Here is a 115011-nt window from a genome sequence, read left to right on the forward strand (position 1 = left end):
ATCACCTGGCAGTGCGCCGATGTCACGGACCTGGACGAGGCAGGGATCACCGGGCCGTTCGAGCTGGTGTTGATGGTCTTCCTGCACCTGCCCGCGCAGCCGCGCCGCGCGCTGGTCCGCAAGGCGGCCGGCCTGCTCGCTCCGGAGGGCACCTTGCTCGTGCTCGGCCACGACACCACCAACATCACCGACGGCTGCGGCGGGCCGCAGGACCCGGCCATCCTCTTCACTCCCGACGACATCGTCGCCGATCTCGGCCCCCTGGCGGCGGCGAGCCAGGTGCGCGTGCGCCTCGCCGACCGCGTCTACCGGCCCACCGAAACGGGCGACGCGATCGACGCATTGGTCATCGCCACCCGCCCGGCCGAGTAGGGATTCAGGACCAGCGCTCCAGCCAGGGGGTGACGGTCTCGGCGATCAGGTCGAACCCGGCACGGAACGCGTGCGGTTGTCCCGGGATGACGCGGACCTCCGCGGCGTCGGCGGGATCGGGAATGCCGAACGGGTCGTTGGCTCCGTTGACGACCACCACCTCGATGCCGCCGGGAGCGAGTAGTTCGTCCCGGCGCGAGTTCTCCGGCTTGCCCGGCGGATGCAACGGGAACGAGAGCGCGAGCACACCTCGGGCCCGTGCCGCGACCGCCGTCCGGCAGGCGACCCGAGCCCCGTTGCTGCGCCCGCCCTGAATCAACGGAATGCGCTTGCGCCCGCGCAACTGAGCGACGACCTCCAGCCACGCCTCGTCCTGCTTGACCGCCGACCCCGGCGCCCGCCGCCCCGCCACCCGATACGGCTGCACCACCCGCGCGACCCCGCCTCCCAACCCCAGCGCGGCATCCCGCACCGCGAGCAGGTCCTTCGCCTCCACCCCACCACCCGCGCCATGCGTGAGCAGCAGCAGAAACGCGGGCCTACGCGGCTGTTCGAGCTCGACCTCAGCCGGCCCGGCACTCGTCTCGATCAGCATTGAAGTCATTCTGCCGCGCCGGTTCCACATCACCCGCGAAGCCGCACCGCCGCTGCCGACTATCGACCTGCCCAAACGCGCCGTCCGGCTCTAGATCCCTGGCCGTCACACCGTGCGGCGGAACCACCACCAGTCCGGCTCGCTCGTCTTTCGCAAGGGCCGACCGCACCGCATCCCGCCCATCGGCAGCCGAGCAGAACCGCAAGCACCGATCGACTCGAGAGCGCCCGATGCTACCTATACGAGTACCGAGGTCGGATGCCTGCACGTCGGGCACACCGCAACCCCGTCTTCCGAGCGAAGCGAGACCGAGCATCCGCCGTTCGCGGCCCGGCTCGCGTTCGAGTGGCCGCCGCGTAAGCGACGAAGGAGCAAGCGGCGGTCGCTCGAACGCGAGTCATAAGGGGGCCGCGAACACGCCGCGCGAAGGCGCGGCAAATCAAACACTGTAAAACGCGTCACATTGCCTGCTCAGCTCTTTGCGCAGTCATTACCGGCCGGTAATATGTTGCATAAGTTACCCGCGAGTAGCATGCGGAAAACCGGCACGACTACCCCGGTGGAGCGAACAACGGGCGGGAACGGCAACCATACCGACCGCACCAACTCAACGGAGAGTGAGTACTGACAATGGGTCACTACAAGAGCAACGTCCGCGACCTGGAGTTCAACCTCTTCGAGGTTCTCGGCCTCGGGTCGATCCTGGACAGCGGCGCCTACGGCGATCTCGACACGGACACCGTGAAGGAGATGCTCAACGAGGTGCGTCGCCTGGCCGAGGGTCCGCTCGGTGAGTCGTTCGCCGACGCCGACCGCAACCCGCCGGTCTTCGACCCCGAGAACCACACGGTCACACTGCCGGAGTCGTTCAAGAAGAGCTACCGCACCCTGCAGGACGGCGGCTGGGACAAGCTGGGCATCGCCGAGGAGCTCGGCGGCCTGCCGATCCCGCGCGCGGCCTACTGGGCCGTCGCCGAGCTGATCCTGGGCGCGCAGCCGGCCGCCTTCATGTACGCCGCAGGCCCCGGCTTCGCGAACATCTTCTACAACAACGCCACCGACGAGCAGAAGAAGTGGGCGCAGATCGCCGCCGAGCAGGGCTGGGGCGCCACCATGGTGCTGACCGAGCCCGACGCCGGTTCCGACGTGGGCGCCGGCCGCACCAAGGCGATCAAGCAGGAAGACGGCACCTGGCACATCGAGGGCGTCAAGCGGTTCATCACCTCCGCCGACTCCGACGACCTGTTCCCGAACATCATGCACCTGGTGCTGGCCCGCCCCGAGGGCGCCGGGCCGGGCACCAAGGGCCTGTCGCTGTTCTTCGTGCCGAAGTTCCACTTCGACCACGAGACCGGTGAGCTGGGCGAGCGCAACGGCGTCTTCGTCACCAACGTCGAGCACAAGATGGGCCTGAAGGTCTCGGCCACCTGTGAGGTCACCTTCGGCGGCCACGGCATCCCGGCCAAGGGCTGGCTGGTCGGCGAGGTGCACAACGGCATCGCGCAGATGTTCGAGGTCATCGAGCACGCCCGCATGATGGTGGGCACCAAGGCCATCGCGACCCTGTCGACCGGTTACCTGAACGCGCGGGACTACGCCAAGGAGCGGGTCCAGGGCGCCGACCTGACCAAGATGACCGACAAGGCCGCGCCCCGCGTGACCATCACCCACCACCCGGACGTCCGTCGTTCGCTGGCCACCCAGAAGGCGTACGCCGAGGGCCTGCGCGCGGTGTACCTGTACACCGCCGCCCACCAGAACGCCGATGTGGCGCAGCTGGTCTCGGGCGCGGACGCGGACCTGGCCGCGCGGGTCAACGACCTGCTGCTGCCGATCGTCAAGGGCGTCGGCTCCGAGCGGGCCTACCAGTACCTGACCGAGTCGCTGCAGACCCTGGGCGGTTCCGGCTTCCTGCAGGACTACCCGATCGAGCAGTACATCCGCGACGCGAAGATCGACTCGCTCTACGAGGGCACCACCGCCATCCAGGCGCAGGACTTCTTCTTCCGCAAGATCGCCCGTGACCGCGGCGTCGCGCTGGCCCACGTGGCCGGCCAGGTGCAGAAGTTCATCGACGCCGAGGCAGGCAACGGCCGCCTGAAGGGCGAGCGCAAGCTGCTGGCCACGGCGCTGGAGGACGTGCAGGCCATGGCCGCCACGCTCACCGGCCACCTGATGGGCGCCCAGGAGCAGCCGAGCGAGCTGTACAAGGTCGGCCTGGGTTCGGTGCGCTTCCTGCTCTCCGTCGGTGACCTGCTCATCGGCTGGCAGCTGCTGCGCCAGGCCGAGGTCGCCATCGCGGCCCTGGACAACGGCGCGACCGGCGCCGACGAGGCGTTCTACCACGGCAAGATCGCGGTCGCCCAGTTCTTCGCCCGCAACATCCTGCCGGAGCTGACCGCGACCCGCGCGGTGCTGTCCAACCTGGACAACGACATCATGGAGCTGGACGAAGCCGCGTTCTGACGCGCGCCCGCCCGCCTCGATGACGCGGTAGTCCGTCCGCAGACAGCGGCCGGACCGAGCGACGGCGAGGCAGCCGCATACGGCACGACGGCCCGGAGATCTTCTCCGGGCCGTCGTCGTCTAGATTTGTCGTTTCGTGACGTTCGATCACCGCTCGGCGCCGATTCTCTCCGGTAGATTGCGTGCTCCCGGGGGGCAACAGGAACCTCCCGCTTCACACAGCTCGACACTTGACATGTCGGCAGAGGTGCCCGAGGTGACGCGCATCGCAACTGGCATCGGCGCTTATCTGCGCGAACGACGCCTCGCCGCGGGGCTGACCGCCGCCCATCTCGCGGCGCGCGCGGGGCTCACCGAGGCCGGGCTGGACCAGATCGAAACCGGGGCGGTAGCGCCGAATCACCCACTGCTGCAGCGTCTGTTCGACGCGCTCGAGGTGCCGATCTGGTACCGCAAGCACATCGTCGCGCTGACCCAGCCGAGCTTCTTCGCGGCGGCCTACGGACCCGGCCCCGACGTGCCGACTCCGGACGACCAGGCCGACCTGCACAGCCTTCCCGACCCGGCCTGCTATCAGCGGATGCCCACGCAGGATCTGGTGGAGGCCAATTCCGCCTATCAGCGCGTGTTCCCGGGTGCGGTCGCCCGAGGGAACGTGCTGGAGTGGATGTTCCTCGACGCGGCGGCCCGGCGGGTGATGGTGGACTGGGCCGTGGAGGCGCACCTGCTCGTCGACGCCTTCCGCTTCCTGTCCCCCCTCGCGCCGCGCGAGCGCGTCGAGCAGATCGCCGAACGTTGCCGCCGCTCCCCCGATTGGGACCGCATGTGGACCACCGAAGTCAGCGCCGCGGACATCCCGCGCCGCCGATTGCGGGTGCGCGAGCTCGCCACGGGCCGGGTCCGCACGATGAGCATGCGGGTCTACAGCCCCGAACTCCCGGAACGCCCGTGGTGGCTTTTCCGGCTGGTGACGATCGGCCGAACGCCCGAGGCTCGGGCGCGGATGTAGGCGACAGCGCGACGGCGAGCGGGCAGAATGACCCAGCATGAGCCGATCGCTGTCCGCCCTCGCCCGAACCGGCGCGCTCGCCGCGGTCCTCGCGGTGGCCGCGGCCGCGCCCGCCGGAGCCGACCCGAACAACGTCATCCCGATCCCGGCCCTCAACGGCATTCACGGCCTGCCCCAACTGCCCGGACCGACCGAAGCGGTGTTCCAGGTGACCGGCATGGACAGCCCGAATCGCACGCAGAGCGTCAACGTGCTCGGCACCGACCTCGGCATCATGTGGGACGACGGCAACGGCCGGATGATCACCGCCTTCGGCGACAGCGCGGGTCTGGGCGTCCCCAATCTTCTCGCGGGCAGCATCTGGGCTTGGACCAGCAACGTGTTGTTCCGCAGTTCTTCGCACGACCCGGCCAAGGGCATCCTCTTCGACGACGTGGTCCCGAACCCGCTGCCGAGTCCCAAGATCCCGGGCATCGAGATCAGCCTGATCCCCACCGCGGGCATCGCGGTGGGCGGTGTGCAGTACATGAGCCTGATGTCGGTCCGCGAATGGGGCGACCACGGGAAGTGGAACACCAACTTCGCCACCCTGGCCGCCTCCGGTGACGGCGGCACCACCTGGACGCAACTCACCCACACCCGCCGGGCCAACGTCGACGGCCACGAGAACTTCCAGCAGAACGCCTTCCTGAAAGGAGGCGGCTACGTCTACCGCTACGGCACCCCCGCGGGCCGCAACAACCCCGGCTTCGTCTCTCGGGCTAAGGAATCCGATATCGCCAATATCGACGCCTACGAATACTGGGACGGCAAGGAGTGGAAGCCCACCGACGCCAAGACCGCGGCACCGATCGTCGGCGGCGTCGCCGAGCTCTCGGTGATGTGGAACGACTACCTCGGCCAGTACGTCATGCTGACCACGGATCCGGCCAACAGCGTCGTCCTGCGCACCGCCCCCGCGCCGGAAGGGCCGTGGAGCGAACCCCGCGTCCTGATCGACGCCCGCGCCCTCCCCACCGCCTACGCGCCCATGATCTACCCCTACCAGACCGGCCGCGATCTGTATTTCCTGGTCACGCAGCACACCCAGTACAACGTGCTGCTGATGAAGACACCGCTGTGAGAATTGCGAGAGTCCGCCCGTCCGGCGTGTGACAGGGCGGACTCTCGCTCACGGAGGTTACGTCCTCACTCGCACTTCACGACCGGGATCGGGTCGTACTTCACCGTGCGGGTCTTGCGGGAGACTTCGCGGCCCGTTTTGCGGTCGGTGATGACGCGGGTGTCGGAGATGGTGAAGCCCGGGGCGCCCTCGGAAGCGATGCAGTCCTTGCCCTTGGGCAGGGTGATGGTGTTGGGCTCGGTCGGTTTGGTCTTCTCGCCGGTGATGGATTCGACGTCGACCGTCTTGGTGCCCCACAGTCGGACGGTGATATCCGTGCTGGTCGCGACGGTTTCGATGTAGATGCCGGTGGGGGTGTTGTTGCGGAACTTCAGGTCGATCGCGCCGTCGAACACGGTGGCTTCGCGGGCGGCGGGATAGCGGGAGATGTAGTAGCTGTGCTCGGTGTGGCCCGCGTCCTCGAGGCCGGCGAAATAGGCCGCGTTGTAGAGGGTGGTGGCGAACTGGCTGATGCCGCCGCCGACCGCCGTGCTCGGGCGGCCGTGGTCGATGATGCCGGATTCGACGTAGCCCTCGGCGGTGCCCCGGGGACCGGTGAACTCGTTGAGCGAGAACGTTTCTCCCGGCTTCACGATCGCGCCGTCGACCTTCTTGGCCACCGTGCGGATGTTGACCCCGGAGGGACCGCTGAAACCGCCGGTGGTGAACGAGCCGACGGGCTCGATCACGCCGAGCCCCTGCGCGGCCTCGGTGGTCAGTTTCGGTTCGATCCGCTCGTAGACCACCTGGGCGGTCCGCTCGCCCGGCGCGACCAGCAGCGCGGTGAACTGTTCGAAGGTCTTCGGCCAGTTGATCTTGTCGCCGACCACGGCGGGCACGACCGACGGCTTGCCGCCCGACACCGCGAACGTCGCGTCCTTCGGCTCGACCTCCGTGCCGGCCAGCTGCGGCGCGAGCAGACCGATCGCGGCGTCCTGATTCACCGACACGGCCAGACCGCCCTGCCCGTCCGGGCCGAAGGCGAGGACGGACGCGATCTGCTCGGGATCGAGTTTGCCCGAGCCGCCCTTGCCCGCGAACGAGATCGGCGCGCGCACGGCGGGCTCGGCGACCTCGCGCAGGGCTTTGTCCACGGCCTCCGGGCGCACCTGCAACGGCGCGGGGACGACGGGCAGGTCCACCGTGGTCCCGGTGACCCACCGGTCGGCCAATTCCGTACGCGCGGCGGCGACGTCGAGGACCCGCCCCGGAACGGGAGGTACGGCAACAGGTCTGGCCTTGTCGAAGGTGACGGTGCCGTCGACCGAAGCCCGGTCGTGCACCCGCAACTCGGTGAGCTGACGATCCAGCGCCGGTTCGTCGATCGCGCTGACGATCGACACGTCGCGGCTGGTGACGAAGGAAGCGAGCCGGGTGAACGGATTCAGCGGCTGGGAGCCGATCCGCGACCAGGTGGCGTCCCAGTCCACGCCCAGTCCGGCAGCGCTCGGCACGATGCGGGTCTGCACGTCGCCGATGCGCAGCGGCAGCTCCCGCCCCGCCCTCGGCTCGAGTTCGGCACGCAGCCGCGCATCGGCGGCGGAGGTGTCCATGCCGCCCACCTCGACGCCCGCCACGACAGTGCCGCGCGGCACCTCGCCCGAGGACATCACCAAGTCCACCACGTAGCCGAGACCCGCGACCGCGAGCACGGCGCCGACCGCGATACCCGCCCGGCGCACGGTCGCGCTGTCCAAGCGCTTCGGCGGCGGAGTGGAGACCGGGCGACGCGCGGGCGCACGGCGGGGTGCGGGCGGCGCGGGCCGTCGCCGGGTAGTTTGCAGAGGTTGAGTGAGCTGTTCGTCGCCGCTCCAGGCGACCGACCGGTCCGATCCTTGGGGGCGCTCGGCCCCGAGGAGCTGGCGCCATCCGACTTCGCCCCCTGGCTGTGGGCCGCGTCCTCCGGTGCTCGGCTGGCTCGTCACGAACCGTCCTCCCCGTTCGATTGAATTGTGGACCCGCGCCGATGCGAGTCCCCACCAACATAGTGGTCCCCGCCGACAGCGATCGGCACAGCTCGGGCATAGCGCACATTCCGAGCGGGGAACCGGGTACACCACACAAAGAGGCCCGCGCAGTTGCCGGGTCGGGGGTCTGGCAACTGCGCGGAGCCGAACTGTTTATCGGGTCTCCGCGAGCGGCGTTACATCCGCGCGCCGAACCGTGACCGATCCCACGCGGGAGAATCGAGACGACCCCGCCGCAAGACTTCGCATACACGAGGGAGATGGATGGCATGCAGCTGGGAATGATCGGCCTCGGCCGGATGGGCGCGAACATCGTGCGTCGCGTCGTCGGGGACGGACACACCGCCGTCGGATACGAGCGTCACTCCGCGCACATCGACGAATTGCGCGCGGAGCTCGGGGACCGCTTCCGCGGGAGCACCGACCTCACCGAATTCGTCGGCATGCTCGAGACGCCGCGCGTGGTGTGGGTGATGATCCCGGCCGGCGCGACCGGGGCGGTGATCGACCAGGTCGCCGAGCTGCTCGAACCGGGCGACATCGTCATCGACGGCGGCAACAGCCGCTACCACGAGGACCTCGCGCGCGCCGAACGGTTGAAGCCCGCGGGCATTCATTACGTCGACATCGGCACCTCGGGCGGGGTGTTCGGCCTGACTCGCGGTTTCTGCCTGATGATCGGCGGCGAGTCCGAGCCGGTGAAGCACCTGGACCCGCTGCTGAAATCCATCGCGCCGGGCCTCGAGTCGGCGGAACGGACACCGGGACGCACCGGCGAGCCGTCCACGGCCGAGCTGGGTTATCTGCACTGCGGGCCGGTGGGGGCGGGCCACTTCGTGAAGATGGTGCACAACGGCATCGAGTACGGGGCGATGGCCGCCTACGCCGAAGGGTTGAACATCTTGCGGCGGGCCAACTATGGGGCCGAGCACACCGGCGAATTCTCCGCGGAGGAGACGCCGCTGGAGCATCCCGAGTACTACCAGTACGACCTGGATGTGCCCGAGATCACCGAAGTATGGCGTCGAGGGTCGGTGGTCGCGTCCTGGCTGCTCGACCTGACGGCGGCCGCCCTGCACGCGGATCCGAACCTGGATTCCTACAGCGGCCGGGTGTCCGACTCGGGCGAGGGCCGCTGGACGATCGACGCGGCCATCGACACCGGTGTGCCCGTGCCCGTGTTGTCGTCCGCCTTGTTCGCGCGCTTCTCCTCGCGGGGCGAAGCGCTGTACGCGGACAAAGTGCTCTCGGCGATGCGCAAAGCCTTCGGCGGGCACATCGAGCTCCCCGGCAAATAGGCGGCGGAAACACAAGGGCGGTCCGGCCGGAATTCCGACCGGACCGCCCTCGTGCGCGACTCAGCGCTCGAGGATGGCGACCACGCCCTGGCCGCCCGCGGCGCAGATGGAGATCAGCGCGCGGCCGGAGCCCTTCTCCGCCAGCAGCTTCGCGGTGGAGGCCACGATGCGGCCGCCGGTGGCGGCGAACGGGTGACCCGCGGCCAGCGACGAGCCGTTGACGTTCAGCTTGCTGCGATCGATCGAGCCGAGCGCGCCGTCGAGACCCAGGCGCTCCTTGCAGTAGGCGTCGGACTCCCAGGCGGCCAGGGTGGCCAGCACCACCGAGGCGAAGGCCTCGTGGATCTCGTAGTAGTCGAAGTCCTGCAAGGTCAGGCCGTTGCGGGCGAGCAGGCGCGGCACCGCGTAGGTCGGCGCCATCAGCAGACCGTCGGGGCCGTGGATGTAGTCGACCGCCGCGACCTCACTGTCGACCAGGTGGGCCAGCACCGGCAGGTTGCGCTCGGCCGCCCACTCCTCGCTGGACAGCAGCACCGCGGAGGCGCCGTCGGTCAGCGGGGTGGAGTTGCCCGCGGTCATGGTCGCGTCGCCCGCCTTGACCCCGAAGACCGGCTTCAGCGTCGCCAGCTTCTCGATCGAGGAGTTCGGCCGCAGGTTGTCGTCGCGGGTCAGGCCGAGGAACGGCGTGATCAGGTCGTCGAAGAAGCCGCGGTCGTAGGCGGCCGCCATGTTCTTGTGCGACAGGTAGGCCAGCTCGTCCTGGGCTTCGCGCGGGATGCCGAATTCCTTGGCGGTGATGGCGGCGTGCTCGCCCATGGACAAGCCGGTGCGCGGCTCGGCGTTGCGCGGGATCTCGATGCCGAGCATGCTCGGGCGCAGCTGGCCGACCAGCTTGAGACGGTCCTTGTTCGTCTTGGCGCGGTTGGCGTCGAGCATCCACTCGCGCATGCCCTCGCTCACGCCGATCGGGGCGTCGGAGGTGGTGTCGGTGCCGCCGCCCACGCCCGCTTCGATCCGGCCCGCCGCGATCGCGTCGCCGACGGTGACGATCGCCTGCAGGCCGGTGCCGCAGGCCAGCTGCAGGTCGTGCGCCGGGGTGTAGGGGCTGAGCTTGCTGCCGAGGACGCTCTCCCGGATCAGGCCGTGCTCGCCGACCCGCTTGAGCACCGCGCCGCCCGCGACCATGCCGAGCCGCTCGCCCTGCAGGCCGAAACGGCTGACCAGCCCGTCCAGCGCGGCGGTGAACATGTCCTGGTTGGAGGCGTGCGCGTACGCCTTGTCGGAGCGAGCGAACGGAATCCGGTTGCCGCCCACGATCGCGACCGGACGGGTGGTCTTACCGGTCTTGGCGGTGTTCTTCGCCGAACGGGCTTTGCTAGTCACTCGAGTCTCCAAGGTCTCGTGGATGGGTGTCCCGGCGGCCCGGTCGAGCGCGGACATTCCGCGCTGCTCGGCGCCCCGTCGCGGTTGTTTACATTAAACTTACTCTGGAGTAAGTTTAATGTCGACACGTACCCCCGCAAAAGTGCGCGAGCAGACCACGCCGGGGCGATACCCCAGACCCGAGAGACAGAACTCAGAAAAGGTAGGAATAGTGGCAGCCAGCAAGAGCAAGGGTGCTCCCAACCTCTATGGATCGTTCGTACACTCCGCGCCTGGCGCGTTCCTGGCCGGCAAGCTCGGCCTTCCGAAGCCGGAGACGCTGCGCCGCTACGTCAAGGGCGAGCCGCCGCTGTCCGGGCCGGTGCTGATCGGCGGCAAGGGCCGGGTCGCCGAGCCGGTGCGCGCCCTGCTGTCGGACTACACCTTCGCCGACGCGCTGAGCCAGGGCACCAAGTACGGCGCCCTGGTGTTCGACGCCACCGGCATCGGCACCATCGAAGACCTCTCCCAGCTGTTCGAGTTCTTCCAGCCCGCCCTGCGCAGCCTCACCCCGTCCGGCCGGATCGTGGTCATCGGCACCACCCCGGAGCTGGCTTCCGGCGTGGACGAGCAGATCGCGCAGCGCGCGCTCGAGGGCTTCACCCGCTCGGTGGCAAAGGAACTGCTGCGCGGCTCCACCGCTCAGCTGGTCTACCTGCACCCGGAGGCGTCCGCCACGGCGACCGGCCTGGAGTCGACCCTGCGCTTCCTGCTCTCGGCCAAGTCGGCGTTCGTCGACGGCCAGGTCATCCGGGTCGGCAAGGACGACGCGAGCGCCCCCGCCGACTGGGACCGCCCGCTCGACGGCAAGGTCGCGGTGGTGACCGGCGCGGCGCGCGGCATCGGCGCGACCATCGCCGAGGTGTTCGCCCGGGACGGCGCCCAGGTGATCGTCGCCGACATCCCGGCCGCGGGCGAGGCGCTGTCGCAGACCGCCAACAAGGTGGGCGGCACCGCGCTCGCGCTCGACGTGACCGCGCCCGACGCGGCGGAGAAGCTGGCCGAGTTCGCCACCGAGCGTTTCGGCGGCATCGACATCATCGTGCACAACGCGGGCATCACCCGCGACAAGCTGCTGGCGAACATGGACGAGGGCCGGTGGAACGCGGTCATCAACGTGAATCTCGCCGCGCCGCACCGGATCACCGAGGGCCTGGTGGCCAGGGGCGCGCTGAAGGAGGGCGGCCGCGTGATCGACGTGTCCTCGATCGCGGGCATCGCGGGCAACCGCGGGCAGACCAACTACGGCGCTTCCAAGGCGGGCGTCATCGGCATGGTGAACGCCGAGGCGCCGAAGCTGGCGGAGAAGAACATCACCATCAACGCCGTCGCGCCCGGTTTCATCGAGACCGCCATGACCGCCGCCATCCCGTTGGCCACCCGCGAGGCCGGGCGGCTGATGAGTTCGCTGCTGCAGGGCGGCCAGACCGTGGACGTCGCCGAGACCATCGCCTACTTCGCGAGCCCGGCGTCGAACGCGGTGACCGGCAACGTCGTGCGGGTCTGCGGGCAGAGCCTGATCGGAGCATGATGACCCAGGCTCCGGCAGGCAAGGAGAAGACCCAGGTGATCAGCCTCACCGAACCGCCGAAGAACAGCCGCCTGTTCGTCAAGGCCGCGCTCGGCGCCGTGCCGCTGCTGTCGGCGCGCAAGCCGACGCTGCCGGACCGGGCGGTGCAGCTCGAGGGGCTGCGGGTCGATCCGGAACATCTGGCCGCCTACTGCCGCGCGACCGGTCTGCGGTTCGGCGACGCGCTCCCGCTGACCTATCCGTTCATCCTCACCTTCCCACTGGCCATGCAGCTGGTGGTGGCGCGGGACTTCCCGTTCGTCGCGGTGGGCGCGGTGCACGCGCAGAACGTCATCGAGCGCAGCCGGGAGATCTCGGTGAGCGAGCCGTTGGACATTCGCACGCACATCGAGAATCTGCGTGAGCACCCCAAGGGTCTGCTCGTGGACGCGATCAGCGACATCAAGGTGGGCCGGGAGCAGGTCTGGCACCAGGTGACCACGTTCCTGCACCAGCAGCGCACCTCGCTGTCGGGCGGGCCGAAGCAGGAGCCGAAGCCGGACGAGGTTCCGCCGCCGCCGCTGCGCACGCTGCGGGTGGATCAGAAGACGATCACCCGGTACGCGGCCGCGTCGGGCGACCACAACCCGATCCATACGTCGGCGCTGGGCGCCAAGGCATTCGGCTTCCCACGGTCGATCGCCCACGGCATGTGGTCGGCGGCGACCGTTCTCGGCGCGGTCGAGGGCCGCATTCCGGAGCAGACCACCTACTCGGCCAAGTTCGGAAAGCCGATCCTGCTGCCCTCCACCGTCAACCTGTATGCCGATCAGGCCGAAGGCGGGTGGGATCTGGCGCTGCGCCACCCGAAGAAGGGATACCCGCATCTGACGGCGACCCTGCGCTGAGCGGAACCGGAGCCGCACCCGATTCGCGAATCGGGTGCGGCTTCGTGCTTGGCGGGATCGGCTGGGGCCGCCTCCGTTACACATCCGCGCGGCCGGCTCGCCGCCGCGCGTCTTCGAATCAGCAGTCGCACCCGCAGTCGCAGCAGTTGCAGTCCCCGCAATTGCAGCAGCCGCAATCACATTCGCCGCAGTCGCTGCAGTCGCAGTTCTTGATCCACGCGTCCTTGCGTTCGCCAGTGCACGGTTGCGTGTGGTCGGCGCAGCACGCGTAGCCGGTGCAGTAACCGCCCACGATGAGCGCGAGGGATTCGCCCACTCCCGGCCGCCGGGTCGGCGGGCGGTGCCCGGTGCGCGCGTGGACGGCGACCCCGGCGCGGGAAGCCCCTTCGGACGACACCGAGCACGTGTGCGCGGCAAGCGTTCCCAGCCCGCCGCCGAGCCGCCGCAGCACCGCGGTCAGTGGGTCGAGCAGCATCCAGCGCACGGTGGGCACGCTGCTGAGTTCGGCCGCCGCGACGGCCGCGCGCAGGCGCGAATTCGACTGCCGCAGCAGATCGTAGGCCTCGGGAACGGTCGTGCCCGTGGCGGCGAGCGGGTTGAAGCGATCGTGGGCCGCGTCGTCGTCGTAGTCGGCGACCGCGTCGGCCAGATGCGCGATCCGGCCGAACTGCCACCCCGCCGCACGCAACGCCTCGATATTGTCCCGACGGTCGGCCAGCACGGCGGTGTGGGCGAAGAACGCCGACGCGCACAGCTGAGTGGGCGCGGTCAAGCGGTCCAGCGGATCGGACGACTCCGCCATCGCCGCGTGCCAATACGGTGACGCGGCAAGGGCTTCCGGCACCGATCTCGCGACCGGACCCGAGCCCCTCACGGCGGCAAGCTCTTTCGCCTCCCGCTCCAAGCCGACCTGCGCGTCGAGCGCGGCGACGAGCGGCTCGACGTCCAGGCCGATCCGCGCCGCGCCGGCGCGAGCCTCGCCGTGCCAGCGCGTCGCGGCTTTCGCCAGCGGCCCGCGCGCGAGCGCGGAGACGTCACCGTCGTCCACGTGATCGCGAATCTTGGCCGCCGCCAACAGCAACGATGCCGTGGTGGCGAGTTGCACACCGGGCGAGTCGGCGGTGACCACCGACGCGCGGCGCATGCCGCGCAGCGCGCACGGCGCCGCGGTGGTGCGGGCCACAGCACCGGACTGCGCCTCGGTGAGCATGCTCAGCACCAGCGCGTCCTTGTTGGTGGTGGCGCGGGCGAACTGACCGTGCCCGTCCCGCAGCCCGAGACACAAACCGCACAGATGCGCCCGCCATTCGGCCGCATCGATTCCATACTTCTGAGCGCCGTGCGCACACGGCCTGAGCAACCCGAACACTTCCGCCCCGTTTCTCTCCGGCTCGCCGAAGGAGCCGGTCCGCGCTGTGCGAACTCACGCACTGTGGCAGGAGGGCGGCGCGGAAGCAACCGGTTCGGGCAATAGGCGGGCTACTCGGTCTTCTTCCGTCCGGCGAGACCTCGCCAGGCCAGATCGTCGAGCAGATCGACGGCCTCGGCGACCTCGATCCGCCCGCTGGCCAGCCGGTCGGCGATGGCCTCGCCCGCGCCGATCACGGCGACCGCGACGACGTCGAAATTGGTGCCCGGCTCGGCGTGCTTCGCGCTGGACTCCAGGAGTTTGGCGGTCAGCTCGATGACGCGTTCGCGCGCGTTCTCGATCTCCGAGGCGAATGCCTGCTGGCCGATGGCCTGCCGGTAGAGCACCTGCCAGGAGCGGCGGTTGCGATCGACGAAGCCGAGGAAGCCCTCCAGCGCGGTGCGTACCTGCTCGTGCGGCGTGAGCAAGGGGTTCCCCGCGGGTGCGACGGATTCGATGAAGCGCATCCCCTCCCGCTGGATGCAGGCGCGGAACAGTTCGTCCTTGGATCCGTAGTACAGATACAGCATCGGCTTCGAGATCTTCGCCTCGGCGGCGATCGCGTCCATCGACGTGTCGTGGAAGCCTTTACGCGAGAAGACCTCCACGGCGGCGTCGAGCATCTGCTGCTCGCGTACCGCCCGCGGAAGCCGCTTCGTACCGCCCGCCATCCACACTCCTACCACAGGTTAATCTCATATATTACTCCAAGGTAAGTTCCGGCGGTCCGATTTGCTCACCAGTCGCCCGACTCCGCCGTGCGGCGCGCCTCAGCAGCGCGGCAACGCACCCTTGTAAGCCGCCACCCGCAACACCGACGCATCCACCTGCGCCATCGGCAGTCGTCCAGCCGACACCGCCTGCTCCAGCCGGTCCAGCACCTGCGGCACCGCGTCGGTGGTGATCCACAGGGCATTGTCCGCGCCGGCGACCAGTGCGGCTTCGACGGCGTCCGCGATCGACATCCGGCTGGTGATCGCCGCCATGCCGCCGAGATCGTCGGTGAAGATCACCCCGGAGAACGGCGCGGCGCCGTATCCGGTGCCGTCCCGCAGCAACCGCATCGCTTCCGGGCTGATGCTGGCCGGAACGTCCGGGGTGGTCAGCCCGGGCACGTCCAGGTGACCCACCATCACGCCCGCGCCCGAGCCGATCAGGTTGCGGAACGGCACCAGATCCACGTTCTGCATCTGATCCAGCGGCGGGGTGCGCACCGCTCCGGTGTGCGAGTCGCCCGAACCGGATCCGTGCCCGGGGAAGTGCTTCATCACCGTGCCGACGCCGACCTCGCGCATGGCGCGGATGTAGGCGTCCGCGTAGCGGGTGACCACGTCCGGATCGTCGGAGAAGGAGCGGTCGCCGATGACCGAGTCGTCCGGCTGGGAGCTGACGTCCACGTCGGGAGCGAAGTCCACCGTCACGCCGAGATCCTTCAGCGCGCGGCCCCTGGTCAGCGTCGCGTCGTAGAACTGCTCGGGGGTCATGGTCTGCGCCGTCTCCCGCGCCGAGGGCGCCGCGCCGATCAGGTCGCGCACCCGCGAGACGCGGCCGCCCTCCTCATCGATGGTCACCATCAGCGGCACCTTGGCCGCCTGCTTCACCTGCGCGATCTGGCCGGAGGCGAGCAGCGCCTGGTCGGTCCATCCGCCCACGAAGATGCCGCCGATCTGCTCGTTTCGCACGACGTTCGTCGCGTCGTCGGCGCCGGTGACGCCGACCGTCAGCAACTGCGCGAGCTTCTCGCGGGTGGTGAACTGCCCGAGGTACCCCGCGTTGCAGTCCGGCGGCGCCGCGCTGGTCGCGGGGATCACGGCGGTGGTCGCTTCCCGCGTGGTGGTGCTCGACGACGCCGATTCGGTGGAGCCGCCGTTCGAGCAGGCGGTCGCGACGGCGGCGAGAACGGCGAGGACGAGCAGGGGCGTCTTCCGCATAGAGGTCAACCGTACTCGTCGCGACGTGCGCGACCGCACTCGCTACGTCACTACCGAGCAGGTAACTCACGCGCCGATATCGAATCGTTGCCCCGCGCGGGCCGTACCGGGACCCGGGAGCAACGACCAGAAATCGGGCGCTGACGATCTATGACAGATGGCGGCCCACCATCTGCCATTGTGCGGGCGCGGCTGGTTGCCCCGGATCGCAGGGCGCGGACATAGCACTGATCGACATGCGACAACCGGTCACGCGGGCGCCGGCGGCCTTCGCCGGCGGTCGTACCAGGCTGCGGAGTTGCCGCAGGCCGGGCCGCGCGGGGCGGGCCGTTTCCAGGAAGCACGTCCGGCGGGCAGTGGTGTGCGAGCCGATTTCGGAGCCGTCTACGCGGGGATGCATGACACATAAATCATGTTGCGGCGGAACCGATCCGGGTCTGGGTGCGTCCAATGAATCGACTGCCTTTATTTCGCAGGCCGGGGGGTGTCTCGTGCTCGGGGTGACACAGAACCGGTGCCGGGTGGGCAAGTCGATTCGTGTTTCGACGAAAGAGGGGGATATCCGATCAAGGTCCGCAACGATCCATCAGCTGCGCCGACGAGCCGAGTCGGTCGAACGCTCATCTTCACAGCGACCTTGACGATCGCTGTGATCACGAGCGCGCTGGCCTCCGGTTCCGCACAAGCCTCGTATCAGCCATGCACCAACTACAGGGTCACCACCCAATGGGGGAGAGTCGAAGTCGACACCAGGCCGAGGGACGGGGACCCCATCGGCAACATCGCATGGGCCATGTTCCTCAACAACATCGCCGATATACCCGGCAGGTACGACTACCAGATATTGGTCAACGGCAGGGCTATCGAGACGGATAACAGGTTCAAGGACGACAACTTTCACATGACGATCCCCCGGTATCTAGATGGGCATTACCGGTACGAGTCGGGGGACGAAATCCAGGTGATCGCTTCCCACGCCGCTGGCAAAAACCTGTATGTGACGCCAATCAACCGTTGCACTGTCCCCTACACGGCAGGATAGCTACATGAGTCAGGAGATTTCGAGGCGAGGTGCTGACCTGCTGGCGGCCGACATCGAGTCGGCTCTCGGCTTCGAGGTACACATCGACGAAACGATCCCCGAGCGTCTTCGCCGGTTGGCCGACCCACCGGGATGGCGGATCGAATTCACCGTCCCGACCTTGAGCGTCATGGTTGGCACCACCCCCGTCGAGCGCACTCCCAGCGGTGTGGCGTGCAGACTGGCCCGGGAAGTCCACGACGACGTCCTGTCCCGCAGTGGAAAGATCTGGCCCGCCGACCCCAAAGGCGGGGACCAGCCTTTGCTCCCCACTCCCGACGGGTGGCACGGGAAGGGCGGCGTCATCCCGTACGGGCAGGTCAAGACGGCGAAGGAGCCTGATCCGAGTCTCGACGGTGTGGTGCGGTGGTGGCTGCCCGACACCTACGACGGACTCATCGCCAGCCGCTCCGGCGACGTGTGGTTCTCCCTCTGGCAATACCAGGGCGACGAACAACTGATCACGCCGGGCATGCCGGTGACATGGGTCATCGGCGAAGGTCGGCACGGAAACTACAGCAAGGCAAGCGAAGTCCGGCCGGTCGAGCCGTAGCCCGGACGGCTCACCTATCCGGCCCCGCACTCCTGAAGCCGTCGGGCAGTGTGATGTACCGGCGTGTTCGGCCGGTATGCCGCCGCCGACGGCGCGGGAGGGAGGGGTCGGCCGCGCTGACGTTTGCGCAGGTCATACCGAGGAAAACGGCGGTTCGCCCGGGCCTGCGCGGGGTAATCTCGGGGTATCGCCGTGCGTCCTTCTCAGGAGGTCATCGTGCCCTGCGATCTGATGCTCATCGCCTACGACGGCTCCGAGAACGCCAAGCGCGCCATCATCTACGCCGGCCGGTTTCTCAGCGCCGACCGTGCCGTCGTGCTGACCGCCTGGGAGCCCATGGTGCGGCAGGCCGCTCGCCTGTCCGGGTTGTCGGGTGTCATGCAACCGGAATGGGTGCCGGACGACGAGATCGAGGACATCGCCTTCGTCGACGCGCGCGCCACCAATGCCGAGGGCGTGCGGCTGGCCGAGCTGGCGGGCCTGAACGCCGAGGCGCGCACCGCCGAATGCACCACCACCATCTGGAACGCCATCGTGGACTGCGCCGACGAACTGGACGTCGACATCATCGTGGCGGGCACCCGGGGCGCGACCGGCATCCGCGCGCTGCTGCACAGCAGCGTCGCCGACGCCGTCCTCAAGCATTGCCACCGTCCCGTCCTGCTCGTCCCGCCCGGCAAGGAAACCTGAGTCGCGCACCGTGAGACGTGGATCGCTCCACCGCGTCGGGGCGTCGCACCGGGGCTAGGTTGGGGTCATGGATGGGTTCCTGCTTGCTCGGGCCGACGGGGTTGTTCGGGGTCATGGGAGCCGAGCCCGCTTCGATGACGCGCGCCTGGCGCAGGCGGCGTTGCGCGCGGGTCGCGCGCCGCTGGTGGTCGGCGCGCTGCCGTTCGATCCCCGCGAGCCCGCCGCGCTGAGCGTGCCGGAGCGCGCGGTGCACACCGCGGGTCCATGGCGGCCCGCCGCACTGCCCGACCTGCCCGCGGTGCGGGTGGTGACCGAGATACCCAGCCCCGCCGAGCACGTGGCGCGGGTGACGAAACTGGTCGAGCAGCTGAACGATCCCGCGCAACCCCTGCGCAAGGTGGTCGCGGCGCGGTCGGTGCTGGCCGAGGCGCAGGCCGCGCTCGACCCGGAAGTCGTCGCCGGACACCTGCTGACCAGGCATCCGCACGCGAACGTCTTCGCGGTCGACCTCACTGCGGCCGGGCGACCCGGCGCGACGCTGGTGGGCGCGACGCCCGAAGTGCTGATCGCCCGGCAGGGCGACCTGGTGACGCTGCGCCCGCTGGCGGGCACCGCGCCGCGGCGGGCCGACCCGGAGGCCGATGCCGCGCAGGCCCGGGAATTGCTGGCCAGTACCAAGAACCGCGATGAGCACGCGTTCGTCATCGACTGGATCCGGGAGCGGCTCGGGCCGGTCTGCGCCGAGCTGTCGATCCCGCGGAGCCCGGAGCTGGTCAGCACCCACGAGGTGTGGCACCTGGCGACGCCGATCACCGGACGCCTGCGCGACCCCGCGATCACCGCGCTCGACCTGGCGCTCCTGCTGCACCCCACGCCCGCGGTCTGCGGCACACCCACCGAGCCGGCCTTGGAGACCATCACGCGGATCGAGGACGACCGCGGGTTCTACGGAGGCGCCGTCGGCTGGTGTGACGCGGAGGGCGACGGCGCCTGGGTGGTCGCCATCCGCTGCGCGGAGCTCTCGCCCGACGGCCGGACGGTGCGGGCGTACGCGGGCGGCGGCATCGTCGCGGCCTCCGACCCGCAGGCGGAACTCGACGAGACCACCGCGAAATTGCGCACCCTGCTCGGCGCGCTGCACTGCGCTCTCCCTACCCAGTGACGCGTCCGTTTCCGGGTCATCGCCGCGTGCTCGGCGGCGATCCGGGGAAGAATCCGCGGCCTGAACGCATACAAATACCGGACGTCCTGCTAGGTTGGCCGGGAACGTGCCTGCATCGACGTATTGGAGTGCCGCGATGAAGTTTGCTGTCCCGGGTGTTGCGAGTGCTGTCGCGGGCGCCGTGCTGGGCGTGCTCAGCGTCTTCCTCATCACCCTCGCGGTCCAGCAGAACTCGCGGCCGGAGATCGATCGCAGCGGCGACAAGGACTCCTCGCTGCTGAACAACGTTGAGTACGGCAGCCGCTGACCCGCTGACCTCCGCTTCACCCGCCGACTCGCTCGGATCGTCCGCGGCGCCGGGGCAGCACAGCACCGCACCGCTGGGCAGACGTTGGTTCGCCGCGACCGTCGTCGTGGCGTTCCTGCTCACCTTCGTGCAGGCGCCCGGACTCACGGTCGCCGACACGAAATACGACCTGGCGCAGAATCCGCTCGGCTTCCTCGAACGCGCGAGCCATCTGTGGAGCAGCCAGGCGCCGATGGGCCAGGTGCAGAACCAGGCCTACGGTTATTTCTTCCCACACGGCGCGTTCTTCTCGCTCGGCCATCTGCTGGGCGTGCCCGCCTGGATGACGCAACGGATCTGGTGGGCACTGCTGCTGCTCGCCGGATTCTGGGGAATCGTTCGCCTGTGCGAGGCGCTGGGCATCGGCACGCGGGGGTCGCGCGTCGTCGCCGCGCTCGCGTTCGCCCTGTCGCCGCGGGTCCTGACCACCGTCGGGTCGATCTCCTCGGAGACGCTGCCGATGATGCTGGCGCCGTGGGTGCTGCTCGCGCCCGCCGCGCTCGGCGTCGCCGGGCACGCCCGGCGACGGGGCGGGGCCGCATCGCCCGCGGGCAGTGCCCTGGCGCTCGCGCTGATGGGCTCGGTCAACGCGGTCGCGACGGTGGCCGCATTCCTGCCCGCGCTGCTGTGGTGGGGCTCCTATCGGCCGGACCGCAGGTGGTGGCGCTTCACCGCGGCCTGGATTCCGCTGCTGGTGCTGGCCACGTTCTGGTGGGCGGTGCCGCTGCTGCTGCTCGGCAAGGTGAGCCCGCCGTTCCTGGACTACATCGAGTCGTCGGGGGTGACCACGCAGTGGGCCTCGCTCGGCGAGGTGCTGCGCGGCACCGACAGCTGGACGCCGTTCGTCTCGCCGGAACGCATCGCGGGCGCGGTGCTGGTGACCCAGCCCGCCGCGGTGCTCGCGACCGGGCTGGTGGCGGCGGCGGGTATGGCGGGCCTGGCCCTGCGGTCCATGCCGTACCGGGGCAGGCTCGTGCTGATCCTGTGCGTCGGGCTGGTCGGCATCTGCGCCGGGTTCGTCGGTGAGCTGGGCGGACCGTTCGCGGAGTCGGTGCGCGTCTTCCTGGACTCCGACGGCGCCCCTCTGCGCAACGTGCACAAGCTGGAGCCGCTGATCCGCATCCCGCTCGTGCTGGGGCTGGCGCAACTGCTCGCGCGGGTTCCGCTGCCCGCGTCCGTGCCGTGGAAGGTCTGGCGCGGCGCGTTCGCGCACCCGGAGCGCGACCGCGCGGTCGCCGTCGCGGCGCTGATCCTGACCGCGCTGGCCCTGTCCACCTCGCTGGCCTGGACCGGCAAGCTCGCGCCGCGTGGCGCCTACGACCGGGTGCCCGAGTACTGGCAGCAGACCGCGGAGTGGCTGAAGGACAATGCCGCCGACACCCGCGCCCTGGTCGTGCCGGGCGCGCCCTTCGGCAGCCAGGTCTGGGGCCTCACGCGCGACGAACCGCTGCAAGCGCTGGCCGAGACGCCGTGGGCGATCCGCGACGCGGTGCCGCTGAATCCGCCCGGCACCATTCGCGCGATGGACTCCGTGCAGCGGCTCATCGCCGACGGCAGACCGTCGGCGGGGCTGGCCGCGACGCTGAGCGCGCAGGGCATCGGCGTCGTCGTCCTGCGCAACGACCTCGATCCGGAGACCTCGCGCTCGACCCGGCCGATGCTGGCCCACCAGGCGCTCGACGGATCGCCCGGCCTGCGCAAGGTGGCCGAGTTCGGCAACCCGATCGAATCGGTGGTGATCGCCGACGGCCTGGTCGCCGACGGTGACCTGCGCCCGCCGTATCGGGCGGTCGAGATCTACCGGGTGGACGCACCGGGACCGGGAACGCCCGCCGAGGTTCGCGGCGGCACCGGCGCGCCGAAGGCGTTCCCCGGCGCGTACACCGTCCCGCTCGGCGAAGTCCCGGTGGTGCAGGGCGGACCCGAGGTATTGGAGCGGATGCGCCGCGATCCCGGCCCGGCCCGCACGCCCGCGCTGCTCGCCGCCGACGCGACCAGGGCCGGGCTGCCGCTAGGTCCGGTGACCGTCACGGACATGCCGATGGATCGCGAAGCCGATTTCGGCCGGGTGGACAACCACAACTCGGCTCTGCGTGCCCCCGACGACGCTCGCCGCACCTTCAACCTGGTGCCCGACTATCCGGTGCCCGGCGCCGAGTTGGTGCGCGGCGAATGGTCCGGCGCCACGATCACCGCGTCGAGTTCGGCCGCGGACGCCACCCAGCTCGGCGGCTCCGCGCCGGGCAGTTCGACCGCGGCCGTCGTGGACGGCGATCCGGCCACCGCGTGGATCAGCAACGGCACCGAGCACGCGCTCGGGCAGTGGCTGCGGCTCGATCTCGACCGTCCGATCCAAGCCGGGCAGCTGAACCTGACCACGAGTTCGGCCGCCATCGGCGACCCGGTCAAATGGATCGAGGTGCGCACCGCGAACGGCACCGTCTCGGTCCGGGTGTCCGAACCCGGTGCGCCGGTTTCGGTCTCGCTTCCCGCCGGCCGCACCGAATGGCTGACCATCACCGCCATTCGCACCGAGAACGGTTCCGGTGGAGGGCAATTCGGTATCAGCGAACTCGCGCTGGACGACTATTCGATACGGAACGCGCCGGTCCGCGTCGACATCCGCCACCGCACCGTGGTGCCGTCCGCTCCGGCGGGCGCGCAGCTGAGCGGCTGGGATCTCGGTCAGGAATTCCCTGGCCGCAGCGCCTGTTTCGACGCGCCCGACCGGGTGCGTTGCAGCAAAGGTCTCGCCTTGGCGCCGGAGGAACCCGGTACGTATCAGCGCACGCTGACCGTCCCGGAACCGATGTCGGTCGCCCCGGAGCTGACCGTCCGCACCAGGCAGGGCCCGGCCTTGGAGGCGCTGCTCACCGACCACGCCCGGCCGGTGGCGCGGGGCAAGGCCGACGTCGGCGACTTGCGGGGGGCCGCTTTCGCCGCGACCGACGGCGATCCGCGCACCAGCTGGACCGCGCCGGAGAACTCGGTCCGCGAACCGACCGGCGGCAGGCCGACGCTCACCCTCGAGCTGCCCGAGCCCACCCTGGTGACCGGCCTCGAGTTGACCCCATCCCTCGGCGGCCTGCCCGCGGCGCCCACCTCGGTGACGGTGAACCTGGGTGACGGTCCGCAGGTGCGGGAGCTGGACGACGACGGACCGGGCACGCCCACACGGATCTCCCTGCACCCCACCGTGACCGACCGCATCGAACTCAGCATGCGCACGTGGCGGCCGGTGCTGGACAAGACCGCGCTCGGCTTCGTGCAGACCCAGCCGCCCGGCCTGGCGGAGGTGACGGTGCTGGGGCCGGACTATCCCGCGGCGGCTCCGCTGGACCGCGAGCTCACCGTCCCGTGCGAGCTGGGGCCGACGATCGACGCGGGCGGGCGGACCCTGCGCACCACGGTCACCGCCACCGTCGGCGAATTGCGCTCCGGCGCACCCGTTCCCGCCCGGGTCTGCGCCGACGACGCGACCGGGGCGCCTGGCGAGCTCGCGTTGCCGGAGGGCCGGGCCGACGTGGCGGTCGGGCCGACCGACCTGTTCTTCGTCGATCGGCTGCGCTTGCACCGAAGCGGGACGGAAGCCGATGCCGCGACGGGGTCGGACACGGGCACCCGGCTGCTCGTGCTGCCGTTGAGCACCAACGTCGGGTGGCGCGCGACCAGCGCGGACGGGCGGATTCTCGACCCCGTGGTGGTCGACGGCTGGCAGCAAGGCTGGCTGCTGCCCGCCGATGCCACCGGCCCGGTGACGATCGCCTTCCCGGTCGACCGGTGGTACCGCCTCGCCATCTTCGGCGGCCTGCTGCTGCTCCTGCCGCTCATAGTGCTGGCCGTCCCCCGTCGCACGCGGCCGGACGCCGCCCGGGCCGAGCCGGACGGAGCGGAGCCGGAGGGGCCCGCCGACCGGCTGGAATCGAGCGCGGCAGTGCCCGGCACCTGGGGCAGGCGCTGGATGGGCGCGGTAGGACTCACCGGGGCGGCCACCTTGATCGCCGGCCCGGTGGGCGCCGCCGGCACGGTGATCGCCTTGGCCGCGACCCGGTTCACGCCGTATGTCACCGCGCGTGTGCTCGTCGTCGTGGCTGGGGTGGGCACCACCCTCTCCGCCGCGGCCCTGTCCAAAGGCCCTTGGCGCTCACCGGACGGATATATGGGCGGATCGGTGCTGGTGCAGCTGCCCGCCCTGCTCGCGATCATCGCGGTGGGCATCGCGGCGCTGCCGTCGTCGAAACGCGCCGATCGGCCCCGAGCGAGCCGGTCCGACGACTCCCATTCCGGCGCGCCCGAGCACTGACCGCGCACCGGCCGCCCGCCCCGGCCCGCGCGGATACGCGGCGTCGCCGCTCGACTGGACGCGCATTCGCCGTGCGCCGCAAGAGCACTCGTTGCTAACGTGACCCCGCGTGAACACCTGTGCCGAATGTGGTTTCGTCTACGACTTGGCTTCGGCGGCCGACGTGCCGTCGCTGGCGCGGGAGCACGCAGTGGAATACGCCGACCTGCTCGGCGCCGACAGCGCCAAGTTACGCGAGCGCGGCAAGCCCGATGTCTGGTCGCCGCTGGAGTACGCCTGCCACGTGCGCGATGTGCTGCTGGCGCAACGCGAGCGGGTGCTGGCCGCGCGCCGTTCGGACAACCCGTCCGCCACGCCGATGGGCAGGGACGAGCGCGTCGAGCACGACGGGTACGCCGAGCAGAATCCCGCGGACGTCGCACGCCAGATCCGCGACGCCGCTCTGATGTTCGCCAACGTGCTCGAGCGCCTCGGCGACGACGACTGGGAGCGGACCCTCGGCTTCCCCTACCCGGAGCCCGCGGATCGTTCCCTGCGCTGGCTCGCGGTGCACACCCTGCACGAACTGCGCCACCACCTGCTGGACATCCACCGGCAGCTCGACGACTGAGCTCGCGGCCGCCGATCAGGGCGCGGGTTCGGGTTCGGGGCTTCGCCGCACCCGGTCCCGGCGCCGCACCCAGCGCCGCACCGGCTCCTCCACCAGTGCGTAACTGGCCGCCGCGACCGGCAGCGTGATGGCGATCGTGAGGACCAGGACGTAGCCGAAGTCCCCTTGGAACGGCAGCAGGCCGAAGACCGGGAACACGATCGACAGCACCGCGAGGTGCCAGATGAAGATCCCGTAGGACCACCGTCCGAGCGTCGCGGCCACCGGCGACTCCAGCCAGCGGTGGCCCCGCGCCGCCGGGTCCCGCAGCACCAGCGGCGAGAGCAACGCGAATCCGATGATCGCGCCGAGGCCCATCTTCACCACGTACTGCCAGGGTTCGGCTCGGGTCAACCCGGCGGGACCGGCCAGATCGGTCGCGGCGAGCAGGAAGGCAGCCCCCGCGACGGTCCACATCAGTGGCTGATTCGCGCCGACTTTCCACCAGCGTGATAGCCGGACGCTATGTTCGGCGAGCTCCGCGAGGATCATGCCCCCGGCGAACCAGGGCAGGTAGCCGGGCAGCCAGTTGTCGGCGTGGATCGCGTCGGGAGTCGGCACCGGAATCAGGTTCCAGCCGAGACTGAGCAGAGCGACGAGGAGCAGCACGGGCACTCGCCACCGCGCCGCGGGTCCGCGCAGGCGCACCAGCGCGAAGGCCAGTACGGGCAGCACCAGATAGAAGGCGACCTCCACCGCGAGACTCCACATCTGGGTGAGGCCGTCGGTGAGCGTCAGGGGCACGTATATCTGCCACAGCGCCAGGTTCGAAACCCACACCCGCAGACCCGCGGTCCCGGACGCGCCGGGCAGCAGCACCAGGACCGCGCACACCACGACCCAGTACGCGGGCAGGATGCGCGCGGCACGATGACGCAGGTAGTAGCCGACCGGCGGGGCGGTGTCGAGCCCGCGCGCGGCCGCGGCGTGCGGGCGCCACAGCAGGAACCCGGACAGTGCGAAGAACACGGCCACCGCCATGTCGAACCGACCCCACACCCGGCCGATGACCGGCGTGCCCGAGGCGCCCGTCTGGAACGCGACGTGGGTCAGCAGCACGCCGAGCGCCGCCATTCCGCGCATGCCTTCCAAGGCCGGCACGAAGGCGCGCGGGCGCACCCGTTCGGTCGCGGGGGCGGCGGTGGGCAGGGTCGCTGTCATCGGGCTCCAGTCTGCCTTGACGAATCCACAGTTGATAACCCGACGTTTCAGATTTCGCGCTAGACTCGGGCGATTTCTCGGCCGTTTCGGCCTCGACGGCGCATGGTACGACATCGGACTGTTAGTGTCGGGGCTCACGAGTGCCGCGGCATGCCCGCAGTGCTCGCCGGAGCGACCTGTGTTCTACGACGAGGAGAGTTTGCATGGCACTGAGTGCCGGTACCAGAAGGACGGTGGCCTGCCTGCTCGTGGGTCTCGGCGCGTTGCTGATCGTCGCCGCAATCATGATCCCGACCTACACCGTCGACAAGCTGGCAAAAACTCCCCTCGACCTGGAGATCACCACGATCGCCACGAACCAGCAGGGCGAGGACAGCCTGGTGCTCGACTCCAAGTCGCTCACCGCTCCGGAGGGATCGGCGAAGGTCGACACCAACGTACCGCTGGTCTCGCAGCGCTTCCTCACCGTCGAGGATCCGGCCGACGCCGAACAGATGACGGTGCAGGCGGGCCAGACGCTGCGCCGCATCGACAAGCAGGGCGACACCGGCCTGCTCACCGCGACCATCGACCGGGTGACCATCGACCGGGTGACCGGCGAGCCGGTCGCCAAGGAGCCGAACGGCTCCATCGCGGTGACCACGAACCCGCAGGGTGAGAGCATCGCCGAGCCGGTGCAGCACACCGGTCTGCAGTACCGGTTCCCGATCGGCACCGAGAAGAAGACCTACCCGTACTTCGACCTCAACGTGCGCAAGAGCTTCGACGCCAACTTCATCGAAGAGACCGAGATCAACAACACGAAGGTCTACCACTTCCAGATGTCGGTGCCCGCCACCAGCCTGTGGGACGTCGTCCAGGCGCCGACCAACCGGCTGAGCCTGCCCGCCGCCAAGTGGGGCGTCGAGGGCGGCGAGGCCCCGGTGACCATGACCCGCTACTACACCAACACCCGTGACCTGTGGGTGGAACCGGAGACGGGCACGGTCGTCAAGGGCGGCGAGGCGCTGCACCTCTACTACTCGCGCACCGCGGACAAGCCGGAGGTCACCGCGCTGAAGTCGCACATCGTGTTCGACGAGAACACGATCGAGTCGCAGCTCGCGGTGGCGAAGGAGAACATCGACAAGCTGTCGCTGTACGGCCGGGTGATGCCGATCATCCTGGGCGTTCTCGGCGTGATCGCGCTCATCGTGGGTGTGGTCCTCGGCATTCGCGGCGGCTCGGCTCCGACGCCGGCGCGGGCGGGCGGCGCTCCGGGCCAGCGTCCGAGCGGCGCGGCTCCCGCCGGTCCCGCCCCGCGCGTCAACCGTGGCGCCGACGACGCGCCGACCGAACAGATCCGGATCAACAAAGAACCCTGATCGAGCGCACTCGACTTCGGCTCCCCTGCCTTCCGGCAGGGGAGCCGAAGTCGTTTTCGGGGTCCGCTACTGGTCGGCGAGCGGATAGGCGACCGGATGGCGCGGCTGATACAGCAGAATCGTGCCCGCGCCCGGCACGCGCAGATCCACGCAGCGGCCGAAGCCCCGCTCGGCGACCTCGCCCTCGAACCGCGCGCCACGCGCGGCCAGATCGGCCATCGTTCGATCCAGGTCGTCGCACATCAGCGAGATCTCGTGACGCGGTGGACCTTCGGTGGGGTGAACGCCGAGTTCGCTCGGGCCGGTCGCGAACAACAGCCAGCCGTCGTGGGCGTCCAGGTTCGGCCAGTGCAGGACGTCGCGGAAGAACGCGCGGGCCGCGTCCGGATCGTCCGCGTAGACCAGGGTGTGCACCGCGGTGATCATGGAACGATCGTAGGCGGCGCCGGGTCAGCCGACCGGGCGCAGCGGTTCCGGCCGCGTCGTGCGGGACGCCGCGCGCAGCACGATGACGGCGACCACGACCGTGGTGGTGGCCGCGACCGACACGGCCGTGGTGATCAGCGCGGGAATCGAGCGGGCCAGCGACAGCATCAGAATGACTTCGACGGCCAGCCCCAGCCAGGCGACCAGCGCCAGGGACGTGCGGTCGACGGCGATAGCCGACAGCACCGCGCCTTGCAGCACGGCCAGCAGCGCGCCGTGCAACGCGAACAGCCACAGCAGCCCTTGGATCGGGGCATAGTCCTCGCCCGCCAGCAGCGGGGCGAGCGGCGCGGCGAGCGCGGCCCCGAGCACCGCGATGAGGCCGATCCCGCTGAGCACCGCCAGCGCCGACCGGATCGCGCTCGCGGAGTGCGCGGGCTGCGCCATCCGCGGGTAGAGCACCACACCGACCGCCTGCGGCAGCCAGAAGGCGATCTTGGTGGCGATCGTGCCGAGGGCATAGCGGCTGGCGTCCACGTCATCGAGCACGATCCGGACCACGATCAGGTCCGCCGACGACAGCGCCATCATGGCCGCCTGCACCTGGGCGGCCCGCAGGACCGGCAGCACGCCGGGGGCCGCGGCGACCTCGCCCGGCTCGAGGGCGCGGGCACGCGCGGACGGCGCACCGGCGACGAGCCTGGCCAGCAACGCCGCCGCCGCGATCCCACCGGCCGCCGCCCACAAGGCGAGCGTCGCGCCGCCGCCCAGCGCGAGGATCACCAGCGCGGGCGCTACCCGGGCGATCCCGGCGGCGCCGAGCACCGTGCCCAACGCCCGGAACCGCTTGCCGCCCTGCAACACACCCTGTTCACCGGACAACAGCACCAGCGCGGGCGCCGCACCCAGCGCCGCCGCGGTGGCGGCCACCCCGACGTTCAGCGTGACGGCCACCAGGGGCACCAGCACCGCGGCCACCAGGGCGACGATCACGGCGCAGCGCCACTGGAGCCCGCGCAGCGCCGCCGTCCCCGCGCCGCGCACGAGTTCCCTGGCCACCACGTTCTGCAACGCCAGCGCGGGCACCGCGCACAACAGCTGCACCGCGAGCAGACTCGCGAACTCGCTGTAGCCGGTGACCCCCAGCCAGCGCCCGGCCAGCAGCTGCAACAGATACCCGGCGACGTTCGCGGTCATCGCACCGGCCGTCACCCACGTCAGATCCGCCACCACAGGAAACCGACGGACAGCAGACACGCGCCCATCGTCCCACCCGCGCGGGCCGTCGCCCGTTCCGCCCCGCCGGAGCCGACACCGAGCCCGGAGACATCGCCGCCGAACCCGCTGGCTCCGCGGTGGCGCGAATCGGGACGTACAGTGCTCAGGCGTGAGTGGGAGCGGTCGAGACCGAGCGGTGGCTGCGGCATACAGCGCGGCCGGGGTGCTGCTGGTTACCGCCCCCTTGCCGGCGCCGGGTTACCTGCTCTTGCGGGACGCGGTGAGCACGCCGCGCAGTTATCCGACCGACTCGGCGCTGGGTCTAGGCGACGCGGCGCCCCGGGCGGTGCCGCAGGACGCGCTGCTGGCCGTGCTGTCGGCGTTCATCGACGGCGGGCTGCTGGTCAAAGCGATTCTCCTCGTCGCGCTCTGGGCCGCGGCGTACGGGGCGACTGCGCTCGCGCGTGAACTCCTGCGCGCGTCGCTCGGCCCGCAGCTGGTCGCCGCGACGGTCGCGCTGTGGAATCCGTACGTGGCCGAGCGGCTGCTCCAGGGGCACTGGAGCTTGCTGGCCGGATATGCCGCGCTGCCGTGGACGGCGCTGGCCGCCCACCGCCTTCGAACGACGGCCACGGTGCGGCGACGCCGACGGCTGCTGTCGAACACACCGGCGAATTCCCCGAACGACCTGCTCGAACCGTCTGAACCGTGGGAAGCCGACCACTTCGAGCACGCCCCACCGACCGGCGGCACCGAAATTCGCGAGGAGGCCGCACCAACCGACCGAGCCGGATCACCGCTGGGTGCACCCGCCTCGGCAGACCGCACCGGCGAAGTCGCCGCGGCTGACGCCGCCGAGTCCCGCAGCATCGGAATACCGCTGGAAACGCCCGGTTCCTCGGGCACTCCCGACGTCGCGCCAGCCGATCCGATAGAGCCTTCCCGCTCCGCACCGACCAGTGCGGCGGGCAAAGGAGGGACGGATCGCCCCAGTGTCACGGCGGCACAGCGCACACCCATCCGAACCGCATCCACCTGGGCGGCCCTCGCCGGATCGCTCGCCGCGGCCGGGCTCACCCCTACCGGGGCGCTGCTGGCGGGCGCGACCGCGTTCGCCTTGGTCCAGCGGCGCCAACTTCTTGGAACGCTCGTCCTCTGGCTCGCCGCCTCGGCGCCATGGCTGGCCGCGACCGTGCTGTCGGGCTCAGGTGCGGAACCATCCGATCCAGCGGGCATCGCGGCCTTCGCCGCACGGGCCGAGCCCGGTCTCGGCACGCTGGGCAGCCTGGCCGGCCTCGGCGGGATCTGGAACGCCGAGGCGGTGCCCGATTCGCGCACCACACCATTGGCTGTGATCGGCACCGTGGCGCTGCTGGCGATCGTCGCGCTGGGTCTGCGCGCCGTGGCCACCGGTGGCGCCGATCCGGACAATCGGCACGCCCGCCGCGCGTTGCTGCTGCTCGCCGCCGCCGCGATCCTGCTTCCCGCGCTCGGCGCGACGGCGGGAGGCATGGCAGTCATGGAATGGCTGGTCGCCCACGTGCCCGGCGCGGGCCTGCTGCGGGACACGCAGAAGTACGTGGCCCTGGCTATGCCCGCCTACGTCCTGTGCGCAGCGGCTGGATGCGTGGTGACGGCTCGGCGTCTCTCATCCGGATATCGCAACGCCTCAGCGGACCGGCGCATGACGGCGCACCCCGCCGTCACGTCCACGGTCGCGGTGCTATTCGTCGCGCTTCTGGTTCTGCCGTTGTACGACCTGGCCTGGGGCGTCGGTGGAGCTGTTCGCCCGGTGCACTACCCCACCGGCTGGCAGCGGGTCGCCGCCCGGATCGACGGTCCGGGCGACGTCGCGGTGCTGCCGGGCGGGATGTTCCGCAAATTCCGTTACAGCGGCGCCGCACCGGTGCTCGACCCGGCGCCGCGCATGCTTCCCAACGACGTCCTGCAGACCGGCGAACTGCCCGTGCGCGGCCGTACGGTGTCGGGCGAAGGCACCCGCGCCAGCGAGGTGGAGAACCTCCTGTTGCACGGCGGCTCGCCCGCAGAGCTGGCCCGCCTCGGGGTGGGCTGGGTCCTGGTCGAACGAACCACCCCCGGCCCGCTCGGCGAATCGGCTTCGACCCTCGCCTCGCTGGAACGGGCCTATGAGGACGCCGATCTCGCGCTGTATCGCGTGCCCGGCGTCGTCGAACGCGGTCGATCGACGACCGCGCACCGCTGGACCGCCGGAGCGGCCCACCTATTCTGGGGAGCGTTGCTCGTCGCGGGCCCGCTCGCCGCTCTCGGCACACGTGCACGATTCCGCCGGACACCGCGGACGTGACGCACACCGCCCGCCGCACACTCCAGCTGGTCGAGCGCCGACTGCTCACCTAACGCCGCCGCGCCCAGCACCTGCCGTCGCGTCTGCCCCAGGCTCCCCGCGACCCGATCGAGTGGTGACCGCCCCGGCGTAGAGCGCGACCAGCCGGCGCCGCTCCACCGCCGCCTGCTGCGCGGCCAGGCGGTCCAGCTCGGGTCCGCAGCTCAGGGCACATGCGGCAGCACATCTCGAGCGATACCGGGCGCGGGGCCACTTCCTGGCCGACGACGGAATCACCGAACTCGCGGAGGTGGTGGACGCTACGGGGCGTCAGGCCGTAGTGATTCGTCGGTGCACAGCCCCATGCTCCGCTGCGGAGTCACCTCGGGAACCTCGGGCCGCCTCGGCGACAGGTCATGCGGTCGCTGAACCACGATGGGGAAACCGCTGCGCGAAAGGCCGACCGCAATCGGCGACGTTTCAGTCGACCGTCCGGGGCGCGAGTAATCCGCTCGTGTGCTCCCCTCGTGCGGCCGCGGCCAGCACTTCGTACACACCGTTCCCGGTCTGCTCCCAGGAGAACTCCCGGGCGCGGGCGCGCGCCTTCTCACCCATGACCGTGCGCGCGCCGGGATCGTCCAGCAGATCGCCCACGGCATCGGCCAGCTGGGCGACGTCGTCGACCAGGATGCCGGTGGCGCCGTCGACGATGGAATCGGTGAGGCCGCGCGAGCTTCGGTAACCGACCGTCGGCACGCCGTGCTGGGCGGCCTCGATCACCGCGAGCCCCCATCCCTCTTTCCGGGAAGGCAGCACATGCACCCACGCGCGGGCCAGGAGTTCGTGTTTGCGGCGCTCGTCCACGTGCCCGTGGAAGGTGACGGCGTCGGCGATGCCGAGTGCACGGGCGTTGTCCCGCAGGTTGTCCGCCCACCAGCCGTCGCCGATCACGTCGAGGCGCAGACCCGGTACGCGGTCGCGCAGCCGGGCCACGGCCGCGAGCGCGTCCTCGATCTGCTTGTGCGGCACCAGACGCGAGAGAACCACGACAGTAGGTGCGGCATTGCGGGTTTCCGCCGCGCCGGTGGGCGCGTCGAGTGGAACAGGTTCAGCGCCGTTGCGCACCACCGCGATTCGCGAACGGTCCACACCGAGCGTGGCCAACTCCTCCGCCGACGGCAGCGAAACGGTCAGATATTGATTGCGCCGATGCACGCGGGGCGACAGCCGCGACTCGATCCACCAGCCGATACGGCCGACCAGTCGGCCCGCCACCGGCCACTGCTCCCGGTGGCCGTGGTGCACCAGCACCACCGACGGCGCGGCGGTGACGACGGTGGCGAAGAACGGGATGCCGTTCTGGGTGTCGATCACCGCGTCCGGCCGCACGCCGCGCAACGGGCCGAGTCCGATCCTGCCGAGCAGCAGCGCCGCGAGCGCTCGCGGATACACCGTGTAGCGTCCGCCCGCTCTGCTGATATCGATGCCGTCGACGCGTTCCCGCCGCGGCGCTCCCGGGTAGCCGGCGGTGCGCAGCGTGACCTTGACCCCGCGGGCCGCGAGCTGCGCGCCGACCTGCTCGAGGTACCGCTCGCTGCCGCCGCCCTGCGGGTGCCCGGTGTCACGCCAGCAGAGCAGGAGGACTTCGCGCACGGTGGAGCTTCTCTCGGTCAGTAGGTCCCGGTGGGAACGCCGGATGTCGCGCTACACCCTAACCCGAGCACCCGCCCGAGATGCCCAGCATCGGGGTTGTGCGAAACTCGGCGCCGTGCTCGAAGCCGAAAAGACGCCGACGCGCAGCAGCTCGCTCCGGTTCGCCCGCCGGGCGACCCTGCGCCGGTCGCTGCGACTGCTCGGCAGTTTCCGGTTCGAGCAGACGGACCCGGCGCTGTTCTACGGGGGTCTGGCCGCCGACAGCGCGGCGATGATCGGCGACTTCTACGCCGACCTCACCGGCCGGTCGCTGCAGGGTGCGACGATCCTGGACGTGGGTGGCGGGCCGGGCTACTTCGCGGACGAGTTCGCCCGCACGGGCGCGCGCTACCTCCCGGTCGAGCCCGACCCCACGGAGATGCACGCCGCGGGGCTCTCGGTCGCGGGCGCGGTCCGCGGGTCCGGGATGGCACTGCCGTTCCGTGACGACGCGGTGGACATCTGTTTCTCGTCGAACGTCGCCGAGCACGTCTCGAAACCGTGGCTGATGGCCGACGAGATGGTGCGGGTGACCAGGCCGGGCGGGTTGATCGTGCTGTCCTACACGGTGTGGCACGGCCCGTTCGGCGGGCACGAGACCGGACCGTGGCACTACCTGGGTGGCGAGTACGCCGCGCGGCGGTATCGGCGCAAGCACGGGCGGGAACCCAAGAACAGGTTCGGCACGTCGCTGTTCGCGGTGCGGGCCGCGGATGGATTGCGCTGGGCGGCAGGCACTCCGGCGGAGGTGCACACGGTGTTTCCGCGCTACCACCCCCGCTGGGCGTGGTGGTTGGTCCGGGTGCCTATGGTACGCGAGCTACTTGTTAGCAATCTGGTTGTGGTGGCAACCAAAAGTTAGCCGAGGTAAGGCTCCAGCCATCCGCGGCGCCAGTGCCGCTTTCCGCACGGGGCATGCACGGGCTCGCTCCACGGCGATTCGCGCATCGCCAACCCGACGGTCTCGAGCGTGGTGAGGCCGACCAGGTCGGCCAGCATTCCGACGGCGGCGACCGCCTCTGCGGCCTGCATAGCCGCCGTCGCCTGCTCGATCGTCAGGGTGCGGCCGGGTAGGAAGGAGACCACCCACCCGCCGCTGCCGACACACTTAGCCTGATGCTCGGTTTGATCACTGGTCATCAGCGACCGGCCGATCACTTGCACCGCCATGACTCGGACTCCCCAGTTTGCGGTAACGATTGGGTAATGGAGCGAGCTGATATGTCGCTACAGCATCCCCCTTCCAGCAACAGAACGCAATAGTGCGTTCTGCGAAAAGCGAACCGAGAGGTCGGGATTCACACTGGCCAGAGCCTCGAGAGCACGGAAAACTGGAACAGGTTACAGACAGAAGCCGGGCAAAACTGTAACGTGTTCTCATGCATTACGACAGCTTGTTCATCGGCGGCCGCTGGACCGCGCCAGCCACCGACGAGCGCATCCAGGTCATCTCGCCGGCCACGGTCGAGCCGGTGGGCAGCGTCCCCGCGGTGAGCCGGGCCGACGTCGACGCCGCGGTCGCCGCGGCCAGGCACGCCTTCGACCACGGCCCGTGGCCCGCCACACCGCCGAAGGAGCGCGCCGAAGTGCTCACCCGCGCGGCGCGGCTGATCGAACAGCGCTCCGCGGACCTGCTCGCCGCGCTGACCGCCGAGGTCGGCGCGCCGCAGATGATCGCGATGACCCTGAACCAGCTCCCCGCGGTCGCCGCGCTGGACGCCTACGCGGCCCTGGCCGAGTCCTTCCCCTGGCAGGAGACCCGGGTGGGCGGATTCGGCACCACGCGCGTCACGCGCGAGCCGCGCGGCGTCGTCGCGGCGGTGACCGCGTGGAACGTTCCGCTGTTCCTCGCGGTCAACAAGCTCGCGCCCGCCCTGCTGGCCGGCTGCACCGTGGTCTTGAAGCCCGCCCCGCTGACGCCGATCACGGCCAACCTGGTGGCCGATATCTTCACCGAGGCCGGAGTGCCCGAAGGCGTGCTCTCGGTGCTGCCCGCCGAGCCCGACGCGGCCGAATACCTCGTCTCGCATCCCGGCGTGGACAAGGTGACCTTCACCGGAAGCACCGCGGTCGGCCGGAAGATCGGCGCCATCGCCACCGGTCAGCTCAAGAGCGTCTCGCTGGAACTCGGCGGCAAGTCGGCGGCGATCCTGTTGCCCGATATGGACGTGGCGGCCGGCATCCCGGTGCTCGCGTTCTCCGGCCTGATGAACAGTGGGCAGGGCTGCGTCGCGCAGACCCGCATCCTGGCCCCGCGCAGCCGGTACGACGAAATCCTCGACGCGCTGGTCGAACACGTGAAGACGATGAAGGTGGGCGACCCGAACGACCCCAGCGTGCAGCTGGGCCCGCTGATCTCCGAAGGCCAGCGCGATCGGGTGGAGGGCTACATCGCCAAGGGGAAGGCCGAAGGCGCGCGCCTGGTGCTCGGCGGCGGCCGCCCGGAGGGGCTGGACCGGGGGTGGTTCGTCGAGCCGACGATCTTCGCCGACGTGGACAACAAGTCGGCCATCGCCCAGGAGGAGATCTTCGGGCCGGTGCTGTCGGTGATCCCGTACGAGACCGAGGACGAGGCCGTGGCCATCGCGAACGACTCCGTCTACGGCCTCGCGGGCTCGGTATGGACGACCGACATCGAGCACGGCGCCGAGATCGCGGCGCGGGTGCGCACCGGCACCTACGCGATCAATTGGTATGCCTTCGACCCGACTTCACCGTTCGGCGGCTACAAGGCCTCCGGGCTCGGACGCGAGAACGGCCCGGAGGGTCTCGATTCGTTCTGTGAGCAGAAGTCGCTGCTCATGCCGCTCGGCTGGACCGGGTGATCACTCCGGTGGCATGACCACCCGCAGCAGCGGCGCACGGTTGCCGTAACGCCGGGTTGGCGCGTCGACGATCTCGACGCGCCAACCCGGCGGCAGCACTGCGCGCAGCCGCCCCGCGACCCGGCGCAGCGGGGTGCTCGCGGTCGCGAAGTCGAATTCGGCCACCGTGGGGGCAAGGGACGTCGCCGTCTCCAGATCGGCCATGCTCCATCCACCTCTCGCGTCGATCTCGCCGTGTGCCGCGGCATCGCGGGTCCGATGTCGGTAGGGAAGTAGTTCAGTCGATCAGTTAACCGTCAGTAATCCGACTGGGTGATGCGGAAGGAAGAACACGCCAAGCATAAGTTACGAATACACGAAATCTCTCAACAAGATCATTACCCCTTCCCAGACTCGGCTAAACCCCTCGATCCGAAGGAATTTCATCGGCTTGCGGCCGACACCACGACGGCCCCGTACCGGGCGGACCGCCGATCACTGCCGCGGTTCGGCGGGATGAGCTCTCAGGCAACGGAATTCGTGGTCACTGCGGCGCACTCACCCGCCCACTGATCGGCGATAGGCGGCGGGTGTGGCGCCCGTCGCGGCACGCAGGTGCACCCGCAACGCGGTGACGCTGCCGAACCCGGCCTTGGCCGCGACGACTTCCACTGGCAAACATGTGGTTTCCAGAAGTTCCCGGGCCCGAGCGGTGCGCTGAGCGTCCAGCCAGCGCCGCGGCGTGGTGCCCACCTCAGCCTTGAAGCGGCGGATGAAGGTGCGCTCGCTCATCAACGCGTGCGCGGCCAGCGCGGAAACGTCCACCGCCGCAGTGGGTTCGGCGATCGCCCAAGCCAGCGTCGCGGCGAGGCCACCGTCTGCGGCACGGGCGGCCGGTCCATCGGGAATGTACTGCGCCTGGCCGCCCTCCCGGTGCGGCGCGGTGACGTTCCACCGAGCCAGCTCCGCCGCCGCGTGCGCGCCCAGCTCCCGGCGGACGAAGTGCAGGCACAGATCGAGCCCCGCCGACAGCCCGGCCGAAGTCAGCACGTCGCCGTCGTCCACGTACAGCGCGGTGGGATCCAGCCGCACCGCCGGATACCGCTCGGCGAACTCGCCGCAGTAGGCCCAGTGCGTCGTCGCCGGTCGTCCGTCCAAGAGCCCGGCCTCGGCCAGGACGAACGCACCGACGCAGATGCTCACCATGGTCGCGCCGCGCGCGGCAGCGCTCCGCAACGCGGTCAACGCCCGCGGCGGAGTCGGCAGCGTCGGAATGCCGATCCCGGGCACGACGACCACATCCGCGTCCGCCAGCGCTTCCAGTCCGTACTCGACCCGCAGGTCGAAGCCGTTGGGCGTCCACACCGGACCGGGCCGCACCCCGCACGTCCGCATCTCGAACCCGGACGGCTCCCCGGTCTTCCCGGGCCCGTGCCGGAACGCCTGCACAGCGCAGGCCAGGTCGAAGGCCATCACCCCGTCGAGCGCGAGCGCCACCACTTGCTTCATCACTCGCAGTTTGGCATGAATCCGAGCATTACTGTCATTTCCGCCACTCGTCGCGGGCCTCGCCGCACACTTGACTCCAAGGGCATACCGAGTGACCGGAGCGAAGGAGGGCATCGTGGCCGCACCGACGGGCCTGGACTGGGCATGGGCCACCCGTACCGGGGGCGCGTTGTCGAAGGAGCAACGCCGTGGATTGGCCGTCGCGATCGCCCGTACGTTGCCCGCCATGGCACCCAACCGGGTCCGGATCGCGCTGGGCAGACGCGGCCGCGGGAAACTGGAGTTCGCCGGTCTGCGGCTACCCGATTCGAAGCTCGCCGTCGCGGCGGAAAGCGAGGCGCGGGAGTCGTTGTCTCCGCACGTGTTGCACCATTCGTTGCGAACCTACTACTTCGGGCGGGTCCTGGCCGAGCTCGACGGCGCATCCTACGACGACGAACTCGTCTACGTCTCCTGTCTGCTGCACGACCTGCAACTCGAAACTCCCACGCCTGGAAGATGTTTCGCGGTGGTCGGCGGCGAACGGGCGGCCGCGATCGCACGGGACGCGGGCGCCCCGCCGGAACGGGCCGACGCGATCGGCGCGGCGATCGCCGCGCACATCACGCCCGGCGTCGCCGACGATCTCGGCGATCCCGGCGGCTTCGTCTCCGCGGGAGCGTCCGTGGACGTACTCGGGACGCGGCTTGCGGAACTGGACCGGGATTGGGTCATCGAACTGCTGCGGCGGCACCCGCGCCTGGAGTTCGAGCGGCATGTGATCGCGGCGTTCCGGGCGGAAGCGAAGGCGGTGCCGGAAGGCCGGATCCATTTGCTCAACCGCGCGGGCTTCCTGACCATGATCCGCCTGGCACCATTCGACGAATAGCCCGGCCGCCCAGGCGAATTCCTCGGCAGTGCGCGCAAAACGTTTGTCGCGCAGAACAAAACGCCCGCACCATCTGCCAGATGGTGCGGGCGAATGCTACTTTGGGTGGAGTGTCAGCCCAGACGCTGCTTGAGCGCCTCGAACTCGTCACGCACGCCGGAAGGCAGCTTGTCTCCGACGAACTCGAACCACTCTTCGATGAGCGGGATCTCCTTACGCCACTCCTCGGCGTTCACGGCGAGCGCCTCGTCGACGTCCTTGGCGTCGACGTCCAGCCCGTCCAGATCGAGCTGCGCGGCGGTCGGCACGTTGCCGATCGCGGTCGCCTCGGCCTGCGCGGAACCCTCGATGCGGCCGACGATCCACTCCAGCACGCGGGAGTTCTCGCCGAAGCCCGGCCACAGGAAGCGGCCGTCGTCGCCGCGCCGGAACCAGTTGACGTAGAAGATCTTGGGCAGCTTGGCGGCATCGGCGTTCTTGCCGACATTGATCCAGTGGCCCAGGTAGTCACCGACGTGGTAGCCCAGGAACGGCAGCATGGCCATCGGGTCGCGGCGGACGGTACCGACCTTGCCCTCGGCGGCCGCGGTCTGCTCGGAGGACAGCGTGGCGCCCATGAACACGCCGTGCTGCCAGTCGAAGGACTCGGTGACCAGCGGGACGGTGGTCTTGCGGCGGCCGCCGAACAGGATCGCCGAGATCGGCACGCCCTGCGGGTCGTCCCACTCGGGCGCCAGGATCGGGCACTGCGACATCGGCGTGCAGTAGCGGGAGTTGGGGTGGGCGGCCAGCGTCTCGGTCTCCCGCAGGTACCAGTCGTTGCCCTTCCAGTCGATCAGGTGGTCGGGCTCGCCTTCCAGGCCCTCCCACCACACGTCGCCGTTGTCGGTCAGCGCGACGTTGGTGTAGACGGTGTTGCCCGCCTCCATGGTGGCCATGGCGTTCGGGTTCGAGCTGCGGTTGGTGCCCGGCGCGACGCCGAAGAAGCCGAACTCGGGGTTCACCGCGTAGAGGCGGCCGTCCTTGCCGAAACGCATCCAGGCGATGTCGTCGCCCAGGGTCTCCGCGCGCCAGCCCGGCACGGTCGGCTGGATCATCGCGAGGTTGGTCTTGCCGCAGGCGCTCGGGAACGCGGCGGCGATGTAGTACGCCTTGTTCTCCGGGGAGATCAGCTTGAGGATCAGCATGTGCTCGGCCAGCCAGCCCTCGTCGTGGGCCATCGCCGAGGCGATCCGCAGCGAGTAACACTTCTTGCCGAGCAGCGCGTTGCCGCCGTAGCCGGAGCCGTAGCTCCAGATCTCCCGGTCCTCGGGGAAGTGGGTGATGTACTTGGTGTCGTTGCACGGCCACGGCACGTCGGCCTGACCCTCGGCCAGCGGCGCGCCCACGGAGTGCAGCGCCTTCACGAACGGACGGTCGGCGCCCAGCTTCTCCAGGGCGGCGGCGCCCATGCGGGTCATCACGCGCATCGACACCACGACGTACTCGGAGTCGGTGATCTCGACGCCGAGCTTCGGGTCGTCGGCGCCCAGCGGGCCCATGCAGAACGGCACCACGTACATGGTGCGGCCCTTCATCGAGCCGCGGTACAGCTCGGTCATCGTGGCGCGCATCTCGGCCGGGTCGACCCAGTTGTTGGTCGGGCCCGCGTCGGCCTCGGTCTTGGAGCAGATGAAGGTGCGGGACTCCACCCGGGCCACGTCGGAGGGATCGGAGAGAGCGAGGAAGGAGTTCGGCTTCTTCTTCTCGTCCAGGCGCTTGAACGTTCCCGCCGCCACGAGCTGCTCGGTCAGCCGCTCCCACTCTTCGTCGGAGCCGTCCGCCCACACCACTCGATCCGGCTGGGTGAGTTCGGCGACTTCTTGTACCCAGGCGAGTAGTTCGCTGTGCTCGGTCGGCGCCTTGCCGTCGGATCCACGAAGACCAGGAATGGTCGCTGACGTCATGAAAACTCTCCTGAGATGGGCGGCTACTCGCTGCTTCGCCGCCTGGCCCTAGGCCCATGACCAGCGCGAATGCACCGAGCGCCACCGTTGGCGGGAAGGCGCCCGCTCCGACCGGTCGAACACGCGCCCAGGAGGGCGGCAGATCAGGACTTAGCGGACGCCCAAGTTCCTGAATAGAGGTTAACGCGATGTGACGGCCGGTACGGTATCGGGTTCCTCACTGTGTACCCAATCGGTCGTTCGTTTCAACAGGGGAGATCCACCGATCGAGGATCGTGATGTCGCGCTCGCACGCGGCGAGCTGCCCCGGCTGTTCGGCCGCGATCCGGCGCAATTCGGCCTCCAACCGGGCCACCCGGCGATCCGTCTCGACCATTCGCGCGGTGCTTGCTTGGACCACGTGATCGGCCAAAACGGTCTCCGCTTCCACGAGCGCGGTCACCACACGCTGCTCGAGCTGCGCTTTTACGTTGACCAGCGCGTCGGCGACCCATTGCCGGATGTGCGCTCGATCGGCCAGCTGGCGTCGGGCGCGCACCACCCACGCCGCCGCGCCCCCGCCGAGCAGCAGCGTTACCGGCACGGTCGCGACGTCGAGGGCCGGGACGAGGGAGAACGGAGCAACAAGCAAGCGACCGAGGCCGACACCGGCCGACGCGCCGAGCGCGATCATGAGGTGATCTTCGACACCCCGATGGCGGGGGTCGGGATCCGGGCCCACCCGAGGGGCCGGGTCGCGCCGTCGCGTCGGCGCCCCGCGATCTCCGCTCTCGATCCGGGCGCTCAGTTCGGCGATGCGTTCGTCGATGACGTGGTCGAGAGCACCGGTCAGTTCGGTGACGGACTGCTGTAGCCGGGCGGGATAGCAGGCGAGGTCGGCGGGGCGCAGCCGTTCCAGGTCGGCGCGCACGGCGGTGTGCAGCGCCCGGATGCTCGCGCCGATCTCGGTCATGAGATCCACCCGGGCCAAGTGCAGCTGCCCGCGCAAGGTGGACATCGCGGTGGCTCGTCCGCCGTCGCGCCCGGCCAGCAGCACGGCACGTTCCTCGCGCAGCCGCGCCGGCTCGGCGCCGGAGCGCAGCGTCGCCACCTGCTCGGCCACCCGCTGGCGGGTATCGGCCAGGACCCGTGCGGTGACCGCGCCCGGCCGGTCACCGCCCGCGGCGGCCGCCGCGGTGAGCTGGGCGTGCAGGGCCCCGACACCGGAGCGATCGAGCAGTCCGGCGTCGCCGGCGGTGCGCGCCGCGGCCGCGAGCCGCGCCGAGACCGGCACGATGTCCAGGTCGCCCGCCCCTTGCGCGGCGAGCAACTCCAGGTCGCGCTCCCGCACCGCCCGCCAGTCCTGGTAGGCGTGGACGCCGTTCATCGCGAGCAGCAGGCGGGTGCCGTCCGCGCGCAACCGGCCGATCACGCCCAGCAGGTCCGCGCCGATGATCGTGCCCGCGTCGAGCAGGACCAACGCCACCGCGGGCGGGGCCGCACCGGCGGGTGAGGTGGCCCCCGCGCCCGCGTCGGCGGACGGCTCGGCCAGCGTGACGTGCGGTTCGAACCGGGCCAGCTCGGTGCGCAACAAGGTCGTGTTCACGTCGTCCGGCCCGATCATCACGACGGCACCGCCGCCGGAGCCGTGCACCGCGCGCAGCAGCGCCATGCCCTGCGGATTCCACCGCTCCACTACGGCCGCGAGCTCGGGCGCCAGCGCGGTCGCGGGACGTCCGGATTCGCCGTCGGCGGACGGGCCACCCGCGCGAGATGCGGCATCCGCCTCGGGCGGTGTACTCGCCGTCGCCGGTTCCGGAGGTTCAGAGACCGGCACTGCTCATCCGTTCCCATAGTCGGACGTATCCGTTGTGCACGCGCAACGCGGCGCGGCGGGCGGCAGGAGGCATATCGCTGGTGACGACGGCGCGCCAGCGGGTCGCGCGGGCGAGCGCGTCGTCGGCGTCGGCGGGCGCCGGGGCGGCATAGCCCGCGGCGAGGTGGGCCACCTCGGGCCCCGCGAGGCCCGCGCAGAGACCGAGCCAGACGGCGTCGTCGCCGTAGAGGTAGGACTCCAGCAGGTCGCGCGCGCGGCCGCCCTCCTCCGGGACCGCGCGAGCGGCCAGCCGGGCCAGCTCGTCGAGCAGTTCACCGCCGCGCAGTGCGGCCACCTGCTCGTAGCGGCGGTGCAACAACTGGTGCAGCGCATCGATGCCGCTGGCCGCGTGCAGGACCTGCAACAGCTCCTGCGGAGCGAGGTCCGGATCGTGGCGCAGGGCGGTGCACGCGCAGGCCACGCCGTAGAGGTCCCAGCGCCGCAGCAGCTGTGCACGCTCGGCGGCGTCCGGTCCCGGCGCGAGGAACAGGTCCGGCGCGAGGATCAGCGCGGGGTCGGCGTCCGTGGCGAGCTTGCGAAGCAGTTCCAGATCCGCGCCGGTCAGCGCGCCCGCCCTGGTGCGCATGGCCAGCGACGCGACCACCGGAACCACCGGGATCCGCAGCTCCCTGCCGTACTGCTGGGCCGCGGCCACCGCGTCGCCCCAGCGGGAGCCGATCGCGTCGGCCTTGTTCAGCACCGCGATCGCGCGCTGCGGCGGCAGCGTGGCCAGCACCCTGCGGTCGGCGGGCGTCGGCGCGGCCGACAACACGTACACGACGATGTCGGCGTCGAGTTCGGGGTCGGGCGCTCCGGGCCGGTCCACCGGATCGGTCTCCACCGCCGACATGAGCGCGAGCGCGTGCAGCACCGTGCTGCGGCCCGCGTGCGCGCGCCCGGTCACCTGGATGCGCGGCGGTTTGCGCCAAGCGCTGACGGCGGCGGCCGCGGCGTACCCGATCTGCGGGTCCCGCCCCGTGCCGAAGCGCAGCTCGGCGAGCAGCTTGTCGAGCTGATCGTGGGCGGACGTGGGAACGCCGCGCTCCCGCACCGGCCCGTCGGAATCAGTGGCTGTCGGCATGCTGCCCCCCTTTTACGGTGCGCAATTCTGTCAGAAGTCCGCTCCCTGGACCGGCTCGACCGCTCAGCTGCCGCTGAAGTACTTGTTCGCGGTGCGCACGGCCCAGTTCGGCGCGTATTTCGCCACCGTCGCCAGCACCTTCGCCTGCGCGCCGATCTCGTAGTGCACCTTCGGCAGCCGCGCGCGCTTGCGGGTGGCCTCCCAGATCCCGGCGGCGACGTCGTCGGCGGTCAGCCGCACACCCAGCGACTTCGTCGTCCCGGTCGTCACCCCGTCCACCATGGCGGTGGCCACGAACAGCGGCCAGATCGCGAGCACCCGGATGTCGTGGCGCTCCCATTCCAGGTCCAGCGCCTCGGTGAGACTCTTCACCGCCGCCTTGGTGGCGCCGTAGGTCGCGAGTTCGGCTTGGCCGTAGATCGCCGACGCCGAGCACAGGTTGACCACCTGGGCGCCCGGGGTGTCGCGCAGGTAGCGGAAGGCGCTGTGCGTTCCGGTGAGCACGCCGACCAGGTTGACCTCGACGATCGCCCGATGGGCGGCGAGTTCGATCGCGTCGAAGGGCCCGGCGCGCAGGATGCCGGCGTTGTTGACCAGGATGTCCAGCCGCCCGGCCGCGGCGTGGAACTCGGCGAGACGCTCCGCCCACTGCGTGGCGTTCGTCACATCCAGTACTCCAGTGTGAACGGCGCCACCCTTGGCTGTGATATCACCGGAAAGCCGGGTCAGCCCGACTTCGTCGATGTCGTAAGCCCCGACCTGGTACCCCTGCGCAGCGAAAAGCAAGGCCGTGGCCCGGCCGATACCAGCCGCAGCGCCGGTGATGAATACTGTCGGTCTGCTCATGCCCGGGAAGTCTAGTGCCGGGAATGCCGTGTACTCCGGGGTTCCCAGACGCCCGCCGGTCACTTACCCTGCAGAAGTGGTCGGCACCATAACCGGTGCGCAACTTGAACTTTCGCATGCGGCAACCGACCTCGACGATGAGGAGGTTGCGATGACCGCGAATGTCATCGGCGCTGTCGACCCGGAGGCGTCCTGTCCCGCGGACCGCAAGCCCTTGCTGCCCAGCACGGACCCGTTCCATCGACCGCCCAAGGGGTTCGCGGCCAAAGCGCCCGGCACCATCCTGCGCAGCAGGCAGATCGACGTAGCGCTGTTCGGAATTGTGCCGCAACAGGTCTCGGCCTGGCAGCTACTGTACCGCAGCTGCGATCTGCACGGAGCGCCGGAAGCGGCGATCACCACGGTCCTGCTGCCGGTCGACGCGGAACCCGACGAGGATCGCCCGCTGCTGGCCTTCCAGACCGCGATGGACGCGGTCACGGAGAAGTGCTCCCCCTCCTACGCCCTGCGTTACGGCGCGCGGGCCCTCGGCTCGGTCACCCAGCTCGAATGGCTGCTGGTCGCGAACGCGCTGCGGCGCGGCTGGGCGGTGACCATCGCCGACCACGAGGGTCCGCACGGGAACTTCGGCGCCCCGCGTGAGCCCGGCTACCGCGCGCTCGACGGCATCCGCGCCGCCCTGCGCTTCGGCCCGCTGGGTCTCGGCCCGCGGACCCGCGTCGCGGTGTGGGGCTACTCCGGCGGCGGTATGGCCAGCTCCTGGACGGTCGAGATGGCGCCGACCTACGCCCCGGAGCTCGACATCGTCGGCGCGGTGCTCGGCGCCCCGGTCGGCGACCCGCGCCAGGTCTTCGACCGGCTCAACGGCACCCCCTACGCGGGCCTGCCCGCCATCGTCATCGCCGCCCTGCGCAGGCTGTATCCCGCATTGAGCTCGCTGATCGACGACCAACTCAGCCCGGAGGGCCACCGGTTCGTCGTCCGCGCGGAGAACGCGACCCCGGTGGGCGCGATCCTCGGGCTGGCCGGCAAGAAAGTGGACGACTACCTCGACCGCCCGCTCGCGGAGGTGCTCGACACCCCCGAGTTGCGGGCGATGTTCGACGACCTGCGGTTGGGCAACACGACGCCCGCCTGCCCGCTGCTGGTGGTGCAACCCATCCACGATCAGGTCATCCACATCGAGGGCATCGACGGCCAGGTGGCGCGCTACCGCCGCGGCGGCGCCGCGGTGACCTACGTCCGCGACCGGCTCAGCGAGCACTTCTCGCTGCTGCCGCTGTCCACGCCGATCAGCCTGGACTGGCTGGCCGACCGGTTCGCCGGGCAACCGGTGAGCGACGTCGGCGACCGCACCGTCTGGTCGGTCGCGGCCTCGCCCTCGGGCGTGCGTGGCCTGCTGGAGATGGCGGTGACGGCGGCCAAGGTCGCGCTGGGCAGACCACTGCGCCAGGAACGTCCGACGGTGGCCGCAGTCGCGCCCGCGCGCGCCGCCTGACCTCCTGCTCAGCGGTGCGCGCACAACCGCTTGCCGCGCTGATCGCCGGATGCTGGACAATGGACGCCGTGAACGACGCCGCGAACCATACTGCCGAGTCAGTTCCGGGCCCGCCGTCCACAGCTTCGGCTCCGGCCGAGGGCGGGCCCCGGCACAAGACCGGCTCCCGCCTGTACCCACGAGTCACCAGCTTCCGGTCGCGCAGGGGCGCGCTGACCGCGACCCAGCAGCAATCCTGGGACCGGATGTGGCCGTCGATCGGCCGTGAGGTCGCCGACGAGCCACTGGACGCGGCCGCCTGGTTCGGCCGCGACGCGCCGCTGGTGATCGAGATCGGCTGCGGCACGGGCACCGCGACGGCCGCCATGGCGCAGGCCGAACCGCACCTGAACCTGATCGGCATCGAGGTCTATCAGCCCGGCCTCGCACAGCTGGTGCAGCGCATCGAGCGCGAGGCGATCGGGAACATCCGGCTGCTGCGCGGCGACGCGGTGGACGTGCTGGAAAACATGATTGCCGAAGAGTCGCTGACCGGCGTCCGGGTGTTCTTTCCCGACCCGTGGCCGAAGGCGCGCCACCACAAGCGGCGGCTGCTGCAGCCCGCGACGGTCGCACTGATCGCCAGCCGCCTGAAGCCGGGCGGCGTCCTGCACGTCGCCACCGACCACGCAGGCTACGCCGAGCACATCCATGCGGTCGGCATGGCGGAGCCCCTGCTCAGGGGATTGAACGAGGCCACGGGCGGCGTCAGCGCGGAACATCGCGCCACCGCGCCGATCGGGTTCGAGCGCCCCGTCACGAAATTCGAAGGCAAGGCACATCGCGCCGGTAGCGCCATCACCGAGCTCATATGGGGGAAGATCGACCGATGAGCGTCAGTGAGATGGCCCACGAAGTGGTCGATGTTGCCGGGGAGGTGCACGGAAGCGGAGCGGAAGGCCTGGGCAGCGCGGGGCCGGACGTGCGCCGCGTCCTGTTGGTGTGGGACGCCCCGAACCTCGACATGGGCCTCGGCGCCATCCTGGGCGGTCGTCCGACCGCCGCCTACCGCCCGCGGTTCGACGCGCTCGGCCGCTGGCTGCTGGCCCGGACCGCTGAATTGTCGGTGGGCGCGGTGCATCGCGTGGAGCCCGAGGCCACCGTCTTCACCAACATCGCGCCGGGCACCGCCGACGTCGTGCGGCCCTGGGTGGAGGCGCTGCGCAACGTCGGCTACGCGGTCTTCGCCAAGCCCAAGATCGACGAGGACTCCGACGTCGACGCCGACATGCTCGCGCACATCGCCCTGCGCAGTCGCGGCGCGGGCCTGGCGGGCATCATGGTCGCCTCGGCCGACGGCCAGGCGTTCCGCGAACCGCTGGAGGAACTCGCCGCCAAAGGCGTGCCGGTTCAGGTACTCGGCTTCCGCGAGCACGCGAGTTGGGCCGTCACATCCGATACTCTCGAATTCATCGACCTCGAGGACATTCCGGGCGTGTTCCGTGAACCCCTGCCCCGGGTGAGCCTCGACTCGTTGCCCGACGAGGGTGCTTGGCTGCAGCCGTTCCGGCCGCTGTCGGCACTGCTCACCTCTCGCCCCGCCCAAGGAGTCGCTTAGTGTTCACACGCTGGGGCGATCTGGTATACCGGCTGCGTTTCGCCGTCATCGGCGTGGTCGTGGCCGGTCTTCTGGCTCTCGGTGGCTACGGCCTCGGGTTGGAGGACCACCTCAGCTCCAGCGGGTGGGATGACCCGACCTCGGAGTCGGCGCGCGCGGCGCGAATCAAAGACGGAGCCTTCGAACGGGATCACAACTCCGACGTCATCGTGTTGTACACGGCGCCGGAGGGCAAGACCATCGATGATCCGGAATTCAGCGGCAAGATCGTCGAGAATCTCGCGAGTCTGCCGCGCGAGCATCCGGACGAGATCACCAAGGTCAACGGCGTCTACTGGCGCAACGACGCGAATATCCCGGTCCAGGCTTCCGTTTTCGGCTCCAAGGACAAGAAGTACGCCTTCGCGTCCATCGCCATCAAGGGCGACAACGACACCGACATGGTGCGCAACTACCGGAAGGTGAAGAACGTCTTCTTCATCCCCGGGGTGGATGTGCAGGTGACAGGTCTGCAAGCGGTGGCGGGCACGCTGAACGACACCATGGCCGACGACCAGAAGCGCATGGAGATCCTGGCCATTCCGGCGGTGGCCCTGCTGCTCTTCTTCATCTTCGGCGGTATCGTCGCCGCCGGACTGCCCTTGATCGTCGGTGGCCTCACCGTGGTCGGCGCGTGGGGCATCGTCCGCTTCATCACCGAGTTCACCGAGGTGAATTCGTTCGTCTCGCCGGTCGTCTCGATGATCGGCCTCGGCCTGGCCATCGACTACGGCCTGTTCATCGTGAGCCGATTCCGCGAGGAACTCGCCGAGGGATACGACACCAGAGCGGCCGTCCGCAGATCGGTGATGACGGCGGGCCGCACCGTGGTGTTCTCCGCCACGATGATCGTCGCCAGCCTCGGCGGCATGCTGCTGTTCCCGCAGGGTTTTTTGAAATCGGTCGCCTACGGCGCCATCGCGACGGTCTCGCTGGCGGCGCTGACCTCGATCACCGTCCTGCCCGCCATGCTGGCGGTGCTCGGTAAGCGCGTCGACATGCTCGGGCTCAAGCGGTTCCGCAAGACGAAGACCGCCGACGAAGTGGAAAGCGGCTTCTGGGGCCAGTCCACCCGCTGGGTGATGAAGCATCCGCTCAAGATCGCGATTCCGCTGTGCATCGTTCTGCTGCTGCTGATCATCCCGGTCAAGAACCTCAGTTTCGGCGGCATCAACGAGCGGTATCTGCCGCCGGACAATCCGACTCGTCTGGCGCAGAAGGAATTCGACAAGGTCTTTCCGCTGCGCAAATCGGACCCGATCGAACTGGTTTTCGTGGTCGATGATCCGAGCCTCGCCCCCCAGGTGGGCAAGGTGGTCAAAGAGGCGAGCAAAGCTCCCGGCCTAGCGGGCGAATTCGCCTATCCCCCGAGCACGGCCCCTAAAGACAAGACCATCTACAACACCTCCGTCACGTTGATCAATTCGGAGGACGCCGAACCGACCATCGATTACCTCCGTTCGCTGGAATTACCCGACGGCGTCACCATGCTCGTCGGCGGTCAGCCGACCATCCAGAAGGACAGCATCGACGCGCTGCTGGCCCGGATGCCCCTGATGATCGCGCTCGTCTTGTTCGTGACGACGCTGCTGATGTTCCTGACCTTCGGCTCGCTGGTGCTGCCGATCAAGGCCGCGCTGATGAGCGCCCTCGGTCTCGGGTCCACGCTCGGCATCCTCACCTGGATCTTCATCGATGGCCACGGGGCCGGGCTGTTGAATTTCACCCCGCAGCCGATCATGTCGCCGGTCTTGGTGCTGATCATCGCGATCATCTACGGTCTGTCGACCGACTACGAAGTCTTCCTGATGTCGCGCATGGTGGAGGCGCGCGCCCAGGGCGCGAGCACCACCGAGGCCGTCCGGATCGGTACCGCGCAGACCGGCCGGATCATCACCGCCGCGGCGCTGATCCTGCTCGTCGTCACCGGAGCGTTCGCCTTCTCCGACCTGGTGATGATGCAGTACATCGCCTACGGCATGATCGCGGCGCTGTTCATCGACGCCACCGTGCTGCGCATGCTGCTCGTCCCGGCCACCATGAAACTCCTCGGCGACGACTGCTGGTGGGCCCCGGCCTGGATGAAGAAGGTGCAGGAGAAGGTCGGGCTCGGCGAGCCGATCCTCGACGACGAGCGGGTCGGCGGGAGCGATGTCGTCGACCTGGTCAAGACCACGCCGATCACCGATCCGGTGACCATGCAGATCCCCGCGGTCGCCGACGCCAACAAGGTGCCGCGCAGGCGCAAGCCGCGCACGGTCGCCGAGATCGAGGCCGAAGCGCCGACCAGGCGGCTGGACCGGGTCCCGCCGTCAGCCGCACCGCAGGCGACGCCCGCGCCGCCGCCGCTCGATCCGGGTAGGCAGCGACCGGAACCGCCGCGTAATCCCACGCCCCCACAGGGTGAACCGATTCGCCCGCGGCGGATCTCGCAGGTACCGAATGATCCTCGCTCGGCACCCGACCAGGCGGAGCAGCGGCCGCCGGCACCGCCCGCGAACCCGGGACCGCGACCGGCGCCGCCCACCGGCCTGTCCCAGGACCCGAACGCGCCGTATGCCGGTGTGCCGTCGGTGATCCTTCCCGAGCCGAGCCCCCGGCCCGCCGTCTCGCCGATCACCCCGCCCGCTCCGCGCCCGACCCGGGCACCGGAACCCCGCCCGCTCTCCGGCATCACGCAGGACCCGACCGTCGACCTCGCACCGCAGCCCCATTCGGCGCGGCACCTGCCGCCCGAGGCTCCGGCCGCGTCCGAAGGCCCCGCGCACCGCGCGCCCGAGCCCGAGGCGCCCGCGGAGCCGTACAACGGCCCGGACACCACCAACCGCAGCAGCATCGAGAGCTGGATGGCCGAACTGCGTTCCTCCCGCCGCCACATCGGCAGGGTCCCCGAGGAGGGCAGGCACCACGGCGGCGACGGCCGCACGGTGAGCGTCAACGAACTGCTGCGCCGCCGCGAACGCGAATGAGCCGTGGTCGTTGACAGACAGAAGAGCCGCTGCGCCCGTCGGGCACAGCGGCTTTCTTTCTGCTCAGGACGCGCTGTTGTAGTACCGCCGACCAGGTCTGCGAAAGCAAGCGCGATCGCCCCGCCACCTCCGGCGGATGAGTCCAGCTCAGCTGTCAGCGTCGGTCTTTCGCTCAGCCGCTCCCGCAACGACATTGCGGTCCCCATCCGGTCCGCTGCCGGTGCCCGCGTCGGCGAACGCGCGGGCGTAGCGGGTTCCGGCCAAGAGCAGGAGGATGCCGACGATCAGGAACGCCGCGACGCGGACCAAGCCGTCGAGAGTGGCCAGGTCGAAGAGGAACAGTTTCGCCAAGGCGGCTGCGGTGACCAGGAGACCGGAGCCCAAGGCTAGTTTGGCGACCGCGGGCGCGTCGGCGAGTTCGCGCAGTCCGAACAGGAGCGCGCCGGTCGCGGCCGCCATCCAGAGGATGGTGGCGGCGCTGTGGCCGAGGAGGAACCCGTTCGGCGTGCCGGTCGCGACGCCGAGGGAGACCGTCGTCGCGGTCACCGCGTAGAGTCCCGCGACGCTGGCGGCGATCCACGGCCACGCACTACCCCCGGCAAGGCCCGGCAGTCGCCGCGCGCACCACAGCGCCGCGGCCACCACACCGAGGGCCAGTACCGCCCCGAGCACGGTCGCCACACCGAGGCTCGCCTCCGAGCGATGCTGCGAAGCGAGGATTTCGGGGCTCGCGACGTTCAGCAACGCGAAGCCGCCGAGCACCGCGAACGCCGTGCCGAGGCCCGCCGCCGGACGCGACCTCCGCTGGCCCGCCACGCCGAGGAAGACCAACGCCACCAGGAACAGAGCCGTGGGCAGTGTTCGCGTCTCGGTCGCGCCGACGCACGCCTCGAGCAGCGCGATCGAGCCCGCGAGGGCGGCAACGAGAGCGGTATGCCCCGGAACCCGCAGCAGCGCGTTCAGTTTCGGCACCAATGTCACCGCAGCGACGAGTAAGAGCACCGTCGCGATGATCGACGCCACCGTCACCGTGACGACTCGTTGCTCGTACATCCCCGGAGCGACCAGGATCGGCACGAGCGCCGCCGCCATCGTCAGCGAGGCGGTGAGATCGGCGGGTCGGTGCCGGACGACGACGATCGTCCCGGCGACTCCGGCCAGCGCGACCGCCGCGGCGGCCACGAGCACCCAAGCGCGCTCCGCGTCCGCGGGCGTACCGAGGACGGCCCCCGCGACGAACGCGAGCGTCGCCAGTACGGCCGGCAATGTCCGTGCCACGTGCAGATACGGCCAGTTCCGGGCCAATTGCACCGGCACGCAGGCGCACTGCAACACGATCAAGAACGCGAGGAGCACCGGCCGCGTGGTGAGCACTGGAGACAGCGCCGCCGCGGCGAGCACGACCAGCACCGCCAAGGGCTGTGCGCGCCATCGCATCGCCAGCCCGATGCCAGCGGCAGCGACACCGAAGGCGACGGCGAGCCCGAACACCGGGTGCAGCCAGTGGTAGACGGCCGTCACCGCGATGACGTCGAGGTAAGCGCCCGCGATACCGGTGACGGCCAGCGCGATACCGCCGACCCGTCCGCCGGTCCGCTGGAAGACCCGCACGCCCGCGCCCACCAACGCGGCCGAGAACACCGCACCGGCAAGGACTCTCGGCACCGGCCCGAAGAACCCCGCCTGCGCGGCCAAGACCAGCAGCATCGCGACGCCGATCAACGTCACCGCGACACCGGCCAGCGCCAAGATCCGGCTGATCACGCCGTCGCGCTGCCACCACGGCGTGTGCGGCACCGGTGGCCTCGCGCGCGGTGGGACGGGAGGACGAGGCGGCATCGGCCCCTGCGCGTTCGGCGGCCAGGGAGCGCCACCCCATGCGCCACTGGGCGGCGGAGCGAAGCGCGGAACGTACGCGGGCTGCGGAGGGGGAACCGGCATACCGGTCGTCGGCGAATGGCCCGGCCAAGGCGGCATCACCGGTGGGACGGCACCGGACGGGGCGCGCTCCGATCCCGCGTGTACCTCGCCGATGTTCCCGTGTACCCCGCCGGTGTCTCCGTGTACCCCGCCGGTGGTCCCGTGGGCCGCACCGGACTCACTCGCATCGGAACGGCCGCCCACGGACGCATCGGCCCCACCCGGCGGCACCGCGACAGGACTACCGGGCGCATCGGATGCCGCTGCACCGGGAACTTCGAGTGCCTGGCCGCCGGTTCCGCCTGGCTCCGAGGGCCGCGATACCGAACCGCTCGCTCCTCCGGGCATGCGCGCACTCGATGTCCTGGATGCGCCGGAATCCCCCTGGTCGCCGCTGGTCTCCGCGGTGACCTGCTCACGCAGCAGATCCAGGTCCCGTCCGAGCATGCCCAGCTGCGTTCCCAGGGTGGTGAACTCGCCGGAGAGCCGCGCGAGCAGCGCCGGATCGATGGAGGTAGTCATGCGTTCATGCTGGTTTCCGCGCCGCGCGCGGGCATGAGTAGTTACCCCTGGTAGACGGACGGGTTCTACCCGGCTGTCCGGCCGTCCCGCCCGACCGGCCCGCACCCGGGGCAGTCGGATGCGGACCGGTCGCGCCAGGTGGTCAGTGCGCGCGCAATCCGATCACCTCGTGCACGGCGTCGATCACCGCGCCGCGCGGCGGCATGCGCAGGACACCCGGCGCCGGTTCGCCCGCCCAATGCCAGCCGAGCGACGAATCGGAGCTGGGAAGCAGCACGATGCGACCGCCGGGGACCACGGTGACCCCGTGACCGGCGAGGCAGCGCCGGACCGGGACCTCCACCGGCCGAGCCGGGCTCGGGGGCGTGACGAGAAAGGTCCAGGCGCGTTCGCCCGGGTCGGCGATCACGGGGGCGGTGTGCTGGCGGTTCAACGGAGCCAGAACTTTCCGGCCCAGTTCCGGCGGCATGACGATCGCCCCGATGATGGAGCCGGTGGTGATGATCGGGCGTCCGGCGAGAAGCTGGACCGGAAGCCCGTAGGTATGCCGCAGCAGATGTGCGACTTCATGGGGTGTGTGACAGCCCTCGAACATCGCTCTACTCCGCATCATGAGAGCCGAATTCGGTCATAACGGCGGACTTTCGGCATAGCAACTCGCGCCGGTCGCGCATCCTTGTTCCGGTGTTCGCGGGCCGTGCGCTGACGCGGCGTTCCGATCGAATCGCGCTGTGGCGCGCCGGTCGCGTGGTCCGTGCACCAGGCCGCCACGCGCGATCGGCGCGCCCGGCCTGCACGGTGGTATTCGGCATGGTTTTCATCGCCGCCGCCCTTTGCAGTCAAAGTTGCAGAAAGGCAACGGTATTCCAACCAGCAGCGAACGAGTCGTACGCAATGTCCCACTCCGGTAGTCGCGGATAACATAGCGTCGTACTCTGAAACCCAGATTTAACAAAAGGACTTGGGTATGGACGACTCGTCGATCGGAGTTCGGATCCGTCAGTTCCGCGGGAAGGCGCTCACGCAGCGCCAACTCGCCGATCAGGCGGGTGTCAGTGTGGATCTGGTGCGCAAACTCGAGCAGGGCGGCCGGCAGACCGCATCCATCGCCAGCTTGCAGAAGATCGCGCGCGCCTTGGACGTGGACATCGCCGACTTGATCGGCAAGCGCCAAGGCGTGCCGTCCGCCAACCCGGACGCGGGCATCGTGGCGATCCGCCGCGCCCTGACGCCGGTCGACGACCTCTTGGGCGAAACCAAGGAGGAGGAGGCGGTCACTCTCGACGACGGCCGCCGCGCGGTCGAATACGCCTGGGGCGCCTACTGGTCCGGCCGCTACGAACTGCTGACCTCGATCCTGCCGCCCGGATTGACCCAGCTCCGCGCCACCGTGCACGCCGCGCGCAACGGTTCGGTCGCGCCCGCCAACGAGTTGCTGGCCCGGATGTACTGGGTGACCGGGTGCACGCTGGTGCATCTCGGCCAGACCGATCCGGCGTTCCTGGCGATCCGGCAGGCGCTCGCGGCCGCCGAGCTGGGCAGCGATCCCCTGCTGCTGGCCACCATCCGCGGATCGGTGGCCTGGCAGTTGCTGGTGCAGGGCCGCTACGACGAGTCACGCGGCGTCGCGCTGAACGCGGCCGCGGCTCTGGAGCCCTCCGGCGAGGTCACACCGATGCACCTGTCCGCCTACGGCTCACTGGTGTTGCAGGGCGCGACCGCGGCGGGCCGGGCGCAGGACGTGCACGACGCGTTGTCCCTGGTGGAGGCCGCGAGCGAGATCGCCCTTCGGATCGGCGCGGATCGGCAGGACTACGAGACGTATTTCGGCCCGTCTCAGGTCGTCATGCAGACGGTCGACGTCAACGTCTCCTCGGAGCGCTACCCGGAGGCGCTGGCCGCCGCCAAGGACATGCCGGCCAACGGCAGTCTCCCGCAGGCGTCCCGGGCCCGGCACCTCGCCGACACGGCGGTCGCGCTGACCCGCACCGGCCGGCATCAGCGTGCGCTGGACGCCTTGCTCACCGCGGAACGGGTGGGCGGCGCGGACTGGCTGAAATACCAGACCCTGCCCCGGCATATCGTGTCCGAACTGCTCGACCACGATCGGAAGGTGCCGTTGCGCGCGTTCGCCCGCCGGATCGGGGTCAACACCTAGGCCGAGGACCGCTCGTCGGCTCGTTCGATCACCTCGTCCAGTACCTCGCGCGAGCGCACGAGATCGTTGATGGTCCGGGTGATCCGCTCCCGTTCGGTCTGCAGTTCGGCGACCAGCGCCGGGGTGGCGTACTCGTTGGGACCGCCGTCCGCGTCGCGCATGCAGGGCAGGATGCGTGCGATCTTCTTGCTGGTGAGTCCCGCCGCGAGCAACTCCTGGATGTGGATGACCCGGTCCACCGCCCGCTCCGGATAGTCTCGATGACCTCCGGGCGTGCGATCGGAGGCCAGCATGCCCTGCTGCTCGTAGTACCGCAGCGACCGTTCACTCACGCCGGTGCGCTCGGCAAGTTCCCCGATTCGCATGCGTCACCTGGCCTTTCCCGTTCCGGCTTGAATCTCACATCAGTGTCAAGTTTTACCGTATCAACATGACGAACGCAGCGGATTCCGCCCTCTTTCAGCCCGTGCCCCTCGGCTCCCTGGTGCTGCCGCACCGTCTCGCGATGGCGCCGATGACCCGCAACCGCGCCGCGGCCGACGGGACGCCGTCCCCGCTCATGGCGACCTACTACGCCCAGCGCGCGAGCTCGGGCTTGATCATCGCCGAGGCGACCACGCCGAACCGGGTGGGCCAGACCTACGCGAACATCCCCGGCATCTACACCGACGCGCACATCGCGGGGTGGCGTGCGGTGACCGACGCCGTCTCGGCGGCGGGCGGGCGTATGTTCCTGCAACTACAGCACGGCGGCCGGGTCGGCCATCCGGACAACAGCGGCCTGACCCCGATGGCGCCCTCATCGATTCCGCTACCGGAACCCATCCACACCCCCAGCGGCGCGCAGGATGCCGTTGTGCCGCTGGAGATGTCCACCGCTGATATCCAAGCCACCGTCGCCGATTTCGTCTCCGCAGCCCGAAACGCCATCGCGGCCGGATTCGCCGGGGTGGAGGTGCACAGCGCGAACGGTTATCTGCTGCATCAATTCCTCGCGCAGAACACCAACCGGCGCACCGATTCCTACGGCGGAAGCGTGACCAACCGCATCCGCTTCACGGTGGAAGTGGTCGAGGCGGTCGCCGACGCGATCGGCGCCGAGCGCGTCGGTGTGCGGATCTCCCCCGCAGTCACCGTCAACGGCGTCGACGAGGGCGACACCGAGGAGATCTATCCCGCACTCGTCTCGGCGCTGGCGGACCGGGGCCTCGCCTACCTGCACTACGTCTTCGCCGACCCGGATCAGCCCCTGTTCCGGCGGATTCGGGCGCTGTGGCCGGGCGTCCTGATCGCCAACCCGAAGCTGGGCTGGGGTGTCCCGCTGCCCGAGGACGGCGGCGGGCGTGCCGCGCAGCGCCTGCTCGCCGGTGGCGCGGACGTGATCGCGCTGGGCCGTTCCTTCCTGGCCAACCCCGATCTGGTCGAGCGGTTGCGCACGGGCGCGCCGCTGAACCCGGTTCGCGAGGCGCACCTGATGTACGTGGGTGGCGCGGAGGGCTACACCGACTACCCGACGCTGGCCGCGGTGCCGACCGCCGTCTGACCCGGCCGCTCAGCGACCGATCAACCGGCGCCACTGCGCGATGAACGGATGTTTCGCGGTGACCGATCCGAAGCGCATCTTGCCGTGCACGACCAGATGCAACGGGCCCAGCGGCGGCCCGGTACGCACCTTGTTGTTCACGCTGGAACCGATCAGCTCCAGCCCGTTCAGGTCGACGGTGGCCTCCGCGGGCACGGTCAGGGTGATCGAACCGAAGAAGTCGTCGACCCGCAGCTCCACCACTTGGGTCGACATGATCGCCTCGGTGAAATCCAAGGTGACCCCGGACAGCCAGTTGTTCAGATGCAGCGTGGGCGGCACCTGCCACGCGCCGCGACGGTTCACGCCGGACAGGCGCGAACGGATCACGCTGCCCGTGGCGTTCGAGCCCGGAGCCTGCCTGGCGTAAGCGGGCGAGGAGTTCACGAAGGCCGACGGCGGCGCGGCGGGCTGCCCGACCAGGCGGACGCCGGGCAGATCGATGAGGACGGCGTTCAGTTCGCCGCGCGTCCTGGCGGCCAGCGCGGTGTCCATCCGCTCGGTGAACTCGCCGAGCGAGAGCATGCCGAGGCCGACCGCGCGCTGCAACAGTTGACCGACGTGTTCGCGTTCGGCGTCCGACACGCGCAGTTCCCGATCGCCCACCGCGCCGCCGGAGCCGACCGCGTTCGATACCGATTCGGGCCCGCCCATGCGACCGAGGTTACCGAGCCGGGGGCAACGACCGCATCAGGGCGATCCCTGATTCGGGGGCGTCCGCCCGGATCACTCGAGCCCCTGTTCGATGGCGTAGCGGGTCAGCTCCACCCGGTTCGCCAGTTGCAGCTTGCGCAATGTCGCCTGCACATGGTTCTCGACGGTGCGATGGCTCAGTCCCAGCCGTGTCGCGATCTGCTTGGCGGACAGCCCTTTCGCCACCATTCGCAGGACCTCGGTCTCGCGCTCGGTGAGCGCGGGCCGGTGCGGCTCGTCCGGCTGCGCCGGCGCGGTCGCCATCCGCCGGTACTCGCCGAGCACGAGTCCGGCCAGGCCGGGAGTGAACACCGCTTGACCAGCGGCGGTGGCGTGCACGGCGTCGACCAGTTCGGCCGCCGACGCGCTCTTGACCAGGTAGCCCGTGGCGCCCGCCTTGATCGCGTCGAGCACGTCGTCGCGCTCGGCCGAGGCCGAGAGCACCAGCACCCGGCTCTGCGGAGACACCCGCAGCACCTCGGCGGTGGCCTGGGCGCCGTTGCCGTCGGGCAGCTGCATGTCCATCAGCACCACGTCCGGGCGCACCGCCGCCGCGCGCCTGCCCGCCGCGGCGACACCGTCTGCCGTGGCCGTCACCCGGAATCCTGCCTCGGTGAGGTCGCGGGAGACGCCGTCCCGCCACATCGGGTGGTCGTCCACCACCATCACCGAGGTGGATCCGTCCGCCTGGTCTGTCATCCGCGCCTCCCGTTTCCGCTCATCTGGGCACCCGGAATTCCCATTCGGTGCCGAACCCGACTCCGCCGTCGATCTCGGTGAGCAGGTCCGCGCTGCCGCCGAGGGCGGCGATCCGCCCGACGATCGATCGGGAAACCCCCATGCGCCCTTCGGCTTCCGCCTCGGCCAGCCGGCCCGGCGGGATGCCGACACCATCGTCGCGCACACTGATCACCAGTTCGTCGCCGGTGTCCTCCAGCAGGACATATGCCCTCGCATCCGGCCCGGCGTGCAATTCGACATTGGACAACGCGGTGGCCACGGCGGAGGCGATCTCGTTCGCCATCCAGCGGCCTACCCGCACCGGGTCGCCGGGCGTGGACACCGACACCGTGGGGGTGGATTGCGCTGTCAGCAGTGGACGCAGGTCGACCTCGGCTCCGCCCGCGTCGCGGTGATCGGCCTGTTCGGTGATCAGCACGCGCAGCGCCACCTCCTGCTCACCGGCCCGCAACGCCAGTTCCTCGGTGGGACCGCCGATCTCACTGCCGCGGCGCTTGATGTAGCTGAGTACTTGCAGCACCCCGTCGTGCACCTCGCGGGACAGCCGCTCGCGCTCCTCGGCCGCCGCGGTCAGGCGCACCGCTTGCTCCAACTGGTCCTGGGCGCGGCGCGCGGTGTTGGCGGCCAAACCGAGCGCGAGGCCCACCGAGACGAGCACCGGCACCGTCGCGTCCGTCCACACATCCTCGCCCCACTGATCGCGCACGGTCAGCGACACCGCGGCGATCAAGGCTCCGGACAGCACGCCCGCGAACGGTCCGCGCAGAATCGCCGCCCCGATCACCGCGTTGGTGGCCCACAGCGTGGTCGGCAGCGTCTGGTGGCCGTGGTACCAGCTGTAATCGGCGACCAGGCGGGTGGCGGCCATCAGCCCGATCACGACCACGTGGTCACCGATCACCACCCAGGTGCGCAGCCGCGCGACCTCGGGAAAGTGCCACTGCGACAGCATGATCGCCGACGCTCCCGACCACACCGCCATCAGCGCGACGAGCACCCAGCTCAACCGCTGGTTCGTGTAGTACGGCACCGAGGCGATCTGCTGGCCGACCGCGTACAGCAGCGTGACCAGGCGCAGCGCCTGCGCGGCCCGCCACAGCGGGGTGGTGGCCACGTCGGCCGAGCGCAACTCAGTCTTGCGCGCTGCCTTCGCCTGCTTGCGCGTCGTCATCGGATCCCGCCCTCCGCTCCGCCGCCCGCTTCGCGGCCGCTTCCGTCAGCGTCGCGGCCAGATCGAACCGGCCGGGATCGGGTCGGTCGGCTTCGGCCGCGTACAGCCCGCGATGATCGTCGCCGGTCTGCAGCTCCTCGTACAACTCCTCCGTCCCGTCGAGCAACGACCGGATCGCCGTGTTCATCACCGCGACGAACGGCACGGCGAGCAGACCGCCCGCGATCCCGCCGAGCACCACGCCCGCCGTGATCGCCAGCACCACGGCCAGCGGATGGATGCTGACCGCGCGCCCGAGCAGCAGCGGTTGCAGCACATGTCCCTCCAGCTGCATCACCGCGATGATGATGCCGAGCACGATCAACGCGGTGACCAGCCCTTTGGTCACCAGCGCGATGAACACCGCGATGAACCCGGCCAGGAACGCGCCGATGATCGGGATGAACGCGCCGATGAACACCAGCGAGGCCAGCGGCAGCGCCAAGGGCACCCCGAGAATGGCCAGCCCGGCGCCGATGCCGATGGCGTCGACCGCGGCGACCACGACGGTCGCGCGGACGAATCCGACCAGCGTGCCGAACCCGAGCCGCCCGGCGGTCCGGACCCGCTCGCGATGGTCGGTGGGCACGATCCTGGTGACGAAATCCCAGATCTGGTCGCCGCCGTACAGGAAGAAGATCAGGATGAACAGCGTCAGGAAAGTGCCGGTCAGCAATTCGCCGATCACGGTGGCGGTGGTGAGCGCCCCGCTGGTCAAGCTGTCCTGATTGGACTGAATCGCCTTGACGACGGCGTCGCCCACGTTGCGGATCTGCTCGTTGCTCAGATGCAGCCTGCCGTTGATCAGCCAGTCCTGGATCTGATGGATGCTGTCGGTGAACTTGTTCGACAGCTGCGGCACACCGGCGACGAACTGTTCCACGACGAAGGTCATGATGCCCGCGACCACACCGATCGAGCCGACCAGCGCGACGAACACCCCCACCGCCCGCGGCACGCCCAATCGCTGCATCCAGTCCACCAGCGGTGCGAGCAGGGCCGCCGCCAGCAGGGCGATGGCGAGCGGAATGACCACCGTCGCCAGTTTCTGCACGATCGCCGTGACCGCGATCGCCAGCGCGAACAGCACCAGCAGCCGCCAGCCCCATTCCGCCGACACCCGGACGACCGGGTGCACCGTCTCCGCGGCGGGCCGGGACAGGGTGATTTTCCGCTCTGGACTTGACTTCGCGTCGGTCACCTCCGTGAGCCTAACCGGCGCGGCCGAACCCCGTCCGCGATCAGTGGCGGCGCGACCGGCGGCCAGCGCCGCGGACATGCCGACATGATCGAAACGCTAGATTGGAGCCCGTGTCGGCGCCCTTGGAAGCGGTCAAACAGACCATGCGAACGCGCTGGCCGCTGTACCTGACATCGATGCTGCTGGCGAACGCTTTCGGCGCGGTTCTGGTGTGGGCGTTCATCCAGTACGGGCTACCCGTCCCGGAGGGTGAGGCCTCCGGTGCCAGGCGCACCGGCCTGCTGATCCCGGCCGTCGTCTTCGTGGCGGGCGGCCTGCTCAGCATGGCCGCGTCCGCGCTCATGCTGCGTCCGGTGATGCGCTGGCAGATGCGCGGCGGCCCGCCGAGCCGCCAAGAGCAGATGGCCGCGCTGCACGCACCGCTGCGCCAGGCGATCCTGCATCTCGCGCTGTGGCTGATCGGCGGCGCCGTGCTGGCCGCGCTGATCATCCGGGACACTCCCGCGCTGGCCGGAGCGGTCATCGTCACCGAGTGCATGGCCGCGACCATCGTGTTCGGCTTCACCTACATGCTGGGCGAACGCATCCTGCGCCCGGTCGCGGCCCAGGCGCTGACCGAGGGCACCTTCGACCACACCCTCACCCCGGGCGTCGGCACCAGGATGGCGATGACCTGGGGCATGGGCACCTTCGCCCCCACCATCGCCATCGTGCTGCTGTGCGTCACCCAGATCTCCTCGGACGTGAAGTTCTCCGCGCAGTCGCTGGCCATCTCCATCCTGCTGCTGTGCGGCGTGGTGATCATGCAGGCGCTCGCGCTGTCGATGCTCACCGGTTCGAGTATTTCCGACCCGGTACGCCAGCTCAGCCAGGCCATCGACCGGGTCCAGGCCGGGGCGCGCGACGTGCAGGTCGAGGTCTTCGACGGCAGCGAGATCGGCCTGCTGCAGGTCGGCTTCAACCGGATGATGGAGGAGGCCGCCAAGCGCCGCCAACTCCAGGAACTGTTCGGTCAGCACGTCGGCGAGGAGGTGGCGCAGCGGGCGCTGGACTACGGCACCGAGCTCGGCGGCGAGACCCGGTTCGTCGCGGTGCTGTTCGTCGACATGGTCGGCTCCACCGCCGCCGCGGCCGAACGCCCGCCCACCGAGGTGGTCAGCCTGCTCAACGAGTTCTTCCGCATCGTGGTCGACGTGATCGACCGCCACCACGGCTTCGTCAACAAGTTCGTCGGCGACGCGGCGCTGGCCATCTTCGGCGCGCCGCTGGATCGCCCGGACGCACCGACCGCCGCGCTCGCCGCCGCGCGCGAACTGCGCGAAACCCTGCGGGAAGTGCCGGGCCTCGACATCGGCATCGGCGTCTCGGCCGGTCTGGCCGTCGCGGGCAACATCGGCGCGGCCAACCGCTTCGAGTACACGGTGATCGGAGACCCGGTCAACGAGGCATCCCGGCTCACCGAGCTGGCCAAAGAACGTCCCGGCCGAACGCTGGCCTCGGGTAGTGCGCTGTATTTCGCCGAGGAAAGCGAGCAGGACCAGTGGGAAACCGGCGACGAGGTGCAGCTGCGCGGCAGACGCAGGAAAACGCTCTTGGCCTGGCCCCGCGAACGGGCCGACGCGCCCGACGATACCGAGGTCGAAACGGTGCGTTCGTTAGGCTGACCGCGTGACGGCCGACGGGGAACTGGCAGGGGATCCTGCGCCGCCGCCCACGGCGGGTTCCCGCCGTGGCAGATTCCGCTGGCTGAAATGGGTGCTCGGCGCCGCACTGCTGGCCCTGCTGATCGCCGAGGGCGTGTACCTCTGGCCGCGCTTGCACGAGTCCTGGCAGAAGCTCACCGAGATCCACTGGGGGTGGCTGGCGGCATCGATCTGGCTGCAGGCGCTGTCGATGAGCGGGTTCGGCCGGGTGCAGAAGCAGCTGCTCAACGCGGGCGGCGTCGCGGTGAGCCAGCGGAAATCCGTCGCGGTGGTCTACGGTGCGACGGCGATGTCGGTCACCTTGCCCGCCGGCCAGGTGTTCTCCACCGCGTTCACCTACCGGCAGACCAGGCGCTGGGGCGCCAGTCCGATCGTCGCCTCCTGGCAGCTGGTGTTCTCCGGCGTGGTCGCCGCGGTGGGCCTGGCCTTGCTCGGCGTCGGCGGCACGCTGCTGGCGGGCGGGCGCGTCGGCCCGTTCAAGCTGATCCTCTCGGTGGCCGCCGTCGTCGCCCTGGTGTGGGCGGGCAACCACGTGTCGCGCCATCCCGGTTCGCTCGAGGCACTGCTGCGCAAGCTGCTCGCGCTGGTCAACCGGCTGCGCAAGCGCGCGCCGGAGTCCGGCGCCGCCAAGATCGAGGATGTACTCGACCAGCTCGAATCGGTGAAGCTCGGCAAGCGCGACGGCGTGTTGGTGGCGCTCTGGGCGCTGGTGCACCGTTTCGCCGACGTGGCCTGCCTCGGCGCGGCCTGTTACGCGGTGGGCGCCGATCCGCGCATCGCCGGTCTGCTGCTCGCCTTCGCCGTGGGCAAGGCGGTCGGGTCCATCCCCTTCGCGCCGGGCGGCATCGTCTACGTCGACGCCACGCTGATCTACGGCCTCACCGCCGCGGCCGGTCTGCCCGCCGCGCAGGCGGTCGCCGCGGCGTTCGTCTATCGGATGGTGAGCTTCATCCTGGTCGCGATCGCCGGGTGGATCGTGTTCCTGTTCCTGTTCCGCAGGCGGCAGGCCGACGACGCCGAGTTCGAGCGGGAATTCGAGCAGCGGCGGTTGTGACCGCGACCGCGTCGAGGTCCCCGTTACGCTGGCCCGCGTGAGGAAATTGCTGCCGTTCGTGCTCGATGCGCTGCTCGTCGTCGTCTTCTGCGCGATCGGCAGGCGCAGCCACGACGAGGCGGTGCTCGCCGGACTGCTGCGCACCGTATGGCCGTTCGCGACGGGATTGGTCGTCGGCTGGCTCGTCGTGGTGTCCCCGCGGTGGCGCGCCGCCGCTGACGCGCGGTTCGACATCACCGCCCTGTGGCCCGCCGGGGTCGTGATCTGGGCCTGCACCCTGGCCGTGGGCATGCTGCTGCGCGTGGTCAGCGGGCAGGGCACGGCGGTGAGCTTCGTCCTGGTGGCCGGCGTCGTGCTCGCGGTGTTCCTGCTCGGCTGGCGCGCGGTGACCGAAGCCGTCCGGCGATCACGGTTCCGGAGTAGCCAGCGCCTGTAGCATCCGGGCCGCCATCCGCGGGGTCGCGTCCTTGCTGTCCACGTCGTTGATGTGGATCGCGAAGACCAGATCGCCCATCGCCCCGATCAGCCACCCGTCCGGGCCCGCGGTCGCGGCGAACGCGTCGACGTCGCGGTAGCGGCGCACACTCGCGAGCTCCGGCGCGTTCGAGGCGTCGCGCAGCATGGCGCGCAGCCGGTCGGCGGTCTGCGGCGGGAGCGGGTCGAGCCGGGCATCGGTGGCGCTCGGGCGACCGGCCTCGATCATCGGCGGCGGCACCGACCCGCGCACGATCGTGGCCGCGGCGATGGCCATGCCGAACGGGCTGGCCAGCACGGCGTCCGAACCGCCACCCTGCGACACCTGCTCGGCGCTGCGTCCCGCGACGGCCAGACGGCCGGTGACCTCGTCGAGGCCGGGCACCTTGAAGTCGATGCCGACGCCGAGCGCGGTCGCCGCTTCGGCCGCGTCCTGCACCGACACTTCCTGCGGCGCCTTTCCCTTCGCCGACGCCGCGACCGCGCGGAACAGTTCCATGGCGCCGCCCACCGGATACAGCCCGGTGAACGCCACCGACCCGTGCTCACTGGCCTGGCTGTTCTGCGCGACCGCCACCACCGCGCCGGTGGACGGCTGGATCGCCACGATCGAGGCCTGCGTGGGCACGCTGACCACCGCGTCCTCCGCGGCACGCTGCAAGCGCTGATCCATCGTGCCCGCGATGTCCGGTCCCGGCGGACCCTGCTGGCCCGCGAGCTGAGTGATGAACCGCCCGTCCTGCTCGAACAGTTGGACGCCCCATCCGGAGTGCGCCTCCTGGCTTTCCTGCTGTACCTTGCGCAGCGCGTCGAGCATCGGCGACCAGACCCGGCGGTCGGCGGAGATCAGCCGGGGCTGCTTCTCCATCACCACACCGGGAATCGGCGCCATTCGCGGTTCCAGGATCGCGAAGTCACCCTCGCGCAGGTTCACCGCGACGATCGGCTTGCCCTGCGAGGTGGCCAGCTGCTGCATCAGCGACGCCCCGGTGATCAACGGCGCGACCGGCTCGATGGCCTTGGCGAGGGCGTCGGTGGACGCGATCGGGTCGGGCATCTTGGCGGGATCCAGCTTGACGACGTTGATGACCTGCTCGGTCATCAACGGCTCACCGGCGATGTCGTTGACTCGCGGCGCAGGCGTCGGATAGGTGCGCACCAGTTGCACCTTCCGGTTGTGCGTGAGCTGGGGCATCACGACCGCGGGCTCCCAGGAGATCCGCCAGCCGATGGCCAGCTTGCGCACATTGCCTTCCAGGCTGTAGTTCCAGGTCTTCTTCTCCCCGAAACTCCACTCGACGTCCATGCTGAAGATCGCCGACTCGGCATCGAGACCGATGAACTGGGTCTTGCGGTAGTCGACCTTGGCGCCCTGCAGCCCGGTAAACATTTGCTTGAGGGTTGCTGTAGCCGCGGTGGGGTACGACGTCAGGTCTGCCGCCTTGGTGTAGTCCTGATCGTCGAGCAGATCGGTGAAGCGCTCGACGACCGCTTCGGCTTCGTTCTGCTTCTCGTGTATCCCGCACGACCCGATCCCGAGCGCGAGCGCCGCCACCCCCATGAGTGCCATTGCGCCGCGAACACGAAAGCGGCGGGATCCCCACACGTCCATGTCGCCCACTCTTCACTCTTGTCACTCCAGTAACAAGACCACCGTACCCGAAAAAGACCAGACCGCGATGCCTCCGTAGCGCGGACGTTACCCATGCTCAGCATCCCAATTCTGCCCCGGGATGTCGCATCTCGGGGGGCCTTTCATGATCATCGCCCAGCCGGTCGGCGGCAACCGGCGCCGCTACCGTACCGGCCTTCTCGAAAAGTCGCGCGGTTACCGCCGCCCTCGACGTTTCGAATCAATAAATACCCCTAAGGGTGCGGATCGAAGCAATCGGACCCCTGTTCGCACACAGCGGAACCCCCAGCGGCGCGTTGAGAAGTAATCTTGTAATCACTGAAAGCACCGCAGAGCAGTAAGTAGGTGACCCGCCAATGAGAAACGCACACCGCGGCCGGGGCTTCGGCCGCACGGGCGGCTGGCAGCAGGCCGATCTGCCGGACCCGTCGGACGTGCCCGACTGGTTCGCCGGAAGATTGCCGAATGACTGGTTCACCGGCCCGCCGGTGATCGAGGTGGACCGGGACGAGATCGTCGTCATCGGGGAACTGCCGATTCCGCAGCCGGAGAAGAAGCCGGACGCCGACGACGCCGGCGCTTCGACCGAAGAAGTGCCGCGCGCGACGAAGGAGGGCGCGGTCGCCCGGTTCCGCGAGTCGACCCGTCCGGCCCGCATGCAGATCGCGAACGAAGCACAGCACCGCTACCGGCGCAATGTGGCCTGGGGCGTCTCGGTGGACGGGGAACGGATCATGTTCACCCATCTCGCCGTCCCCGTCATGACCCGGCTGCGCCAGCCGGAGCGCAAGGTGCTCGACACCTTGGTCGACGCGGGCGTCGCCCGTTCCCGCGCCGACGCGCTGGCTTGGACCGTGAAGCTGGCGGGCAAGCACGCGGAGACGTGGCTGGAGGAACTGCGTGAGGCCATGCGCAAGGTCGACGACCTGCGCTCGGAAGGTCCACAGGGGCTGTAGCCGGTCGGGCCCGGCGGCGGCGCGGTATCTTGCCGTGCATGGCTGCGACCGCGACGCCGGGCCCGATCCTGGTTCTGAACGGCCCGAACCTCAACATGCTCGGCACCAGGCAACCGGAGGTGTACGGGTCGGCGACGCTGGAGGACGTGGTGGAGTTGTGCCGGCGGACGGCGGCGAGGTTCGACCGGGAGGTCGTCGCCTTCCAGTCCAATTCCGAAGGCGCGCTCATCGACCGCATCCACCAGGCGCGGGGCGCCGAGTCGGGCATCGTGATCAATCCCGGCGGACTCACCCACACCTCGGTGGCGCTGCGGGACGCGCTGGTGATTCCGGAACTGCCGATCGTCGAGGTGCACATCAGCAACGTGCACGCGCGCGAGGAGTTCCGGCATCACTCCTACATCTCCCCGATCGCGACCGCGGTGGTCGCGGGCATGGGCATCCAGGGTTACGCCGCCGCCATCGAATTCCTCGCCCGCCCGAGTTAGTTCAGCTGGAAGACCGGGAACCCCGGCGCGATGGCGGCGAGTTCCTCGTCGGTGGCGTCCTTGGTCACGCCCTCGAAGAACCTGCCGACCTCCCAGCCCCACTTCCGCAGGTAGAGGCGCAGCAGCGGCACCTTGTCGGCGTCGGCCACCTCGGTGGCGGTGAACGCCTCGACCTTGCGGCCGAGCCGGAGTTCGCCGCCGCCCGCCACGCGCAGGTTACGCACCCACTGCGTGTGCCCACGCGGCGCGACGAGGAAGCGCTCGCCGTCTTCCCGCACCATCAGGTTGACCATCGTGGTGCGCCACTCGCCGCTCTTGCGCCCGCGCACCGCCAGCAGGCGCGACCCCATCACGCTGATGCCGAGCTTGGGCAACAGGTTGGCGATCCGGTTGAAGATCGCGTCGAATCCGGCGGGGCCGATGTAGCGGGTGCCGAGGTCCATGACTACTCCTTATTGTGAGCACTGCTCTCTATAGAGAGAAGTGTTCCACACACGACGCGGCGAAGTCAAGAGCACTGCTCTCGTTTCACGAATCGGCTGCACGATGACGGCGTTCACTCGCTCGCGGTCGTACCGGTTGATCCAGCGGTCGGCGTTGGCGTTGATGGGCTGCATATCGACCCCGGAACGCAAACCGGCCTCGCGAAGCCGGTCGACTCCTCGCACGGACGAGGAACCGGCCGATTCGGCGAGGCCGGATAACGGGATCGGTCAGGGATTTCGGAGGAGGGCGTAAGTGGAGATGGGCTTCCCCGCCTCCTCGCTGGCGGCGACGGCTTTACGCCACAGCCCCTGGGCGGTGTGCGAGAGCACGGCGTCCACGCCGACTTCTTCGCTCGCGTCGATGACGTGCTGCGCGCCCGCGTCCATCATCTTCAAACTCGCCAGCGACGCCCAGCCGCCGTTCTGATTGGCGACCGAGAACTCCTCCATGAAATAGGGGAATGCGGCGGCGGAGCGGATCGCGAACGGGACGAAAGCGGCGATGTCGTGGCCGGAGCGGTCGATCATCGCCGTGGCCTGGTCGAAGGCGAGCAACCAGGGATGGAAGATGGTCAGCAGCCCCTGGTAAAAGACCTGCGCCAAGCCGTCGTCGGCGCCGAGGTACTCCTGCGGGCTCAACGGCCGCAGCAGCTCGGCGTGCGCGTCGAACACCGCGCGCGGGCCGCTGTAGAAGATGTAGGACGCCGGATGCGTGATGTTGTCCCCCGCCGACATGACGCCGCCGGAGAGGAACTGCGCGCCGTGCGAGCGAACCCACTGCGCTCCTTTGCGGGCCTTCTCCGGCGAATCGGACGACAGGTTCGCGATCACCTTGCCCTTCAGATGGCCGGTTGCCGGGCCGAGCACGTCGTACATCGCGGCGTAGTGGGTGAGGCTGAGCACGGTGACCTCGTTGGCGTCCAGCGCGTCGGCGACGGTCGCGGCGCGCTTCGCGCCGAGTTCGACCATGGCGTCGGCCTTCTCGGGGCTGCGGTTCCACACCGTCACCTCGACGCCCGCGGCCAGGAAGGCCCGGACCATCGCCTGACCCATCGGCCCGAGGCCGACGACGGAGACAGCGCGGGCGGTGTTCTGCTCGGACATGATGTGTCCCTTCGGTTCTCGTGATTACGTGGATCGGCGCCGGTGTTCATCGTCGTTCCCGCAGGTAGGGTCGGGAAGACCGAACGTCGAGGTGCGGTTGCTTACCTCGAGGTCCGAAACGAGGTCAGAGGAGCGCGGTGGGCATGAGCGGTGACGCGGATCACGAAGTGTGTGGCATGACGGTCGCGATCGATGTCGTCGGCGGCAAGTGGAAGATGCACCTGATGTGGGTGCTCGGCGCGGGCCCGCAGCGCTTCGGCCACATCCGCAGGCTGCTCGACGGGGTCAGCGAGAAGGTGCTCGCCGAGAACCTGCGCCAGCTGGAGGCCAGCGGCGTGGTGCACCGCGAGGTCTATCCCGAGGTACCGCCCCGGGTCGAATACTCGCTCACCCCCCTCGGCGAGGAACTGGCCGTCGCGCTGCGTCCGCTCGAGGAGTGGGGCGACCGGCACAAGACCGAGCTGGCCGCGAACCTGCTGGCGTCGGCGAGCTAACCCAGCCACTCCTCGGCGATCCGCCCGCCGACGCGTTCGAGCAGCGCCGCCGCCTCGGATATCGAGCGTTCCGGGTCGGAGGTCAGATCGGCGAGCGCATAGCAATCAGCGAAACCCGCGGACCGGATCTCCTCGGGCGTGAGCAGCGTGCGGCCCGCCACGGCGATCACCGGCACGCCTGCCTTCCGGGCGGCCGCGCACACGCCGATCGGCGCCTTGCCGTGCAGGCTCTGCCGATCTAGCGATCCTTCTCCGGTGACCACGAGGGTCGCGGTGGTGAGCAAGGCGGGGAAATCGAGCGATTCGAGCACCACCTCGATACCGCTGCGCACCCGAGCGTCCAGTACGGCGAGCGCGCCGAAACCCGTACCGCCCGCCGCGCCCGCGCCGGGGAGCCGCGCGAACTCGGGGCCGACGAGCCGCGCCCACATCGCGAGCGCGTTTTCGAGAACGTCGAGGTCGGCGGGCCCGGCGCCCTTCTGTGGCGCGTACACCGCCGTCGCGCCGGTCGGTCCGAGCAGCGGATTGTCGACGTCACAGGCCAGCGTGATCTCGGTACCGGCGATACCGGGGTGCAGGCCGGAGCGGTCCAGCCGCGCCGCGCGGGTCAAAGCCGCTCCGCCGCGCGGCAATTCGCGCCCCTCGTCGTCCAGGATGCGAACGCCGAGCGCCTGCACCATGCCCGCGCCGCCGTCGGTGGAGGCGCTGCCGCCCAGACCGAGCACGATCTCGCTCGCGCCGTGCTCCATAGCGTGCGCCAAGACCACACCGAGCCCATATGTGCTCGCCCCCAACGGGTCGGGCTGTCCCCCGGGTAGGTGCGCCAGCCCGACCACGGCCGCCAATTCGACGACAGCCTTCGTACCGTGCCGGGCGTAGGCCGTCGGGTGCGGTACCCCGGTCGGTCCCGGCGCCGTCACCTCCACCCGCGTCCAACCCGCCGCGACGAACGCCTCGACCGTGCCGTCGCCCCCGTCGGCCACCGGCACTTGCCGGATCTCGGCACCCGGCGCCCGCTTCCGCAGTCCGGAAGCCAGGGCCGCCGCCACCTCCGGCGCGGCGAGCGACCCCTTGAACTTGTCCGGAGCGAGGATCACTCGCGCGGCGGATGTCATCCCCACATTCTGGGACGCGACCGGACGAGCCGCACCACGACACCCGTCACGCCGTGATCCCGGCTCTCGACGGCGACCGACCCGACTGCACTCGCGCGTGGGGACGCTCAGCTGACGACAGCGGGGCCCGGTCGGCACAGTCACGACACCCGCCACGCCCGCAATAACGGCCGACATGAACTGCCCTCGCGTGTGGGGACGCTCAGCTGACAGGCAGCGGGGCCTGGTCGGCGCAAGTCACGACACCCGCCACGCCCGCAATAACGGCCGACATGAACTGCCCTCGCGTGTGGGGACGCTCAGCTGACAGGCAGCGGGGCCTGGTCGGCGCAAGTCACGACACCCGCCACGCCCGCAATAGCGGCCGACGCGAACCCCCTCGCGTGTGGGGACACTCACCTGACAGGCAGCGGGGCCTGGTCGGCGCAAGTCACGACACCCGCCACGCCCGCGATGGCGACCGACATGAACTGCACTCGCGTGTGGGAACGCTCAGCCGACGGGCAGTGGCGCCTGGTCGGCGCGGGTGATGTTCACGTTCCCGGTGCGCAGGTAAGTGAGCACCGCCTCGTCCACCGCGGGGTTGCCGCGACCGAAGGTGCCGTGGTCGCCGCCGTCCACGACGACCAGCCTGCCGCCCAGCGCCGCGGCCATCGCCGGGCCGCCTTCGTACTTGGTCAGCGCGTCGTGCTTGCTCTGCAGCACCAGCGGCGGGGTGCGCAGCCCCGCGCCGGTGATCGGCACCGGCTTGGTCACGGGTTTCCAGGAACCGCAGGCCATTCCCGAGCGCACCAGGTCGGCGCGCGCGTCCATGGCGTTGCCGCCGGAGGCGATGGTGCCCGCCGCGGCGCCGAGCAGTTCGGGCCTGCCCGGCACGGCGTTCTCGTTGCAGGTGATCGCACTGAACACGAACCGCCCGGTGGGGTCGGTCGAAGTCGCGCCCTCGATGGCCCGCAGGCGCTGCACGTTCGCCGGGTCGGCCGCGGCGTCGGCCATCGCGCGCGCGAAGGTCGGCCAGAAGCTGCGGGTATAGGTGGCCACGGTGGTCGCGCCGAGCAACGGCACCTGCGCGGAGACACCGCCGCTCACCAACGTGCGCAACAGATTCTGCAGTTTGCCGAGCTGCTCGACGCTCCCGGTGTAGCCGTCCCTGGCGATCTCGGCCAGCGGTTCGGGCAGCGCGCCGGGCAGGTCGGCGATGCTGGCGGGCGGCGGGGTCAGATTGGCGTACCAGCCGCCGCCCTGGGCGGCCGCCAACCGCACCCAGGTGCGATAGACCTGCAGAGCGGTGTCGCCGAGGTGGTAATCGTCGTCGTGTTCGGCGATCCAGGTGAACAGGTCGTCGAGGCGTTGTTTGCCCGCGACCTGCTGCTGGGCGAATTCCTCGGTCCACACCCAGTCCGGGTTGACGTTGGAGTCCAGGATCATCCGGTCCACCCGCTCGCCGAACAGCGCCGCGTAGACCGCGCCGAGGTAGGTGCCGTAGGAGGTGCCGAGGTAGCCGATCCGCTCCAACCCGAGCGCGGCGCGTACGGCGTCCATGTCGCGCGCGGTGTTCTCGGTGGTGATCGTGTCCAGGTACCCGGGCTGCGCCGCATCGCAAGCCTTCTTGATCTCGTCGCGATTGCCGCCGCCCAGCGAGACCTGTTGCCCCGGGCCGTCCTTCGAACTCGTCCCGCATTCCAGCGGCGTCGCCCAGCGCAATCCGCGCGGCTGGACGGCGATCCGGTCGTAGTGCTCGGCGAGCGCCGCGGGAAGCACCTCCACCCGACGCGCCCAGAAATCCAGCGCGTCCGCACCGGGGCCGCCGGGATTGGCGAACAGGACACCCTGCCGCTCGCCCGTGGCCGGGATCCGGCTGACGGTCAACTCGATCCGGGCGCCGTCCGGGTCGGCGTAATTCATCGGGACGGAGACCACGGCGCACTGCACGCCCCGATCGGCGGTCACGGACCCCGCGGGACACCGGCCGAACGCCACCGCGGGCGCGGCTTCCGCGCCGCCCGTGGCGATCGATCCGCCGAGCAGGCCCGCGGCGACGACGGCGGCCGCGACCCGCGAAACCCGCGGTGTTCTCGTCATGTTCGTACCTCCCCGAGCCTGCCCGCTCGCGCGCGACGACGGACCCGACCAAGAGCATTCTGCGCAGGGCCGCCGGGTCAGACAAGTCGGTGGCGGGATTCCGCCCGGTCCGGAGCGTGATTTACCGGGAAACCGGGGCACAGAGTAGCGTCGAGCCATGTCGACCGAGGTCAACAACAACACCGCACTGGACCGTTTCGAGATCTACGTCGACGGTGCGATCGCCGGCTACGCCGAATACCAGGACACGGCGTCCGAGCGCGCGTTCGTGCACACCGAGATCTACCCGCGCTACGAGGGCCAGGGCTACGCGCGGTTGTTGGTCGAGACGGCCTTGAACAGCACGCGCGACGACAAGCTCGGCGCGCTGCCCATGTGCCGGACCGTCCACCACTTCATCGAGACCCGTCCCGAATACCTCGGGATGGTGCCGCACTGGGCGCGCGACCGGCTGAATCTGCCGCAGTAAGGCCGTCAGTACGCGGCGACGGCGGCGTCGAGCGCCTTCTGCAGATCCGCGCGCACCAGCCGGGCGATGTCACCGGGCCGCGGCGGCAGCTCGAGCACCGGGACGCCGAAGTGGAAGCTGGCCCCTTTGGCCTCCTCCTTCGTCGGCGGCACCGAGGGATCGTGGCGCGGCCCGTAGCTCAGCGCCATGGACACCAGCACGGGCTCGGCGCCGAGCTTCATCGCCCGGAACGCGATGTGCCCGATGCCGCTGCCCACCGCTTGCACGCGGGCCGGATCCACGTCGTTGCACGTGCCCTCGGGGAAGACCGCGATGCCGTCGCCCCTGGCCATCCGCTCCGCGCAGACGTCCATCATGCGCTGGCCCGCGGCGTTCACCGCGCGGATGCCGTGGTCCTTGCCGCGGAACACCGGGATCCCGCCCATCATGTCGATCTTGCGCCGCTGATCGGGATCGGCGAACAACTCGTCCTTGGCCAGCACGCGCACCCGGCCGATCACCCGCCGTAGCCCGCTGCGCCAGGCGGCCGCGGCCACGGTGTAGGGATCGCTCTCGGAGAGATGGTTGATCGCGATGAGCAGCGGCCGGTTCTGCCTGATCGCTGTGCGGAGCGCTGCGCGCGCGCCCTCCGCGTAGGTGACGCGGGGATGGTAGCGGCGGCCGAGAATGGCGTAAGCCCCCCAAGCCTGTAGGCGATTCTGGCGATGATCGCGATAGAAGTCGTACACGGTGTCGCTGTTCTCGAGGCGCACCTCGGGCGGTTCCATGACCTGGACTCTACGATGTCGCGGCGACGGGGCGACGGGGCGTCCGCCGCCCGCTCGGCAAATCCGGAACGCAGAAGTCGGCCACAGAAGGCGCAATCTGAGCGAACAGCTGCGATGATGTCGGAGTGGCACGCGCAGAAGACCCGGACGATCGCAAGACTCGCGGCGGGCACAGTGGCCGCAGGCGACGTGAATTCCGGCACGGTGACCAGGTGGTTCGTGCCGGGACGCTGCTGGTGTCGGCCACCGAACTGGTGGAACCGACCTTCCGGCGCACCGTGGTCTACATCATCGAGCACAACGAGGCGGGCAGTCTCGGCGTCGTGCTCAACCGCCCGAGCGATACCGCGGTGCACGAGGTGCTGCCGCGCTGGACGGACGCGGTCGCGGCGCCACGCACGCTGTTCATCGGCGGCCCGGTGAAACGGGACGCCGCGCTGTGCCTGGGCACCGTCCGGGTGGGCGCGCGGATCGAGGGCGTCCCCGGCCTGCGCCGCATCGACGGACGCGTCGTCCTGGTGGACCTGGATGCCGATCCCGAGCGGGTGGCCCCGCTCGTCGAGGGCATCCGGATCTTCGCGGGCTACGCGGGCTGGACCTTCGGCCAGCTGGAAGGCGAACTGGAGAACAACGACTGGATGGTGGTCTCCGCACTGCCGTCCGACCCGATCAGCAGCGGCCGCGCGGACCTGTGGGCGCATGTGCTACGCCGCCAGCCGCTGCCGCTGTCCCTGCTGGCGACACACCCGATTGAACTCGAACGCAACTGAGCACGTGTACTCCTCGAAGGGACCGAAGGAGACACGATATGAGACACGACAACTGAACCGGCAAGAGCATGGGTGACTTGTCGACTGCGCCCACCGACCGGCCCCGCAACTCGAGCGGAGAGGTACCCAGTTGTGCGCAACCTAGGCGGCCAGACAGGTCGACCCGACGATCGGTCCGAATTGCTGCGGGCTCTCTATCGCGAACACGCCACCGCGCTGTGGCGGTACACGCTCGGCTTGGTACGGGATTCCGGACGGGCGGAGGACATCGTGCAGGAGACTTTGCTGCGGGCCTGGCAACGGCCCAACGTCTTGGACCAGTCCACCGCGTCGGCGCGAGCGTGGCTGTTCACCGTGGCGCGCAATCTCGCCGTGGATGAGCATCGCAGCGCCCGCAGCAGGCGCGAGGTCCGCACCGACAGTCCGCCCGAACAACCGGCCCCGGACCAGTCCGACCGCGCGCTGGACAGCTGGCTGGTCGCGGACGCGCTCGGCAGGCTCAGCGCCGATCACCGCGAGGTGATCGTGCGGGCCTACTATCGCGGACTGTCCACACACCAGATCGCCGAGGAACTCGGCGTTCCGCCGGGCACGGTGAAGTCCCGGATGCACTACGGTATGCGCGCATTGCGCCTGGCATTACAGGAGATGGGGGTGACGAACCAGTGACGCAGATCACCGACGACTACAGCACGTGGGACGCCCCGTACGTGCTCGGCTCCCTCACCCGCGAAGAGCGCCTGCAGTACGAGAGCCATCTCGCCGATTGCCCCGACTGCCGCGCGGCCGTGGCCGAACTGGCCGGGCTGCCGGGAATGCTCGCTCTCGTGGACACCGACATCGCGAACGCGATGATCGAGCCGCCCGCCCACCCCGGCGAGCCTGCGCCGGAGTTGCCTCCACCACCGCCGATGCCCTCCCTTCCGCCACCCCCGCGACTCGCCGACGCGGCCGAACGCCGCCGCAGGCGCAGCGGGTGGACGTCGGTCGGCATCGCGGTGGCCTCGGCCGCGGCGGCGGTGGCGATCGCGGTCCCGATCGCCGTCTCGGTGTCCGGATCGAACCAGTCGACCGAGCCGGGCACCAGCGAGCAGGCGTTCGTCGAACGCCAGATGACTCCGGTGGAGCCGACGCCGGTCTCGGCGAGCTTCAAGCTCGTCCCTGCGGGCGACCGGACGCGAGTGGTGATGACCTGCAGCTACCCGCCCGGCGAACAGCTGCGCTACAGCACCGAGCTCGCGTTGTACGTCACCCGCACCACTGGTCAACAGGAGAAACTCGACGCCTGGCCCGCGGGCCCCGGGACCGAGCTGACCATCGACCGGACCATCGACGGCGCGCCCGAGCAGGTCCGCGCGGTCGAGATCCGCGCGACCAACTCCGGGAAGGTGCTGCTCACCGGCACGGTGTGACCGATCGGATGATCCCCCGCGGGCACTGCTCGCGGGGGATCGCCTGCGCACGACTCGCTCAGCGCGTCCGACGCCGGAAGATCGAGGACGACCACAGGTAACCGACCACGGTGAGACCGACGCACCAGACGATCGAGATGATCGCGTTGTCGCCGATCTCGGTGCCCATCAGGAGACCGCGGATGGTCTCGGTGAACGGGGTGAAGGGCTGGTACTCGGCGAACTGACGCAATCCGGCGGGCATGGTGTCGGTGCCGACCAAGCCGCTGCCGAGGAACGGCAGCATCACCAGCGGGAAGGGCGTGTTGCTCGCGCTCTCCGGGTTCGGCGCGAGCAGGCCCAGCGCCACCGACAGCCAGGTGAGCGCGAACATCACCAAGGCGAGCAGCCCGAACACGGCGAGCCACTCGATCGGGTCGGCGTTCGGGCGGAAGCCGATCAGCAGTGCGACGCCCGCCATCGCGGCGATGCCGGCCAGCGCTTGGATCAACGCGCCGACCACGTGACCGGTCAGCATGGCCGACTGCGCGATGTCCATCGTGCGGAACCGGTTCACGATGCCTTTGGTCGTGTCGGTGGCGACCGACACCGCGACCGAGACGGTCATGTACGCCGGAATCATCAGCAGCATGCCCGGTGCGAGATAGTCGATGTAGTTCCCGCCGGAGGACTTCTCCAGCGCTCCGCCGAAGACGAAGTTGAACACCAGCAGCAGCACGGTGGGCATCACGATGACGCCGAAGCTCAGGCTCGGATAACGCTTCGCGTGCAGCAGATTGCGCCGCAGCATGGTCGCCGAATCGGCGAGGGCGTAGGACATGCTCATCGCACGGTTTCCTTCTCGGTGGTGGGGTGGCCGGTCAAGGTGAGGAAGACGTCGTCGAGGTTGGGGGTGTGCACGGCGAGGCCCTCGACCTCGATCTGCTCGTAGTCGAGCCGATCCAGCACGGAGCGCAGCGATTTCACGCCGCCGTCGCTGGGCACCGCGAGGGTGAGGTTCTCGTCGTCGTCCGACGCCGGGGCGGCGACGCCGAGCGCGTCGGCCGCCGCCGCGAGGGCCGGGCGATCGGCGAACTCGAGGCGGATGTGCCCGCCCGGCACCAGGCGCTTCAGTTCCGCCGCGGTGCCTTCGGCGACGATCCTGCCGTGGTCGAGCACCGCGATGCGGTCGGCGAGCTGGTCGGCCTCCTCCAGGTACTGGGTGGTGAGGAAGACCGTGACGCGGTAATCGTCCACCAACCCGCGGATGATGTCCCAGATCGCTCGCCTGCTGCGCGGGTCGAGCCCCGTGGTCGGCTCGTCCAGGAAGATGATGCGCGGGTCGCCGACCAGCGTCATGGCCAGGTCCAGGCGCCTGGTCATGCCGCCGGAGTAGGTGGCCACCGTCTTGTCCGCCGCGTCGACCAGGTCGAAGCGCTCCAGCAGGCTCTCCGCCAGCCTGCGGGCGTCCCGCCGCGGCAGATGGTGCAGATCGCCCATCAGCAGCAGGTTCTCCCGGCCGGTGAGCAGCTCGTCGACGGCCGAGAACTGGCCGGTCACCCCGATCCGCGCGCGCACCTGCTTGCGCTCGGCGGCCAGATCGTGGCCGCCGATGCGGATGTCGCCCGCGTCGGGGGTGATCAACGTGGTCAGGATCTGCACGGTGGTGGTCTTGCCCGCACCGTTCGGTCCGAGCAGCGAGAAGACCGTGCCCTCGGGGACGGTGATGTCTATCCCGTCGAGCACCACCTGCTCGCCGAACGATTTACGCAGGCCCCGCGCCGAGACGGCGGGCGTGCGATGGCCGTTCACCATGGTCTTTCCCTTCTGAGATACATGCGACTATGCGAATTCGGGCATGTGTAGTCCACACCGCCCCCTTGGGGATGCGGTGCTGATCGATTCGGTTGCGGCGGTTAGATGTCCAGGTCTTCGATCTTCGGCCCCTCGGCCACGTCGACCACCCGCCGGTAGAGCTTGTCGGGCAACTGCCCTTTCAGTTCGTCGAGGGAATCGACGACGACGAAGACGAAGTCACCCCAGTCCTGCTGGCCGACGCCGAGCAAGCGGCGCCAGCTCTTCGGGTCCCGCCAGTCCTTGAGCCACTTCGCACCCACGTCGGCCGGGTATTCGTCCCAGTTCGAATACTGGGCGTGCATCACGAATTTGCCCTTGCGGCTGCGATACACCTGGACGTGCTCGATCCGCGTATCGTTGACCTCGTGCCACTCCCCTAGCAGGGTGCCGGAGAAGCGGACCTGACGCACGCCGTCGCGACCGACTTTGAGCACGATTTCGTCGTAACCCTCCAGGCGGCCCTCCTCGAGTTCGATGAACCGGCGCAGCGCCGTGACCACCGCCCCCGAGAGGTTGCCGCCGACCAGTTCCTGCGCGCGCTGGAAGAGCGGGAGGTCGTCGTCGGCAACGTAGATCGTCTTGTTGGGCATGCTCCGACTATACGTAGATGTATACGTACACGCAAGCGGGGCGCCATAACTTTCGGCCCGCCGTTGAACCGTCCGGCGGCCGGGTCCGTATCACTCCTGTACGCAGTCGATGTTTCGTCAGCGGAAAGGAGCACGGATGCGGACTCGGGTGGTGGACCATCTGGTGCGAGCGGTCTCGGCGTTGGGCGTGCGCCACATCTTCGGGGTGGACGGCGCCAATATCGAGGACCTGTACGACGCGATCTTCGACGCGCCGGAGCACGTCACCGGAGTGGTCGCCAAACACGAGTTCTCGGCGGCCACCATGGCCGACGGGTACGCCCGCAGCACGGGCGGACTCGGCGTGGTCGCGGCGACCTCGGGCGGCGGCGCGATGAATCTCGTTGCCGGACTGGCCGAATCGTTCGCCTCGCGGGTGCCGGTGCTCGCACTGGTCGGCCAGCCTCCGACCGTCCTGGAAGGCAACGGCGCGTTCCAGGACACCAGCGGACGCGCGGGCGCGATCGACGCTGTTCGCTTGTTCGGCGCGGTCAGCACCTATTGCGCCCGCGTGGAGGCCGCCGCCGATCTGCCGGATCGGCTGGACCGGGCGGTGCGGGCCGCCCGGCGCGGCGGCCCGGCGGTGCTGCTGCTGCCCAAAGACGTGCAGCAGGCGGACGCGGGCGACCTGGCGCCGTGGCGCCCCGCACCGCGGACGCATCGGTCGGACGAAGCCGGGATCGCCCGCGTCCGCGCCGCGCTCGACTCGGCCCGGCACACCGGCAAGATCGTCGTCATCGCCGGCGATCAGGTCGCGCGCGACGACGCGCGCGCCGAACTGGCCCGCCTGGCCACCGCCCTGGACGCCGCGGTGGGTGTCGCGCCGGACGCGAAAGACACCTACGACAACACCGATCCGGCCTTCTGCGGTGTCACGGGCAGCATGGGTCACCCGGAACTGGCGGCGGCCATCCGGTCCTCGGCCTTGTGCCTGCTGGTCGGCACCCGGATGCCGGTTCCCGCCCGCGCAGGCTCGGAGACCGCGCTCGCCGAACGCACGGTCGCGAGCATCGGTGTGGCGCCGCCTTTCCTGCCCGCCATTCACGCCACCAGCACCGATCTTTCGTCCACGCTCGCGCAACTCGCCGACGAACTGGACGACGGCAGCACCGGATCCGAACGCGTGCGCGCGGCGCAACCGCTGACCTCGCTGCGCGTACCCGCCTCCGCCGGTCCCGGCCTGCGTTATCGGGAAGCGGTCGAGACGATCGACGCGGTATTGCCGGACGGCACCGATGTGTTCGCGGACGCGGGCAACACCGGCGCGGCCGTCGTGCACCATCTCCGGGTCCCGCGGGACGGGCGGTTTGTGGTCGCCCTCGGCATGGGCGGGATGGGGTACGCGTTCGGCGCGGGCATCGGGTCCGCCTTCGCGCGAGCGGACGGCGTCCGCCGGACGGTGGTCATCGCCGGTGACGGGTCGTTCTACATGCACGGAATGGAGTTGCACACCGCGATCGAGCACGCCCTTCCGGTCACCTTCGTCGTGCTGAACAACAACGCGCACGCCATGTGCGTGACCAGGGAGCAGCTGTACTACCGGGATCGCTACAGCTTCAACCGATTCCGCCCGGCCTACCTGGGCGCGGGCATCGCCGCGATGTTCCCCGGCCTGCCCGCGTTCTCGGTGCACACCGTCGGCGATCTCGCCGCCGCGCTGCGGCACTGCCTGGAAACCGAGGGACCGTCGTTCCTTTCGATCGAGTGCGATCCCGACGAGATCCCGCCGTTCCTGCCGTTCCTGACCACCGTGGAGCGAACCCGCAGCCACAACTGAACGCCCCGCACAACCCGAAGGAGTACCCCGTGACGACAAGTTCCCTCCCTGCCCTCAGTGACATCCCGGAGCAGGCCGTGCCGGGCGTGCTCCGCATCGAGAACTCCGACAAGGACGCGACCACGCCGATCATCATGGACATGCTGCGGTCGGTGTATCCGCATGACCAGATCTACGGCGATTACTGTCCGGTGCAGGGCTATATCGCCGCGCCTCCCCGAGAGGTGTACGAATACCTCGCCGACACCAGGTCGCTGGAGGAGTGGACCTACAGCATGCGCGGGTTCGTCGAGACCGACGAACCCGGACTGTGGCTGGCCTATGACCGGCTGGGCGACGAGACCGAGATCTACACCCGCACCATCGCGAACCCCGACGCCATGACCGTCGACTATCACTGCGCCTGGGACCAGTCACGGCACCTGTGGATGATCTACCTGCTGCGGGTGATCGACGCGCGAGTGGTGTTCGACAAGCCGGGGTCGGTGGTGCTGTGGATGAACTGCAAGCACCCCTTCTACGACGCGAATCCCTACCCCGAGACCGCGCCGCCCGAGCGGCCGGTGTGGGTCGGCGACTTCTGGGAGATGTTCTCGGCGGGTCATCAGCTGGAGATGGACAACCTCAAGGCCATCTGCGAGTACCGGGCCGCGCACGACCTGCCCATCAAGCCCGACTGGATGAAATGAGATGGCATTGAGCACCCAGAATTTGCCGCAGGTCAGTCTCGTCGACGTGGCCTCGTATCTGCCCGGCGAGCCGGTCGGCACCGAGTACTTCACGCAATTCGCGCGCTCGGACCGGATGGCGAAGAACGTCATGTTCCGCGCGCCGAAGGGCCGCCACCACGTGGGGCGCGACGAGACCGCCGTGGACATGGTCGAACGTGCCGTCGCACCGCTGATCGAGCGCAACGGCGCCGACGCGATCGCCGAGGTCGACGTGCTGATCACGCACACCCAGCTGCCGGACAACCCGGTGCTCGGCTGTGGCCCCGAGGTGGCGCGCCGGCTCGGCATCCGTCCGTCCTACGTCTACGACGTGCACAACGGCGGATGCGCCGCGTTCGTGCACATGATGGCGATGGCCCGCATGATCTTGCAGACCACCCCGGCCCGCACCGCGCTGATCGCGGCGACGCAGAACTGCGCGGGACCGGTGTTCACCCAAACCGAGATCCGCAAGCTGGCCCAGGCCCCGGTGCCCGGCGACGGCTGCGGAGTGGGGCTGCTGCGCAAGGACGACAGCGCGCCGATTCTCGACGTCGAATGCCGCACCTATCCCGAGTTCGCCGGAGACATGGAGTTCTCCACCAACGGCGAGCGCAAGTATTGGGAGCCGGGCGAGGGCCAAGGGTGCGTCAGCTTCACCGAGTCCAAGGTGACCAAGGTGTTCGCCCGGGGCAACCGGCTGGTTCCGGAAGTGGCGCTGGCGGTGTGCGATCGGCTCGGCGTGCGTGGACGCGACGTCGACACGTTCGTCACCAATCAGCCCAACCGGCTGTTCCTGCGTAACTGGCACGACGCGCTGGAGCTGCCCGCGCAGCGGCATCCCGACACCTTCGACTCCTGCGGCAACCTGTTCGCCGCGGGCATCCCGGTGACACTGGACGTGGAGAACCGGGCGGGACGGCTGCCCAACGGATCGCTGGTGCTGCTGGCCGGGTTCGCGCACGCGGGCGACTTCGCGGGCGCGGCCGCCGTTCGCTGGGGAGCCGCGCGATGAGCGTGCGCGTCGTCGACGGCACCCGGCCCTCTCGCCGGCACCAGGTATCCCGGGTGCCGCCCCGCTTCGACCTCACCCTGAGCGAGAATCCGTTCCCACCGCTGCCTTCGGTGCTGCGGGCGGTGCACATGACGCTGGCTCAGGCCAACCGATACCCGGAGTTCCTGCCGCGTCGGCTGCCGTCGCTGATCGCCGGGCATGTGGGTGTTCGGGCGGATCAGGTGGTGGTCGGCTCGGGGGCGACCGGCGTGGCCCTGCAGATCCTGCAGACGCTCACCACGCCGGGAAAAGAGATCGTCTACAGCGCGCCGACGTTCGACGGGTATCCGATCATGGCCGAGATGGCCGGGCTCGAGGCGGTGCCGGTGCCGCTGAACGCGGCGGGCGATCAGGACCTGCGGGCGATGCGGCATGCCGTCGACCGGCGCACCGCACTGGTCGTGGTGTGCCGTCCGCACAATCCCACCGGAACGGTGCTTCCGGCGGACGAGTTGAAGGCGTTCCTCTCCGACGTGCCTGCCCGTGTCCCGGTGCTTCTCGATGAGGCGTACGTCGAGTTCCTCGGGGCGGCGGAGTACATCGACCCGCTGGCATTGATCGCGAAACACCCCAACCTGCTCGTCCTGCGGACTTTCTCGAAGGCGTACGGATTGGCCGGGCTGCGGATCGGTTACGCCTTCGGCAGGCCCGAGCTGATCGCGCACGTGAGCAAGCTGCAACTCCCCTTCGGGATGAGCGCGGCAGCGGTGGCCGCGGTCGCCGCCTCCTACGCCGCCGAACCCGAGCTCGCCGCGCGCACCTTCCGCATCACCGAGGAGCGGGACGCGCTCCGGGCCGCACTGATGGCTCGCGGATTCGCGATACCGGAAAGTCGCGCCAACTTCCTGTACATCCCCGGGCCGGGCACCGTCACCGCGCTGCGCCGCGCGGGGATCGCCGCGAAGTCCTATCCGGACGGCAGCGCGCGGATCGCCGTCGGCGATCCCTCCGCAGACCACGCGGTTCTCCAAGCGCTTTCGACGCACGCCCGCTGAATTCGGGGCCGTGCCTCGACAACGACTCGCGGACCGGATGTCCTGTGCAGGAGATCCGCCGTCTGTGCACGTCGGGAGGTTTGGAGCGGCCTGTCCGAGGTGATTCGATCGAGGGATGTGGGGCGAATTCGAGGTCAACGCGGCGCCCGCGCACGGGACCGCGAGTCGTGTGCTGTTCCGGCTCGCCGTGGGGCGATGGGCGTTCATCCTGCGCCAGACGCTCATCGAGCCCGGCGGCACCAGCGGGTGGCATTACCACGACGGGACACTGTTCGTGCTGGTAGCGCGGGGAACCCTGGATCACCCCGGCGCGGACTGCGCGCCGGTCGCCTATCGGCGGTGGCGGGTCTTCCGGGAACCGCGCGGGCCGCGCTACCCGCACGTGGCCCGCAACGCCGGGACCGCGCCGGTACTGCTGTGCGTGCTCTACATCACTCCGGTCGGCAGCCCGCTGTCGCGCAGTGTCGCACCGCCGCCGTGTGCGGAAGACATGGAGTGAGCCTCGTCGTGCTCGGCACGCTGCGAATGCGCGCGGCTATGGGCTGGCCGACCGCGGCCCGGCGCGTGCGGCCGACCTCAGCCTGCCGGTTGGCAGGCGTCGCGGAGTGAGCAGGCGCCGCAGGAGTTGCCGCAGCCACCGGTCTCCGGGGGCGGCGCGATGGCGGCGGCCGCCTGCGCCGCGGCGTTCGCGCCCGCGCCGAGGGTGAACAACGCGACCACGGCGGTGACGCCCGCGACCAGCAGCGAGACCACGCCGCCCGCGGCCAGCCCGACCAGTCCACCGGCGAACAGCAGCGCTCCGGCCGCGATCGAGGTGGGCGCGGCGACCCGGTTGGCGACGCGGAAGGTCTCGTCCGTGGACAGCGCGGCCTCGGTGTGGACGCCGAAGAAACGATTGCGGGGCAACCGGCCGGTCAGTCCGAGTGCGCCGGTTGCGACGGCCACGACGGCCGGCACGAACAGGACGAGAGCGACGACGAACACCCATGCAGGCTAGCGCATCGGTGCCGCCGCGCCGCCGACGGGCGGTGCGACGGCGGACACGTCCGCAAAGTCCAGGCCAGCCCGATTTCCGGTCCATCGGAGGGGACGTTCTACCCTGATAGACGAAGTTTGTCGGGGATCGGCGACCACAAGAAGGCAGGACCGTGCAAGACACACGTGCAACCGAAAGCGATGTACCAGAGCACCGGTACAACGCGGAGCTTGCCGGCCGCATCGAGCGCCGGTGGCAGCGGACGTGGGACGAACGCGGAACCTTCCACGCGCCGAACCCCGTGGGGCCGCTGGCCGGCCCCACCCCGGCCGACAAGCTGTTCATCCAGGACATGTTCCCGTACCCGTCCGGCGCGGGCCTGCACGTCGGGCATCCGCTCGGCTATATCGCCACCGACGTCTTCGCGCGCTACCACCGGATGCACGGCCGCAACGTGCTGCACGCCCTGGGCTACGACGCCTTCGGCCTGCCCGCCGAGCAGTACGCGGTGCAGACCGGCGCGCACCCGCGCGACACCACCGAGTCGAACATCGCCACGATGCAGCGCCAGCTGGACCGCCTCGGCCTGGGCCACGACCGGCGCCGCTCGTTCGCGACCACCGATCCCGAGTACTACCGCTGGACGCAGTGGATCTTCCTGCGGATCTACAACGCGTGGTTCGACACCGAACTGAACCGGGCCCGCCCGATCGCCGAGCTGGCGGCCGAGTTCGCCTCCGGCGCGCGGGCCGTCGCGGACGGCCGGTCCTGGGACACGATGTCGGCGGCCGAGCGCGGCGCGCTGTTGGACTCGCACCGGCTGGTGTATCAGACCGATTCGGTGGTCAATTGGTGCCCCGGCCTGGGCACCGTGCTGGCCAACGAGGAAGTCACCGCCGACGGCCGCAGCGAGCGCGGCAACTTCCCGGTGTTCCGGAAGCGGCTGCGGCAGTGGATGATGCGCATCACCGCCTATTCGGATCGGCTGGTCGACGACCTGGACCGGCTGGACTGGCCGGAGAACGTGAAGTCCATGCAGCGCAACTGGATCGGACGATCCCGCGGCGCGCAGGTGAAGTTCGACGCCGACGGCGAGCAGATCGAGGTCTTCACCACCCGGCCCGACACCCTGTTCGGCGCCACCTACGTCGTGCTCGCGCCGGAACACGAGCTGGTCGACAAGCTCACCGCGCCCGCGTGGCCGGCGAACACCGACCCGCGCTGGACCAACGGCGGCGCCGCCACCCCGGCCGACGCCGTCGCGGCCTACCGCAAGTCGATCGCGGCCAAGTCCGATCTGGAGCGCCAGGAGAACAAGGAGAAGACCGGCGTCTTCCTGGGCAACTACGCGATCAACCCGGCCGACGGCAAGGCCGTGCCGATCTTCATCGCCGACTACGTGCTGAGCAGCTACGGCACCGGCGCGATCATGGCCGTTCCCGGGCACGACCACCGCGACTGGGAGTTCGCGTCCGTCCTCGGGCTGCCGATCGTCGAGGTGATCAGCGGCGGCGACCTGGCGAAGGGCGCGCACGCGGGCGAGGGCGTGCTGGTGAACTCCGGCTATCTCGACGGCATGTCCGTCGAGGAGGCCAAAGCGGCGATGATCGCCCGGCTGGAGGCCGACGGCCACGGTAAGGGCACCATCCAGTACAAACTGCGCGACTGGTTGTTCGCCCGTCAGCGCTACTGGGGTGAGCCCTTCCCGATCGTGTACGACGAGCAGGGCGCTCCGCACGCGCTGCCGGAGTCGATGCTGCCGGTCTCGCTGCCGGAGCTGGACGACTTCGCTCCGGTGACCTTCGATCCGGACGACGCGGATTCCGAGCCGTCCCCGCCGCTGGCCAAGGCGACCGACTGGGTGGAAGTCGAACTGGACCTGGGCGACGGGCCGAAGCGCTACCGCCGCGACACCAACGTCATGCCGCAGTGGGCGGGCAGTTCCTGGTACGAGATCCGCTACGCCGACCCGACGAACGCGGAAACGTTCTGCGCGAAGGAGAACGAGGCGTATTGGCTGGGCCCGCGCACCGACGTCGGCGGACCGGACGATCCGGGCGGCGTCGACCTGTACGTCGGCGGCGTCGAGCACGCGGTGCTGCACCTGCTGTACGCCCGGTTCTGGCAGAAGGTGCTCTATGACCTGGGTGACGTGTCCGCGAGCGAGCCGTACCGGCGGCTGTTCAACCAGGGCTACATCCAGGCGCACGCCTACACCGACGAGCGCGGCGCGTACGTGCCCGCCGCCGAGGTGGTCGAGCGCGACGGCAAGTTCTTCTGGACCGACGCCACCGGCGCGGAGATCCCGGTGCGCCAGGAGTACGGCAAGATCGGCAAGTCGCTGAAGAACGCCATCTCGCCGGACGAGATGTGCGATCTGTACGGCGCGGACACCTTCCGCTTCTACGAGATGTCCATGGGTCCGCTGGACACCTCCCGGCCGTGGGCGACCAAGGACGTCGTCGGCGCGCACCGCTTCCTGCAGCGCGCTTGGCGTCTGGTGGTCGACGAGGAGTCCGGCGCGCTGCGGGTGACCGACGCCGAGCCGACCGGCGAGACGCTGCGCCTGCTGCACAAGACGATCGCGGGTGTGGACGAGGATTTCGCCGCGCTGCGCGACAACACGGCCGGCGCCAAGCTGATCGAGTTGACCAACCACCTGACCAAGAGCTACCCGGACGGCGCGCCGCGCTCGGTGGTGGAGCCGCTGGTGCTGATGCTGGCGCCGCTGGCCCCGCACATCGCCGAGGAATTGTGGGAACGCTTGGGCCACACCGCTTCACTGGCGCACGGCCCCTTCCCGGTCGCCGATCCGGCGCTGCTGGTCGAGGAGTCGGTGGAGTACCCGATCCAGGTCAACGGGAAGGTACGCAGCCGGGTTCAGGTGGCGGCCGACGCGGACAACGCGGTGATCGAGGCGGCCGCCCTGGCCGACGAGAAGATCGCCGCGCTGCTCAACGGAGCGGCGCCGCGCAAGCTGATCGTGGTGCCGGGCCGCCTGGTGAACATCGTCGCCTGACGGCTGGTCAGCGCGGCGGGAGCAGCTGAGCGAACGCTTCCGCCGCGCGAGCGCCGCCGGGTGCGTCCGGGATCAGTACGGCCGGAGCACGACCTCGGTGGGGTGCGCGTCGCGCGGAGTATCGATGGCGGAACGCACCGCGTAGGCCACCGTCTCGGGCGTGAGGAAGTCCTCGGCCCGGTATTCGCGTCCCTCGCCCGCGATGATCTCGCGCTGCATATCGGTGTCGATGCGCCCCGGGTGGATCGAGGTCACCCGCAATTCCGGCTCCTCCTGCCGCAACGCGTCACCGAAAGCGCGCAGCCCGAACTTGCTCGCCGCGTAGGAGGCCCAGCCCGCGTTGGCGCGCAGCCCCGCGCCGGAGTTGATCAGCACCACGTGGCCTCGGCCCGCCCGCAGCGCGGGCAGCAGCAGGCGGGTGAGTTCGGCGACCGCGACGAGATTGGCTTCCAATGTGTTTCGCCACTGATCGACGGTGGATTCCGCGATCGTGCCGAGATCGGCGATGCCCGCGTTGTGCACCAGCACGTTCAGGCTCCCGATCGGCGCGGCCGCTTCGGCGAGCGCGGCGTAGTCGGTCAACTCCACCGGCCAGCCCTGCGCGGTGGGCAACTCCGCCAGGATGCCGCGCAGCGACTCCGCCGATCGCGCGCCGAGCAGCAGGTCGTGCGTGGGCGCGAGCGCGCGGGCGATCGCGGCGCCGAGGCCGCGGCTGGCGCCGGTGATCAACGCGGTCGGTTTCGGGCTCGCGGCGGAAGTCATGGGCCCCACCGTAACCGGCTGGGGAAAGAAGGCGTAAAAAGCGGTAGCACTGGACGAACGACTAGCGATGCAGGCTGAATCGAGGTGAGAATCTCGAGCAGCGAATCACGGACGGGGCGTGCGAAAGTGAGAACCGCCGAACAAGAACCGGCCACGGGCCGATCGGATGGGGACGAAACGGACACCGCTGAGCGGGCATATCTGCGGGTGACATCGCAGAATAGGGGGATGGCACATCCGGGCTTCACCCCCACCCAGCTCGCGGCCCGCGCTGCCTACCTGCTGCGCGGCAACGATCTGGGCACGATGACCAGCGCGGCGCCCCGACTGTACCCGCACATGTGGAGCTGGGACGCGGCGTTCGTCGCGGTCGGGCTCGCGCCGCTGAGCGTGGAGCGGGCGGTGGTCGAGTTGGACACCTTGCTCTCGGCGCAGTGGAAGAACGGCATGATCCCGCACATCGTCTTCGCCAACGGCGTGGACGGCTACTTTCCCGGCCCGGCCCGCTGGGAGTGCCGCAAGCTGGCGGTCAACGCGCCGGACGGCCCGGACACCTCGGGGATCACCCAACCGCCCGTGCACGCGATCGCGGTGCAGCGGATCTTGGATCATTCGCGCAGGCACGGACGCAGTACCAGGGCCGTGGCCGAGGAGTTCCTCAACCGGCGCTGGCCGGATCTGGTGCGCTGGCACCGCTGGCTGGCGCATGCCCGCGATCCCAAGGAGACCGGCCGCATCACGCTGTATCACGGCTGGGAGTCCGGGATGGACAACTCGCCGCGCTGGGATCGTGCCTACGAGCACGTAGTGCCCGGCGACCTGCCGCCCTACCGGCGGGAGGACGTGCTGGTGGTCTCCGATCCGACCCAGCGCCCCACCGACCGCGAGTACGACCGCTATCTGTGGCTGGTGGAGCAGATGCGCCGCGCGGGCTACGACGACTACCAGCTCGCCTCCACCATGAGCTTCGCCGTCGAGGATGTGTTCGTCACCGGGATCTTCGCGCTGGCCTGCGAGGTGCTCGCCAATATCGGCGAGGAGTACAAGCAGCCGCACGCGGACGTGCGCGATCTCTACGCCTGGGCCGACCGGTTTCGCGCCGGCGTCGTCGCGACGGCCGATGCCCGCACCGGCGCGGCCCGCGACTTCGACGTGCGGTTGCAGCGGTGGATCAACACCGAGACGCTCTCGATGTTCGCGCCGCTGCTGTGCGGCGGTCTTCCCCGCGACACCGAGCGCGCTCTGCTGCGCCTGTTCGAGGGCCCGCGCTTCTGCGGGCATCCGGATCTGCGCTACGCGCTGCCGCCCTCCACTTCGCCGGTGTCCAAGGATTTCCGTTCCCGCGAGTACTGGCGCGGCCCGGTGTGGCCGGTGATGAGCTGGCTGTTCTCCTGGGTCTTCGCCCGGCGCGGCTGGGCCGAGCGCTCGTTCATGCTGCGCGCCGAGGGCTTGCGGCAGGCCAGCGACGGCAGTTTCGCCGAGTACTACGAGCCGTTCACCGGCGAACCTCTCGGCAGCATGCAGCAGTCGTGGACGGCGGCCTCGGTGTTGGATTGGCTCGGCTGAGGACACGTCAGACATCCCACCCGTCACACTGGTAACAGCCAGAGCGAATGGCTATCGTCGTGCGGCATGGACACCTGGAGGTCGACCACTCGCCGCGCCGCGGCGCTGCCCCTGATCGCACTGTCCGGCATCCTCGCCACCGCGCTACCCGCGACCGCCGCGCCGACCGGTCCGGACGTCTCCTCCTGGCAGCACACCGACGGAAGCCTGATCGACTGGTTCGCGGTCAAGCGTTCCGGCCACAACTTCGCCATGGTCAAGGCCACCGAGGGGCTCAACTACATCAATCCGTACTTCGTGCCCGACAGCCTGCTGATGCGCGCGGCCGGCCTGGCTCGCGGCACCTACCATTACGCCCGGCCCAACCTGCCGCCCGAACCGCAAGCCGCCATGTACGCGGCGGTGGCGCTGGGACAGAACGGACCGCTCGACCTGCCGCCGGTGCTGGACCTGGAACACACCGGCGGTCTCGGCCCGGCGGCCCTGATCGACTGGACTCGCCGCTATTTGAACACCGTGGAAGCGCTCACCGGCCGAGTCCCGATCGTCTACACCTATCCTAACTTCTGGCGCACCGCGATGGCCGACACCACCGAGTTCGCCGATTACCCGCTCTGGATCGCCGACTATCGCGGCAACGCCCAACCGGAAGTCCCCGGCGGCTGGTCCACGTGGACGTTCTGGCAGACCACCGACAGCGGCACCATCCCCGGCATAGCGGGCCGCGTCGACCTCAACGTCTACAGCGGCGCCCAAGGCGATTTCGCCCGGTTCGCGAACATGAGCGGCGTCACCGGCAGCGGATGAGAGTGGAGCCGCTACTCGCCCAGTCGAGTAGCGGCTCCACCCGTGGGAAAAGCCGCGGAGGGTGGTCGGCCGTGGTTGCAGGGGGCCGGTGGGGCGCCGCGGCTGTGGTCGTCAGACCCCGATGCGGCCGCCTGCCTTCTTCCAGACCGCCACGACCGACGGGCGCGGCTGAGCCGTTCCGCCGTCGGGCCAGTGCGACAACGGGTTGTCCGGAGTGGCGTCGTCGGCCTCGCCGGGATGCTGCACGCACACCATGACCCGCGCCTCGCTCACCACCGGGCCGCAGGTCTCCGCACCGCGCGGGACGGTGAGGAACTGCTTGGTCTGGCCGCGATTCGGACCGTCGAGCACCACCGAGAACAAGCCGTCGTTCGACTTCAACGCGTTGCCGTCGGTGGAGATCCACAGGTTGCCGTACGGGTCGAAGGCCAGATTGTCCGGGCAGGAGATCGGGCTGACCTTGGACTTGTCGTATCCGGCGAAATAGGTGTCGGCCGCCGCGGGATCACCGCAGACCAGCAGCAGCGACCAGGTGAACGTGGTGCCGGTGTGGTTGTCGTCGATCTCCAGGATCTGGCCGTTCTTGTTCAGCTTGCGCGGGTTCGCCTCGTCCGGGCCCTGCTTGCCTTCCGCGCCGCGGTTGTCGTTGTTGGTCAGCGCCACGTACACCTTGCCGGTGTAGGGGTTGGCCTCGAAGTCCTCCGGGCGGTCCATCTTGGTAGCGCCCACTTTGTCGGCGGCCAGGCGGGTGAACACCGCCACTTCTTCCGCGCTCATGCCGTCGACCAGCGACTTGCCCTTGCCGTCCGCGCCGGTCTCCAGCAGCGGAATCCACTGGCCGGTGCCGGTGAAACCCTTGTCCGAGGGTTTCGCGCCGGTGCCGTCGATCTTGTCCGCGTGATCGCCGGTGAGCTTGGCGACGTAGAGGGTGCCCGCGTCCAGGATGGTCAGGTTGTGCCGCATGCTGGCCGCGCCCGTGCCCGACTGGATCTTGCGCGAGGACACGAACTTGTACATGTAGTCGAATTTCTCGTCGTCACCGGTGTACGAGACGACGTCGCCGTTCTTCGTGACGTAGATGGTTGCGCCCTCGTGCTTCACCCGACCCATCGCCGTGTGCTTGATCGGCGTCGAGTTCGGATCCCACGGGTCGACCTCGATGACGTACCCGAATCGGTTGGCCTCGTTGGGTTCCTGCGCCAGGTCGAAACGCTTGTCGGCGCGCTCCCACTGGTTGGCGGTCTTGCCCGCGGCGAAGCCGTAGCGCTTGAGCCGGGCCGCGGCGGCGGACTCGGTCACCTTGTCGCCGTTGGCGAAATAGCCGTTGAAGTTCTCCTCGCCGGACAGCACGGTGCCCCACGGCGTCAGTCCGCCGGAACAGTTGGCGAATGTGCCGAGCACCTTGGTGCCGGTCGGATCGGCCGAGGTCTTCACGAACTCGCTGCCCGCGGCGGGACCGGTCAACTTGAACTCGGTGGTCGCGGTGATCCTGCGGTTGTACTTGCCGAAGGCGGGAACGAGCTTGCCGGAGCCGGATTCACCCTTGACCTCCACCACGGTCAACCCGTGGGCGGCCATGGTGACCGCGATCTGCTCGTCGGTCGGCGCGTCCTTGTTGTAGCCACGGAACATGTGCGGGCTGGTGGTGTACTCGTGATTGACCACGAGCAGGTAGCCGTTGGCCTGGCCCTCGATCGGCAACAGGGCGGCGAAGTCGTTGTTGTAGCCGAATTGCTTGGCCTGCGCGGCGGCGGTCTGCTTGTCGAAGTCGAAGGCGGGCGCGTCCGGGAACAGCGGGTCGCCCCAGCGGATCACGACGGACTGCTCGTAGCCGTCCGGGATCACCACGGCGTCTTCCTTGTTCGGCGCGACGGCGGTGAAATCGGTGCCGGTTCCGGGCGGCCCCGCGGGCGAGGCCGACACCGCCGCCTTCGGCTCGTCGTCACCGCAGGCGGCGAGCACGCTGCCCGCGCCCACCGCGAGCACGGCGGCCGCGCCGCCCTTGATCAGCCCGCGCCGGTTCAGCGAGCTGACGATGTCACCGAAATAGGCGCCCGAGGAGGTGTTCGGCGTCTCGTGGAAGCACGCGTTCGCGCACTTGTACTCACATGTCACGGCGGCGCGCGACGACTGTCCGTCGTGCTTCACGAAAAGGGCGAGTGGCTGCAGACTCACGGTGACTCCTGGGTTGGGCCGATGGCCGCACGGTAAACCATCCGGACAATCCGGAAGGGACGGCAAAGTGAACAACCGCCCAACTAGGTAACCCTCAAATTGCCGGACCGCCAGACCTGGGAACAGACGAAAGCCGCGCCGGTTCGATGATCTCGAATCGGCGCGGCATGGGTGTCGGAAGACGGCTGCCTCGTTCTCGGTGGGACCGGCTCGGATTTCGTCCGGCCCACCCATCAGGCGTTCACCGGAAGGGCGATGACGACCTCGCTCTCGTCCTCGGGCAGGTAGTGCGCCCGCAGGATGCGACCCACCTGCACCTGGGCGACTCCGGCCGGGGCGAGGAACTTCGTCACCCGGGTGGCGAAGGTGGAGCCGTCCGGCCGGGTGACCACCAGCCCGAGTTCGACCTCGGAGTGCCCCTCGCGGATCGTGCCGGTGACCGACAGCGACTGCACCACCGCCTGGGTGGCGATGCCGCGCTCGGCGATGTCGAGCTTGCGCCGGGTGGTCATGCCCTTGCGGATCAGCGACTCGTTCATCGCGTGCTGCGCGGCGGACGCGTCGCCGGACAGGTCGACCTCGACTCGGTCGGTGCGGCCGGGCAGGTAGCGCACCGGAAGCACCACCCCGGCCCGCAGCAGGGCCAGTTCGGTGAACGGCACGATCATCTTCGCGGAGGAGTGGAACATCTTGCCGTCCGCGCCTTCGACGCTGAACTCGATGTGGACCTGCGGCTGGTCGTTGACGGTGACGCCGGTCTGCCGCACCGACCGGACGGTGCCCAGGCCGGTGAGCCCGTCACGGAACTCCGCGCTGTTGCGGCCGGTCAAGGCGCTCATGATCCCTTCGCCAGTGAAGGCGAAGACCATGGGGACCAGGGTGAACGCGATGATCGGCAACGCCATCTCGAAGCCGAGCCAGCCCATTCCAGAGGGCTCCCAGTCGCTGGTGGGGACGTAGGTGACGGCGTGGTAGACGTAGTAGCCGATCGCGGCGGCACCGAGGGCGAGGGCGAGCAGACGGATCTTTTTCATGACATTTCCTTTTCGGTGTGTGGTTTCAGGGTTCGCCGCGCCCCGTCATCCCTGTGGTTCGAGCGGGATGACGGGGCGGACCGGGAGAGCATGCGGCGATCAGGCGCCGACGATGGACGAGCAGGCGAAGGTGATGTCGAACTTCGAGGTCTTCGGGGCGGCCAGCGGGTTGGTCAGGTCGGGGGCGCCCACGCCCTCGCCGGTGACCTTGAAGGTGTTGCCGTCCTTGACGACCTTGGCGGAGCCGCCCGGCATGCCGTTGCCGAAGCCCACCGCGTAGGGCAGGCCGTTGTCGCCGCCCTTGCTACCCGCGATCCCGACCGCCTGCACGGTGTCGTCGCCGGTGATGGTCGCGCTCACCGTGAGGTTGCCGTAGGCGGAGTTCGCGGTGTCGGTCAGCGCGAGCGCCAGGGTGCCGCCCTGCTTCGCGCACGTGGTGTCGAACTTCGCGTCGAAGGCCTTGCCGTCGACCGAAGCGACCGACTTCCCCGCCGGAGCGGCCGGCTGCGCCGAGGACGGCGCGGGCGCGGCGGGCGAGCTGCCCTTGCTGTCACCGCAGCCGGTGAGCACGGCGACCGCGGCGGTGGCGGCGAAAGCGGCGGCGGCGATGCGGAGCGAAGTGGCGTTCATGGTCTGTCCTTGTCGTTTGCGGAGCCGAGGCCCCTGGTTCTGTTTCCCCGGCCCCTTGTGTGGGGCCGATGAGAAAAAGGTAGGAACGATCCGCGCCCTACCGATCCCAGGTTTTCCGCGTTTGTGCAGGTAGACGACGTGCGACGAAAGCGATGGGGACCGGCCGAGGTCCTCGAACGCACCGACACCTGCCGGTCGAACTCAGCCCCGCACCGGCGACGGCAACGACCTCGTCGACAACCGACCCGGCCACGGCGTCGAGCCCTTATGAGCAGGATCCGGTTCTGGCAGTCCACAGCTGCATGTGGGAAAATCCCACATATGGACGGGAAGGTGCTCGGTGAGCGGATCGCAGCCGCGAGGAAGAGCCTTGACCTCACACAGGACCATCTCGCGAACCGCGTCGGCATCGAGCGCACTGCGCTCGGGAGGATTGAGAAGGGCGAGCGCAAGGTGTCCGCGGTCGAACTTGTGGACTTGGCCGCGGCGCTCGACACCCCGCTGTCGTGGTTCGTGCGCGACCCGCTGCCCGCCGTGGTCAGCCGCCGCTCCGAAGCAGGGCCGACACACGAGTCCACCGCCCGGCTGGATCGCGCACTGGAGGTGTTCTCCGGTGACGTCGCTGCACTGGTGACCACGGGCGTGATCAAGGCCATTGCCGACCGCCCGACCTGGCAGACCCCGCAGTCGCATGCCGACTGCGAAAGCATCGCAGGCAAGGTGCGGGAACGCCTCGGTGTAGGTTCTGAGCCGTTGTACGAACTCGCCCGCGCCGCCGAGACATTCGGCCTGTACTCGTGCTCGCTGCCGCTCGGCGGTGGCGGGGCGGATGGCGCTCTCGTGGAGGTGGAACGGGGGTGTGCAGCCGCGGTGATCGACGGTGACGCAAAGCCGGGGCGCCGCCGGATGTCACTGGCGCACGAACTCGGACACTGGCTGTTCGGCGACGCCTACGATGCTGCCGCTGCCGACGCCGAGCGGATGATCAACTCGTTTGCCGCGTACCTTCTCGCTCCCCGGGCGGGTGTCACGATGCTGTGGCAGGACCATCTCACGGACTCGGTGCGTGACCGAACGATCCGTGTCGCCGGCACGTATCGGATGTCATGGTCGTCAGTGATCCTGCATCTGCGGAATCTGAATCTGATCAGCGATGACGAGTACCGCTCCATGGAACGACGCAACCCGGTGCCCGGGGAGTTCGCAAAGCTGGCGATCGTCCGTGATACCGACGAACTGCGCGCGCCGTCGGTATCACCCGGGATGACCGCCGCGATCATCGACGCATACGTCGACCGGCGGATGACTGCGGCGAGAGCAGTGGAACTGTTGCGTGGTGGGCTCATCGACGACGATCTCCCGCCGCAGCGGGCGGAGACGGCCGCCGACTACGCGAGCCTGTGACCACACCGGAGGGGCCCCGCTGGGTGATGGATACCTCGACCTTCACTCACTTCTGCCGCGCCGGCCACCAAGACATCCTTCGCCGACTCGCCCCGCAGGGACTGATCCTGATCCCCGACACCGTGAACGGCGAGGTGGAGGAGGGCCGCGACCGCGGATACGACATCCCGTCGATCACGGAACTTCCTTGGGTCGAACTCGGGGTTCTGACGTTCGAGGAAGCGGATACCCAACTCCAAATCAAGGTCGACATGCCGTCGATGAAGGGAGACGGGCCACGCAAGAACCTCGGTGAGTGCGCTGTGCTCGCGTGTGCCGTCCACCGGCAGATGGTGGCCGTGATCGACGATCGCGACGCCCGGTCCCAAGCGCGTCAGCGCGGCGTGCGATTTGTCACGTCGATGTGGATCATCGCCGAAGCTTGCAAGACCCTCGACGACATCGACTCCGAGGCAGCCGAGCGGATCTACGAAAACCTGCTCGCTACCCACATGCGACTCCCGACGGTCGAGAGTTTCGTTGGCTGGGCGTACGAGGTAGGTCTCCTTCCCTGATCTTGCCTCCGCACCTGCCTGTTCGCTGGCCCGGGTTCGAACGCAGAGGGGCCGGTCAGTCTGGACCGGCACCTATACAGATGCAGAAAACGGCCCGCCCCTGTCCTTTCGAGGACAGCGGGCCGGGCCGCGGTGATCCCTACTGCTACGAGCGCTTGGACTCGCCGTCGTTCACGCCAGCGGTGAACGCGTCCCAGTCGCCGGGGGTGAACACCAGCGCCGGGCCGGTCGGGTTCTTCGAGTCGCGGACGCCGACCATGCCGCCTTCGAGGTGCGCGACCTCGACACAATCCTTCGCCCCGCTGCTGCGGCTACTCTTGAACCACTTCGCACTGGATAGGTCAACGCTCACTGTCATACTCCTTCGCGATCTTGAAGATGAGGGTTCGACTGCCTGCCTCATCCAGCGCCAGACGGTCCAGTTCTGCGCAGGCTTGACGGTACTGCTGGATCTCGTCTGCGCTCTCAAGGTACAAGTCGCCCAGGAAACCTTGCACATAGACCACCGGTGGCACCGTCAAATCTGCGGTCGGGTGGCGCGGAAACTCCATCAGCACGAATATGCCGACCAGAAGAGCGCGGTACGCGCCAACTGTCGCCGGCACGACGCGGATCGATACGTTCGGCAACTCCCCGACCTCCAACAAGTGGCGGAGTTGGGCAGTCATGATTTCAGTGTTTCCTGTCGTGCGTCGAAGCACAGACTCATCGACAAACACATGAAAGGTAAGGGGATTGCGTTCGTCGGTGAGCCGTGATTGGCGTTTGAGTCCGACCTGCAACATGCGTTCGGCATCCTCGGCAGGCTTGTTCGGGAACTCCGTCCAGATCAGCGCACGCTTGTACTCTTCAGTGTGCAGCAGGCCCGGCAAGAACGTCGTCTGGTACGACGTGATCCGGTTGGCGGCATCCTCTAGACCGACGAACAGGTTGAAGTCCTTCGGGATCGTGTCCTCGGCGAATGCCTGCCACCAGCCTTTCGCACCCTTCGTTTCCTTGACCAGCTCCAGGACGACCTGAGTTTCCTTCTCAGTGGCGTTGTAGAGCTGACACAGTCGCTCGATCAGGACCGGGTTGAAGCGGACCGGTTGACCGGTCTCCATCTTCCAGATCGTTGATCGGGCGGAGGCGATCGCGGTAGCTGCGGCATCTCTCGTGATGTCGGCGCGCTACCGTGGCGCGCGAGCACCAACCGGCCCTCGACCACACCCGAGAGCAACCGTCACCGCACCCGGAGCAGCCTGACGTGCGCCTAGCGGTGGTGATCGACGACCACCGATTGGACTTCGCCGCCTGCCTCACCTCCGCGTTGTGGTTCCTCCAAGAACAGCACCGGCGAAGGTTCGTCGACTCCGTCGAGGTGATCCCAGGCGACACAACCGGCTTACGCCGGTTGCCGAACGAGCGACTGTACGACGGACCGTGCACGAAGCGCGACCACGCGCCTCAACTCCTCACCTGAATCCGTAGTCTGAGCAGTGCGTCGGAGAACTGAACGATTTTTTACTCTCCGGCTGCCTGACCTTCAACTTTCGGCGTCGTCGCGCTTCCCGCGTTTCTCAACCAAGTGGTCGAGTTTGTCCACGATGTACGCATGGTCGGCGCTGGTGTGGATCGCGTGGTGGTACCAGGTTTCGGCTTCGTCGAGATCGCCCCTTGCCTGGAAGAGGTCACCGAGTTCGACCATGGCGTATGCATGGTATTCGGTGGTCGTGGTGCCAGTGTCAGTGTTGAGGGCGCGGCGATACCAGGCTTCGGCCTCGGCGAAATCACCCCGCGCCTGGAAAAGGCCACCGAGTTTAACCATGGCGTACGCATGGTCGGGTTCGGCGTTGATCGCACGGCGGTACCAGGTTTCCGCCTCGGCGAAATCACCCCGTGTCCCGAATAGGTCACCGAGGCTCTCCATAGCGAATATGTAGTCGGGGTCAGCGTCGATCGCGCGGCGATACCACGTTTCGGCCTCGGCAAGATCACCCCGCTCCTTGAACAGGTCACCGAGTTCGACCATGGCGTATGCGTAGTCGGGATCAGCGTCGATCGCGCGCCGATACCACGTTTCGGCCTCGGCAAGATCACCCCGCTCCTTGAACAGGTCACCGAAGCTGCACATGGCGTACGCGTAGTCGGGATCAGCGTCGATCGCGCGCCGATACCACGTTTCGGCCTCGGCAAGATCACCCCGCTCCTTGAGCGCGTTGCCCAGCATGCTCATGGCGTATGCGTAGTCGGGGTCGGCGTCGATTGCGCGGCGATACCACGTTTCGGCCTCGGCAAGATCACCCCGCCCCTTGAACAGGCCACCGAGTCTGACCATGACAAATGCGTGATGAACATCGGTGCCGGTGCCGGTGTCGGTTTCGAGGGCGCGGCGGTAATAGGTTTCAGACTCAGCGAAATCACCGCGTTTGCTCAGTAGGTGGCCAAGCATGACCATGGCGTATGTGTAGTCGGGGTCGGCGTCGAGAGCGCGGCGGTACCACGTTTCAGCTTCGGCGAGTTCACCCCGCCTCTCCACTAGGTGGCCGAGGTTGGTCATGGAGAGCGGGTCGTTGATAGTGGTTCGGCGCCACATTGTTTCGGCGATGTCGAGTTCTCCACGCAGGTAGGCCTGGTAGCCGACCCTTCTCAGGGTGTGGGGTTGCGCCTGCTGGGTGGTGGTGTGCCAGAAATCTGTCGGGATGGGGCGGTGTGGATGGTTTTGTCCGTCGTCGGCGGCGATGAGGTAATCGAATGCTGTGAAGGTGCGGGAGCGATCCGGGTTGCGGCCGGATTGCAATGCTGCGACTCTTCCTACCTGCTCGGTGGGGGTGCAGGCGGTCTGAATCGCGGCTTTCACGTCAGCGTCGGTGATGTCGAGGTCGGCACGTTGTCCATCGATACGGGCCAGGGCCAGCTCGGTGAGGACGGTTTCCGGGACGGGATCAGGTTGTCCGATGCGACTCCAGTCGACGGCGACTTCGATGACTGTGCGGAGGACAGGTTCGAGGATGCGGGCGGCGTCGTAGCGACGCAGAAGTTCCGGAGCACCAGCCAGGACCTCGGCAAGCCCGTGCCGGTCGAGGGGGAGAGACGGGTAAGCAACCGCCGCTTGGGCTTGCTCGGCGGGGTCTTCGCTGGTCGATGCCAGTTCTATGCGGCAAGCCTGGTCGAGGACAGCCCTGATGTCGCGAGTCAGTTCACCGCCGTTGTCATCGCGGAGGCGGGCGAGGGCTTCGCTGCGAAGGGTCGCGGCGACCACGGTGCGGGCGGGGCGGTCGTTCAGATGGGCGAGCAGGGCGGGGGTGAGGGGGTGCTCGGCGGTCAGGAAATCCTGCAGGTTTTCCAGCCAGACCACGATCACCTCCGTACTGGTGGTGAACCGTGGATGCTCGGGGACGCGGTGCAGCGTATTGGGGTGGGGAACCAGCACACGAGCGTGCGGCAGCATGCGACGTGCGGCTTCGAACAGGGTTCTGGTCTTACCGGCCTTCGACGGTCCGGTGATGACGACGATCCGTTGCTCGACCAAGGCGGTGGCGACCCGTGTATCCACGTCGCGAGCGGTACGAGCAACGTACTCATCGAGTGCAGCGAGACCGTCATGGGCATCTTCGGGTTCGCCGAACCGGTTCGGCGTCGCACCCAGCCGGTACGGGGTCAATGCCTCCACACGGGGGAGATCCCCTTCGTCGAGTTGCTCTACCAGCCCTGCCCATCCCGGCATCCGGGTGCTCCCCACAGCGGCCGTCGGGGGATCGGCAGGTACGGCCGCGGCGGCGTCGCGGCGAGCCAGCCAGTCTTCCCGGGTGCGACGGTCCAGATGCGCGCGATCGGCCAGGCGACCGGCGCGGCGCAGGAAGTACTCCACCACCGTGATCAGCTGGTCGTCGTCGCGTGGCACCGTGCGTTGCACGGCAGGGTTGGTGGGAAACCAGCTACGCAACGTCGATTCCGGTACCCCGGCTCCCCGGGCGATCGCCTGCACTGACAGCGGCCGCTTTGCCGATGGTGATCGCGCCGCCGCCCGGGCCGCGTCCAGGGCGGTGAAGAATTCCTCCCGCGCACCCTGCTCGGCCATCATCGCTGCCCGAAGAAGCGCGAGTCGCGACGGCTCGGCACGACTCGCGAACAGGTAATCAGCCGAAAGCCCACCCCTGACATGCGCATTCATGCACTCTAACGATTCACGGGGTTCGCTGGAACACCACCGTGCGGGCTGTGCTGGAACTCGACCCAGTTCGAAACCAGCCCCAGGAGAACCACAGCCATGCATCCCACCCTGCGTAAGACACTGCTGATCACCATCGCACTACTGCTCGGCATCATCACCGGCATGGTCAACGCCCTGCTCACCCATTTCGGAGGGGGCCACGTCACCGACACGATCCGCGACGGCGGCATCGGGTTCACCGGCACCACGGCCTTCGTCTTGGTGGTGATGGCCTATATCGGAGTCCTCTGAACCGCGCGCATCCCAGATACAACCGATCTCGATCGAACCCACGGCTGCGCTCGGCGTGCTCGTCGGCGGCGATGCCATGCACTGCCACCTGGTGCGGCGCCCAGGCCGGGCCGCCGCGAACCAGGTGGCCGCTGGATCGATCGCCGCCAACCCGACGGGCGATCGATGCGAAACGCACGATCGGCGATCGGTGGTTGGGCCCCGATCGCCGGTCGTGCTTATGGGTTCGTCATCGCGAGAGCGCGTTACGCAGATCGGTGACGGTGGCGCGGCGCTCGTAGGCGATCCAGGCGAAGATCGCGGCGAGTACCAACGGGAAGATCGCCATCGCGGGCTTGTCGGCGATGAAAGCCTGCGTCCCGGCGGCCAGCACGGTAAGAACGGACAGACCCGCGGCGGCCAGGGCACTGAGCCGTGGCACCATAAGGCCGATACCGCCCGCGACCTCCACGACTCCGATGAAGATGAGCAGTCCGAGGGGGATGGTCAGATTCTCGGGGGCATTGTCCGTCAAGGTGTTCGGTATCACGAGCTTCGGCCCGCCGGAGGCGATGATGAAGAACAGGCCGAGCAGGATCTGCAGGGTCCACAGGACGCGGTTGCGGGCCTTGCCGGGACGGTCGGTGACGTCGGCGGTGAAGTTGGCGGTGGGGTTGGCACTGGTCATTTCCGGTCCTCTGGTCGGTCGCGCCGGGTTGGTAGCGCGTTCAACAGATAGGACGGAGCACCGTCCGAAAACTCATCGCCGTTCGTGAAGATTTTTTTCGAGACTCCCGTGCTACACCACTGTCTTGGATGTGGGTATCCAGGTCCCGTGGAAGCCGTTGGGGACTCGCACGGGCAGATGGATTTCGGCGACCGGTGCGGCGGCGAGGTCGGTTGCGTCGAGGATCAGCAGGTAGCTGGTTCCACGGGCGCGGTCGTGGGCGAAGGTGAGCAGGTATCCGTCGTTTTCACCGGTGGTGGCGTGGCGGGGGACGAAGACGGCCTCGCCACAGGTGTGGTTGTCGGGCAGCTGGTGGGTATGGCGGGTGACGCCGCGGGTGAAGTCGTAGCGATAGATGCGGGAATGCGGCGGTCGGGCATCGAGGGAGAAGCTGGTCACGTATCCGAAGCGGTGCGCGCGCCCGATCGCGGTGTCGGCGACTCGGGGGTATTCCACGGCCACGTCGTCGATCTGCTCCTCGACGACCGTGCCATGAGTCAGGTCCAGCCTCCACTGGTGGAGGCGGGGCAGCCCGCCGCTGGTATCGGCGCTGCCGCCACGCCACACTTCGTCGTCGGCTCGACGGCCTCAGCCGCCCCGCTAACGTCCGCTGAGTTCGGCGACGACCGGAGCGAATCTCTCGGCGAAGTCGGCGCCGAAGACGAAATAGGAGAAGCCGATCTCCTCCCGTCGGCGCTGGATCTCCTCGGCGGCGGCCGCCGGATCGTCCGGAAGTACGGTCAGTGCGTCCGCCGCACGCCACGCGGCGGGGTCGGTGTCGGGGGGCGCCATGTGCGGCGCGACGGTGTCACCGATAACCGGAACGGCGAGCGCCAGTTCGGCATCCCCGATGGCACGGAACTCGCGTGCCAGACGCTCGACTTCGCCCCGAGGCTGATCCCCCAGCACGAAGGTGACGGTGTCCGCGACCTCGGCCGCCAACGCCCGGGCCTTCGGACCGTATACGGCCATCGCTACGGGCGTGTGACGGTCGGGGCCGTCGAGATCTCGCAGCCTCCTGACGGTCTCACGGATCTGTGCCAGCCGCTCGTTCGGCGGCGGTACGGCGGGCTGTCCCTTGTCGCGGAGCTCGTCCTCGATTCCCGGCCTGCCCGTGCCGATGCCCATCTCGAAGCGACCGTCGGTCAGCAGCGACAGCGAGTGCGCTTCCCACGCCGTCAGCCAGGCCGGGCGGAGCGGAGAGGCGTACACCCACGTGCCCACGCGCAGGTCGGTCAGGGCCGCGACGGTGGCCAGCATCGGGCCTGGCGCCGGTTGCGTCTGCGGGAAGTCGGGCACCAGCAACGTCGAGTAGCCGCTGTCGGCGATGCGGCGCACGCGGTCTCGCCACGTCGGCACGTCAGTCCTGAGCGGGGCAACGACCCCGAACCGAAACGGTCTCGTCATGCCTGAATTCCTCTCCGCTTTGCGAGATCATCTGGCACCCACCCCTCGGGAAGGTCCATGATCATGTCCTTACAGACATCGACGGCGGATACCCCCGAAACTCATCGGTGCAGCCGGATCGTGTACCTGCGAACGCCGGGAACTCGGCAACACGGGGCGACTTCCGGGGATCGGCGGGCACCTGGACGGATAGTTGTGCGGATGCCGATAGGAGCCGATTCGGTTGCTGTAATACTCGGTCTGATGGACATCCGATCCGTCCCCGCGACCGTATTGCGTGAGCGGCTACGCCACGTCCGGTGGATCGGTGGGGGCAGCGGCGCAGGCAAGACGACGATCGCACGCGATCTCGCGACGCGGCACGGGCTGCGGGTGTATTCGACCGATGAGGCGATGCGCGACCACGCGGCCCGCAGCACCTCCGATGACGCGCCATTGCTCAGCCGCTTTCTAGCGATGGATATGGACGAACGCTGGGTGAACCGATCACCTGAGACGATGCTGGAGACGTTCCACTGGTTCGACGGTGAGGGTTTCGGGTTCATAGTCGAGGACCTGCTGGGTATGTCTGCCGAAACCGGTGTCATCGCCGAGGGGTTCCGCCTGCTGCCACGATTGGTCGCGCCCCTGCTCACGACCGTCGAGCACGGCGTGTGGCTGCTGCCGACACCCGAGTTCCGCCGGGCCGCATTCGACCGGCGCGGCTGGGACATCCCCGGCAGGACAAGTCACCCGCAGCGTGCCGCGCAGAATCTGCTCGACCGCGACCGGTTGTTCACCGACCGCATTCGCAACGAGACCACCCGCCTGCATTTGCCCGCTATCGAGATGGGCACCGCGATGACCGAAGCTGATGTGACCGACGCGGTCGGCCGGATATTTCGGCTTTGAACCGGCGGGCCATCCACGGGAGCCAGGTCGATCATCGGGCCTCGATCTGTTCGCGCAGGATGTCTCCGTGGCCGGCGTGCCGGGCGAACTCGGCGGTCATGAACATATAGATCCAGCGAAGGCTGACGACGACTCCCTTGTGTGGATGCTCGCGGGTCTCGTCCAGGGGGATCCGCGCTGCGATAGACCTGGCTCGGGCGCTTGCGCGTTCGAACTCCGCGATCACCTCGGTCACCGTCTCGTCATCGCCCACCTCGAACCCTCCGTGTGCCCACAGCGGGCCGTCACAGTCGTCGTCGGTGAGTCGTCCGAGCGTGCGCTGGAACCACATCCGCTCGGCGAACGCGGCGTGTTTGATCAGGGCTATCGGCGTTGTCAGCGAAGGTACGAGCCGGCTCCTGGCGTCGGTTTCGGACAGGCCGCGCACCGTATCGATGAGATCGGCGCGTGCCTGGTCGAGCATGGTCTCGAGCAGTTCTCGTTCGGTGCCGGTGGCGCGGATCGAAGTGGTCATCGGAGACTGGTCCTCCCTCGGCCGGTCCGGCACACGCCAGACAGACCGATCTGCTGGTGGTGATTCGGAGACGGTTCGCCGGCAAGACCCGGCACCGGGGTGGTCGCATGCTTCGCGACCAGGAATCCTGATTCGGTCGGCGACGGGTTCCTAGCCCACGTCAGAAGCGGGCGCGCCGGACCGACCACGAATCTACCACTCGCCGTTGCGGTGCGGCGGCCCGGTACTGCACCCGATGCTGAACCAACGAACCCCGCACCACCATCACCACCGGCGTTGCCAAAGCCGGCGGCAACGCCCTCGTCACCGGACTACCTGACACTGCCGAGGCCCATAGCTGGTCCAGTCGGCCGCTATCTCACCTGCCCTGGTTGGCGATGAACGCCTGGACGGCGTCGAGGAATTCCGGGCCGCCCGCGGCGTATCCGCCGACGGTTCCTCCGATCAGCACACCCACGGGGATGCTGACGCCCCAGATCAGGGGCATACAGGCACCGAGGAGGCCGCCCACGATGGCGCCGCCGACTACGCCGGGAAGGTTCTTGTTGATCTGCTCCTTGAGTCGGTCGTAGGAGCTGATGTCCTCCAGTTGCGCGATATCCGTCGGGGTCGATGTCAGGGTGAGGTCATCCGCGCCGATGTGCTGGTAGTTGATGCCATGATCCGAACCGGAAGTCGCGTCCCCCGCAATCACCGCGGGCGGCTGCTCCATAACGACCGGTTCCGCATGGGCGGTGGCCGCGGCTATGCCCACGGCCGAGATGGCCAGGAAAACGGCAGCGGTGATTTTCTCGAGCTTCATCTTCGAATCCCTCCACTCAGCTGCCCCGGATGGGCGGACCGAGTCAGACCTTAGGCGTCGAAGTCAAAAGTGTGGGTATGCCACACGCAGTTCGAAGTCACCGAGCCCGCACTTCGACACCGGCCCTAGCCGCGATAAATCTCGACATAAGCGTTGGTCGCCACCGCGACCACACCGGGACCCGTTCCCGTGCATCCCGTGGTGATGCGCTGGCCGGTCGGCGTGAAGGGGTAGCTCAGCGCTTGGTAGGAGCCGACGCCGTACTGCGGGAACGGCCCGCTGGCGTAGAGGCCGAAGCAGTCGACATGCAAGACGTAGTTGCTTCCTCCGTCGGGTCGGCAAGTCGCCGACGCACCGAAAAGATCGCGCTCGACGACGCAATCCTGCGGCGCCGCTTGGGCAGTCCCGTAACCGGCAATAGCGACGAAAGCCAGACCCGAAACTCCAGCGGCCGCGACGCGTACGGCGGCAGTAATAACATTCTTCATGAAAATGCCTCCTGTTCCACGGTGCTCTTCGACCTTCAGTGGCCGGATGTTACGGCCGCTGGATCCGAAAACGGCAGCGGTACTTATGTCCTTGCAGCGATACCGCGGAGCCCCTCTCAACACATGGGTACTCCGCGCATGTAGCGCGCCCTGATTGGTGCGCGAACGACGCCGAAGAATCCGTCGTGAGCTCGCCGCGAACACACCGGGACCGAGTCGCGGCCAATACACTGCACGCATGCGACGACCGCGCGCCATGGTGCTCGATGAGGTGTGGCGCAAGCTCGGCGGTGTCGAACCGCTCAGCGGCCCGCACGGGGGTCCGCTGCGCCGGACCGTGAAACTCCTGCTCGACCCGCTGGTGATCCGCCCCGTGCAGCATCCGCTGTGCGCCGGGCCGATCCTGACGGCGGACGGCGCGGTGTTGCTGGAGGCGCGGATCCAGGCCGCGGCGGATGTGCTGCGCGCGACGGCGGCCTGGTTCACGGTGCTCAAACAGGTGCGGCGCACGCTGCGGATCACCGAGGGGCATCCGCAGGATCTGTACTTCCAGCGTTGTTTCGAGCTGGCGACCACTTCGGGCATGCCGGACCCGGAGCGGGCTCGCGCGGTCGCGGAGGACGCGCTGCGCGAAATCCACGAGTACACCGCGGGTCGCACCACGCAGGCGCTGAAGGAGTACCTCACCGACCACAACCGGGAACGGGAGCTGGCCGGGCTGCTCGAGCTGGCCTGGCGGCGGCGTCCGCTCACCGGCCCGCCGGGCGGCGACCACGACGCCGAGGTGGACGAGCTGCTGGAAGCCTGTGCGGCGGCACGGCTAGGCGCCGACGCCGACGGACAGCGGATCCTGGACGGGCTGGTCGCGACCCATGCCGGTACCCACACGGGGATCCGGTTGTGGCAAGACGCATCCGATCATTCCGCTCAGGAACTGGGGTTGACCGCGCATCCGGCGCCGCAACGCCCCGCGATCGGCTCCTCGGCCTCGAAATCGACCCTCGGGCTCCCCTTCGATCGCACCGTGTACGAGCGGGTGTTCACCGTGTTGCAGGCGTCCACCGATCGCGCGGAGCTGCCGCCGATCCCCGAGCTGGTCGACGCCGAGATCGCCCGCAGTTGCGCGCCGTGGGCGCTGCTGGACGAGTCGCTGCGGGTGACCGCGACGGCGGGAACCGCGCTCGCGACCGGCTTGGCTCCCATCGAGCACCGCCGCGGACCGTCGACGGGACGACCGCGTCTGCGTCTGGCCGAAACGGGGACCACGCGTTCCACGGCGCATCAGGTGGTCAACAGCCGCTGGCAGCGGGAAGCCTATGTGCTGCAGGCGCGGCGGCTGGTGGTGTCCGCCGAGCCGCCCACGGGTCCGTTGGCCGCCATCGCCGCCGAGCTGATCACGCCGTGGCGGCCGTACCTGCGCCGATTGTGGGTGCGCCTGCACGGCAGGGATGTCCGGGAGTTCGCGATCTCCGATCCGGACGAGTTGTGGGATCTGCTCGACGGAGTGGCGCGGTCGGTGATCCTGGACCATCGCACGCGGGTCAAGCGGGCACTGAGCGTGCGGGTGAGCGCCGGTGAGCCGGACGCGGCGGAATCGAAGGCGAGCTGATGACGACCGTACGCATCCGCCGTCGAGACGACCTGTGGATCATCGCGCCGGACGACGCGCCGACCGTCGTGGACGACGCGGCCGGAGTGGACGTGCTCGTGCTCGAGGTGGCGGGCGGCCATTTGACGTGGGGCCTGCTCAGCGGGCAGGTGACTCCGGCGGCGGTGATCGACGACCTGGCCCTCGCGCAGGAGTGGGTCTGGGCGGTGTACGGCGCGGAGGTCTCCCTCGCCCTCGACGAACCAGCGGGCGAAGGGGAATACCAGGCCGAGCCAGCGCTGCCGGATCTCGCCGCCCGCGCTTGGCGGCTGGGTTACGCCCGCTGGGCGGCGCGCTGGTGGCCCGCGTCGACGTTAGACGACATCGCCCCGCTGGACGAGGGCCTGCTCGAGGACGAGATCGCCGCGCTCAGCGAAGAATGCGACCTGATCGTCGACGGCGCCGACGCGGCTCCGGAAGAACGCGCGGCCACCGAAACACTCGGCCGCGCGGAGGATTACGCGCTGGCGGCCGGGCCGGCCACCCTCGCCGCGCCCGGCGCTCTCGTCTTGGCGCGGGGCACCGCGGGCTGGGACTGGCAGCGCTGCCCGCCCGGCCTGCTCGACGCCTCGGAAAGCGCGGTGTCCTGGGAAGTGGTGCGCACCGCGGAGACCACGCTCGTGCGGGTGAGCGCGGTCGCCGCCCCGCTCGCACCCGCCGACATCCCGGCGCACCTGCATCCCCGCGCCGGAATCCGCACCCCGGCGGACACCGCCGATGTGCCGCTGATCCGAGACGGCGAACTCTGGCGGGCCGAGACCGCGGCCCCGGCCGGTGCGGAAGCGGGCGTGAGCGTGCACGTCTACGTGCCGGGTGTCGGCGTGGACGAGCCGGAGCCGGACGCCGCGAACCGGCGCGCACGAATCCGTGACCTGGTCACAGCGCGGCTGCGCCGCACGGACGACGCACCCGAGAACCCGATGGACGCGCCGCTGCTGGCGGAGATAGCCGCCGCCGCGTCGGATTCGGACTTCTGACATGGCCGACGAGACGCCCGACGACGGCCGGGAACTGCTCGCGGCGAGCGCCGCCGCCTACACCCGTGGGGACCCGGCCGAGGCCAAGCGCCTGTTCGAGGACGCCGCCGAACGCACCACCGGCGACATCCGGCTCGGCGCGATCATCAACGCCGCGAGCATGGCCGACGAACTCGGCGACCACGCCGCCTCGCTCGCCCTCTACCGCTCGGCATTGGCCGAAATGCCCGCGGACGCCCCGCGATTGCGGCCGAACGCCCTCGTCAACATGTCGCAAGCGCTCCAGCATCTCGGCGAGCTGGACGCGGCGCAGGCGGCGCTGGAACAGGCACGAGCCTTACTAGCCGACAACACCGACACCGATCTCGGCGTACTGCGGGTGGCCTGCCTGCTCTCCCTCACCGCCGTCGCGTTGCACCGCCAGAGCTGGGCCTACGCCGCCGAACTGGCCACCGAGTCACTCGCGGCGGCACGCCGTTTCGCACCGCAACTGGCCGGCCATCCACTGATGAACCTGGCGGCCACGTACTTCGAGACCGGCCGCCGCGACCTGGCCGTCGATTTCGCGCGGCAAGCCCTCGCCGCGTTCGAGTCCGCGGGCGATCGCAACGCGGTCGCCGAGACCGAACAGAATCTCGCCACCATGCTCGTCCGCCTCGAGCGCTACGACGAGGCGGAGGCGCCGCTGCGCTCCAGTCAGGCATATTTCGAGCGAGCCGGGTTGGAGCACCGGGCCGGGATCGGTCGCAAGATCATGGGGTTTCTCGCCGAGGGCCGCGGTGATCCGGCGAGTGCGCGCGACTGCTACGAGCGGAGCTTGGCGTATTTCGTCGCGTCCGGCGCGGTGCTCGATGCCGCAGACCTGCGCATTCGCGCGGCGACCGTGGCGTTCAAGGCCGGGCGGGTCGACGAGTGCGAGCAACTGCTCGCGGCGGCGTTCGCGATCTATGCCGAACGCGGCCTCGGCCTGCACTGCGCCCAGCTCGATTTCTGGCACGCGACGCTGCTGGAAGGCGCGATCAGCGCGACCGCGTCGCCGTCCGCGGAGTCGCTCGGGCGTGCTGTCGGCATCGCCGTTCCCGCCGCGCTGGCCATCGACGCCGTCCGTCACACGTTGCCGAACGGCACGCAGCGCGAGCAGTGGAACCGGCAGATCGCCGATCCGGCGATGCGGTTGGCGTTCCGCTTCGCCTACCTTTCCGGCAATGGTGTCCTCGTCGCCGATTTGATCGAAACACAATGCGCTGGAACCGCTTTGGCATTGGATCGAACGGAGCGGGTTGCTCCCACCCGGCTTCCACTGGAATTGCCGGATCCACCGGAGGACTTCACCGATCACCCCGGTAGCGTCGCCCTGCAACTGGGCGCCGCCCTGGCCGAGGTCGCGGCGGGCGCGGGCCTGCCGGTCGCCCCGCCGCCGCGCCTGGCCCTGGCCGCGGAAGGACGGATCGCGCTCGCACCGTTCATCGCCGCCGCCGAGCAGCGCTACGGCCGGGTGATCCGCGACGATCGGGTGCTGACGGTATGACGCGACCGACGGTGCTCGTCCGCATGGCGGACGCGGGAGACGTCTACGTGTCGTGGCGGTGGGTCGACGACAGCGCACCCCGGGGCGCGGGAGTGCTTCCGGAAGACGCGGCGATGCGTGCGGTCGCCCTGCTGGCCGGCGCGCTACCGCACCCCGCCGAGCCCGGCGGTCTCGAGCGGGCCCTCACCACCGGCGCGTTCGCCGACTACGAGCGCGAATACTCCGTGGCACAGGAGCTTTCCCGGGCGCTGCTGCCCTACGGCCTGGCCGCGCAGCTCTATGAGCTGTGGCAGCGCGGCGTGCGCCCGCATATCCGGCTGCAACCGTCACCGCGGGTCGCCCAGGTGCCGTGGGAGATCATCGCGCCGGACCGCGACGTCCGGTTGATCGACATCGCCGACGTCAGCCTGCTCGCCGCGGCGAGTGTGGTGCAAGCGCCGGGCCGGATAGCGCGCACCTGGACGGACACCGCCAGGGGGCCGGTCGTCGCGGTGCTGGATCCGCGCGTTCCCGGTTTCCGCGCCGATTCGGCGCTGGGTTCGGTGCTGGGCCGGATGACCGCTGAAGCCCCGCTCGCGCAACGCATGGCGGAGTACGCCGCGAATGGCCGCTTGCGGCCCGAGGCACAGGATCCGGTGTCGGCTTTCCGGCGCACCGATGTCGATCGCCAGTGGCTCGGCGCCGCCCTGCGCGCGGGCGCGAGCCGGTTGATCTACGTCGGGCACGTCTCCGCCGCCGCGCCGGAATCCGGTCGCAGCGAGGACGCCCAGTTGCACCTCGCCTGCACCGCCGATGCCGTCGGCTTCGCCGAACCGGCCCGCACGCACCGGCCGCTCTCGGCCAAAGACCTGCTGCTCGGCACGCACACCCTGGACGCGGATCCCGTCGCCGGTGCGCGGCTGTGGCCGATGCCGAGCCGGGTCGCGCTGATCGCCTGCGAGAGCGGCGGCGACCTCCGGTTCAGCGAAGCGCTCGGCCTGACCGCCGCGATGATCACCGGCGGCGCGGAACTGGTCACCGCGGGCCGGTGGGCGCTGCCCACGGATTTCGCCTTCCAGCGCGTCGCGGGCGCGCCCGCGCATGCCCTCCCGCTGCAGGAAGCCGTCTGCGCCATCGACGCGGCGCACGAACAACCGGATCCGGTGACCGCGCTGGCCGCATGGCAGCGCGACCGTCTGGCCGCATGGCGCGACACCAGCCGGATCGAGCACTCCCCGGTGCTCTGGGCGGCCTTCGCCACCGTGTGCGCCTGATTCGGGCAAACCATGCCCTCCGGTCTCCATATACCGGTCTACGTGCGGCGATGCCGTGAGAACGAATCGAAAACGGGTAACGCTACTGATGCGCAAACCGACACTCAGCGTCGAACGTGTGGATAAGCTCGAACGCCTCAGCCATCACGATTCCCGATCAGGAGACGTAGTTACACCAGTCGGATGACCGCCTCGACCGGCCTCTGAGGAGCCCATCACAATGCGCTACTACGCCGTCTACGACAATGACGGAAACATCGCCACCATCCTCGGACAACCTGACGACGCGCCGCCATTGCGCCCCGCCGCCTTGCACCGGGGACAACGGCTCACCGAACTGGCTCTACCGGAAGGGGTCGTCGACCCCGCCGACCCGGACAACTTGACCGTTCTGCTCGACCTGGTCGCGGACCGGCGAGCCGACGCGGCCACTGCCCGCGCTCGCTCCGACACGCACGCGAGCCGCTAGCCCACCGGCAAGGCGACGCCCCCGGGTCGTCAGGCCCGAGTCAGCGCGACCACCGGGATGATCCGGGAAGTCTGCATCTCGTGTTCGGCGAAGAACGGATAGGTGTTCTTCAGCATCGTCCAGGTGCGGGCACGGTCCTCGCCGGTCAGCGGGGTGGCCCGCGCCGGATAGCCCTCGCCGCCCACCTCGACGGTGACGCGCGGGTCCGCGCGCAGGTTCAGGTACCAGTCGGGATGTTTCGGCGCCCCGATGTTGGACGCCACGATCAACAGCCGGTCGCCGTCGCGGTGGTACATCAGCGGGGTGGTGTACGGGACGCCGGTTCTGCGGCCGGTCGTGGTCAGCAGGATCAGACGGTCGCGTTGCATGCCGTCGATCGCGCCGCCCGCGCGGAACTGCGCGATGGTCCGCCGATTGACTTCCTGGACGTCCACGGTTCACCTCCCTCGGGCCTCGGTGCGCGAGTCTCAGCTTTCCCTCTGGCCGCAGCCCTGTCCGGGAAACGCCGGGATCGGCGGCGCACCAGCGCATTCAGTCCCGATGGGCGAGCAGGTGCTGGATCAGCAGCCGGGTCAGCGCCTCGGGCGCCTCCTCGGGAACCCAGTGCGAGACGTCCTCGAGCATCTCGAACCGGTACGGGCCGGACACGTATTTCCCGGTGGCCAGCGCCGCTGTGGGCCCGACGGTCGCGTCCTCGGTGCCCCACACGTACAAGGTGGGCACGCACGCCGGACCGATCGGACCCGCGAGATCCATGGCGCGATACCAGTTCAGCGCCGCGGTGAGCGCGCCCGGCCGCGCCAGCCTGCGCACATACTCCTCGACGCGTTCCTCCGGGATCTTCCACTCGAAGATCCGGCGCAGCGCGGCGCAATCGTCGGCCAGCAGGGTCCGCTCCGCGGTCCGGGGCCGGCGCAGCTCGGTCAGGTGGTGCGAGCGCTGCGCTTGGTCCTCGTCCTCGGCCATCGCCTGCTGGAGTGCGGCGGGATGCGGATGCGACACTGCGGCGAAGGTGCGGATCCGCTGCGGCAGTTCCGCCGCCACCGCCCAACCGACCAGCGCGCCGCAGTCGTGGCCGATCAAGTCGAAGCGGTCCCACCCCAGCGCGTCGGCCACGGCGATCACATCGCCGGCCAGCTCCTCGATCCGGTAATCGGCCGGACGCTCGGGCCGCGCGCCCGGGGAATACCCGCGCTGGTCCGGCGCGACGACGTGGCACCCGCCGCCGCCGAGCACACCGAGCTGGAACTCCCACTCGCGCGCTCCCTGCGGAAACCCGTGCAGCAACAGCACTTCCCGGTCGCCGGGAGCACCGGCGGCCAGCACGTCGAAGGTTCCCGCCGCGGTGCGAATCTCGAGTTCGTCGATCACCCGCCCGACTCTAGGACCCGGTACCGACGCGACTCAGTGCTCGTCGAAGTGGCCGTCGTGCGGGGCGTGGCGGTGGCCGTCGTGCACGTAGTCGACGTGGTCGCCGTGCGGGACGGCCTCGTGGCCGCAGTTGGGGCCGTGCTGATGCGGATGGTCGCGGCATTCGGTGTGCTCGGACCGCTCGCATTCGTCGTAGTGACCTTGATGTTCGCGATGCAGATGACCATCGTGGGCGTAGTCGATGTGATCGCCGTGCTGGAACGCAGTGTGCCCGCAGTCCGGGCCGTGGACATGGTCGTGGCCGGTGTGCTGCGCATGTGCTGTGGTCATCGAATTTCCCTCTTTCCTGGCGCGGATAGCTGGAATCGTGATGACAGATACATTAGCAGATGCGCATCAATCAAGATTGCCTCGAGTGTGCTGGAGGGCTCAGAGCACCTGGGCGAGGAACCTCTGCAATCGCGGCGTCTGCGCGTCGTCGAACAGGGCGTCGGGCGTGCCGGTCTCCACGACCTGCCCGCGGTCCATGAACACCACGCTGTCGGACACCGTGCGGGCGAAACCCATCTCGTGGGTCACCACGACCATCGACATGCCGCCGGAGGCGAGGTCGGTCATCAGCGCGAGCACGCCCTTCACCAGCTCGGGGTCCAGCGCCGAGGTGGCCTCGTCGAAGAACATGATCTCCGGCCGCATGGCCAGCGCCCGCGCGATGGCGACGCGCTGCTGTTGCCCGCCGGACAGGTTCGCCGGACGCGCGTCCGCTTTGTCGGCCAGGCCGACGATCTCCAATTGCTCGACGGCCAGCGCCCGCGCCTCGTCCTTGGACAGGCCGCGCAGCTTGCGCGGACCCAGCGCGACGTTCTCCGCGACCGTCTTGTGCGGGAACAGGTTGAATTGCTGGAACACCATGCCGATGCGCTGACGCAACCGGTCCGGGTTCTCGGTGAGCACGGACTTGCCGTCCAGCAGCACGTCGCCCTGATCGGGCTCGTAGAGCCGGTTCAGCACCCGCAGCAGGGTCGATTTACCCGACCCGGACGGCCCGATGACGGTGGCGGTCTTGCCCGCGTCGACGTGGATGTCGATCCCGCGCAGCACGTGGTTGTGCCCCAGCGTCAGATGCAGTCCGGTACCGGTGAGGGAGGCACTCATCTATCCGCGCCCTTCCGTGATCGTGGCCGCCTCCACCTGGTCGATCGGCCGGTCGGGTCGGCCGGTGCGCATCCGGCGGTCGATGTAGTTCACCAAGTGGGTCAGCGGGATGGTCAGGATCAGGTAGACCAGCCCGGCCGCCACCAGCGGCGATAGATTCCCGGTCTGCGCGTTGAGATCGCGGCCGACGGCGAACAGCTCGCGCTGGGTGGCGAGCAGGCCGAGGAAGTAGATCAGCGAGGAATCCTTGATGAGGGCGATGAACTGGTTCATCAAAGCCGGGAGCACTCGGCGCACGCCCTGCGGGATCACCACCAGCGTCATCGCCTGGCGGTATCCGAAACCGATGGCGCGCGCCGCTTCCAGCTGCCCCGTCTCGACCGACTGGATGCCGGAGCGGAAGATCTCGCCGATGTAGGCCGAGGCGAGCAGCGCCAGCGCCACCGCGCCGAGCCAGTAGGGGTTGTTGCCGGTGAGGTTGCGCACCACCGGGCCGACGCCGAGACCGATCAGCAGGATGATCACCACGGCGGGCAGACCACGGAAGATGTCGGTGTACACCCGCGCGGGCCAGCGCGACCAGCGGGTGCGTGATATTCCGGCGACCGCGAGGAGCATGCCGAGGACGGTGCCGAGCGCACCCGAGACCACCGCCAGGATCAGCGTATTGGGCAGGCCGGTCTTGAACAGGTCGGGAAATGCCTTGCGGTACAGCGACCAATCGAAAAACGTGTCCTTCAACTGCTGCACCGTGGACTTCGGGGCATTCTGCGCGGTTTCGTCCTTCTGCTTGCCCGCGGCGAGCGCGGCGAAGTCCGGTAGCTGCGGCGCGGGGGCGGCCTTCGAGCCCGGCTTCCAGCCCGGCGGCAGCTGGCGGGGCACCCAGTCGGTGTACAGCTTGGCGTAGGTGCCGTCGGCGATCACCGCGTCCAGGCCGCTGTTGAGCGCGTCGATCAGCGGCTGATTGTTCTTGGCGACCGCGTAGCCCACGAAGTTGTCCAGGCTGAAGGTGTTCTGCGACACCGACGTTCCGTCACCCGGCTTGATCGCGCCTTCGGCTTGGGCGGAGGGGGCGACCCAGGCGTCCACCTGGCCGGATTTCAAATTGGCGTAAGCGGTGTTGTAGTCCGGGAACTTCACCGGGTCCAGCCGCAGCTGGTTCACCACGAATTCGTCCTGCACGGTGCCCTGCACCACCGCGATCCGGGTGTTCCGGTTCAGGTCGGCGAATCCCTTGACCGCGCTGCCGGTCGGCACCACCAGGGAGAAGTAACCGAAGTCGTAGCCGTTGGTGAAGCCGACCAGTTGGCGGCGCGCGTCCGTGGTGGTGATGTTGGACGAACCCACGTCGAAACGGCCGCCGGACACCTGGGCGAGCAGCCCGGCGAACTCGGTGCCGGAGAATTCCACCTGGAGGCCGAGCTTGGCGCCGATCGCCTTCAGCAGTTCGTTGTCGAAGCCGGTGAACGTGCCCTGCCGGTCGACGCAGATGCTCGGTGGCGCGTCCGACAGCGTGCCCACGCTGAGCTTGCCCGGGGTGATCAAACCGAGCTTCGAGACGTCGATCGAGGTCAGCGGCACGGTGGCCGCGGTGGTGTAGCGGTCGCTGCCCGCGGCGGCCGAGGAGGCCAGGTTGGTGGGCGCGGCGGAGGCCGCGGCCAGGCCGGGCGGTGCGCAGAGGTTGCGCTCGGTGCCCGCGTCGTCGGAGCCGGACCCGCACGCCGTCGCGCTGAGACCGACGGCAAGCAATATCACGGCGATCAACGCACGAGACCGCACAGCGGGCAGAACAGCCATGACGGACAACCCTAGCCGCGGAAATCTGCTATTCCGCAGCTACCCCGAGTCGGTGACCTCGGAAACCATGTGCGCCCGGCGGTCGAAGATTCCGATCATCATGATCCGAATTCCGGGGCGCAGCGGATCAGCCGGCAGGCAATCCGGCTCAGGCCAGTCCGCTGACCGGTTCCGGATTGACCTCGTCACGCCATCGCACGGCTTTCGCGACCTCGCTGAGGTCGTAGTCGGGGCCGCCGGCCCCGATGGTGAAGGTCGTCACGCCCGCTTCGACGAAGGCGGGCGCCTTCTCCAGGCCCGGCCACTGCACCGAGCGCTCGATGCGCGCCTGGTCGGCGCCGACGGCGGCGCAGTGTTCGGCGAGCACCTTGTTCTTGTGCGCGAGCACGTCCAGGTCGGCGAAGGTGTGCCACATGTCGGCGTACTGCGCGACCAGTCGCAATGTCTTCTTCTCGCCCCCGCCGCCGATGAGAATCGGCAGGTCGCGGGTCGGTCGCGGGTTGAGCTTCGGCAACCGGGCGCTGATCCGGGCCAGGGTCTCCTTCAGCAGCTCCAGCCTGCTGCCCGCGGTGCCGAATTCGTAGCCGTAC

At 69.3% G+C, this 115011-nt stretch carries 105 protein-coding genes (2 of these 105 only partly in view); 52 read left to right on the plus strand and 53 right to left on the minus strand.

The genetic code is table 11. The features are described from left to right. Positions 1 to 372: the 3' portion of a class I SAM-dependent methyltransferase gene (locus QMG86_RS30195; protein ID WP_281876220.1), read on the plus strand. The gene continues 300 nt to the left of window position 1, outside the view; the window shows 372 of its 672 coding nt (coding positions 301–672); its start codon lies beyond the left edge, outside the window; it ends in the stop codon at positions 370 to 372. A gap of 4 nt (positions 373 to 376) precedes the next feature. Here QMG86_RS30195 and QMG86_RS30200 read toward each other — a convergent pair whose 3' ends face one another. Further along, entirely contained in the window at positions 377 to 967 is a 591-nt protein-coding gene (locus tag QMG86_RS30200) for an alpha/beta hydrolase family protein (protein ID WP_281876221.1), read from the minus strand. A gap of 630 nt (positions 968 to 1597) precedes the next feature. Between QMG86_RS30200 and QMG86_RS30205 the strand changes: the two genes are divergently transcribed. From QMG86_RS30205 to QMG86_RS30215, 3 genes are all read left to right on the plus strand, one after another. Next, positions 1598 to 3433, plus strand: a complete 1836-nt coding sequence (locus QMG86_RS30205) for an acyl-CoA dehydrogenase (protein WP_281876222.1) — start codon at positions 1598 to 1600, stop codon at positions 3431 to 3433. Positions 3434 to 3689: 256 nt separating this feature from the next. Further along, positions 3690 to 4442 (plus strand): helix-turn-helix domain-containing protein, encoded by a 753-nt coding sequence (locus QMG86_RS30210; RefSeq protein ID WP_281876223.1) that lies wholly within the window; start codon positions 3690 to 3692, stop codon positions 4440 to 4442. 37 nt (positions 4443 to 4479) lie between these two features. Then, on the plus strand, positions 4480 to 5565 hold the full coding sequence (locus tag QMG86_RS30215) for a glycoside hydrolase family 183 protein (RefSeq protein WP_281876224.1): 1086 nt from the start codon (positions 4480 to 4482) through the stop codon (positions 5563 to 5565). Positions 5566 to 5630: 65 nt separating this feature from the next. On the opposite strand, the gene QMG86_RS30220 is transcribed toward QMG86_RS30215, so the two are convergent. Next, entirely contained in the window at positions 5631 to 7529 is a 1899-nt protein-coding gene (locus QMG86_RS30220) for a VanW family protein (RefSeq protein WP_434086129.1), read from the minus strand. Positions 7530 to 7840: 311 nt separating this feature from the next. Between QMG86_RS30220 and gnd the strand changes: the two genes are divergently transcribed. Beyond that, on the plus strand, positions 7841 to 8869 hold the full coding sequence (gene gnd, locus QMG86_RS30225) for a phosphogluconate dehydrogenase (NAD(+)-dependent, decarboxylating) (protein ID WP_281881197.1): 1029 nt from the start codon (positions 7841 to 7843) through the stop codon (positions 8867 to 8869). 60 nt (positions 8870 to 8929) lie between these two features. On the opposite strand, the gene QMG86_RS30230 is transcribed toward gnd, so the two are convergent. Further along, entirely contained in the window at positions 8930 to 10252 is a 1323-nt protein-coding gene (locus QMG86_RS30230; RefSeq protein WP_281876226.1) for an acetyl-CoA C-acetyltransferase, read from the minus strand. 211 nt (positions 10253 to 10463) lie between these two features. Here QMG86_RS30230 and QMG86_RS30235 point away from each other — a divergent pair, with 211 nt between their 5' ends. Together QMG86_RS30235 and QMG86_RS30240 are read left to right on the plus strand one after the other, a co-directional pair. Then, positions 10464 to 11822 (plus strand): 3-oxoacyl-ACP reductase, encoded by a 1359-nt coding sequence (locus QMG86_RS30235; RefSeq protein WP_159846233.1) that lies wholly within the window; start codon positions 10464 to 10466, stop codon positions 11820 to 11822. Continuing rightward, a complete protein-coding gene (locus QMG86_RS30240; RefSeq protein WP_281876227.1) occupies positions 11822 to 12709 on the plus strand; it encodes a MaoC family dehydratase in 888 nt (295 codons plus the stop codon). The genes QMG86_RS30235 and QMG86_RS30240 overlap by 1 nt, the downstream gene beginning before the upstream one ends. A 118-nt stretch (positions 12710 to 12827) precedes the next feature. Here the strand turns inward: QMG86_RS30240 and QMG86_RS30245 are convergent, their stop codons facing one another. The 3 genes from QMG86_RS30245 to QMG86_RS30255 form a co-directional block, all read right to left on the minus strand. Next, positions 12828 to 14078, minus strand: a complete 1251-nt coding sequence (locus QMG86_RS30245) for a DUF5685 family protein (protein WP_281876228.1) — start codon at positions 14076 to 14078, stop codon at positions 12828 to 12830. 110 nt (positions 14079 to 14188) lie between these two features. Continuing rightward, on the minus strand, positions 14189 to 14788 hold the full coding sequence (locus QMG86_RS30250) for a TetR/AcrR family transcriptional regulator (RefSeq protein ID WP_039802917.1): 600 nt from the start codon (positions 14786 to 14788) through the stop codon (positions 14189 to 14191). A 99-nt stretch (positions 14789 to 14887) separates the two neighbouring features. Then, a complete protein-coding gene (locus QMG86_RS30255; RefSeq protein ID WP_281876230.1) occupies positions 14888 to 16048 on the minus strand; it encodes a glycoside hydrolase family 3 N-terminal domain-containing protein in 1161 nt (386 codons plus the stop codon). Positions 16049 to 16685: 637 nt separating this feature from the next. Here QMG86_RS30255 and QMG86_RS30260 point away from each other — a divergent pair. The 7 genes from QMG86_RS30260 to QMG86_RS30290 all read left to right on the plus strand — a co-directional run bounded on the left by QMG86_RS30260 (position 16686) and on the right by QMG86_RS30290 (position 24793). Further along, entirely contained in the window at positions 16686 to 17090 is a 405-nt protein-coding gene (locus QMG86_RS30260; RefSeq protein ID WP_281876231.1) for a hypothetical protein, read from the plus strand. A 4-nt stretch (positions 17091 to 17094) separates the two neighbouring features. Continuing rightward, on the plus strand, positions 17095 to 17682 hold the full coding sequence (locus QMG86_RS30265; RefSeq protein ID WP_281876233.1) for a hypothetical protein: 588 nt from the start codon (positions 17095 to 17097) through the stop codon (positions 17680 to 17682). A gap of 216 nt (positions 17683 to 17898) precedes the next feature. Beyond that, positions 17899 to 18372 carry a universal stress protein gene (locus tag QMG86_RS30270; RefSeq protein ID WP_281876235.1) on the plus strand — a complete coding sequence of 158 codons (474 nt, stop codon included), beginning with the start codon at positions 17899 to 17901 and terminating at the stop codon, positions 18370 to 18372. Between the two features lie 67 nt (positions 18373 to 18439). Further along, positions 18440 to 19534 (plus strand): isochorismate synthase, encoded by a 1095-nt coding sequence (locus QMG86_RS30275; protein ID WP_281876237.1) that lies wholly within the window; start codon positions 18440 to 18442, stop codon positions 19532 to 19534. 136 nt (positions 19535 to 19670) lie between these two features. After that, on the plus strand, positions 19671 to 19841 hold the full coding sequence (locus tag QMG86_RS30280; protein WP_083864100.1) for a DUF2613 domain-containing protein: 171 nt from the start codon (positions 19671 to 19673) through the stop codon (positions 19839 to 19841). Beyond that, complete coding sequence (locus tag QMG86_RS30285) at positions 19822 to 24183, plus strand: alpha-(1->3)-arabinofuranosyltransferase (RefSeq protein WP_434086130.1); 4362 nt, start codon at positions 19822 to 19824, stop codon at positions 24181 to 24183. Before QMG86_RS30280 ends, QMG86_RS30285 begins: the two co-directional genes overlap by 20 nt. A gap of 109 nt (positions 24184 to 24292) precedes the next feature. Further along, positions 24293 to 24793 carry a DinB family protein gene (locus QMG86_RS30290; protein ID WP_434085476.1) on the plus strand — a complete coding sequence of 167 codons (501 nt, stop codon included), beginning with the start codon at positions 24293 to 24295 and terminating at the stop codon, positions 24791 to 24793. Positions 24794 to 24808: 15 nt separating this feature from the next. On the opposite strand, the gene QMG86_RS30295 is transcribed toward QMG86_RS30290, so the two are convergent. Then, the gene (locus tag QMG86_RS30295; RefSeq protein WP_281876238.1) at positions 24809 to 25993 is read right to left on the minus strand and encodes an acyltransferase family protein; all 1185 of its coding nucleotides are present in this window, start codon (positions 25991 to 25993) and stop codon (positions 24809 to 24811) included. 203 nt (positions 25994 to 26196) lie between these two features. Between QMG86_RS30295 and pgfA the strand changes: the two genes are divergently transcribed. Continuing rightward, positions 26197 to 27357 carry a cell envelope lipid trafficking protein PgfA gene (gene pgfA / locus QMG86_RS30300; protein WP_281876239.1) on the plus strand — a complete coding sequence of 387 codons (1161 nt, stop codon included), beginning with the start codon at positions 26197 to 26199 and terminating at the stop codon, positions 27355 to 27357. A 66-nt stretch (positions 27358 to 27423) separates the two neighbouring features. Here pgfA and QMG86_RS30305 read toward each other — a convergent pair whose 3' ends face one another. Together QMG86_RS30305 and QMG86_RS30310 are read right to left on the minus strand one after the other, a co-directional pair. Continuing rightward, positions 27424 to 27783 carry a VOC family protein gene (locus tag QMG86_RS30305; RefSeq protein WP_281876240.1) on the minus strand — a complete coding sequence of 120 codons (360 nt, stop codon included), beginning with the start codon at positions 27781 to 27783 and terminating at the stop codon, positions 27424 to 27426. Between the two features lie 24 nt (positions 27784 to 27807). After that, positions 27808 to 28980, minus strand: a complete 1173-nt coding sequence (locus QMG86_RS30310; RefSeq protein ID WP_281881200.1) for a polysaccharide biosynthesis protein — start codon at positions 28978 to 28980, stop codon at positions 27808 to 27810. A gap of 190 nt (positions 28981 to 29170) precedes the next feature. On the opposite strand from QMG86_RS30310, the gene QMG86_RS30315 reads away from it, so the two are divergent. Then, positions 29171 to 31327, plus strand: coding sequence for an MmpA family trehalose lipid delivery protein (locus QMG86_RS30315; protein WP_434086131.1), 2157 nt, complete (start codon positions 29171 to 29173; stop codon positions 31325 to 31327). A 459-nt stretch (positions 31328 to 31786) separates the two neighbouring features. On the opposite strand, the gene QMG86_RS30320 is transcribed toward QMG86_RS30315, so the two are convergent. Beyond that, entirely contained in the window at positions 31787 to 32959 is a 1173-nt protein-coding gene (locus tag QMG86_RS30320; protein ID WP_281876241.1) for a glycosyltransferase family 4 protein, read from the minus strand. A gap of 115 nt (positions 32960 to 33074) precedes the next feature. Between QMG86_RS30320 and QMG86_RS30325 the strand changes: the two genes are divergently transcribed. Beyond that, a complete protein-coding gene (locus tag QMG86_RS30325) occupies positions 33075 to 33860 on the plus strand; it encodes a class I SAM-dependent methyltransferase (RefSeq protein WP_281876243.1) in 786 nt (261 codons plus the stop codon). On the opposite strand, the gene QMG86_RS30330 is transcribed toward QMG86_RS30325, so the two are convergent. Then, on the minus strand, positions 33857 to 34168 hold the full coding sequence (locus QMG86_RS30330; protein WP_281876246.1) for a hypothetical protein: 312 nt from the start codon (positions 34166 to 34168) through the stop codon (positions 33857 to 33859). The genes QMG86_RS30325 and QMG86_RS30330 overlap by 4 nt on opposite strands. A 209-nt stretch (positions 34169 to 34377) precedes the next feature. Between QMG86_RS30330 and QMG86_RS30335 the strand changes: the two genes are divergently transcribed. Beyond that, positions 34378 to 35823 carry an aldehyde dehydrogenase gene (locus QMG86_RS30335; RefSeq protein WP_281876247.1) on the plus strand — a complete coding sequence of 482 codons (1446 nt, stop codon included), beginning with the start codon at positions 34378 to 34380 and terminating at the stop codon, positions 35821 to 35823. On the opposite strand, the gene QMG86_RS30340 is transcribed toward QMG86_RS30335, so the two are convergent. Beyond that, positions 35824 to 36027, minus strand: a complete 204-nt coding sequence (locus QMG86_RS30340) for a hypothetical protein (RefSeq protein ID WP_281876250.1) — start codon at positions 36025 to 36027, stop codon at positions 35824 to 35826. 333 nt (positions 36028 to 36360) lie between these two features. Beyond that, positions 36361 to 37311, minus strand: coding sequence for a GlxA family transcriptional regulator (locus QMG86_RS30345; RefSeq protein ID WP_281876251.1), 951 nt, complete (start codon positions 37309 to 37311; stop codon positions 36361 to 36363). A 115-nt stretch (positions 37312 to 37426) separates the two neighbouring features. Between QMG86_RS30345 and QMG86_RS30350 the strand changes: the two genes are divergently transcribed. Beyond that, on the plus strand, positions 37427 to 38179 hold the full coding sequence (locus QMG86_RS30350; RefSeq protein ID WP_281876253.1) for an HD domain-containing protein: 753 nt from the start codon (positions 37427 to 37429) through the stop codon (positions 38177 to 38179). A 113-nt stretch (positions 38180 to 38292) separates the two neighbouring features. Here the strand turns inward: QMG86_RS30350 and QMG86_RS30355 are convergent, their stop codons facing one another. From QMG86_RS30355 to QMG86_RS30370, 4 genes are all read right to left on the minus strand, one after another. Then, the gene (locus QMG86_RS30355; protein WP_281876255.1) at positions 38293 to 40125 is read right to left on the minus strand and encodes a phosphoenolpyruvate carboxykinase (GTP); all 1833 of its coding nucleotides are present in this window, start codon (positions 40123 to 40125) and stop codon (positions 38293 to 38295) included. Positions 40126 to 40342: 217 nt separating this feature from the next. Next, positions 40343 to 41941 carry a hypothetical protein gene (locus tag QMG86_RS30360; protein WP_281876256.1) on the minus strand — a complete coding sequence of 533 codons (1599 nt, stop codon included), beginning with the start codon at positions 41939 to 41941 and terminating at the stop codon, positions 40343 to 40345. Beyond that, complete coding sequence (locus QMG86_RS30365) at positions 41928 to 43061, minus strand: P-loop NTPase family protein (protein ID WP_281876258.1); 1134 nt, start codon at positions 43059 to 43061, stop codon at positions 41928 to 41930. Before QMG86_RS30365 ends, QMG86_RS30360 begins: the two co-directional genes overlap by 14 nt. Positions 43062 to 43124: 63 nt before the next feature. Next, complete coding sequence (locus tag QMG86_RS30370) at positions 43125 to 43907, minus strand: SDR family oxidoreductase (protein WP_281876260.1); 783 nt, start codon at positions 43905 to 43907, stop codon at positions 43125 to 43127. Between the two features lie 151 nt (positions 43908 to 44058). Here QMG86_RS30370 and QMG86_RS30375 point away from each other — a divergent pair, with 151 nt between their 5' ends. The 4 genes from QMG86_RS30375 to QMG86_RS30390 are packed head-to-tail and all read left to right on the plus strand — an operon-like array spanning position 44059 to position 50010. Beyond that, positions 44059 to 45405: a lipase family protein gene (locus QMG86_RS30375; RefSeq protein ID WP_281876261.1), complete on the plus strand. Its 1347-nt coding sequence runs from the start codon at positions 44059 to 44061 to the stop codon at positions 45403 to 45405. A gap of 59 nt (positions 45406 to 45464) precedes the next feature. Then, the gene (gene trmB, locus QMG86_RS30380; RefSeq protein WP_281876262.1) at positions 45465 to 46277 is read left to right on the plus strand and encodes a tRNA (guanosine(46)-N7)-methyltransferase TrmB; all 813 of its coding nucleotides are present in this window, start codon (positions 45465 to 45467) and stop codon (positions 46275 to 46277) included. Further along, positions 46274 to 47002 carry an NYN domain-containing protein gene (locus QMG86_RS30385; protein ID WP_084488352.1) on the plus strand — a complete coding sequence of 243 codons (729 nt, stop codon included), beginning with the start codon at positions 46274 to 46276 and terminating at the stop codon, positions 47000 to 47002. The genes trmB and QMG86_RS30385 overlap by 4 nt, the downstream gene beginning before the upstream one ends. Further along, on the plus strand, positions 47002 to 50010 hold the full coding sequence (locus QMG86_RS30390) for an MMPL family transporter (protein WP_281881203.1): 3009 nt from the start codon (positions 47002 to 47004) through the stop codon (positions 50008 to 50010). Before QMG86_RS30385 ends, QMG86_RS30390 begins: the two co-directional genes overlap by 1 nt. Before the next feature lie 147 nt (positions 50011 to 50157). Here QMG86_RS30390 and QMG86_RS30395 read toward each other — a convergent pair whose 3' ends face one another. Both QMG86_RS30395 and QMG86_RS30400 read right to left on the minus strand, forming a co-directional pair. After that, entirely contained in the window at positions 50158 to 52452 is a 2295-nt protein-coding gene (locus tag QMG86_RS30395; protein ID WP_281876263.1) for a DUF2339 domain-containing protein, read from the minus strand. A gap of 142 nt (positions 52453 to 52594) precedes the next feature. Then, positions 52595 to 53062: a hypothetical protein gene (locus QMG86_RS30400; protein ID WP_281876264.1), complete on the minus strand. Its 468-nt coding sequence runs from the start codon at positions 53060 to 53062 to the stop codon at positions 52595 to 52597. Positions 53063 to 53419: 357 nt separating this feature from the next. On the opposite strand from QMG86_RS30400, the gene QMG86_RS30405 reads away from it, so the two are divergent. Further along, positions 53420 to 54610, plus strand: a complete 1191-nt coding sequence (locus QMG86_RS30405) for a helix-turn-helix domain-containing protein (RefSeq protein WP_281876265.1) — start codon at positions 53420 to 53422, stop codon at positions 54608 to 54610. On the opposite strand, the gene QMG86_RS30410 is transcribed toward QMG86_RS30405, so the two are convergent. Beyond that, positions 54607 to 54975 (minus strand): MerR family transcriptional regulator, encoded by a 369-nt coding sequence (locus QMG86_RS30410; RefSeq protein WP_281876266.1) that lies wholly within the window; start codon positions 54973 to 54975, stop codon positions 54607 to 54609. The genes QMG86_RS30405 and QMG86_RS30410 overlap by 4 nt on opposite strands. 65 nt (positions 54976 to 55040) lie before the next feature. Here QMG86_RS30410 and QMG86_RS30415 point away from each other — a divergent pair, with 65 nt between their 5' ends. Continuing rightward, positions 55041 to 56153 carry an alkene reductase gene (locus QMG86_RS30415; protein ID WP_281876268.1) on the plus strand — a complete coding sequence of 371 codons (1113 nt, stop codon included), beginning with the start codon at positions 55041 to 55043 and terminating at the stop codon, positions 56151 to 56153. Positions 56154 to 56162: 9 nt separating this feature from the next. On the opposite strand, the gene QMG86_RS30420 is transcribed toward QMG86_RS30415, so the two are convergent. The 4 genes from QMG86_RS30420 to QMG86_RS30435 form a co-directional block, all read right to left on the minus strand. Continuing rightward, complete coding sequence (locus tag QMG86_RS30420; protein WP_281881205.1) at positions 56163 to 56798, minus strand: DUF1707 SHOCT-like domain-containing protein; 636 nt, start codon at positions 56796 to 56798, stop codon at positions 56163 to 56165. A gap of 120 nt (positions 56799 to 56918) precedes the next feature. Continuing rightward, positions 56919 to 57584: a response regulator gene (locus QMG86_RS30425; RefSeq protein WP_281876270.1), complete on the minus strand. Its 666-nt coding sequence runs from the start codon at positions 57582 to 57584 to the stop codon at positions 56919 to 56921. Positions 57585 to 57603: 19 nt separating this feature from the next. Beyond that, positions 57604 to 58797 carry a MacS family sensor histidine kinase gene (gene macS, locus QMG86_RS30430; RefSeq protein WP_281876272.1) on the minus strand — a complete coding sequence of 398 codons (1194 nt, stop codon included), beginning with the start codon at positions 58795 to 58797 and terminating at the stop codon, positions 57604 to 57606. Continuing rightward, entirely contained in the window at positions 58757 to 60037 is a 1281-nt protein-coding gene (locus QMG86_RS30435; protein WP_434086132.1) for an AI-2E family transporter, read from the minus strand. Before QMG86_RS30435 ends, macS begins: the two co-directional genes overlap by 41 nt. Positions 60038 to 60180: 143 nt before the next feature. On the opposite strand from QMG86_RS30435, the gene QMG86_RS30440 reads away from it, so the two are divergent. The 3 genes from QMG86_RS30440 to QMG86_RS30450 are packed head-to-tail and all read left to right on the plus strand — an operon-like array spanning position 60181 to position 63230. Beyond that, positions 60181 to 61701: an adenylate/guanylate cyclase domain-containing protein gene (locus QMG86_RS30440; protein WP_281881208.1), complete on the plus strand. Its 1521-nt coding sequence runs from the start codon at positions 60181 to 60183 to the stop codon at positions 61699 to 61701. A gap of 4 nt (positions 61702 to 61705) precedes the next feature. Next, positions 61706 to 62794 (plus strand): lysylphosphatidylglycerol synthase transmembrane domain-containing protein, encoded by a 1089-nt coding sequence (locus tag QMG86_RS30445; RefSeq protein WP_281876273.1) that lies wholly within the window; start codon positions 61706 to 61708, stop codon positions 62792 to 62794. 37 nt (positions 62795 to 62831) lie between these two features. Further along, a complete protein-coding gene (locus QMG86_RS30450) occupies positions 62832 to 63230 on the plus strand; it encodes a DUF3054 domain-containing protein (RefSeq protein ID WP_281876275.1) in 399 nt (132 codons plus the stop codon). On the opposite strand, the gene QMG86_RS30455 is transcribed toward QMG86_RS30450, so the two are convergent. Beyond that, the gene (locus QMG86_RS30455) at positions 63201 to 64838 is read right to left on the minus strand and encodes an NTF2-like N-terminal transpeptidase domain-containing protein (RefSeq protein WP_281876277.1); all 1638 of its coding nucleotides are present in this window, start codon (positions 64836 to 64838) and stop codon (positions 63201 to 63203) included. The genes QMG86_RS30450 and QMG86_RS30455 overlap by 30 nt on opposite strands. A 419-nt stretch (positions 64839 to 65257) precedes the next feature. Between QMG86_RS30455 and abmR the strand changes: the two genes are divergently transcribed. Next, complete coding sequence (abmR, locus tag QMG86_RS30460; protein ID WP_281876279.1) at positions 65258 to 65857, plus strand: ATP-binding transcription factor AbmR; 600 nt, start codon at positions 65258 to 65260, stop codon at positions 65855 to 65857. 38 nt (positions 65858 to 65895) lie between these two features. After that, on the plus strand, positions 65896 to 66345 hold the full coding sequence (gene aroQ, locus QMG86_RS30465) for a type II 3-dehydroquinate dehydratase (protein ID WP_281876280.1): 450 nt from the start codon (positions 65896 to 65898) through the stop codon (positions 66343 to 66345). On the opposite strand, the gene QMG86_RS30470 is transcribed toward aroQ, so the two are convergent. Both QMG86_RS30470 and QMG86_RS30475 read right to left on the minus strand, forming a co-directional pair. Next, positions 66342 to 66788 carry a nitroreductase family deazaflavin-dependent oxidoreductase gene (locus QMG86_RS30470; protein WP_281876281.1) on the minus strand — a complete coding sequence of 149 codons (447 nt, stop codon included), beginning with the start codon at positions 66786 to 66788 and terminating at the stop codon, positions 66342 to 66344. The genes aroQ and QMG86_RS30470 overlap by 4 nt on opposite strands. A gap of 270 nt (positions 66789 to 67058) precedes the next feature. Next, a complete protein-coding gene (locus QMG86_RS30475) occupies positions 67059 to 67934 on the minus strand; it encodes an NAD(P)-dependent oxidoreductase (protein WP_281876282.1) in 876 nt (291 codons plus the stop codon). 143 nt (positions 67935 to 68077) lie between these two features. On the opposite strand from QMG86_RS30475, the gene QMG86_RS30480 reads away from it, so the two are divergent. Continuing rightward, on the plus strand, positions 68078 to 68428 hold the full coding sequence (locus QMG86_RS30480; RefSeq protein ID WP_281876285.1) for a winged helix-turn-helix transcriptional regulator: 351 nt from the start codon (positions 68078 to 68080) through the stop codon (positions 68426 to 68428). Here QMG86_RS30480 and QMG86_RS30485 read toward each other — a convergent pair. Then, positions 68425 to 69543 carry a glycerate kinase gene (locus QMG86_RS30485; protein WP_281876287.1) on the minus strand — a complete coding sequence of 373 codons (1119 nt, stop codon included), beginning with the start codon at positions 69541 to 69543 and terminating at the stop codon, positions 68425 to 68427. The two genes, QMG86_RS30480 and QMG86_RS30485, sit on opposite strands and share 4 nt — an antisense overlap. Positions 69544 to 70035: 492 nt before the next feature. After that, positions 70036 to 71625, minus strand: a complete 1590-nt coding sequence (locus tag QMG86_RS30490) for an alpha/beta hydrolase (protein ID WP_281876289.1) — start codon at positions 71623 to 71625, stop codon at positions 70036 to 70038. A 157-nt stretch (positions 71626 to 71782) separates the two neighbouring features. On the opposite strand from QMG86_RS30490, the gene QMG86_RS30495 reads away from it, so the two are divergent. Next, complete coding sequence (locus QMG86_RS30495; protein ID WP_159846383.1) at positions 71783 to 72094, plus strand: GNAT family N-acetyltransferase; 312 nt, start codon at positions 71783 to 71785, stop codon at positions 72092 to 72094. A 5-nt stretch (positions 72095 to 72099) separates the two neighbouring features. Here the strand turns inward: QMG86_RS30495 and QMG86_RS30500 are convergent, their stop codons facing one another. Beyond that, complete coding sequence (locus QMG86_RS30500) at positions 72100 to 72861, minus strand: lysophospholipid acyltransferase family protein (RefSeq protein WP_281876293.1); 762 nt, start codon at positions 72859 to 72861, stop codon at positions 72100 to 72102. 125 nt (positions 72862 to 72986) lie between these two features. Between QMG86_RS30500 and QMG86_RS30505 the strand changes: the two genes are divergently transcribed. The 3 genes from QMG86_RS30505 (at position 72987) to QMG86_RS30515 (ending at position 75043) form a co-directional block, all read left to right on the plus strand. Further along, positions 72987 to 73631 (plus strand): YqgE/AlgH family protein, encoded by a 645-nt coding sequence (locus tag QMG86_RS30505; RefSeq protein WP_281876294.1) that lies wholly within the window; start codon positions 72987 to 72989, stop codon positions 73629 to 73631. 132 nt (positions 73632 to 73763) lie between these two features. Beyond that, positions 73764 to 74300, plus strand: a complete 537-nt coding sequence (locus QMG86_RS30510; protein ID WP_281876296.1) for a sigma-70 family RNA polymerase sigma factor — start codon at positions 73764 to 73766, stop codon at positions 74298 to 74300. Then, on the plus strand, positions 74297 to 75043 hold the full coding sequence (locus tag QMG86_RS30515; protein WP_281876298.1) for an anti-sigma factor family protein: 747 nt from the start codon (positions 74297 to 74299) through the stop codon (positions 75041 to 75043). Before QMG86_RS30510 ends, QMG86_RS30515 begins: the two co-directional genes overlap by 4 nt. 58 nt (positions 75044 to 75101) lie before the next feature. Here QMG86_RS30515 and QMG86_RS30520 read toward each other — a convergent pair whose 3' ends face one another. The 3 genes from QMG86_RS30520 to QMG86_RS30530 form a co-directional block, all read right to left on the minus strand. After that, on the minus strand, positions 75102 to 75869 hold the full coding sequence (locus tag QMG86_RS30520; RefSeq protein WP_281876300.1) for an ABC transporter permease: 768 nt from the start codon (positions 75867 to 75869) through the stop codon (positions 75102 to 75104). Then, on the minus strand, positions 75866 to 76837 hold the full coding sequence (locus QMG86_RS30525; RefSeq protein WP_281876301.1) for an ATP-binding cassette domain-containing protein: 972 nt from the start codon (positions 76835 to 76837) through the stop codon (positions 75866 to 75868). The genes QMG86_RS30520 and QMG86_RS30525 overlap by 4 nt, the downstream gene beginning before the upstream one ends. Positions 76838 to 76938: 101 nt before the next feature. Continuing rightward, positions 76939 to 77469, minus strand: coding sequence for an EXLDI protein (locus tag QMG86_RS30530; RefSeq protein ID WP_281876302.1), 531 nt, complete (start codon positions 77467 to 77469; stop codon positions 76939 to 76941). 136 nt (positions 77470 to 77605) lie between these two features. On the opposite strand from QMG86_RS30530, the gene QMG86_RS30535 reads away from it, so the two are divergent. The 5 genes from QMG86_RS30535 to QMG86_RS30555 all read left to right on the plus strand — a co-directional run bounded on the left by QMG86_RS30535 (position 77606) and on the right by QMG86_RS30555 (position 82543). Further along, the gene (locus QMG86_RS30535) at positions 77606 to 79285 is read left to right on the plus strand and encodes a thiamine pyrophosphate-binding protein (RefSeq protein WP_281876303.1); all 1680 of its coding nucleotides are present in this window, start codon (positions 77606 to 77608) and stop codon (positions 79283 to 79285) included. A gap of 29 nt (positions 79286 to 79314) precedes the next feature. Then, a complete protein-coding gene (locus QMG86_RS30540; protein WP_281876304.1) occupies positions 79315 to 79974 on the plus strand; it encodes an SRPBCC family protein in 660 nt (219 codons plus the stop codon). A 1-nt stretch (position 79975) separates the two neighbouring features. Next, positions 79976 to 81010, plus strand: coding sequence for a 3-oxoacyl-ACP synthase III family protein (locus QMG86_RS30545; protein ID WP_281876305.1), 1035 nt, complete (start codon positions 79976 to 79978; stop codon positions 81008 to 81010). After that, positions 81007 to 82044 (plus strand): aminotransferase class I/II-fold pyridoxal phosphate-dependent enzyme, encoded by a 1038-nt coding sequence (locus QMG86_RS30550; RefSeq protein ID WP_281876306.1) that lies wholly within the window; start codon positions 81007 to 81009, stop codon positions 82042 to 82044. The genes QMG86_RS30545 and QMG86_RS30550 overlap by 4 nt, the downstream gene beginning before the upstream one ends. Positions 82045 to 82159: 115 nt before the next feature. Further along, positions 82160 to 82543: a cupin domain-containing protein gene (locus tag QMG86_RS30555; RefSeq protein ID WP_281876307.1), complete on the plus strand. Its 384-nt coding sequence runs from the start codon at positions 82160 to 82162 to the stop codon at positions 82541 to 82543. Positions 82544 to 82620: 77 nt separating this feature from the next. On the opposite strand, the gene QMG86_RS30560 is transcribed toward QMG86_RS30555, so the two are convergent. Beyond that, positions 82621 to 83028, minus strand: coding sequence for an SdpI family protein (locus tag QMG86_RS30560; RefSeq protein ID WP_281876309.1), 408 nt, complete (start codon positions 83026 to 83028; stop codon positions 82621 to 82623). 164 nt (positions 83029 to 83192) lie between these two features. On the opposite strand from QMG86_RS30560, the gene leuS reads away from it, so the two are divergent. Further along, positions 83193 to 86039, plus strand: coding sequence for a leucine--tRNA ligase (gene leuS, locus QMG86_RS30565; protein WP_281876311.1), 2847 nt, complete (start codon positions 83193 to 83195; stop codon positions 86037 to 86039). Positions 86040 to 86111: 72 nt separating this feature from the next. Here the strand turns inward: leuS and QMG86_RS30570 are convergent, their stop codons facing one another. Then, on the minus strand, positions 86112 to 86801 hold the full coding sequence (locus QMG86_RS30570) for an SDR family oxidoreductase (RefSeq protein WP_281876312.1): 690 nt from the start codon (positions 86799 to 86801) through the stop codon (positions 86112 to 86114). Between the two features lie 228 nt (positions 86802 to 87029). On the opposite strand from QMG86_RS30570, the gene ggh reads away from it, so the two are divergent. After that, complete coding sequence (ggh, locus tag QMG86_RS30575; protein WP_281876313.1) at positions 87030 to 88367, plus strand: glucosylglycerate hydrolase; 1338 nt, start codon at positions 87030 to 87032, stop codon at positions 88365 to 88367. A gap of 66 nt (positions 88368 to 88433) precedes the next feature. Beyond that, positions 88434 to 89174, plus strand: coding sequence for a glycoside hydrolase family 25 protein (locus QMG86_RS30580; RefSeq protein WP_281876315.1), 741 nt, complete (start codon positions 88434 to 88436; stop codon positions 89172 to 89174). 111 nt (positions 89175 to 89285) lie between these two features. Here QMG86_RS30580 and QMG86_RS30585 read toward each other — a convergent pair whose 3' ends face one another. The 3 genes from QMG86_RS30585 to QMG86_RS30595 form a co-directional block, all read right to left on the minus strand. Next, entirely contained in the window at positions 89286 to 91349 is a 2064-nt protein-coding gene (locus tag QMG86_RS30585; protein ID WP_281876317.1) for a PhoX family protein, read from the minus strand. 233 nt (positions 91350 to 91582) lie between these two features. Continuing rightward, a complete protein-coding gene (locus QMG86_RS30590) occupies positions 91583 to 92383 on the minus strand; it encodes a hypothetical protein (RefSeq protein WP_281876318.1) in 801 nt (266 codons plus the stop codon). 99 nt (positions 92384 to 92482) lie between these two features. Next, positions 92483 to 93013: a lipoprotein LpqH gene (locus QMG86_RS30595; protein WP_281876319.1), complete on the minus strand. Its 531-nt coding sequence runs from the start codon at positions 93011 to 93013 to the stop codon at positions 92483 to 92485. A gap of 333 nt (positions 93014 to 93346) precedes the next feature. Here QMG86_RS30595 and QMG86_RS30600 point away from each other — a divergent pair, with 333 nt between their 5' ends. Both QMG86_RS30600 and QMG86_RS30605 read left to right on the plus strand, forming a co-directional pair. Then, entirely contained in the window at positions 93347 to 94417 is a 1071-nt protein-coding gene (locus QMG86_RS30600) for a helix-turn-helix domain-containing protein (protein WP_281876320.1), read from the plus strand. 26 nt (positions 94418 to 94443) lie between these two features. Continuing rightward, positions 94444 to 94971, plus strand: a complete 528-nt coding sequence (locus tag QMG86_RS30605; RefSeq protein ID WP_281876321.1) for a PIN domain-containing protein — start codon at positions 94444 to 94446, stop codon at positions 94969 to 94971. A gap of 145 nt (positions 94972 to 95116) precedes the next feature. Here the strand turns inward: QMG86_RS30605 and QMG86_RS30610 are convergent, their stop codons facing one another. From QMG86_RS30610 to QMG86_RS30620, 3 genes are all read right to left on the minus strand, one after another. Continuing rightward, entirely contained in the window at positions 95117 to 95323 is a 207-nt protein-coding gene (locus QMG86_RS30610) for a DUF397 domain-containing protein (RefSeq protein ID WP_281876323.1), read from the minus strand. After that, complete coding sequence (locus tag QMG86_RS30615; protein ID WP_350356420.1) at positions 95313 to 96131, minus strand: DUF5753 domain-containing protein; 819 nt, start codon at positions 96129 to 96131, stop codon at positions 95313 to 95315. Before QMG86_RS30615 ends, QMG86_RS30610 begins: the two co-directional genes overlap by 11 nt. Before the next feature lie 365 nt (positions 96132 to 96496). Then, complete coding sequence (locus QMG86_RS30620; RefSeq protein WP_281876325.1) at positions 96497 to 99124, minus strand: tetratricopeptide repeat protein; 2628 nt, start codon at positions 99122 to 99124, stop codon at positions 96497 to 96499. 96 nt (positions 99125 to 99220) lie between these two features. Between QMG86_RS30620 and QMG86_RS30625 the strand changes: the two genes are divergently transcribed. Then, the gene (locus QMG86_RS30625) at positions 99221 to 99415 is read left to right on the plus strand and encodes a hypothetical protein (protein WP_281876326.1); all 195 of its coding nucleotides are present in this window, start codon (positions 99221 to 99223) and stop codon (positions 99413 to 99415) included. A gap of 229 nt (positions 99416 to 99644) precedes the next feature. Here QMG86_RS30625 and QMG86_RS30630 read toward each other — a convergent pair whose 3' ends face one another. The 3 genes from QMG86_RS30630 to QMG86_RS30640 form a co-directional block, all read right to left on the minus strand. Then, positions 99645 to 100082 (minus strand): DoxX family protein, encoded by a 438-nt coding sequence (locus QMG86_RS30630; protein WP_281876327.1) that lies wholly within the window; start codon positions 100080 to 100082, stop codon positions 99645 to 99647. A 111-nt stretch (positions 100083 to 100193) separates the two neighbouring features. Continuing rightward, complete coding sequence (locus tag QMG86_RS30635) at positions 100194 to 100688, minus strand: carotenoid oxygenase family protein (protein ID WP_281876328.1); 495 nt, start codon at positions 100686 to 100688, stop codon at positions 100194 to 100196. A gap of 33 nt (positions 100689 to 100721) precedes the next feature. Further along, entirely contained in the window at positions 100722 to 101480 is a 759-nt protein-coding gene (locus QMG86_RS30640; RefSeq protein ID WP_281916302.1) for an LLM class flavin-dependent oxidoreductase, read from the minus strand. Positions 101481 to 101771: 291 nt separating this feature from the next. Here QMG86_RS30640 and QMG86_RS30645 point away from each other — a divergent pair, with 291 nt between their 5' ends. Then, a complete protein-coding gene (locus tag QMG86_RS30645) occupies positions 101772 to 102419 on the plus strand; it encodes an AAA family ATPase (RefSeq protein ID WP_281876330.1) in 648 nt (215 codons plus the stop codon). Between the two features lie 31 nt (positions 102420 to 102450). Here QMG86_RS30645 and QMG86_RS30650 read toward each other — a convergent pair whose 3' ends face one another. The 3 genes from QMG86_RS30650 to QMG86_RS30660 form a co-directional block, all read right to left on the minus strand. Next, positions 102451 to 102933, minus strand: coding sequence for a DinB family protein (locus tag QMG86_RS30650; protein ID WP_281876331.1), 483 nt, complete (start codon positions 102931 to 102933; stop codon positions 102451 to 102453). Between the two features lie 358 nt (positions 102934 to 103291). Then, entirely contained in the window at positions 103292 to 103735 is a 444-nt protein-coding gene (locus tag QMG86_RS30655; protein ID WP_281876332.1) for a hypothetical protein, read from the minus strand. 125 nt (positions 103736 to 103860) lie between these two features. Then, the gene (locus QMG86_RS30660) at positions 103861 to 104223 is read right to left on the minus strand and encodes a hypothetical protein (protein ID WP_281876333.1); all 363 of its coding nucleotides are present in this window, start codon (positions 104221 to 104223) and stop codon (positions 103861 to 103863) included. Between the two features lie 256 nt (positions 104224 to 104479). Here QMG86_RS30660 and QMG86_RS30665 point away from each other — a divergent pair, with 256 nt between their 5' ends. The 5 genes from QMG86_RS30665 (at position 104480) to QMG86_RS30685 (ending at position 110098) form a co-directional block, all read left to right on the plus strand. Beyond that, the gene (locus QMG86_RS30665; protein WP_281881209.1) at positions 104480 to 105832 is read left to right on the plus strand and encodes a hypothetical protein; all 1353 of its coding nucleotides are present in this window, start codon (positions 104480 to 104482) and stop codon (positions 105830 to 105832) included. Next, positions 105832 to 106848, plus strand: coding sequence for a hypothetical protein (locus tag QMG86_RS30670; RefSeq protein ID WP_281876334.1), 1017 nt, complete (start codon positions 105832 to 105834; stop codon positions 106846 to 106848). The genes QMG86_RS30665 and QMG86_RS30670 overlap by 1 nt, the downstream gene beginning before the upstream one ends. 1 nt (position 106849) lies before the next feature. Continuing rightward, positions 106850 to 108376 carry a tetratricopeptide repeat protein gene (locus tag QMG86_RS30675; RefSeq protein ID WP_281876336.1) on the plus strand — a complete coding sequence of 509 codons (1527 nt, stop codon included), beginning with the start codon at positions 106850 to 106852 and terminating at the stop codon, positions 108374 to 108376. Then, positions 108373 to 109629 (plus strand): CHAT domain-containing protein, encoded by a 1257-nt coding sequence (locus tag QMG86_RS30680; RefSeq protein WP_281876338.1) that lies wholly within the window; start codon positions 108373 to 108375, stop codon positions 109627 to 109629. The genes QMG86_RS30675 and QMG86_RS30680 overlap by 4 nt, the downstream gene beginning before the upstream one ends. A gap of 220 nt (positions 109630 to 109849) precedes the next feature. After that, the gene (locus QMG86_RS30685; protein WP_281876340.1) at positions 109850 to 110098 is read left to right on the plus strand and encodes a hypothetical protein; all 249 of its coding nucleotides are present in this window, start codon (positions 109850 to 109852) and stop codon (positions 110096 to 110098) included. Between the two features lie 29 nt (positions 110099 to 110127). Here the strand turns inward: QMG86_RS30685 and QMG86_RS30690 are convergent, their stop codons facing one another. From QMG86_RS30690 to QMG86_RS30715, 6 genes are all read right to left on the minus strand, one after another. Continuing rightward, positions 110128 to 110532 (minus strand): nitroreductase family deazaflavin-dependent oxidoreductase, encoded by a 405-nt coding sequence (locus QMG86_RS30690; protein WP_281876341.1) that lies wholly within the window; start codon positions 110530 to 110532, stop codon positions 110128 to 110130. Positions 110533 to 110629: 97 nt separating this feature from the next. Then, positions 110630 to 111469, minus strand: a complete 840-nt coding sequence (locus QMG86_RS30695; protein WP_281876342.1) for an alpha/beta fold hydrolase — start codon at positions 111467 to 111469, stop codon at positions 110630 to 110632. Between the two features lie 33 nt (positions 111470 to 111502). Next, positions 111503 to 111799, minus strand: a complete 297-nt coding sequence (locus QMG86_RS30700) for a hypothetical protein (RefSeq protein WP_281876343.1) — start codon at positions 111797 to 111799, stop codon at positions 111503 to 111505. A 99-nt stretch (positions 111800 to 111898) separates the two neighbouring features. Further along, positions 111899 to 112624 carry an amino acid ABC transporter ATP-binding protein gene (locus QMG86_RS30705; protein ID WP_159846500.1) on the minus strand — a complete coding sequence of 242 codons (726 nt, stop codon included), beginning with the start codon at positions 112622 to 112624 and terminating at the stop codon, positions 111899 to 111901. Beyond that, entirely contained in the window at positions 112625 to 114421 is a 1797-nt protein-coding gene (locus QMG86_RS30710) for an ABC transporter substrate-binding protein/permease (RefSeq protein ID WP_281876345.1), read from the minus strand. Positions 114422 to 114569: 148 nt separating this feature from the next. Further along, positions 114570 to 115011, minus strand: the 3' portion of a protein-coding gene (locus QMG86_RS30715; RefSeq protein ID WP_281876347.1) for an LLM class F420-dependent oxidoreductase. Its footprint extends 353 nt past the window's final position; only the last 442 of its 795 coding nucleotides appear in the window; its start codon lies off the right edge, out of view; its stop codon occupies positions 114570 to 114572.

Source organism: Nocardia sputorum (assembly GCF_027924405.1).
In the GTDB taxonomy this organism is placed as follows: domain Bacteria; phylum Actinomycetota; class Actinomycetes; order Mycobacteriales; family Mycobacteriaceae; genus Nocardia; species Nocardia sputorum.

Bases quoted from the DNA above. Each gene is read 5' to 3' on its own strand.
- QMG86_RS30200 (WP_281876221.1), bottom strand. From the start codon at position 967: ATGCTGATCGAGACGAGTGCCGGGCCGGCTGAGGTCGAGCTCGAACAG.
- QMG86_RS30205 (WP_281876222.1), top strand. From the start codon at position 1,598: ATGGGTCACTACAAGAGCAACGTCCGCGACCTGGAGTTCAACCTCTTC.
- QMG86_RS30215 (WP_281876224.1), top strand. From the start codon at position 4,480: ATGAGCCGATCGCTGTCCGCCCTCGCCCGAACCGGCGCGCTCGCCGCG.
- gnd (WP_281881197.1), top strand. From the start codon at position 7,841: ATGCAGCTGGGAATGATCGGCCTCGGCCGGATGGGCGCGAACATCGTG.
- QMG86_RS30240 (WP_281876227.1), top strand. From the start codon at position 11,822: ATGACCCAGGCTCCGGCAGGCAAGGAGAAGACCCAGGTGATCAGCCTC.
- QMG86_RS30250 (WP_039802917.1), bottom strand. From the start codon at position 14,788: ATGGCGGGCGGTACGAAGCGGCTTCCGCGGGCGGTACGCGAGCAGCAG.
- QMG86_RS30255 (WP_281876230.1), bottom strand. From the start codon at position 16,048: ATGCGGAAGACGCCCCTGCTCGTCCTCGCCGTTCTCGCCGCCGTCGCG.
- QMG86_RS30265 (WP_281876233.1), top strand. From the start codon at position 17,095: ATGAGTCAGGAGATTTCGAGGCGAGGTGCTGACCTGCTGGCGGCCGAC.
- QMG86_RS30275 (WP_281876237.1), top strand. From the start codon at position 18,440: ATGGATGGGTTCCTGCTTGCTCGGGCCGACGGGGTTGTTCGGGGTCAT.
- QMG86_RS30280 (WP_083864100.1), top strand. From the start codon at position 19,671: ATGAAGTTTGCTGTCCCGGGTGTTGCGAGTGCTGTCGCGGGCGCCGTG.
- QMG86_RS30295 (WP_281876238.1), bottom strand. From the start codon at position 25,993: ATGACAGCGACCCTGCCCACCGCCGCCCCCGCGACCGAACGGGTGCGC.
- pgfA (WP_281876239.1), top strand. From the start codon at position 26,197: ATGGCACTGAGTGCCGGTACCAGAAGGACGGTGGCCTGCCTGCTCGTG.
- QMG86_RS30305 (WP_281876240.1), bottom strand. From the start codon at position 27,783: ATGATCACCGCGGTGCACACCCTGGTCTACGCGGACGATCCGGACGCG.
- QMG86_RS30310 (WP_281881200.1), bottom strand. From the start codon at position 28,980: ATGACCGCGAACGTCGCCGGGTATCTGTTGCAGCTGCTGGCCGGGCGC.
- QMG86_RS30330 (WP_281876246.1), bottom strand. From the start codon at position 34,168: ATGGCGGTGCAAGTGATCGGCCGGTCGCTGATGACCAGTGATCAAACC.
- QMG86_RS30335 (WP_281876247.1), top strand. From the start codon at position 34,378: ATGCATTACGACAGCTTGTTCATCGGCGGCCGCTGGACCGCGCCAGCC.
- QMG86_RS30340 (WP_281876250.1), bottom strand. From the start codon at position 36,027: ATGGCCGATCTGGAGACGGCGACGTCCCTTGCCCCCACGGTGGCCGAA.
- QMG86_RS30345 (WP_281876251.1), bottom strand. From the start codon at position 37,311: ATGAAGCAAGTGGTGGCGCTCGCGCTCGACGGGGTGATGGCCTTCGAC.
- QMG86_RS30355 (WP_281876255.1), bottom strand. From the start codon at position 40,125: ATGACGTCAGCGACCATTCCTGGTCTTCGTGGATCCGACGGCAAGGCG.
- QMG86_RS30365 (WP_281876258.1), bottom strand. From the start codon at position 43,061: ATGCCGACAGCCACTGATTCCGACGGGCCGGTGCGGGAGCGCGGCGTT.
- QMG86_RS30370 (WP_281876260.1), bottom strand. From the start codon at position 43,907: ATGAGCAGACCGACAGTATTCATCACCGGCGCTGCGGCTGGTATCGGC.
- QMG86_RS30375 (WP_281876261.1), top strand. From the start codon at position 44,059: ATGACCGCGAATGTCATCGGCGCTGTCGACCCGGAGGCGTCCTGTCCC.
- trmB (WP_281876262.1), top strand. From the start codon at position 45,465: ATGGACGCCGTGAACGACGCCGCGAACCATACTGCCGAGTCAGTTCCG.
- QMG86_RS30385 (WP_084488352.1), top strand. From the start codon at position 46,274: ATGAGCGTCAGTGAGATGGCCCACGAAGTGGTCGATGTTGCCGGGGAG.
- QMG86_RS30395 (WP_281876263.1), bottom strand. From the start codon at position 52,452: ATGACTACCTCCATCGATCCGGCGCTGCTCGCGCGGCTCTCCGGCGAG.
- QMG86_RS30400 (WP_281876264.1), bottom strand. From the start codon at position 53,062: ATGCGGAGTAGAGCGATGTTCGAGGGCTGTCACACACCCCATGAAGTC.
- QMG86_RS30405 (WP_281876265.1), top strand. From the start codon at position 53,420: ATGGACGACTCGTCGATCGGAGTTCGGATCCGTCAGTTCCGCGGGAAG.
- QMG86_RS30410 (WP_281876266.1), bottom strand. From the start codon at position 54,975: ATGCGAATCGGGGAACTTGCCGAGCGCACCGGCGTGAGTGAACGGTCG.
- QMG86_RS30415 (WP_281876268.1), top strand. From the start codon at position 55,041: ATGACGAACGCAGCGGATTCCGCCCTCTTTCAGCCCGTGCCCCTCGGC.
- QMG86_RS30425 (WP_281876270.1), bottom strand. From the start codon at position 57,584: ATGACAGACCAGGCGGACGGATCCACCTCGGTGATGGTGGTGGACGAC.
- macS (WP_281876272.1), bottom strand. From the start codon at position 58,797: ATGACGACGCGCAAGCAGGCGAAGGCAGCGCGCAAGACTGAGTTGCGC.
- QMG86_RS30440 (WP_281881208.1), top strand. From the start codon at position 60,181: ATGCGAACGCGCTGGCCGCTGTACCTGACATCGATGCTGCTGGCGAAC.
- QMG86_RS30455 (WP_281876277.1), bottom strand. From the start codon at position 64,838: ATGGCACTCATGGGGGTGGCGGCGCTCGCGCTCGGGATCGGGTCGTGC.
- abmR (WP_281876279.1), top strand. From the start codon at position 65,258: ATGAGAAACGCACACCGCGGCCGGGGCTTCGGCCGCACGGGCGGCTGG.
- aroQ (WP_281876280.1), top strand. From the start codon at position 65,896: ATGGCTGCGACCGCGACGCCGGGCCCGATCCTGGTTCTGAACGGCCCG.
- QMG86_RS30470 (WP_281876281.1), bottom strand. From the start codon at position 66,788: ATGGACCTCGGCACCCGCTACATCGGCCCCGCCGGATTCGACGCGATC.
- QMG86_RS30475 (WP_281876282.1), bottom strand. From the start codon at position 67,934: ATGTCCGAGCAGAACACCGCCCGCGCTGTCTCCGTCGTCGGCCTCGGG.
- QMG86_RS30480 (WP_281876285.1), top strand. From the start codon at position 68,078: ATGAGCGGTGACGCGGATCACGAAGTGTGTGGCATGACGGTCGCGATC.
- QMG86_RS30485 (WP_281876287.1), bottom strand. From the start codon at position 69,543: ATGACATCCGCCGCGCGAGTGATCCTCGCTCCGGACAAGTTCAAGGGG.
- QMG86_RS30490 (WP_281876289.1), bottom strand. From the start codon at position 71,625: ATGACGAGAACACCGCGGGTTTCGCGGGTCGCGGCCGCCGTCGTCGCC.
- QMG86_RS30495 (WP_159846383.1), top strand. From the start codon at position 71,783: ATGTCGACCGAGGTCAACAACAACACCGCACTGGACCGTTTCGAGATC.
- QMG86_RS30500 (WP_281876293.1), bottom strand. From the start codon at position 72,861: ATGGAACCGCCCGAGGTGCGCCTCGAGAACAGCGACACCGTGTACGAC.
- QMG86_RS30520 (WP_281876300.1), bottom strand. From the start codon at position 75,869: ATGAGCATGTCCTACGCCCTCGCCGATTCGGCGACCATGCTGCGGCGC.
- QMG86_RS30525 (WP_281876301.1), bottom strand. From the start codon at position 76,837: ATGGTGAACGGCCATCGCACGCCCGCCGTCTCGGCGCGGGGCCTGCGT.
- QMG86_RS30530 (WP_281876302.1), bottom strand. From the start codon at position 77,469: ATGCCCAACAAGACGATCTACGTTGCCGACGACGACCTCCCGCTCTTC.
- QMG86_RS30535 (WP_281876303.1), top strand. From the start codon at position 77,606: ATGCGGACTCGGGTGGTGGACCATCTGGTGCGAGCGGTCTCGGCGTTG.
- QMG86_RS30545 (WP_281876305.1), top strand. From the start codon at position 79,976: ATGGCATTGAGCACCCAGAATTTGCCGCAGGTCAGTCTCGTCGACGTG.
- QMG86_RS30550 (WP_281876306.1), top strand. From the start codon at position 81,007: ATGAGCGTGCGCGTCGTCGACGGCACCCGGCCCTCTCGCCGGCACCAG.
- QMG86_RS30555 (WP_281876307.1), top strand. From the start codon at position 82,160: ATGTGGGGCGAATTCGAGGTCAACGCGGCGCCCGCGCACGGGACCGCG.
- QMG86_RS30570 (WP_281876312.1), bottom strand. From the start codon at position 86,801: ATGACTTCCGCCGCGAGCCCGAAACCGACCGCGTTGATCACCGGCGCC.
- ggh (WP_281876313.1), top strand. From the start codon at position 87,030: ATGGCACATCCGGGCTTCACCCCCACCCAGCTCGCGGCCCGCGCTGCC.
- QMG86_RS30580 (WP_281876315.1), top strand. From the start codon at position 88,434: ATGGACACCTGGAGGTCGACCACTCGCCGCGCCGCGGCGCTGCCCCTG.
- QMG86_RS30590 (WP_281876318.1), bottom strand. From the start codon at position 92,383: ATGAAAAAGATCCGTCTGCTCGCCCTCGCCCTCGGTGCCGCCGCGATC.
- QMG86_RS30595 (WP_281876319.1), bottom strand. From the start codon at position 93,013: ATGAACGCCACTTCGCTCCGCATCGCCGCCGCCGCTTTCGCCGCCACC.
- QMG86_RS30605 (WP_281876321.1), top strand. From the start codon at position 94,444: ATGGATACCTCGACCTTCACTCACTTCTGCCGCGCCGGCCACCAAGAC.
- QMG86_RS30620 (WP_281876325.1), bottom strand. From the start codon at position 99,124: ATGAATGCGCATGTCAGGGGTGGGCTTTCGGCTGATTACCTGTTCGCG.
- QMG86_RS30625 (WP_281876326.1), top strand. From the start codon at position 99,221: ATGCATCCCACCCTGCGTAAGACACTGCTGATCACCATCGCACTACTG.
- QMG86_RS30630 (WP_281876327.1), bottom strand. From the start codon at position 100,082: ATGACCAGTGCCAACCCCACCGCCAACTTCACCGCCGACGTCACCGAC.
- QMG86_RS30645 (WP_281876330.1), top strand. From the start codon at position 101,772: ATGGACATCCGATCCGTCCCCGCGACCGTATTGCGTGAGCGGCTACGC.
- QMG86_RS30650 (WP_281876331.1), bottom strand. From the start codon at position 102,933: ATGACCACTTCGATCCGCGCCACCGGCACCGAACGAGAACTGCTCGAG.
- QMG86_RS30655 (WP_281876332.1), bottom strand. From the start codon at position 103,735: ATGAAGCTCGAGAAAATCACCGCTGCCGTTTTCCTGGCCATCTCGGCC.
- QMG86_RS30660 (WP_281876333.1), bottom strand. From the start codon at position 104,223: ATGAAGAATGTTATTACTGCCGCCGTACGCGTCGCGGCCGCTGGAGTT.
- QMG86_RS30665 (WP_281881209.1), top strand. From the start codon at position 104,480: ATGGTGCTCGATGAGGTGTGGCGCAAGCTCGGCGGTGTCGAACCGCTC.
- QMG86_RS30670 (WP_281876334.1), top strand. From the start codon at position 105,832: ATGACGACCGTACGCATCCGCCGTCGAGACGACCTGTGGATCATCGCG.
- QMG86_RS30675 (WP_281876336.1), top strand. From the start codon at position 106,850: ATGGCCGACGAGACGCCCGACGACGGCCGGGAACTGCTCGCGGCGAGC.
- QMG86_RS30680 (WP_281876338.1), top strand. From the start codon at position 108,373: ATGACGCGACCGACGGTGCTCGTCCGCATGGCGGACGCGGGAGACGTC.
- QMG86_RS30685 (WP_281876340.1), top strand. From the start codon at position 109,850: ATGCGCTACTACGCCGTCTACGACAATGACGGAAACATCGCCACCATC.
- QMG86_RS30700 (WP_281876343.1), bottom strand. From the start codon at position 111,799: ATGACCACAGCACATGCGCAGCACACCGGCCACGACCATGTCCACGGC.
- QMG86_RS30705 (WP_159846500.1), bottom strand. From the start codon at position 112,624: ATGAGTGCCTCCCTCACCGGTACCGGACTGCATCTGACGCTGGGGCAC.
- QMG86_RS30710 (WP_281876345.1), bottom strand. From the start codon at position 114,421: ATGGCTGTTCTGCCCGCTGTGCGGTCTCGTGCGTTGATCGCCGTGATA.